We start from the raw sequence: 115,343 nt of genomic DNA, 5'->3' as shown, positions 1-115,343 counted from the left end.
TCGGTAGAATAATTGAAACCTCCACGCCCCGTAAGGCGACAATGCGTAACGCTTCGGCAATACTGTGGCTTGGCACGAAATAGGGAGAGGTGATGACAATGCTTTGTCTGGCGGCATAAATTGCCAACGCTAAGCTTTGCGGTGCCAGATCATCGGGGAATGCCGGGCCGGTGGCGATAACTTGAACGGAGTGGGTGTCATAATCATCAATCGGCACAAGCGGACAATTTGGTAAAGATAATGGCAATTCAACGCCGGTTTCAATTTCCCAATCCCAAGCGTGTAGGCTGTTTAACACGGCCGAAACCGCACCGTTAACCCGCACCATAATATCCACCCAATTTCCAACTTTGCTGTTTTGTTTAAAAAAAGCAGGATCGACCATATTCATACTGCCGGTGTAGGAAATTTGATTATCAATGACAATGATTTTTCGATGTTGGCGTAAATCAATCCGACTAAAAAACATCCTAAATAGATTGACATAAAGGGTTTCGACAATTTCGATGCCTTGTTTGCGTAACGCCCGACATGCTTTACCCTTTAGGAAAGGGCGACTCCCTACGGAATCCAATAAAATGCGGATTTCTACCCCTCGTTGTTTGGCATCCAATAAGGCTTGGCTTACTTTTTCTATCATGCCTTGGTTCGACCAAATATAAAAAACCATATTAATGGAATACTGTGCTTGTCGAATATCCTTGATCAGATGGTGAATAATGCTTTCGGGGGTGTCTAGAATATGCAATTCATTGCCTTTGATACAAGGAATGCCGAGACGTTGATAATTCAGATCAAAGAGCGGTCGATATTGCCGATTTTTTGGCATACCGACAAGCGAAGATTGTTGTGATAAATGAGCTAACCATTCACTATATTTCGGGTGTAATGTTTTGAACGCCTTAGCACGTTTTGTACCTAATTTTATCTCGCCAAAAACCAAATAGGCAACGACACCGATAAGCGGCACTAAATAAATGATCATCAACCAAGAAAGCGTGGCGGAGACTGCTTGTTTTTTTACGAGCAAACGCAACGTAACGGAAATCACTGATACCCAAACTATCATTGGGGCAATATAAACCAGTATAATATGTTCAAAACTCATAAAATTTTAACCGCACTTATGGAATTCGAGATTCTTTATCAACATCGTGATTTTATCATTATTTATAAACCTTGTGGCGTAAGCGTACATAAAGATCAGGAAACCGTTGGTCTAACCACGCAAGTGGCGAATCAACTGGGTATGGCGCAAGTGTGGTTAGTACATCGATTGGATAAAGTCACCTCAGGATTATTAATTCTTGCCTTAAATGCAGAAAGTGCGGCTGAATTTTCACGACTTTTTGCTGAACATAAAATACAGAAAACCTACCTCGCGTTAAGCCATCAAAAACCAAAAAAGAAACAGGGGCGGATTATCGGTGATATGAAAAAAGCCCGTAATGGGGCATGGAAACTTTGCCAAAGTAAAGACAATCCTGCGATTACCCAATTTGCAAGCATTAGTTGCGAACCGAATTTACGTTTGTTTATCCTCAATCCCCAAACCGGCAAAACCCATCAATTACGGGTTGCTATGAAAAGCCTTGGCAGCCCGATTTTAGGCGATGATCTCTATGGCAAAAACACGGCTGAAATTATTCACAAACTCGATCACTCGTTTGTTCACCTCTCACGAGGACGTTGGCAAAGCCAACGTTCAAAAAACGTTGTTTTTTGTGACCGCACTTATTTACACGCCGCAAGGTTGGAATTTGAATTTCACGGTGAAAAATTTGATGTGAAGGCAATGCCGAAAGAAGAGGAATGGTGGCAAAAGGAAACTGTGATCGCAAAAATAAATGAAAACCCATTTTTCGGAAATGGCAAAATCCTTGTATAATGTTTCGCAATTTTTACAAACAGGAACTTCAATGAAATTTATTTCTTTTAATATTAATGGCTTGCGTGCTCGTCCCCATCAGTTAGAGGCAGTGATTGAAAAATACCAACCGGATGTGATTGGTTTACAGGAAATTAAAGTAGCGGATGAGGTTTTTCCTTATGAAATTACGGAAAATTTAGGCTATCACGTGTTTCATCACGGGCAAAAAGGGCATTACGGCGTGGCGTTATTGACCAAGCAAGAACCGAAAGCCATTCGCCGTGGTTTCCCGACGGATAATGAGGATGCGCAAAAACGGATTATTATGGTGGATTTGGAAACGGATTTTGGTTTATTGACGGTGATTAACGGCTATTTCCCGCAAGGCGAGAGCCGCTCCCACGAAACCAAATTTCCGGCAAAAGAAAAATTTTATGCGGATTTACAACGTTATTTAGAGCAAGATCACGATAAAGCCAATCCGATTTTAATTATGGGGGATATGAATGTTAGCCCGACAGATTTAGACATTGGCATTGGTGAGGAAAATCGCAAGCGTTGGTTGCGTACCGGAAAATGCTCTTTCTTACCTGAAGAACGTGAATGGTATCAGCGCTTATATGATTATGGCTTAGAGGACAGTTTCCGCAAATTGAACCCAACGGCAAATGATAAATTCTCGTGGTTTGATTACCGTTCAAAAGGTTTTGATGATAATCGTGGCTTACGTATTGATCATATTTTGGTGAATCAAGCATTAGCGGAACGCTGTGTTGATGTCGGCATTGCTTTGGATATTCGGGCAATGGAAAAGCCTTCCGATCACGCGCCGATTTGGGCAGAATTTAAATAGGAATAAAATATGGATATGGCAAATTGGCAGAATTATCGTTCCAGCGTGAATGATATGCCTGCCGTGTTTACCGCAAACATTGAAAATATCGATCGATTTCATGGTAATAATTGCAATAAAATTGTGCAATTTGCCATTAATTATGAGAGTGATGAGAGCGGGCTTCCGTCAGAAGAAGAGTACGATAAACTTATCAATCGTATATTCAAAATTTTGGCACAATTGACCGCACTTCCGAATGTGTTTTTTGCCGGACATTTTATTTGTAACGGGCAGGCTAAAATGCATTTCTATTGTGAACATTCGGAGATTTTGCTTGAGACGTTATCGCAAATTGATTTTGTGGAAGAGGTGAGTGTTCAAGAGGATCCCCATTGGGATATTTATTTTGATTTTTTACTTGCGTCACCGCTTGAAATAAAAATGAATGCCACCGAAGAATTGTTAGGTTTACTGCAAAGTAAAGGGCGTGATTTAAGTGATACTTATTTGGTAGAACATAGTTTTCATTTTGATGAAGAACAGAAAATGTTTCCTTTTATGGATGAATTGAGCTTAGCCGATCATTCCTTTTCCACCTTGCAATATTCCGCACAACCTATTCAGTTTAATGAAGATGATGAGCCTTATTATCTAGTGAAGCTTGAGCAAGAACTATCCCTTGATAATGGCGAGATTTTTGAACAAGTCGAAAAATTTGAAAAATTAGCCCAACAATTTATGGGAGATTATATTGGTTGGGAGTGCGATAGTTTGATGGATGATAATAAGCAGCTGAATTAATTTGCTCTTTGACCTAGGGTAAACGTTACCCTAGGTTATTTATGTATGGATTTAGCCCTTTTGAGTCTGTTTTAATAGACAACGGTTATTTTACCCAAGTTACAATTTCATCCATCGCTTTACGGGATTTCTTCGTAATATCTCGGGCGCGGTAACCAAATGTTGCGGCAACGGATACGCCATATTCATTTGGATCAAACAAGCCTTCTTCAGCAAGCGCCTGATTCATTAAGTCATAATGGAAGCCTTCAATCGGGCAGGAATCAATTCCCATGGCCGCCGCACCGGTCAGCATATTGGCTAGGGCGATGTAAGTTTGTTTACTACACCAGTCGAATAAAGTGCGGTCACTTTCCAGCAATTTCATATCGTTTTCTTGCAGGGTTTTGTATTTTGCTAAGGCTTGTTGTTGCTGTTCTTCTGTCAGCCCTTTACGAACCATCACATCAACAAAAAACGGGCTATCATAGCGCGCGTTTTTCTTCGCCAGTAAAATGACCAGATGGCTACAATTGTCCAACTGATTCATCATGCCCCAGCTAAATGGCTTGATTTTTTCACGTAACGCTTTGTTTTGAATCACTAATATTTTCCACGGTTCTGATCCCACAGAACTTGGTGAAAGACGGGCACATTCTAAAATGGCATAGAAATCTTCATCACTGATTTTTTTGCTGGGATCATAATAACGGGTTGAGCTACGTTGATTGAATAATTCAATAATTTCTTGAGCAGTAAGTTTTACCATATTTTCCTCTCTTTAAAGTTTTTCAGTTCAGCTCTATTTTAGACAAAATGGAATGTCTCAGGCTTTTACCGATTTGGATTAGATGTTAATTAAACATAGTCGATTTTTTTCGGAAAGCCAAGCTCAATGTTTAAAGTGCGGTCTGTTACAACAATATTTTGTCGATTTGCAATAAAGAATCTTGAAGTCATCACTTTCTCTCCGTTATTTAAGAAAATTTCTATAATCGAACGATCCAAGAAAATTTCCACCGTGCGAAGATCGGCGATTTCACAATAGCGTGTCGTATCAAATTTTGCCATTAATTCCGTTTGTTCGGATTGACTGCGATCCAAACAAATTAAGCCGTTTTCATAGGATAAGCCCAAGGTATCGCCTTTTTCATTGGTGAAGAAAGATAATTTGAACGGCAGATTTTTTGCATCAAATTTCAAATAGGCACGATCTAAATGTTCTATCGTGGTTTTTTCTTGCAAAGTTCGTGCGGAAAGTGCGGTCATATTTTCATAAATTTTGGCAATCGGGCGTTGATAGAGCCGATGGTTTTCAATACGCACTTCTCGTGGCATGGTGAGGGCAGAATGCCATTTGAATTTATCCGTTGGATAAGTTAAATCCGGCAAGCCGATCCAGCCAAACATTATCGTGTTTTTTTTATTTTCTAAACCGCCAAAGGTTTGAGGGGCATAGAAGTCAAAACCCTGATCAAGCTCGGCAATGTGTATCGCTTCCAGTACATCTCTGTTTAATTGCCCAATGGCATAAGTAGCGTGATAGTTATTTTGGAATTGATGTGTTTCACGGCCTTTGCCTTGTGGAGACCAGATGAAAATATCTTTATCGGCTAATTTCAGTAAATCAGGGCATTCCCACATAAAAACATTGTGGTTATTAAAAGCAGGAATAGATAATTCGCCGATTAAGCGTGGCGTATCATCCAAATGATTCATTTCAAAAATAATGGCGGTGCCGGTAAGATTTTCACGTTGTGCACCACAGACAAAACGGATTTTTCCTTCTTTTGTGAGGTAAGGTTTCGGATCACGCACGTGTTCGGTATAGCCTTTGGGTGCATTTTCGATTAATGGGCGTTTGCTCAGCAATTTTCCGTCTAAATCAAAAATTGCCAGATTTTGATAAGGCACACGTTGGTTATCACTTGTACGACGGGTATTGCCGGTATAAAACATGGCTAATTTATCGCCTACTTTTAATGCGCCACCGGAGTAGCAACCATGGGATTCAAATAATTCACAAGGAATTAAATTATCGGCAGCTTGATACGTTTGGAAATCATGGGTGATGAAATGTTTCCAATGTTTCATTCCGTGTATAGCATCAAAAGGAAACCACTGATAGAAAAGGTGATATTTTTCGCCATCAAAAATGAGCCCGTTCGGATCGTTTAATAGCCCCGTAGGCGGTGCAAGGTGGTAGGCAGGATAGAAATGTTTATCGCTTTCCACCGTTTTACGTATTGTATCAAGTTCGTCTCGTTCTGCTGCGAGAATACTTTTGTATTTGCCGTTGTTGAAGATAATCATTGTTGTCCTATTTTGGATAAGTTTTGTTTAAACAAGCATAGCGGGCGTTCATTTTTTCCGCCCACGATTTTAATGATTCTATAACGGGATGCTTTGTGGCGTATGTCCAATCTTTACGAAAGAGTAGAAAATCAATAGCGCACACCGTATTTAGCGTACCGATATTGAGCTTTTCACCGAATAAATCAATAGACTGTTGAATGGCTATGAGACTTTGTTCGGTTCGTTGGAAAATTTGTTGATGGCGTTCTATCCACCATTCCGACTGAGGGCGTAGGCGTTTTTCCGGTATAACGGATATTTCATTTTCTAAAATACCATCAGCTAAATAATGTAAGCGGAGAATTTGCCAACGTTGCTCACCCTCACCATAAAGGGAAGGTTGTGAACCTAAATGATCGAGATATTCTGCAATCAACGAGCTGTTATATAGCCATTCATTATTTGCCATTTGAAGTGCAGGTAAGCGCCCGAGAGGGTTAGCTTGATTGTGTGGGGAATGTTGATCCATTCCGCTTGTTGCGTGTAATAATTTAATCTGATTTTGTAATTGGTGATAATGAATCACACTGCGTACTTTTCGAGCGTAAGGGCTGGAATCGGAATACCATAGTTTCATAAAAATACCTCTATTTATGACCGCACTTAGTAGGAAAGTGCGTGAAATAGGAAGTCACGCACCTTGAGATTAATTCGCCAAGAACTCGGTTAATTGTGTCTTATTTGGTAAAGCGGACATTGCCCCTTTTGCGGTGGTGGCAAGGGCGCCGCAAGCATTAGCTTGGCGTATGATTTTCACGAGTATGTCGTTTTCTTTCCAATTTTCGTGTTGAGAAAGTCCGGCTAATAATCCGCCTACAAAGGCGTCGCCAGCTCCTGTTGTATCTATCGGTTTTAATGCTTTGCCCACTACTACATCTTTTTTACCGGCAAGATGATATAACGCCCCGTCTTTACCTAGGGTGACGATAATCAGTTTTTCCGGATAAAGTGCGGTAATTTTTTCAAAGGCTTTATCAAGACTGTCACTATCGGTTAAAAGTGTAAGCTCTTCTTCGGAGAATTTTAATACATCTGCTAACGCCACGGCTTCCATCACCACGGTTTTCATTTCCTCTAGGCTTGCCCACAACGATTCGCGTAAGTTGGGATCAAAAGAGAAGAAACCGCCTGCTACTTTAATTCGGCGAATTGCTTCAAAGGTCGCCTCACGAGAGGGATTATTAATCAAGGCGATAGAACAACAGTGTAACCATTCACCACGTTGAAAAGGGGGCAAATCGGTTGTTTGTAAGAATTGATCCGCACTTGGATTGACCATAAACGTGAAACTGCGTTCGCCATTATCCAATCCAACAACCACCGTTGAAGTTCGATGTTGCGGATCTAAAATCATATGGGCAGTATCCACATTTTCAGCATTCAACGTTTGTTGCATAAATTGACCTAAGGGATCATTTCCTACACGACCAATAAAGGCGCTTTGTCCGCCTAAACGGGCTACGCCCACCGCGACATTTGCCGGTGCGCCGCCGGCACAGCGCAAATAATGATCTTTGCCATCAGGAATTAAATCAACTACGGCATCGCCGGTTACCCAAATTTTCTGGCTCATAGTAATCTTCCTTATAAAATAGACTAGGGTGTAAATTCTTTACTAATTCATGTTAGAAAATAACCGCACTTTTTAAAGTGCGGTTATTTTGCAGAGTGTTTTATTATTCCACTGTCACACGGGCAAATTTACGTTTACCGACTTGATAAACATGGGTACCTTTTGGTGCGTTTTCTTTTACATTATCAACTTTTTCACCGTTAATTTTGACCCCGCCCTGTTGTGCGGAACGAATCGCTTCAGAAGTGGACGGTACTAACCCCGCTTCTTTTAATAACGTCGCTAACCCCATTTCACCGGTAAAAGTAAATTCAGGCATTTCGTCCGGCATTGCCCCTTTTTGGAAACGATTAATGAAGGTTTGTTCTGCCGTATCTGCAGCTGCTTCATCGTGGAAACGGGCAATTAATTCTTTAGCGAGTAAAATTTTAACATCACGTGGGTTTTTACCGTTTTTGACATCGGCTTTTAGTTGCTCAATTTCAGTCAATGGACGGAACGAAAGAAGATTATACCAATCCCACATTAACTCATCGGAAATCGACATCACTTTACCAAACATATCATTTGGCGCTTCGGTGACACCGATATAATTGCCAAGGGATTTTGACATTTTTTTCTCGCCGTCTAAGCCTACAAGTAATGGCATCGTAATCGCTACCTGCGGTTTTTGACCGGCTGATTTTTGTAATTCACGGCCAACCAATAAATTGAATTTTTGGTCAGTACCGCCAAGTTCGACATCCGCATCGAGAGCGACGGAATCATGCCCTTGTAATAGAGGATAAATAAATTCGTGAATCGCAATAGGTTGATTATTGGTAAAGCGTTTTTTGAAGTCATCACGCTCCAACATACGGGCAACGGTATAATTACTCGCTAGGCGAATCATTCCTTCTGTACCCAGCTTACCTAACCATTCGGAATTGAAGACGATTTTGGTTTTTTGCGGATCAAGAATTTTGAAAATTTGCTCTTTATAGGTTTCTGCGTTGCGCAATACATCTTCGCGACTTAATGGAGGACGGGTTGTATTTTTACCGGAAGGATCGCCTACCATACCGGTAAAATCACCAATTAAGAAATAAACTTCGTGACCGAGTTGTTGAAATTGACGTAACTTGTTTAGCACAACGGTATGTCCTAAATGGATATCCGGTGCGGTAGGGTCAGCGCCTAATTTTACTTTTAATGGGCGATTTTCTTTCAGTTTTTCGATTAAATCCGTTTCGGAAAGAATTTCATCGGTACCCCGCTTCAGCTCCGCGAGAACAGTGTTAATATCAGTCATTATTTATTTCCTAATTATGATTTTGAGATGGTTTATTATAGGGATTCTAAAAGATTTGTGAATAAAAAAATGATGTTTTTAGTTTGTTGAAAACTCATGTTATATCAATGTGTTATTTGTGGTAATTCTTGAGTTCGTTTCGACGTTATAGCTATGTTCCGAAACGATACTCGAGTAAATAAGAGAATTTTATTCTTGCGGATGTAACGTTTTGTCACTTGTGGAGATGTATAACCAAGTTGTTTTTGTGGCGATTCTATCTCAAAGAAAAGGAATTTATCCGGATCGGTTTTGCTGTGTAAGTTTCGAAAACTATTTTATTTACTCTCTCAACCTCAAAACAGTTGTCAATTTCCCCAAATTGCTATATTTTTAGCAAGTCGTTAAAAATCAAAGATATTTGTATCACCCAATGTTGTAACTCACTATCCAGATAGGAATGCTTATGGCAGTTCAATCCGATTATCGTTATAGCCTTACGGTCAACGGCAACAGCCAATTTGATGTAGTCAGTTTTGTCCTGACCGAACATTTATCCTCACTATTCCGTGCCGAGCTGGCGTTAGCCGGTTTTGATAACGCCCCTGCTTTCGCCGAGATTTTAAACCACCCCGCCACCTTAACCTTCTGGCAGGGGGATGTGGCGGTTCGTCATCTCAACGGTATCGTCACCGGTTTCAAACAACAAGAAAGCGGTTTTTCCCGCACCCGTTATCAGATGGTGATTGAACCCGCCTTATCCCGTGCCAACCTACAAGCGGATTTGCGTATTTTCCAACAGCAAGACAGCCAACAGATTATCGAAACCCTGTTGCGTAAAAATCAGGTGACCCAACATCAGTTTCATTTTTCCGATGCTTATTGGACGCGAGAGTATTGTGTGCAATACCGGGAAACCGATTTAGCCTTTATTGAACGCTTAGCGGCAGAAGAAGGCACGTACTATTATTTTGAACATACCGCCGACCATCATATTTTACATTTCTCCAACAGTAGCGGACTTGCCGAATCCAAAGGGCGGCTATTGTATAACGCTATGCCGGCAGGCGAGCGGCCTGAGGCGGCAGTGTGGCATTGGGCTTATGAAGAAAAGTTAGCGGGGACACAGCAAACCCTACGGGATTATACCTTTACCCACCCGCGCTATCACCAAGAGCACCAAGCCGTTCGCAACACCTCGAATATTTTTGGCGAACACCGTGACGCACAGTATGAGAGTTACGATTATCCGGGGCGTTATAAGCGGGATGCACAGGGCAAGCCGTTCACCCGATACCGCTTGGAATACCTTCAACGTGAGGCTGAGCTTGCCACCGCCAAAAGTGACGATTTACGGATGATACCGGGCTATTGTTTCACTTTGACGGGCCATCGTCGGGCCCACTACAATCGAGATTGGCTGGTTGTGGGGGTCACTCATCGCGGTTGGCAGAGTGGGGTATTGGAAGAAGAGAGTGGCGAGCAAGGTAACCGTTATGAAAACGACATCAAACTGATACCGCAGGGACGCCAATGGCGTCCTACTCCGCAACCCAAACCGCGTGTGGACGGACTTCAGGTGGCGCATGTGGTGGGGCCGGCAGAGGAAGAGATTTACTGTGACGAATGGGGGCGGGTGAAAGTCCAGTTCCCGTGGGACAGACAGGGCAATAATGACGAACACAGCTCTTGTTGGATACGGGTCAGCCAAGGCTGGGCGGGGGCGCAGTTCGGCAGTATAGCGATTCCGCGTATCGGGCATGAGGTATTGGTCGGTTTCTTAGAGGGAGACCCGGACCAACCGATTATTACCGGGCGCACCTATCACGGCACCACCGAGCCGCCTTATCCGCTACCGACCCATAAAACCCGCATGACGATTAAATCCAAAACCCACAAAGGGGAGGGGTTTAACGAATTACGTTTCGACGATGAAAAAGAGCAAGAAGAAATCTTTATTCATGCGCAAAAAAACCAAAACAATGTGGTGAATCATGACGAAACCACCAACGTCGGGCGAAATCGCAGCGAAAAAGTCGGACGCCATGAAAAAATCACCGTCGGGAAAAACCGCTCGCAAACTATCAAGCAAAATGAGTTGCTCACGGTAGGCTTTAACCGGATGACCAACATCGCCATGAACGAGTTACATAATGTGGGGATGATGCGCAGTCTGAATGTGTTGCTGAGCCAAAAAGAAATGGTCGGTCAGGATTTTGACTTAACCGTGGGCAAGGATTACCGCATTGATGTGGGCAATAATACCCATTTCAGCACCGCCCAATTATTGACGATGATAAGCCAAAATATGCACGTCACCGGTAAAGATGAAATTCGCTTGGACAGCAAAGGCGGTCAGATTCATCTGAATGAAAAGGGCATTACCTTAAAAGGCATTGTCACCATTGAAGGCCCGCTGACGGTGAAAGGCGAGGCGATGGCAGGTGGCCGCTCGGTGGAGGGCGAATGTATCGCCTGTAAGCAAGCGGCGGCAGTCGGGCGACCGGTCAACCCGATTTTGGGAATTAAACTGCTGACCAATGAAGTGGATTTTGCCTTACCGGGACTGTTACCCCTCACATGGCGTCGGTCATATTACTCGGATATTCCGGCAGGCGAGATGGGTAACTGGTTAGGGCAAGGTTGGCGGGTGAACGGCAGCCAATGGATAGAAGGGCGGTTACAGTCGGTGGCGTTAGATAACCCGTTGGACACCCCATTGAACGACGGCCAAGAAACGCCGCCGAAATCGACCGCACTTGAATCCTTTTATTACCTTGACGAACAGGGACGGGAAATTCCGTTACCGCGCGAGATTGACGGCACACCGATATTTATTCAAGCCGAACAGATTTGGGTGCACTATATCGGGACGGAGACGATTGAAATTGCCAATACGACAAAATCGGTGCGCATGACATTTCGCTGCTTGCCCCCGCAAACCGCCCGACAGAGGCAAGACGGACAAACGTCCATCCGCTATTTCACCTTACAGACAATTCAAGACAACCACGGCAACCGCCAACAGTTCTTGTACGGACAAGGATTATACGGACAACCGCCTCTGCCTTATGCGGTAACAGACGGCAACGGACGGGTCTTTGCGTTACAGTTTAAGCACATGGACGCGACAACGGCGACAGCCTCTCCGATAGCGGCAATGGCAAGTGCGACTATTCCCCCTGAAACGGGCGACCGCTCACCACTGTGGCGGCTGACCGATATTTACTTATTACCCCAGCCTTTTTCCGCAGTCAATCTCACCCAATTACAGGAAACTTTACAAAAACACACCGCACTTTCTGAGGTATCAGAGGTATCAATCAATTCCCCGCTTGGCAAAAAATTAGTCTCTTACCGCTACAACGCCGAAGGGGATTTAATTGAAGTAAAAGACGGCTTAGGCTATGTGGTGCGCAAATTTGCCTATCGCAATCACCTGATGATTGCCCATGAAGATGCCGCAGGCTTAGTTTCCCGTTATGAATATGACCACTATCGCCCAAGCGGCAAGGTAATACGTAATAGCACCAACCTCGGCGAGCGTTGGGAATTTGCCTATTTCCCAAGCTATACGCAAGTGACCGACGTGTTGGGACGAACGGAAGAATATCATTTTGACGAACATCGAGAACTTATCAAATTCGTCGCGGCAAACGGACAGGCAACCCTGCAAGAGAGAGACAAATTAGGCCGGGTGTTAAGTCAAACCGACCCTTCCGGACAAACCAGTTATTTTGAATATAACCCGCAAGGACAGATGACCAAGCTCACCCGTCCGGATAATGTGATGTTGTATTTTATGTATGACAACGACGGACGGCTCACCGGACAAACCGACGCACTTGGCAATATGACGCGTTACCGTTATGACGAACGCGGCAACCTGGTTGAACGCCTTGATGCGTTAAAGCAAAGCACCGCCTATGCCTACACCGACAAGGGACAGTTAAGTCAAATAACCGACCCGCTGGGCAACCACACACACTTTACCTACGATGGTAACGCTCAATTAGCCCGGCTCACCGACTGTTCGGGCAATCCAACCCGATTTAGCTATAACGAATGGGGCCAGCTCAGTGCACAAACCGATGCACTCGGTCACACCACAAGCTATGATTACAACGACCGTCAACAACTGATTGCGATGATATTACCGAACCAAAGCCGCACCACCTATCGCTACGATAATGCAGGGCGCATGGCTGCGGTCATCGACCCACAAGGCAATAAAACCGCCTACCAATACCGGGCAGACGGCTTACTCTGTATAAAAACCAATGCCCAAGGTCACCGTTTCCAATATCATTACGACCTAGCAGGCAGATTAGTGGGACTGACTAACGAAAACCAGGCTGCCTACCGTTTTGTGTATGACGAATCGGACAGGGTGATTTGGGAAAAAGGCTTTGATGATAAGCTCACGCAATATGAATACGACGAACAAGGGCGACTGACTAACGAAAACCAGGCTGCCTACCGTTTTGTGTATGACGAATCGGACAGGGTGATTTGGGAAAAAGGCTTTGATGATAAGCTCACGCAATATGAATACGACGAACAAGGGCGACTGACCACCCAAAGGGAGTACGGCATTAGTGATACCATCATACCGACAATGCCGAAAAAGCCAAATCAGACCGCTGTCCGTGAAACCGCCTTTCATTATGACCGTCAGGGAAGGCTCACCAAAAAACAAATCAAACAGGGCCAGCAACAGCACACCACTCACTACCGCTATGACGCCAACGGTCGCTTGACGGATATAGACAACGGCGAAAGCCGGCTGACTTATCGTTATGATGCGCTAGGACGTTTACTGGAAGAAACCGGCACCCACCCAATGTTCGACAACCGCCCGAGCAAGATAGGGTATCAATACGACGCCAACGGCAACCGCATCAAAACCGGCTTACCGAGCGGGGATGACATTCATTATTTTTACTACGGTACGGGGCACTTATCGGGCATTAAGCTCAATCACCAACTTATCAGCGAAATTACCCGCGATAAGCGCCATCGGGAAATCGCCCGCACACAAGGGAGAATAACCGGCGAATATCAATATAATCCATTGGGACAATTAACCAAACAACAAGCCGGACTCACGGAGAGTACTGCCATCCGCACCCTAGCGCGAACCTTTAGTTATGACCCAAGCGGAAACTTACAACAAAACGACACCCGCTTGTTTACCGGCGGGCAATTTGAGCACAGCCAAACCACCTATCAATATGACCCGTTAGGACATATTGAACACGCACACACCGAAGGAAACGGCAGCGCACCACATGATGAACGGTTTCGTTTTGACCCGGCACATAATCTGATTGAGCATGACAACCAAATAATCAAAAACAACCGAATCCGCCACTATGGCGGCGTGGGTTTTACTTACGACAGTTTAGGTAATACCCTAGCAACCACCTATGACAAAGACAATCGGGTCAGTTACCGCTACGACTTACACGACCGTCTGATAGGTGCCGAGATTGCCACCCGCTATCGAAAAGAACATTGGGTTTATTATTATGACGCCGTTGGCAGACGGATAGCCAAAGCGAAATTAAACAAACAGGGTGAGCCTGAAATCCACACCCTGTTCGTCTGGGACGGTAGCCACCTAGTGCAGGAAATTCAAAAAGGTAAAAACGCGCAAGAAAACGACCGCACTTTTACCTATATCTACACACACCCGGACAGCTACGAACCGCTGGCGCAATGTATCGGACGGAAAGACGAAAACGACAATCGGATTGAGCACGAGATAAACTACTTCCACTGTGACCAAATCGGCATACCAAGGGAAATGACGGACAGCCAAGGCAAAGTGATTTGGCGAGGACGCTATGATGCTTGGGGCGGCTTACACTATGACCGCCACCTCACGCAACAAAACCAAGGTCACCAACCGTTCCGTTTACAGAATCAATATTTTGATGAAGAAACGGGGTTACATTATAACTTCCTACGTTATTATGAACCGATGACGGGACGGTTTACGACACAAGACCCGATAGGGTTGAAAGGTGGGATGAATCTTTATCAATTTGCGCCCAATGTACAGGCATGGGTTGATCCTTTGGGATTAGCTAGATTCTGTACTAGACCTCTAAATGCTCCTGTTTTAAAAGATTGGTATCCAGATAATCCGGAAAATAGAAATCGAGATAATGGACATCTAAGAATACTTCATGAACAGATCATATATGATGATGGAGATAATATAGGATATGCTAAAGATAAAGGTGTATATAAGGAAACAGATCCTGAACTTCTGTCTCAATATAAATGTGAAGGTAAGCACTATGATGATGAAAAGGTGAGAAAAGCTGTTAATAATGTATTAAATATGAAAGAGGTTGAAATTTATAGGAAAAGTGAAATAAATGAATATGGAAGTTTAGTCTATGGTACTAGAAAAATAAAGAAATATGATGTGAGTAGATACAATGTGGTAAACAATAATTGTCAGCATTTCGTAACAGATGTGGGGAATAACATTGAAAAATAAATTAATTCATCTTTTAAAATCATATAAATGTAATCTCATTTTGGTTGATATTTTTTGTTTGTTGTATGTGGTTATTTTTATAGGATTGTCTTTTTTTACTCCTATTCATTATCAGCGTTTTTTTTCTAAGTTTGTTTTTATACATTTAAATGGATGGGTTATAATTTATATTCCCTTTTTAATTTTTATTTTTCAAGTGTTATTTGTTATAAGATATTTCAAATTAGAAAAATTATTTATAATAATAATTAACTTTCTTTTCATAACTTTAGTAAGTTATATAATTTTTATTTATATGTTGGAAGAATATATTAGGTTATATGGAGAGTAGGATCAGCTACGCACCGGCAAGTCCCTTGGATTTTGGAAGGATTAGCTTATGTAGGAACTGCTTTGACAGGTATTCTTATTGCTGCGGGTATTATGGAGGCGAAGGAAGAGCATGATAAGGCTCAGTCTGCTACACAGGCTAAATCGGAAAACACCTCTAAATGTGATAAGAAGCCGTGTCCGCCTTGTAAACCTTATCCTGTTGGGACGATCGGGTATCAAGGACCTAAGAAGTCAGTACATGGAATGCATGGGACTCGAAATGGAACAGGGGAAATGCATTATATTTTATTTGAGGTTCAGCAAAACCCGCCTCACAAGGACTGTACTTGTCGATGGCAAGAAAGTAAAAAAATTGCAGGGCATCATTATATGTATCAACCTAATATTTTCTTAACAGTTAATTTAAATGGACGAGAAAGACCTCCTTCTTATCCATAATATAATAAGGGTATAAAGATGTATAAAATTGATTATTTTGAAATTTTTAGTGATATTTTATTCATAAAGGATAGATTTTTTGTTATCCCAGAGCTATGTAAGTGGCTAGAATGGGATGATGAAATATTTATAAATCATATTAGAAAGTATGTATCTAGTAATTATCATACTGATTCTTACAATTCCTCATATTTATATCCTACAAGTATGGATTTATTTAACGAATTAAAAAAATATAATTATTTCTCTATATTTTCAGGAATCCCTTCTAACTCAAGGGTACCTTTATATAATGACTTTTATCAAGATGAAATATATAAAGAAGTAGTAGATAATCTTATTTTTCTGGGTTGGAATCCAAGATGTTATATTGGTTCTGCTATAACAGATGGGTATTATCCGATTTTGTTATCAAATAAAAATGCTGAATACCATTTTATCAATGGAGAAAAGCTTACTGTTAATGAGTATGGGCTTATTTCAACTAAAAATGAGTCAGATCAGTTGTGTGAAATAAACAATAATCTTATTGATTATAACGAAGGAGATCTATTTTATTCGACGCAAGTATATGTGGATAAAAATACTTTTGAATATATGAAAAATAAACTTGCATCAGTTAAAAGTATTCCATAATGGAGTATATTTCTCGATGTGTACTGCTAACATTTTGGTAATGTTCATGCTTGTTAGTTCATAAAAATATTCTGAAACCAATCACATGTTCACTTGCATTTGCTGTGAGCCAGACAGCTACGAGCCGCTGGCGCAATGTATCGGACGGAAAGACGAAAACGACAATCGGATTGACCACGAGATAAACTACTTCCACTGCGACCAAATCGGCATGCCAAGGGAGATGACGGACAGCCAAGGCAAACTGATTTGGCGCGGACGCTATGATGCTTGGGGCGGCTTACACTATGACCGCCACTTAGCCCAACAAAATCAAGGCCACCAACCGTTCCGTTTACAGAACCAATACGTTGACCAAGAGACGGGATTGCATTATAACTTCCTGCGTACTATGAACCGATGACGGGACGGTTTATGACACAAGACCCGATTGGGCTTGCGGGAGGAGAGAATTTTTATCGGTTTGCGCCTAATGCACAGGCATGGGTTGATCCATTGGGATTAGCACGTTTTTGTACTAGACGATTACAGGGTTTTCCTTTCTCAACAGATTTAGATAAAAACTTTAGGGGAGGATTAGATCTAGGATTATTTCATGAACAAATCTTTTTTGATGATGGTACAAATATTGGTTATACAACAACAGGAACATTTTCTGAAGAGTCTATGAAAGGGTATAAATGCTCTAGTACTCATTTTGATGATAACGTGATGAAGAAAGCTGTTGAAAATGTAAAATCAAGAAAAATTAAGAAATACAAATTAAGTAAGGAGATGGTTGCAGAAAAAGAAGTATTTCAGTTTGGGAATGAGCAATATAATGGTGCCTTGAATAATTGCCAAGATTTTGCTACAGAGGTAGAAAAGGAGTATTATAAATTGGAGGGGGGTAATGGGTAAGTCATTAATCTTAAAAAAAATTAATATATTCATATTGTCATATGTATGTATTCTATCTTTTGTTTTTATTTTATTTGACTTTGGTATAAATTGGTATTATTTATTATGGATCATTATAGATAATGATGTATTGCTTTTTATATATACCCCTTTTGTTTTTCTTTTACTCCAAATTTTTTTGAAAAAAAATATTTTAATGATGTATCTATATTTTATTTGATAATCAATGCAATTTTTATTTCCCTCTTATCCTATTTGTTTTTCTATGCTATTGCGATGATATTCATATTGTTAGGAATTAAAGGCGGATAATATTATTGAAGTTAATAGTGAAATTTTATACAAAACACAAGAAAATGTCTGTTAGCAATCTTGATTTAGTCCAAATAGATTACTCTATGGATTAAATGACATCTAATTCCGTGATTAAAGGGCGTTACGATACCGAACGTTGGGCATATATTATGACGCCATCGGCAGACGGATAGCCAAAGCAAAACGGAACAAACAGGGCGAACTGGAAATCCACACCGTGTTCGTTTGGGACGGTAGCCACTTAGTGCAAGAAATTCAAAAAGGTAAAAACTCGCAAGAAACCGACCGCACTTTTACCTATATCTATCGTCATCCGAACAGCTACGAGCCGCTGGCGCAATGTATTGACCGCAGGGATGAACAGGGCAACCGAATTGAGCACGAGATAAACTACTTCCACTGCGACCAAATCGGTATACCAAGGGAGATGACGGACAGCCAAGGCAAACTGATTTGGCGCGGACGCTATGATGCTTGGGGCGGCTTACACTATGACCGCCACCTAGCGCAACAAAACCAAGGACACCAACCGTTCCGCTTACAGAATCAATACATTGACCAAGAAACGGGATTACATTATAACTTCCTGCGCTATTATGAGCCGATGACGGGACGGTTTATGACACAAGACCCGATAGGGTTACAGGGAGGGATGAATTTTTATCAGTTTGCTCCTAATGCACAGGCATGGGTTGATCCGTTGGGACTGGCAGTAATATGTACTCGACCATTGTCTCTGTTAACAGATGTTCCAAAATTTGGAGATATTAAGTTTGAGACATTACTTGGGACAAATATGGATCTTGCTATGAATCATACTCATATTTTCTATGGCGACAGCTCTAATTTTGAAAATGTAGATAATATAGGATATGGAAATCATGGAATATTTAAAGAAACAGACCCTAATGTAATAAAAAAATATAAATGCGATACGACCAATATTTACGATGATAATATTATGAGAAAAGCTGTAGCTAATATATCATCAAGAAAAGATGGTCTGTTTTCTAAAGGATTACAGTATGATGACGATAACTATGGGTTATTCATAAATAACTGCCAAGACTTCAAAACTGAATCTGTAAAAGAATACGATAGAATAATTAATAATAAGAGAAAAAACCTAAGAGATATTCTTGTTTAATAAAAAGGAGAGTTTATGTTGAAGAAAATTATATTAATTGATGCTATTTTGGTGGTTGTATTTTTTTTAATAAATTACTTGTTTTTAATATTAAAGATTGATTGTATATCACATATTTATTTTGTTTTTTTATTTCCTTTTGGTAGTGAGGCGGTTTTCCCTTTTTCTATATTTTCTTTAATGGTAATGTTTTTTATTAAGAAATATAGAATTTTTTACGGGATATTAAATTTAATTATTATATATCTGTTGTTTTGGTTAATATTCCTATGTGTTATTAGTATCGGGATTAGCAGGTATGGAATTTAATAAGTTAAAAAACTTCATCTATCTTATATCTTAAGTTTATTCATCAAAAATAGATAAAACACATGTAGAACAACTCACTTATGACAGCAACTGTCGTACCCAAACCCTACACACTAACCGTTCCGCTTACAGAATCAATACATTGACCAAGAAACGGGATTACATTATAACTTCCTGCGTTACTATGAACCGATGACGGGGCGGTTTATCAGCCAAGACCCGATTGGACTTGCGGGAGGGATGAATTTTTATCGGTTTGAGGGAGCGGTGCAGAATCAGTTGGATACATTAGTTCGATCCGCACTATTTTTAGGAAAATGTAGTACTAAAATCTTGGTCAGTATCAAATTTTTGAACGAAAACGAATAAAAAATAGCTAGATTCCTGATAAACCTAGCTATTCATTTTCTGTTTTGAACAGATTTGAAATAAATATGGTGCGACTAGCTGGACTCGAACCAGTGACCCCCACCATGTCAAGGTGGTGCTCTAACCAACTGAGCTATAGTCGCGTTGAATGCGGTGGATAATAAACAGTTTTTTTCATGAAGACAAGTAATTTTCTTTAATGATTATTTCAAATGGTAAAAAAATAACCAGAGTCATAGGGGGGAGATATCGGGAACTCTTTTTTGATTTTGGCTGATTTTCGGCGTATAATGCGCGCCGATTTACATTACTCAAAGATGTTTGGGTAAGTTGGTTTTATTTTTTAAGTTAGCGAAATATTGACGGAGTAGAATGATGTCTAGAAGACTAAGAAGAACAAAGATTGTATGTACTATGGGGCCAGCAACCGACCGCGATAACAATCTTGAGAAAATTATTGCAGCGGGTGCAAATGTAGTGCGTATGAATTTTTCACACGGTACACCTGAAGATCATATTGAGCGTGCTGAACGTGTTCGTTCTATTGCGAAAAAATTAGGTAAGACGGTTGCAATTTTAGGGGATTTACAAGGGCCTAAAATTCGTGTTTCTACTTTTAAAGACGGCAAAATTTTCTTAAATGTTGGTGATAAATTTATTCTTGATGCGGAATTACCAAAAGGCGAAGGTAATCAAGAAGCGGTAGGGCTAGATTATAAAACCCTTCCTCAAGATGTTGTTCCCGGTGACATTCTTTTATTAGATGATGGCCGTGTTCAATTAAAAGTGCTATCGACCGAAGGTGCGAAAGTTTTCACTGAAGTGACTGTTGGTGGGCCGTTATCAAATAATAAAGGGATTAACAAATTAGGTGGCGGTTTATCTGCAGATGCCTTAACTGAAAAAGATAAAGCGGATATTATTACTGCCGCACGTATCGGTGTTGATTTCTTGGCTGTTTCTTTCCCTCGCTCAAGTGCAGATTTAGATTATGCGCGCGAACTTGCTAAACAGGCCGGTTTAAATGCGAAAATCGTTGCTAAAGTTGAGCGTGCCGAAAGTGTGGCGAGTGATGAAGCAATGGATGATATTATTTTGGCTTCTGATGTTATCATGGTTGCGCGTGGTGACTTAGGGGTTGAAATCGGTGATCCTGAATTAGTTGGCGTTCAGAAAAAATTAATTCGTCGTTCACGTCAATTAAACCGTGCAGTGATCACGGCTACACAAATGATGGAGTCCATGATTAGTAACCCTATGCCGACCCGTGCGGAGGTTATGGACGTGGCGAACGCTGTATTGGACGGTACTGATGCAGTAATGCTTTCAGCTGAAACGGCTGCCGGTCAATATCCGTCAGAAACTGTTGCAGCAATGGCGCGTGTTTGTTTAGGTGCGGAAAAAATGCCTAGCATAAATGTGTCTCGCCATCGTATGGACAAAGAGTTTGATGATATTGAAGAAGCCGTTGCGATGTCAGCCATGTATTCTGCAAACCATATGAAAGGTATTGCAGCAATCGTGACTTTAACCCATACCGGTCGTACTGCATTATTAATGTCCCGTATTAGTTCGGGTTTACCGATTTTTGCCTTGTCCCGTAATCAAGAAACCTTAAACCTTTGCGCATTATATCGTGGTGTTACTCCGGTATTCAGCGATGCTGAATCTCGTAGCTCAAATGGCGCACAAACAGCAATCGCGTTATTAAAAGAAAAAGGCTACTTAAGCTCGGGCGATTTAGTGTTACTCACTCAAGGTGATGAGTTAATGAAGCATACTAACGTATGCCGTACTTTAATTGTTGAGTAATAAACGGGGTGAGATAAAAAGAGCGGTGGGTTTTCCTACCGTTTTTTATTTTCTCTTGGGAATAAAATCGCCTCGAAAATTGACCGCACTTTTTTCTTAAACCTCCTCTCTATTTGCGGTATCATAAACGCCAATTCTTTTTGTATTTCAAATTATCTATGGCCTCGAAACCGCAAATTACCTCATCAGATAAACAAACTGCACAAGTTAGCATTCCTCCTCATTCCCTTGAAGCCGAACAAGCCGTATTGGGTGGTATTATGTTGAGCAATCAACATTGGGACGGCATTGCCGAGCGTGTAATTGCCGATGATTTTTACACCTTTGCACACCGCGCAATTTTTCAAGCAATGGAAGATCTCATACGAAACCAATCGCCCATTGATTTGATTACACTTGATCAGGCACTAAAAAATAAAGGAATCAGTGAAGAGGTCGGGGGCTTTGCGTATCTTGCCGAGCTGTCGAATAATACGCCAAATGCCATCAATATTTTAGCCTATGCGGATATTGTTCGAGAAAAAGCGATTTTGCGCGAATTAATTTCCGTGGGAAATCGTATTGCGGAAAAAAGCTATTCCCCCAAAGGGCAAGACATCAAATTGATTTTGGATGAAGCGGAACGGGAAGTTTTTGCCATTGCTGAAAAGCGGAGTTCTTCTAATGAAGGGCCGCAAAATGTAATTAGTGTGTTACAGAATACGATTGAACGCATTGATACCTTGAGTAAAGTAAAAAATCATTCCGGTGTAACCGGAGTAACAACAGGTTTTACGGATCTCGATCGAAAAACGGCGGGTCTTCAGCCTTCCGATTTGATTATTGTCGCCGCACGTCCTTCCATGGGGAAAACGACCTTTGCGATGAATTTATGTGAAAATGCCGCCATGGCAAGTGATAAGCCTGTATTGGTATTTAGTTTAGAGATGCCGGCGGAACAAATTATGATGCGTATGATTGCTTCCCTTGCCCGAGTGGATCAAACGAAAATTCGTACCGGTCAAGGTTTGGATGAAATTGAGTGGAATAAAATCAGTAGTGTATTCGGTATGTTTAAGCAGAAGAACAACCTTTATATTGATGATTCTTCCGCCTTAACACCAACGGAAGTGCGCTCTCGTGCACGCCGTGTATATCGTGAAAATGGCGGGCTCAGCCTCATTATGGTGGATTATTTGCAGCTTATGCGCGCACCGGCATTTTCCGATAACCGTACTTTAGAAATTGCGGAAATTTCGCGCTCGTTAAAAGCGCTGGCGAAGGAATTGGAGGTACCGGTCATTGCCCTTTCTCAGTTAAACCGAACCTTAGAGCAACGGGCGGACAAGCGTCCGGTAAACTCGGATTTACGTGAATCGGGCTCCATAGAACAGGATGCCGACTTAATTATGTTTATCTATCGTGATGAAGTTTATAACGATAATTCTGAGGATAAGGGCGTAGCGGAAATTATCATCGGAAAACAAAGGAATGGTCCGATTGGTCGAGTACGTTTGAAGTTTAACGGACAATTTTCACGTTTCGATAATCTAGCAGAACAACGTGAATATCATGATGACTATTAAGGAAAAATAATGAACGTAAAACCGGCAACCGCAAAAATTAGTTCGCGGGCCTTAAAACACAATTTAGCAGTGATTAAACAAAAAGCACCCAATAGTAAGATTATTGCAGTGGTGAAAGCCAATGCTTATGGGCATGGTGTGGTATTTGTGGCATCGACCTTAGAGAAGGATGTTGATTGTTTTGGGGTAGCGCGTTTGGAAGAAGCACTTGCATTACGTTCAAACGGTATCACAAAACCTATTTTGTTATTGGAAGGTTTTTTTGATGAAAAAGATTTGCCGGTTCTTGCGGTAAATAATATTGAAACGATTGTTCACAATCATGAGCAACTTGAGGCATTAAAACGAGCAATTCTGCCAAGCCCAATTAAAGTGTGGCTTAAAATTGACACCGGAATGCACCGTTTAGGGGTTGCGCTTGATGAGGTAGATTGGTTTTATCATGAACTTAAAAAACTCCCTCAAATTCAACCGCACTTAGGTTTTGTCAGTCATTTTAGCCGGGCTGATGAGTTGGAATCCGATTATACACAACGTCAAATTAATCGCTTTTTATCGGTAACTCAAGATAAATCGGGAGAACGCAGTATTGCCGCCTCAGGGGGAGTTTTATTTTGGCAAGCCTCCCATCTGGATTGGATTCGTCCCGGGATTATTATGTATGGTATTTCACCAACGGATACCGTGGGCGCAGAATTTAATTTAACTCCCGTAATGAATTTAACTTCCTCCCTTATTGCCGTACGCACCCACAAAAAAGGTGAACCGGTCGGTTATGGCGGGATTTGGACAAGCCCGAACGATACCAAAATTGGGGTTGTCGCTATCGGTTACGGCGATGGTTATCCGCGCGATGTTCCGGAAGGTACTCCCGTGTATTTAAATGGGCGTATCGTGCCGATTGTCGGTCGTGTGTCTATGGATATGCTCACCGTAGATTTAGGTTGGGATAGCCAAGATCAGGTTGGTGATGAAGTGATTTTATGGGGTAAACAATTACCTATTGAAACCGTCGCCCAATTTACCGGTATATTGAGCTATGAATTGATTACAAAATTAACGCCACGCGTTATAACCGAGTATGTAGACTAGTTTTTAATTAATAGAAGGAAATAACGATGAAAAATATTAATCCGACGACGACTAATGCTTGGAAAGCATTAGACATTCACCAAACCGAGTTGGCAAATATCACTATCCAAGATTTATTCCGACAAGAAAAAGATCGCTTTAAAGATTATTCATTAAACTTTCAGGATCAAATCTTGGTGGATTTTTCAAAAAATAACATTAATCAACAAACCCTTTCTCTTCTTCGACAATTGGCTCAAGAATGTTCACTAGACAGTGCAAAAGAGGCCATGTTTAGTGGTGAAAAAATTAACCGTACCGAAAATCGTGCCGTATTACATACCGCACTTCGCAATCGGGCTAACACACCGGTGATGGTGGATGGCAAAGATGTCATGCCGGAAGTGAATGCGGTTTTGGCAAAAATGAAGGATTTTTGTCAGCGTGTGATTTCCGGGGAATGGAAAGGTTATACCGGTAAAGCAATTACCGATGTGGTAAATATCGGGATTGGCGGCTCGGATTTAGGCCCTTATATGGTAACTGAAGCATTACGCCCTTATAAAAATCATCTCACAATGCACTTTGTTTCTAATGTGGACGGCACACATATTGCAGAGACGCTGAAAAAAGTCAATCCGCAAACCACGCTTTTCTTGGTTGCGTCTAAAACTTTCACGACGCAAGAAACGATGACAAATGCTGAAAGCGCACGTGATTGGTTATTGGCTTCGGCACAAGATAAAAGTGCGGTGGCAAAACATTTTGCGGCACTTTCTACCAATGGCAACGCGGTAGCCGAGTTTGGGATTGATACCAATAATATGTTTGAGTTTTGGGATTGGGTCGGTGGACGTTATTCTTTATGGTCTGCCATTGGGTTATCCATTGCGCTTTCCATTGGTTTTGACAACTTCGAGCAATTGTTAAGCGGGGCGCATGAAATGGATAAACATTTCCGCACTGCACCAATCGAACAGAATATTCCAACCACGTTAGCGCTTGTCGGATTGTGGAACACTAATTTTTTAGGCGCACAAACGGAAGCAATTTTACCTTACGATCAATATTTACACCGTTTTGCCGCCTACTTCCAACAAGGAAATATGGAGTCAAACGGTAAATATGTGGATAGAAACGGTAACACCATTAGCCATTATCAAACCGGCCCAATCATCTGGGGCGAGCCGGGTACAAACGGTCAGCACGCCTTTTATCAATTAATTCATCAAGGCACAACCTTAATTCCTTGTGATTTTATTGCACCGGCACAAAGTCATAATCCATTGGCGGATCATCATAACAAATTACTTTCTAACTTCTTTGCCCAAACGGAAGCCTTAGCATTTGGTAAAACAAAAGAAGAAGTAGAAGCGGAGTTTGTGAAAGCGGGTAAATCCTTAGATGAGGTAAAAGAGATTGTTCCGTTTAAAGTGTTTAGCGGTAACAAGCCGACCAATTCTATCTTGGTGCAAAAAATTATGCCGTTCACTTTAGGGGCGTTGATCGCCATGTATGAGCACAAAATCTTTGTTCAAGGCGTGATTTTTAATATTTTCAGTTTTGACCAATGGGGCGTGGAATTGGGTAAACAACTGGCTAACCGTATCCTACCGGAATTAGCGGGCAGCGAAAATGTGTCAAGCCACGACAGCTCAACAAACGGATTGATTAATCAATTTAAAGCGTGGCGATAAAATAAATTAGAGTGAAAAGTGCAGTCGATTTTGACCGCACTTTTTATGAAAGAGATTATTTTTCTTTCCAGTAGCCGATCCATTCTTTCAAGAGTTGCATATTTTTCGCTAATGCACCGCCTTGCGGAATAAAATGCATCATATTTAACCCGTATTCTTTAGGCGTAATCCCTTCGCCGACACTCGCCGGTAATACCTCAAATCCCTGCTGTTGGAAAAGCAAGGTTGCACGTTGCATATGCCATTCATTGGTAACAAGAATAATTTTATTGATATGCTCTTTTTCCAATATTTGTTTGGTAAAGAGGGCGTTCTCTTTAGTAGTTAAGGCGTTAGGCTCAATCCAATTTGTCGGTATATGAAAGAAATGTTGTAATTCTTCCGCTGCAATTTTCGCTTCAATTGCACCGGTAGGACTAGCACCGGTAATCAAAAGCGGTAAGTTCGTTTCTTTTTGTAAATACGCCGCATAGCGTAAGCGTTCAAGCTGAATTGCGGTGGAAGCAAGCGGCGCATAAAGCTCTTTGCTATCGCGCAATCCGCCACCCAATAGCACGATGGCTTGGGCATTTTTGTAGTCGTTGAGTGTTAAATTGTCTTCCGTAATTAAGCTGTCTTTTAAGCTTTGTGCGGTGAAGGGAATACTCAATATATAAAGTAGAGCAAGCCCAAGTGCGGTTGAGATTCGGCTTAGTTTTTTGCAATTAAACCTTGCCAAAATCAATGCCACCAGCCATAAAATTAAAACATTGAATGGCGGTAATATCATGGCGGTGATGAGCTTTTTGATTTCCATCATTTTTTGTCAATTTCCACAAAATCAATATTTTTTGTCCATAAATTGGCATAGCCGGAATTTTTACCGTAAGCGTTATCGCATACTCGGTTTGGAATTTCCAGTAAGCAGGAGAAAATATGGCCGTGTAAACGTGTGGTTGTTACCTGATCATTTTGTAAAAATACCTCGGCGACGCGATTTACAATACGTTTGGTGTAAGCAAACCAAAATTGATGGAAACGGTTTTTTAACCAAGCCCAGTTTTGTTGATTGGCAAATTTACTTATACGCCAACCGAGCGCCAAAACGATACTGTCTAAACGGGAGAGAATATCATCCCAATCTTTCACATTTGAATTTGCCGGCAGGGTAGCAAGGATATTTTTTTCTACGTCACTGGCTTCAATGTCTTTGCGTAAAAAATAAAGTTGTTTGCCGGTGTTGCCTTGTTTTGTCGGCAAAGTGCCGTAAAGTTGGTGTGCCATATCCGGTGATAATGACACATTTGAGGAAAATTGTTTGAAACTTTCCGCTGTGCGTTCATCACGGGCAAGTAAGTAACAATCTGCGTGTTGATTGAAAAGTGCGGCTGATTTTTCGAGATTTTTTTGCTCTTTAAAATACAGCGTTTGTGGTAACACAATGATACGGTTATTGGGGAAATGTTGAATCATTGTCTCTCGAATTTTTTGGTGTTGCGGATAGAGATCGCCAAAATTTCCACCACCGTGTAACAATATTGTTGTATTTGGGGTAATCTTTTGTTTTATCTCATTAATATCCATATCAAACTCACAACGTTTTAATCTCACACGGATATGGTGATCTTTAAAAAATTGTTCCGTTCCGTGATAGATCAATAAATCTCCGACATTCAAATGCAACGGATAATCAAAGTAAAACACGTCATTTTTATCTTTGATTAAATCCGCAATGGGATCGAGTTGCTGCTTTAGAGAAACTAATGTTGAATTCATTTTTTTACCTTTTTCAAAATATAGCCAAATAAGAAGGCTTTTTCTGTCCGATTTAAACCGATTAATAAAATCACCGCAATCAGCCCAAATTCCAATAATACCGCCTTAGCGAGAAATTCAGGGAAAGTATAAATGCGCTGGGTATTCGACAAGTAAATGAGCCCGATTAAGTAGGCAAATACGATGCCGATATTAAGTAAGTATGTGACAAATTCTTTTCGGTTAAATTGAATTTTTTTGTTAATAAAATAGAAACGGTAGATTTGCATGATAAGTGCGGTAGAAAATCTGCCGATAAAGGCATAGATCGGGTTATAACCGAGAGTAAATAAATAATAGGCGAGCGGCACGGTACAAAGATCAATGATGGCAATGACAATATTATATTGCTTAATTTTGTTTGTTCCGATAGCCAACGCTGTCATCCAAAATGATCCCGCCATGGCACTAATCAGCGAGCATAACAGGGTAATTTGCACTAATTGTTGCACATATATCGGTAAATGATCACCTAACCAGAAGGTAAGCAACGTGTGAGGAAAATAAAGTACCGGAGCGGATAAAATCGCAATGAGATAAAAGGAATATTTTGATGTGCCGAGAATAAGCTTTTTATTGCGTTCGTAATCTTTTGCCGCATAAGATTGCACAAGTTGTGGGTTAAATGCCACTTGAAAGTTATTCACAAAGCTATAAATCGCGGTATCCACTTGGGTGGCGATGCCTACGGCAGCATTGACGGTGACCCCAAAAAACAGGTTGATGACCATATTTAAGCCTTGTGTTGAGGCGACATAAGCCGTTTGCCCGAGTAACATCCAACCGGAAAAACTTGCCATTTCCTTTGTTTTGCTAAAATCTTTGTAGAAACGAAAACGGGTTTCACTATAAAAGGTGCGGCGGGTAAAATTAACATAAAGTACAAATACGAGCAGGCTCACCCCAAGTAATAATAGGCTATAACTGATTAATTTATCGTATTGTTCAATTTGCATTAAAATAAAGATAGCAGAGAGTTTAAATGCCGTCTCACTCAAGCCCAGCCAAGCATAAAATGACATTCGCTCATGGGCGACAATCATGGCATTGAAAGGAACTTTAATAATTTCAATCAGGGCAATGAGAAGAGCAATTTGATAGACAATATTGGCCGCATGCATTCTTTCTGTCGGAATATTGAGTTTATGGTTTAAAAACCAAAGCCCCACGGTTTCCGCCAACACTGCCACGATAAGCATAATAAAGAGATGATTTAAGATACTGATATTAAAAATAATATTGACACGGTTTGAATCATTGGCGGCTTTTTCCACATTAATAAAACGTTGGGTGGTTGCCGTCATCGTACCGTTAAAAAACGAAAACAAAATCACCACGCCCATGACAATGTTATAAATCCCGAAATCTTCCACGCCCAGCACACGTAATACAACACGTGAAATATAAAGCATTGCTCCCATATTAAAGAGCATACGGATGTAAAGAAACAGGGTATTTTTCGCAATGGTTTTGTTCGACATTATGACTGATTTTCGCCTTAAAATTGGTGGGGAATTATAGATTTCTTTAGTATAATCAGCAATCTTTTATACAACTATTTCCCATTTGATTAATCAAATAGACGATACCGTTTTAGTCGAGAGAATAATGAATAAATATTTGATTTCCTTGGATAAAGATGAACAGCGACGTACGCTTTTCTTTTCGCAAGCCGATACGGCGGATTTTTGTGTATTTTCCGCAATCAATACAATGCAACGTGAATGGGAAGAATTGGCGCAGCAGTTTGATTTGGCTCAATTTGAACGGCATTACAGGCGTAAAGTGACGAAAGGTGAAATCGGTTGTACGCTGAGTCATCTTGCCGTGTATCGTTTAATCGTGGAAGATGAATCGGTGGCGGACGATGATTACGCCTTAGTGTGTGAAGATGATGCTTTGCTTGCGCCAAATTTCCAACAAAATTTGACCGCACTTTTAAACCAAAATAATGCCATGCCGATTGTGCTGATCGGGCAATCAAAAATTGCTCAATTTAATGATACTGAGTTGGAAATTAATTACCCGACGACTTTTTCATTTTTATGTCATAAAGCAGATGATGTGGTTTATGCCTATCCCTATAAAAGTTATTTTGCCGGTACGGTAGGATATTTAATCAAAAAATCTGCCGCCCGTGCTTTTCTTAAGCAACTTGAACAGGGGAAACCTTTTTGGCTTGCCGATGACTTTTTGTTATTTGAAACGCGATTTGCTTTGTCGAATCAAGTGGTTCGTCCGCTGATGGTGATCGAAAATCCGAAATTAGTAAGCAATCTTGAGGCGATTCGTGGTTCGCAAGCGAATAATCTTGTCAAAAAACTGGTGAAATATCCGCTGAAAAAAATAATGGCAATTCAGAAAAATTTAGGAAAATAAATGACCGCACTTTTTAATCTTTTTTATATCTATGATCCGTGGTTTTTCCATGTGGTGCGTATGTCTTTTGTGGTTGGTTTGCTTGCTTTGGGCGTGTTGTTTTATCGCTATATAAAGAAAAAAAACACGCAAGGTATTATTGTGCCAATGGATAGCTTAGCCGTACTGTTAGGATTAATTTTATTGAGTGTGATTCCGCTACTGATCAATGGGACAAGCGATTTTTCAGTGGTTACTATGTATGTGAAATCACTGATTTTATTTATTTTCGGTATTGGGTTTTATAACGTCTTCTATGCGATACCCAATGGGCAACAGCTGCTTGTGCGTGATTTACAAATCGGGGTTGTGGTGCAATTTGTATTTGGCATCTTAGCCTTGTTTGGTGTGTCGTTTTTGGTCGATTTTTTGCTTTCAACCAATGCGGTACTACCGGCACGATTTTATGGTTCGGAACAAGAATATCGCTTATATAATCTGACTGCCACTGCGTTTTTCCAACTGAGTTTATTTTACTTAATGCTGTTCCATTTTTTATTAGCGCATAACGCAAAACATAGCAGCATTCCGAGTGTTTTTGTATTTTTGATGCTCTGTATCGGGTTGATTTCCGGTAGAACGTTTTTGTTGCTTTCCGTGGTGAGTATAGCCGTGTATTTTAAATGGCGATATGTCCCATCGTTGATTGCATTTTTGCTGTTGGTGCTGGGATTGGCTTATTTTGCACCCAAAAATCCTTATGTCGCCCATGCGTTAGAGCCGGTCATTAATTTGTTGCACGGAGCCGGTTTTGTGAGTTCTTCCACTGATACTTTAGTCAAAAATCATCTGTTTATGCCGACCTTGAAACAATTTATCAGCGGTGATGGAATGTATATGACAGGGCAGTTAGAGAGCGGGCGTTATTATGGCCATACGGATTCCGGTTTTTTACGCCAAATTTTATACGGCGGCGTAGCTTACGCACTGGTTTGTTTTTTTGTCACATTTTATTTTGTACGCAAAGTCGCCCTGAATTGGTTTGATGGTAGTTGGAAATTTATTCTTTCCGCTTTTGTGATTCTTACCGCCTGCAATATTAAAGCCGATACCTTCGCTTTTCCGGGCATTATGTTTGTGATGTTGATGTTTTTGTCATTATTTGGCGTTCACGGTAAACAACGTATTTTCTTAGTACAGAATGAGGAAAAAAATGTTTAGTATCATTGTACCGTCTTACAATCGAAAATCGGAAATTCCCGCTTTATTGGAAAGTTTAGGGAAGCAAACCAACAACGATTTTGAGGTGGTGATCGTTGATGACAACTCGCAAGAACCTGTTGTAGTGGAGCAATCTTATCCCTTTAAGGTAAACGTGATTCGTAATGAGACCAATCAGGGGGCTGCGGAAAGCCGAAATATCGGTGCTCGTGCAGCAACGGGGGAATGGTTGTTATTTTTGGACGATGATGATCGATTTGCTGAGAATAAATGTGAGAAATTGGCTGAGGTGATTAGCGAGCAACCCGCTATTAATTTTATTTATCATCCGGCGAAATGCGAGATGATCAATGAAGGATTTAGCTACGTGACCAAGCCGATCCCACCACAAGAAATTAGTGTGGAACGTATCTTACTGGCGAATAAAATTGGCGGTATGCCGATGGTGGCGGTGAAGAAAGATCTTTTCTTAAAAATTGGCGGATTATCTACCGCACTTCGCTCATTGGAAGACTATGATTTTTTGTTGAAATTAGTTAAAGATCCAACGTTTAAGCCTTATAAAATAGGCGAACCTTTGACTTATTGTACCTTCCATACAAAACGTGCCAGTGTTTCAACGGACACCAGCAATACTGAAAAAGCCATTGATTATATTCGTGAACACTATGTGAAAACCGCAGAGCAGGCGCATAATTTCAACATCAACGCCAGCTATATTTTGGCTTATCCGCATATCATGAATTTGTCACGCAAAGCAGCATATTATTATTTTGATATTTTTAAACAAACCAAAAGTATTAAACAATTAGTGCTTGCGATGATTGTGCTTATTTCGCCGGAACTGGCTCTGAATTTGAAACGGTTTATGTAATAGAAAGGATAGTCATGAAATTTTCAGTTTTAATGTCTTTATATATTAAGGAAAATCCACGATTTTTACGGGAATGTTTTGAAAGTTTGTTAGCTCAAACCCATCAGGCGGATGAAATTGTGTTAGTGTTTGATGGGGCGGTTACTCCGGAATTGGAGCGCGTTGTCGCTGAGTTTGAAAAACAGTTACCGTTAAAATTAATTAAATTGCCGAAAAATCAAGGATTAGGCAATGCGCTAAATGAAGGATTGAAACATTGTTCTTATGACTGGGTTTTCCGTATGGATACGGATGATATTTGCGTGCCGGAACGTTTTGCCAAACAGGTGGCATTTATCGAACAACATCCCGACACAATTATTTTTGGCGGACAAATTGCCGAGTTTGGTGAAAATGTAAATGATATTGTTGCCTATCGCCGTGTGCCGACAGAAGCACAGGATATTGTGAAATTTACTCAAAAACGTTGTCCTTTTAACCATATGACGGTGGCATATCAAAAAAGTGCGGTGATAAATTGCGGGGGGTATGAGGATCTGCAAGAAGATTATTATTTATGGATTAAACTTGTCGCACAGCAACAAGCGGTGGCAAACTTGCCCGATATTTTAGTTTATGCACGGGTAGGCAATGGAATGGTCGGACGTCGCCGAGGATTGAATCAGGCTAAGGCGGAGTGGCGGTTATTTAAATTAAAATATCGTTTGGGCATACAAGATTTCGCCTCAGGATTATTTATTTTTATTTTACGATCCGCTTCCCGTTTATTGCCGACCTCATTATTAAAAGCGGCTTATAACAAATTTTTAAGAAAATAAAAATGATGTTGAAGGAAAGAAAACCAATGAAAAAAATTTCGTTATTATCAACCGCACTTTTATCTTGTTTACTCGTAGGCTGTTCCGGCAGTAGTCAAAGCACATCGGCTAAAAATATTCCTACAATTAGTCGTAATGCGGTTTATTCTAAGCCGCGCACACTGGGTAACTTTAATGATTATGTTCAATTTTTAAAAGGTAAAGCTGCGGCGGAAGGCGTTTCTCTTGCTACCTTAAATGCACAAAATAATATTGGGTATATGGAAAAAGCCGTGGCGTTAGATCGTGCGCAAATGGGGCGGTTAGTAAAACGTAATCCAAACCAACCTCCGGTGTTGAATCCGAAGGGGACCACTAATTATCTCAATAAAGTACTCACGAACAATAAAGTGAGTGTGGCTGAAGAACGTTATTGGGAAGTCCAACTTCCACTTCAACAGGCTAGCCGACGTTATGGCGTACAACAAGAATATATTCTTGCTTTATGGGGAATGGAAAGTAGTTTCGGGCATTACCAAGGAAACTATGATGTACTGTCCGCCCTAGCGACCCTAGCCTTTGACGGCAGACGTGAAGCCTTGTTTAGTAGAGAGTTCGTCAATGCGATGAAAATGCTGGATAGTCATTATATTCAGCGCCCTAGAATGTTGGGTTCATGGGCGGGAGCAATGGGGCAAACCCAATTTATGCCAAGTGCTTTCTTAAATTATGCGGCTGATGGTAACGGTGATGGGGTAAAAGATATTTGGACAAACCAATTTGATGCTTTTGCGTCCATTGCAAATTATTTACATACCGTAGGTTGGGACAATAAATTGCCTTGGGGTATCGAAGTGACATTAACCCAACCCATTGATTTATCCCTTTCCGGTATTGAGAAAAATAAAGCCCGTTCTTTGCGTGATTGGCAAGCTCAAGGTGTGATACCAACAAGTTTTGGTGCAGAAGAACAAGCAAAACTGACCGCACTTTCCCATACGGATCTTTGGCTTGTGCGTCCGGATAAACAGGTGGGGAGAGCATTTTTAGTGTCGAATAATTTCCGCACGATTTTAGATTGGAATAAATCCAATTATTTTGCTGTGAGTATCGGTATGTTTGCCGATCAAATTAAGGAAAGAGTAGGGTTATAAAAAACAGCGGTCAAATTGACCGCTGTTTTTTGGTTTGATTAGGTAAATTATTTTGCAGCCGGTGCTTGAGCCGGTTGTTCTGCGTTAGGTGCAGCCGGTTGTGCCGGAGCCGGGTTGAATTTAGCTTCAATTTGTGCGCCAAGTTCCGCTAAAGATTGCATTTTGTTTTGCAATTCAGCCGCTTTTTCAGCGTAGGCTTTTTGATCTGCTTCGGTTTTCACGTTTGCTTGAGCAACCAATAATTGGCTCGCAAGAGTCAATACTTCTTTAGTTTGATTTTTTGCACTGCCGATTAAATCGGATTTCAGATCAAGAGCATCTAAACTTGCAATGCTTGCTTGAACAGTTTTATTAAACGCTTCAATTGCAGCTTTTGCTTTATTTTCATCTTTTGCTTCAGCGGCAGCATTTAATTCCTGTTGAAGTTTTTGCTGATTTTGAGCTTGCACTACACCTTGCTCTTGGTTCCACGCGATTAATTTTTCGTAATCCGCTTTTTCTTGTGCTTCCGCACTCATTGCCGGTGCAGCTTCAGCCGCTTTTGCCGCCTCTGTTTGTTGGGCTGCTTCAGGTTTAGCCGTATCTGTCGTTTTGTCTGCCTTATCACAAGCAGTTAAAAATAAAGCAAACAATGCAGTTGCAGTAATTTTTGTTAATTTGTTCATAAAAAATAATCCTTTAAGTTGAAATTAAAAAGTATTCCTTGGATGATTAAATCCACGGATTCCTGAGACCGCTTATTTTCAGATTAGTTTAAAAATTTTTCAAGAAATTTATTTTAGCGTAGGGACAAACTCGGATAAGGCTTTTATTTCCTCTTCGCTTAAACGTTGTTTTGCCGGATTGCCGGCTCCAATGATATTTTCTTTTTTGCGCTCAAAAAGTGCGGTTGAAATTTCCTCTGTTTTTAATTGATTGATGATTTTAGATTCACCCATTGCCGCTTTCTCGCCTTTTTTCCCGTGACAAGTGGCGCAGGAACGTTTGTAAATCTTTTCTGCTTTGGTGAAAACAGGACTATTAGCGCTCTCGGCTTGAGCAAAAAAAGCAATACAGAGCAAGCCTACGAGAAATAAATGAAGCCCTTTCATTGATGATCCTTTTAACTGTTATTTTTTGAATAAGTTATCCAATTCTTCCTGAGGAATTTTACCTTCAAATTTAGCTTGAATATAGCCTTTATCATCAATGATAAAAGAAGTCGGCGTACCGACTAATTGATACCGCTCGGAGGTGATTTTCATTTGATCTTTAATCACCGATTGGGTGAGTTGATGTTTGGCAACCACGGCATTGGTGTCCATATTTTCACCATCAACATTGATGGCAATAAGTTGGACTTTATTTGGATAGGCTTTATTAAGTTGCTCGAATGTTTTTAGTTCTGCCATACAATGACCGCAGGTTTCCGACCAAAAGGTGAGTAATCGGGTGCCTTGCCAATCTTTTAAGTTTACTTGTTTACCTTGTAGATCATAGGCGGCAAGTTCAGGTGCGGCGTTACCGAGAGTTGCCTTTTCTTCTTTACAAGAAACGGTGCTGAAAATGACCGCACTTAAGCAAAGTGATTTGAGTAAAAGTTTAATGTTCATTTCGTTCTTCCCGTAAAAACTTCCCGTGTTGCAGATAAATGGTACGATCAGTGAGTTCGCCCAGTTCCGGATTATGGGTCACCATGACAATGGTTCTGCCTTGGCGGTTTAACTCTTGCAATAAGTCTAAGATTAATGCCTCATTTTTTTCGTCCAAATTACCGGTGGGTTCATCGGCAAAAATAACAGGGGGCTGATTGACAAGGGCGCGGGCAATGCAAACGCGCTGTTGCTCACCGCCGGAAAGTTGGCTTGGTCGGTGATCCATACGATGTCCTAATCCCACTTGTTCTAACACCGCTTTTGCCGCCGCTTCGTCAATGACGCTGTGATAATGTTGGGCGAGCATGACATTTTCAAGGGCGGTTAAATAGGGAATCAAATGGAACTGTTGAAACACCAAGCCGATTTTTTCCGCACGAAAACGTTGGCGACCGATTTCATCTAATTGGGCGGCATCAATGCCGGCTAAAATAACATTCCCTTCACTGGCGGTGTCCAGCCCGGTGAGAATGTTCATCAAGGTCGTTTTACCTGAGCCGGAGGCGCCCATAATGGCAACAAATTCGCCTTGTTTAATTTGAATATTAATATCTTCAAGTGCGGTCACTTGACCGAAGCGTTTATATAAATGTTTTGTTTCAATAACAAATTGAGTCATAGCTTTCTCTTTTATTTTGTTAGGCGATTTTTTCTCAATCTATGCCTTAGATTTATTCACCTTTTAATACATTCGCCGTCTGAATACTTAATGCACGACGTGTTGGTAGGATAACGGCGATAAATGCGACCAACAAGGAGAGCATAATGGTAATAGGGAAGACCGGTAAACGCATATCAATATAAGATTTAAAGACCGTTAAGCCTAAAATCTGAGCGAGTAAATAACCAAATATTAATCCGACTAAAATGGCACAGACGGCAATAATAAGAATTTCTGTACAGATTTGCTTAATAATATCCGACTGTTTTGCCCCTAATGCTTTTTGTAGGGCAAATTCTTTGGCTCGTTCGCCGACAATTGCGATCAATGTGGTGTTCACACAAAGTGTAGCCAACACTAAAATCACTAAAGAGATTAGTCCCATTAGCCCTTTGATTTTATCTAAAATTTGCCCTTCCGAGGCGGAAACCTTACGGATCGGGTGGGCGGTGAGATCTTGATATTGTTGCATAATATTTTCTGCAAACTGATCGACCTGCCCCAGTTCATTTCTGACATTGAGTAGCGCATTGTTGGCAAGCCCTTCTTTTTCCAACCAATTCTGCGCAAAATCAAGATTGACGATGAGCATGTTATCTGTGGCATCACCGGCTTCTACAATAGCTTTAATGGTGAATTGATGTTTTTCTACCGCATTTTTTGACAGTTGTAGTTTATCGCCGATTTTTAAATTAAGGCGTTCGGCAAGGGTTTTACCAATCATTGCATTGCGATCATCAAAATTCACATTAATGGCGGAACCGCTAATTTGCCAATAAGGGGCTAAAACCCGCATATCTTCAAAACGAACGCCCATAATAACGATTTTTTCCAACTCACTGCGTGTTACGCCGTAAAGATAGGGGCTGGCTGCGGTGATTAATCCCTGTGGCGCTTGTTGCAAAATTTCATCAATTTGACTCACAGAAACCATTTCGCCTTTTGTCGAACCGATATAGAAATTGGCACCAAAGGTACGAAGTTCTTGGCTCATTTTGGTGTTGATATCGAAATAAACGGCCGCCATGGCGGTAACAATGCCTGCTCCCACCGTTAAGGCAGTAAAAATAATCATCACCCGTTGTAAACGCAGACGAAGCGCACGGAAAATTAGCCGCCAAAACATACTGTTATTGTCTGCCATAAAGCACCTCAACAGGATAAAGTTTGGCAATACGATGTGCGGGGAACCAAGTTCCAATCAGGGCAATGAATATTGACAGTACCAGTACGCAAGGGATCACAATCCAAGCAAAACTGAGCGGTACGCCAAAGAGTGTGGTACCTATAAATTTTGCCAAGCCCCAACCGGCTAAACATCCCAAGATACCGCCAATTAATGCACTTAATACGGCTTCGCAATAAAACAACAGAACGATCTGCCATTGGTAAGCGCCCAAGGCTTTCATTAAACCGATTTCTTTGCTTCGTTCAATAATGCTGGAACTCATCAGCGAGGCAATACCCATTGCCGCTGCAATTAATGCCGCAAGCGTGACGACTGAGAGTAACAACTGAATTTTGCTGATGACCACGCCTTCGGAGGCGGCAACTTGCCAAATAGGACGCACAATCGCACCGGAGATGGCTTCTTCCAGTTGATGGGAAATCGAAGAGACATAGGCAGTGCAGTACCAACGATCATACTCTTCCGCGTCAAGGGCATCGGTATTGGCGCGAGCTTTACGGGAGAGGGTATTTTCCGGTACGGTGAGGGCGGAAACTTTCACCGATTGGACTTTACCTTCTAAACCCAGTAGGGTTTGAGCTGCACTTAACGGCATAACAAGTTGATTATCTTCCGTTCCACCTGTGGTTAAAATACCTTGAATTTTGACCGCACGTTGAGCAGAAAACTCTTTTTCTTGATAGCTTAAATGAAGTGTATCGCCAATTTTCCAGCCGTTCACTTTGGCAAGCTGCGTGCCCGCAAGAACAGGAATGATTTCACCGAAATTGTCATTTTCATCATTTACCCAATTGCCTTGCACCTGCCAATAAGGGCTGATAATACGTTGCCCGGTGTGATAATCTTCTTCATCGGGAATCGCAATGTTGTGATCGAAAAAGGTGCCTAGAATTGAAACGGAGTCCGAAAGTGCGGTCGATTTTTCCGCTGTTTTTATTACATTAACGGTTGCCGTTAATTGAGGGGCAAAGCCGACAATATTATTACGCCAGAAAATATCTTTAATGTTCGGCAGCTCTTTTTCATCAAGAAAATCTTGACCGGAAAGGGCGATGTTTGTATTGAGTTCATCCGGTAAGGCAGCATTACTTGCCGGTTCAATCAAAATATTCGCGCCGTAAGATTTTAGTTCTTTTGCCATTTTATCGCCAATATCAATAGAAACGGCAAGCAAGGCGGAGACTAAACCGGCTGCCAAGAAAATGGTGACAATGGCTAATAATTTTCGCTTGATACCAAAACGCCAAGATTGAAATAACATTCTCGCTAACATTGTTATTCCTCTTTCCCATTTTCATTACTGAGGTATTTTTCAGGGCTATTACGGAACAGTTCAAGATTTTCTTCATTTTCAAAGAAATAAGTACGGTTTTCAAAGCTGTATTTATGTTCCGTTTGGGTATTTTTTAATTTTTTGCCACTAATAGGATCCTGCACCTCGATTTCTACGATAGTGCTGAATAAATTAAGCCCGTCTTCCAATGAGGTGCGGTGAATAATAAGCTCATTTTCCGTTTGTTGCCAATCTTCAATCGGTACGGGATTACATCCCCCCGCTTTGCCAATGGACGGAATGAACATATGGACGCCACATCCTACGCAGACGACTTGATTACCTTGCATCACATAACCTTGATCACCGCATAATAAACAGGCATCAAATACTGCTGCAAGACTGAGCTTATTCGGCTGGCGGTTAATAATAAAAAAGCGTACGGCTTTGCCATCGTCTGCGATCCAAACAAATCGGTGTAGTTTTCCGTCTTTTACTTGTTCAATTGGGATACGGACTTGTTGTGCTTGATTCAGCGTAACGGGTACGGCTTCGGAAAGTTGTGGTGGGCGTGAAGCCACTTGTACCCAATAAAGTTGGCTTGCGCCAATAAAAATTATTGCCAATGTTCCCCAATTAATCAGACGTTTTGATATTTGCACCAATGCTAATTTTTTGCGTTTTTCGATAGGATCTTGTTCAATTTTGGCTTGTAAAGCCCGTTTAACATGAGTTTGAAAGATGAAAATCCCTAAGTTTATGAACATGACAGAAAGGCAGATAACATTAAGCCAAGTCGTGACAGCCCCTGATTTTGCGGCAAAACTTAACCGCACTTTGGTGAGTTCAATTAGCTGTAATTTCATAAAAATAAGTAATAATTCGCCCGCCAGTGGTATCACTAAGGCGAACCAAAGCACAAAACTCAGCGCAAAAAGTGCGATGGATTTTCCTTTTGTTTTTTGCTGTTGTTTAAGTAAGAAATAGAGCCATGTTGATACGGCAAAGCATAAAATGACACCAAAAATAACCGCGCTGAGATTTAAAATAAAATCAGTATTAATAATATCCGTATTGGTAAGCGCGGTGATATTAGGATCTTTTGCCCAAGTCGCACCTGCAATCAGCATTAAGATAAATTGCCAACACAGAGTCAGTTTGCTTGAATTTATCCATTGACTGAAGGCAAAAAGTAAGAATGTACTAAGAAAAATGACGGTGATGATAAGATTTGCCACTTGGCTGGTTGGCAAGATAAGACGTAATGTCACACCGCTTATTAAGCCAAAAAAACTTAACCAAATGATTGTTTTTGAAGCGGGGGTAGTTGGTTTTATTGCCCAGGAGGCGCCGAGTAAAATTGAAATAGGTAAGAGCGATTGAAGCAGAAAAACGAAAAAGTAAGTCATATAAGTCAAAAAATATCATCGTAATAAAATATGTTGGCACAACATATTATTTGGTTAAGTCTCTATGGTAGATAGATTTGTGCGTGAATATAAGCTATTCACGCACGTTGTAAAGGATTATTTAATTCCTGTGAATTTAAATTCATAGTTTACATCAAAAGGCTTCCACCAACGACCTACACCGGTTTCTTCATCCGTATGGCGGTGCATACCGGCTTTTGACGGCGGATCGATATGATAGGTTAATTTGTAGTTACCCACACCCATCATTTTTACGTTTGCACCATAATGCGGCCCGTCACCGGCAACCATTGGCATAAAGGTACCCTCTTGTTTTTCGCCGGTATCGGTATTGACTAAGGTGTAATTGATTGTGAGATAAGGCATCCATTCGCCGTCACCAAATCCGTTTTTATTACCTTTCACTGCGTGGATATCCGCTTCTAAGTGAATGTCGGATTTTGCAGCTGGTAAGCCCATACCGCGCGGTTCCATATCAATCGGTTTCAGATAAACGGCGGCAATTTCCATATCATTCATTGTCACGGCTTCACCGATAGGATATTCGGTAAAGGCTTGTGCGCTTGCAGCAAATAAACCGGCGGTAAGTGCGGTCGTAATCAGTGCTTTTTTCATATTAGATCTCCTGAGATTTAAGGTTATGCTGCTTTTTTACTTTGGTATTTCATAACGGCTAAAGCAAAAAGTGCAGCGATGATTAAAATGCCTTGTGGAATTAATGTTTCTAGATAAGGATAAATGCCTAACCACGAAATTTCCGGTATGCCGTTCACTAAGGTTGGTTCAAATAATTTTCCTTCAATCAGCTCTAAGACAGATTTGCCGGCAAATACAAATGCCATTAGATACATAAATGTGCCGGTGAACATAAAAAACGGTTTAAGAGGAAGTTTCACCACGCTATAACGCATGATGAAATAGCAAATTGCCAGTAGCAATACACCGACAAGAAAACCGGCAAAAAGATAAGCTATACCGACCGCACTTTTTGCATCACTGGCAAGCGCGTAATAGAACAAGACAGTTTCCGCCCCTTCGCGATAAACCGCTAAAAAGCTGGTGAGCCATAAGCCTGCCAAAGAGCCTGCGGTTAATGCGGTGGAAAGTTTGCCTTCTAAATAACGTTTCCAATTTTGTGCTTCAACTTTAGAAAGAAGCCAGTAACTCATCATAAAAAGCATAACGACGGCAATCATCATTGTGAAACCTTCCAACAATTCTCGATTTTGACCGGAATTTTCAAAAATAAGTTGGAAAATAAAAGCAGTGATGACACTTGCTACAAGGGCAACATAAACGGATTGACGAATGGTTGGTAATTTATCCCGATGATTATTTTTGACGAGGTATGCCACAATAGCAGCGACAATGAGTAAGGCTTCCAAACCTTCGCGTAGAATGATTAACAGGCTGTATAAGAATAATGACCAATCACTTTGTTCTCCACCCTGTAACATATTGACGGCTTTGGATAAATTTTGGGCTAAGCCTTCTGCTTGGGGTTGTAATTTATCTCCTTGATTGGCTTTCATTAGGCTGACCATACGTGTGAAATAGCCTTCAATTTCTGCTTTGAAATTACTATCGCGAGAGCCGATTTTATTTTCCATTCCGCTGTTTTCAAATATATCAAAATAGGTGTCTTGTACAGAAAGAATGGCTTTTTTCTGTTCGCCTTTTTCATAAAGTGAAATAGCTTGTTGGATACCTTGATTGACTTGATCGGCAATTTTTTGCCAATCTTGTGACTGATTTTCTACTGATTGCACGTTATTATCCGGTTGATTCTGTTCTTCACGGGTGGTCGGCAATGCCGGTAGTAATTCTTCAATATCTTGTAGAAGATTCGTACTTTGATAGGCAATTTCTGTCATTTGATCCGCTTGTTCGCTTAAACGAATTAAATTATAGAATTGTTGATTAATCGCAGCGGATTGCTCGGAAGAACGGTGGGTGCGTACCGCCATTTCCATTTCTGAATTTTTATAGCCGTCATATTGTGCTTGTTGAAAGGATTGTTTGGCTTTGGCGAAATTGCCTTGTTCATAAGCCTCAATGGCTTGTGCCACTAAATCATCAATGGTTTTAAAATTCTGTTGCCAGTAAGGCAAAATCTGATCATTTTGATAGACGCTATGTTGGCTGTCAGCATTAAGTTGATGACCTTCTGCTAAAGCGGGTAATACCTCTTGCAATGCCTGTTTTAACCCGTTAATTTTGGCTTGAATTTCATCTAGGGGCTTACCTTCTCCAATCATTTTACGAATTTCGCCAAAAGTGGATTCCATTTGATAGCTTTTCTGAGCGGAAAAATTAATACGAATCGGGCCTTCTAAATTTTCAAAGACTTCAAAATACGCCATTTGTACTTCGGTTCGGGCATCATCAGGATTATTTTGTTGGAGGAGTGCGGTTGTTTTGTCTAACCGAGTTGTAATATCCGCTACCCATTGTTGATAGTTATCTTGTGCTAAAACGAGTTGAGAAAAGAAAAAAGTAAATAATACTGCGCAATAACGCACAACACGCAACATTGAAAGCTCCAAATGCAATTTATTATTATTTCTGCGTATTATCCTCTAATATGAAAAAATCTCAACTGTTATTTTGTGATGTAGGGCAAGTTTTGGGAAAAGGAAAACATAAAAAAATGCGGTCAAATTTGACCGCACTTTTATTGATCGATATTAGTTAAACATCGCAGAGATGGATTCTTCATTGCTGATACGACGAATCGATTCGGCCAGCATAGAAGAAAGGGTCAGCACACGTACTTTTCCAAGCGCTTTCATTTCGGCTGAAAGCGGGATCGTATCGGTGACGACAATTTCATCAATTGAGCCGCTTGCAAGGTTTTTTGCCGCCGCACCGGAGAAAACCGCATGGGTTGCATAAGCAAATACGCGTTTTGCACCACGTTCTTTGAGGGCTTCCGCCGCTTTGCATAATGTACCGCCGGTGTCGATCATATCATCTACAAGAATACAATCACGTCCCGCTACATCCCCAATGATATGCATAACTTGTGCGACATTAGCGTGTGGACGGCGTTTGTCAATGATCGCCATATCGGTATCGTTTAATAGTTTTGCTACCGCACGGGCACGTACCACGCCACCGATATCCGGGGAAACAACGATCGGATTTTCAAGATCGGTTTTTTTCAAAATATCATGAATGAGTACCGGTGAGCCGAATACGTTATCGACCGGCACATCAAAGAAACCTTGGATTTGTTCGGCATGGAGATCACAGGTTAGCACGCGATCGATACCGACAGTGGAAAGCATATCGGCGACAACTTTAGCGGTGATCGGTACACGGGCGGAACGGACGCGACGATCTTGGCGCGCATAGCCGAAATAAGGAATTACGGCAGTAATACGGCCTGCCGACGCACGACGTAAGGCATCCACTATGACGATTAATTCCATGAGATTATCGTTAGTCGGCGCACAGGTAGATTGAATAATAAATACATCCGCACCACGCACATTTTCGTTGATTTGAACTTGAATTTCGCCATCACTGAAACGACCAACTGTCGCATCACCAAGGGAAATATATAAACGTTCGGAAATACGTTTTGCAAGTTCAGGCGTTGCATTCCCTGCGAAGAGTTTAATGTCTGGCATTAGTTTATGACCTCAGGTTAGATTGTAGATGAATTAGGGAGATTGTGGCGTTTCAACAGTTGATGTAAAGGCGAAACATTGAGTCCTTTTGCTACAAAACCGAATAATTCTTTTGGTTTTTGTTGAAAGCATGCTTGAGCATCTGCTTCGTTGTCAAATTCAGCGAATACGCAAGCACCGGTTCCGGTTAATCTTGCCGGGGCATATTGTAGCAACCAGTTTAGGGCTTTTTCAACGTCTGAATAGTGATTTAGCACAATTTTTTGGCAATCGTTTTCGTAAGGCGAATCAAGCAGCACATCTAAAGTTTGTTTTGGGGTATGGCGTGGTAGATTCGGATCATTAAAAATGACCGCAGTGGAAATGGAACTTTCCGGTTTTAATACCACAAACCATTTTTCAGCAGGGGAGCAGTAAGTGATTTTTTCGCCTACGCCTTCCGCAAAAGCGGCATGACCATGGACAAAAATCGGGACGTCCGCACCCAGTCTTAACCCCAGTTCGGCAAGTTCATTAAGTGATAAATTGGCTTGCCACAGATAATTTAATGCAACTAATGTTGTTGCTGCATTAGACGAGCCGCCACCAACACCGCCGCCTATGGGAAGTATTTTCTCCAAACGAATGGTCGCGCCTTGTCGAATTTTTGCTTTCTCTTGTAATAATTTTGCCGCGCGATAAATCAGATTATCTTCTATTTTAAGGTTGGTGATATTCGGTGAAATTAAAATTTTGTTATCTTCTTCTCTAACCTTGATCTCAAGCCAATCGCCGAAATCAAGAAATTGGAACAGGGTTTGGAGTTCGTGATAACCGTTTGGTAGTTTACCGTTGATATAAAGGAATAAATTAAGTTTTGCAGGACTAGGAAAACGGCAGGGTTTTTCTAGTGAAGGTTGTGAAGAAAGTGCGGTCGAAAATTGATGCGTTTTCATTAAAATACCCACTCGTCCACGCGAATTTTGAGAGTCTGGGAGGTATTTTTATTTTTTAGTAGGATATTTTCCGGCATAGCATTTTCAGTATGGTAAGTTAAATAGTCAGCAGTCCAAATCGAACCGTCAAGGGGATAGTTGAACGCACCAAGTAAGTGATTCAGCCCGACTTTATAATCGTCGGAATTGACAGCAGGTTGTCCTTTTAGCCAATAAGCAAGGTGTTCTAAGGGAATATCCATACCGATCATCTCTTGTAGCAATAATTTTGCATTGCGTGCCGATTGTCGATTGCCATTGTTATCGGAAATCGTCATACCCTGCGGGCGCATTTCAAGAAGTAGGGTGGATTTGCTGATAAGAGAATACAATTTAAGCGTATAGAATTGTGGATGTTGGTATTGCCATTCAAAACGGCTGGAAAAACGCTCTGTCGGACTAATGTAACCGATTTGCCCTTTGGCACGATATTGTTGGATTTTTTCTATTTTTTGTAAATGTTGCAACCAAGCCGCATCGGTTTTATCAAGGTATTGTACATTGGTTGGACGCTCTGAATCCAATGTACAGGCGGTAAGAATTGTGGTGATAAAAAGTGCGGTTAAAAATTTTAATGTTTTCATAGGTTCTGTTTAGCCAAAAAACTGTGCTTATTGTAAGAGGTCGTTACTATTTAGTAAAGCCTGTTTTTATTGCGCTTGATAGGCTCTTTTCATCTCACTGATTATTTTGATCCGACGACGATTTAACTCATTCCGAATTTCTTGTTTTTCAAAACCGTCTGCGATCACCTGTTGCACATCCACTTTTTCAGCGGCTTTTAATAAGGCATTGATATAATCTCGTTGTGGATATTCTCGCATTTCAAAACCGGTTCTGCCTCGTGTATCGGCAAGGCAAACTAACAGAAATTCTTGGAAACGTTGTGGCTTACGCCATACATCAAAGCGATTGAATAATTTCATCACTGTTTCGGGGCGAAGTTCAAAAGCTTTGTGAATGTGTGTGTGATATTCACAAGTGAGTTCGGCAAGTTCTTGATAATAGTTTGATACTTTTAATCGTTTAGACAGATGACGGGTTGGCTTAATGCCCGCTTGTTCGTGACCGTAGTGGTGGGGAAGAATATCTTTGGGGGTAAGGGCTTTACCAAGATCATGACAAATCGCCGCAAAACGCACCGCACTTCGGTTGAGTTCAGGATGATTCTGTGTCAGTTTGACTGCCTGTTGCAATACCAACATGGTGTGAATAAAGCTGTCAATTTCCGGATGATGTTGTACCGGATTCGGTATGCCATAAAGTGCGTCAAGTTCAGGAAAAAGGGTACTCAAAGCACCAATTTTACGTAGCACTTCAAAATAAATCTCAGGGTGTTTTTCATTCAATGCCTTTTCTGTTTCTAACCAAACACGCTCAGCCGTTAGATGTGACAGTTCACCGCTTTGTGCCAGATTTTCCATTAATGACAGTGTTTCCGGTGCGATTTTAAACCCTAAATGATGGAAACGTGCGGCAAAACGGGCAACACGTAGCACCCGTAAAGGATCTTCTGCAAAAGCTGGGGAAACATGGCGTAAAATTCGATTATCTAAATCGTTTTTTCCGTGATAAGGATCATGAAGATTGCCTTTTTCATCAAGTGCCATCGCATTGATTGTAAGATCACGTCGAATGAGATCCTGTTCTAATGTTATGTTTGGCGAAAAATCACAAATAAACCCCGTATAGCCGTTACCGGATTTGCGTTCAGTGCGTGCAAGGGCATATTCTTCTTTGGTATCGGGATTAAGGAAAACCGGAAAATCTCTACCGACTTGTTGGTAGCCTTGAACTAATAGAGTTTCGGCGGTTGCACCAACAACAACCCAATCGCGATCTTTTACCGGTAAGCCTAATAATTGATCGCGAACCGCCCCGCCGACTAAATAAATTTCCATTGATCTCCCCTAAAAAAGAAACACCGAACATTTGCTCGGTGCGATTGATTATGCCCAGCCGTCACGGCGTTTACGTCTTGGTAAAATATGAGGAATAATTAAGCCAAGTAATAATCCGACACCAAGTACCGAACCGCCGTAAATGAACCATTGGATTGCAATTTCACGTTTGCTGACATCAAGCATGGCTTCTAAATCGCGATTTTTATTTTTGGTAATTTCTAACTCGCGTTTGAGCTGGGAATTCTGTTCCAATAATTCGCTGCTTTGTTGCTCGGACTGCTTGGTACGCCGCTGCATTTCTACGGTGCGTTGTTGCCAATCATTGTCTAAATGATTAAGTTTTAATGTTAATTCCTGAATTTGGGCTTTTAATTTTGGATTTTCAAGCTTGCTGCTTGGTGTATTGCTTAGTTCGGCAGTTAAAATCCAAGCCTCACGGTTTTTGCTGTCACGAATGAGACTATACTTGCCTTGTCGTTCTAATACATTTACTTGTTCACCGGCTTGAATCGCTCCGGCAATTTTAAATTGGTCGCCAGCACCGCGACGGAGATAAGTATTGAGGTTTTCTGTCACGTATTGGATTTCCGCGTAAGCAGAATTTACTACCGAACCGAGTAAAACGCTAGGGAGTAAAAATTGAGTCAGTATTGAGGAAATTTTTGGCATAGTTATCCTTTAATTATTTTAAGTCACTTTGCTACAGACCGTAATTAAGAAAGAAAGTGCGATTAAATTTAACCGCACTTTTTTTAATTAGTGAAAAATTGCCCGCAAGATATAAAAAATCATGATAGCAAAGAAAGCGCCTGCCGGTAGTGTGACGACCCATGAGCTAATGATATTGCGGATTACCGTCAAGTTTAAGGCTGCGATACCACGTGCAAAACCGATACCTAAGATTGCCCCAACAAGAGTTTGTGTTGTGGAGATCGGTAAACCTGTACCCGAAGCCACAACCACCGTCATCGCGGTGGCAAACTGAGCAGCAAAACCACGACTTGGGGTTAAATCGGTGATACCCGATCCTACTGTCGCCATCACTTTTTTCCCCATGGAAATTAACCCTACTGCGATACCTAGTGCACCCAGTGGCAGAATCCACCAAGCCAGAGTACCGCCCGAAACAATTTTGCCTCCTTCATCAACAATAGATACTACGGCTGAAAGCGGGCCAATCGCATTTGCTACATCATTAGAACCATGAGCAAACGCCATAGCGCAGGCGGTTAAGAGCATTAAAATACTAAATACTTTTTCGACCGCACCAAATGTGCCTTTTGTTGCAGATTGAGCGAAGGTTTTGCTGCGGAAATAGAAGTGAAAGAAAATCATCCCTATCAGGCTGATCGCAAATGAAATCACTAATGTTTCCCCGTTAGACAGGTGTAAGCCAACGTGTTTCAAACCTTTTTTCATTGTTACGATACAAAGCACAAAGATGGTGATACCCATATAGTAAGGGCCATATTTTTGGGCATTTTTCAGCGGTTGATCCGTATCAAAGATGAGCTTTTGTGTGCTGGCAAAAATGGCATAAGCCAAAATCCCTGCAATTACAGGTGTCACAAACCAACTTCCTACAATGCTACCGATTGTTGACCAATCCACCGAGCCGGGCCCGATCGTGATACAAGCAAAGCCAACAATTGCACCGATAATAGTATGTGTACCGGAAACCGGCCACCCCATTTTGGTTGCGATAAATAACCAAACACCGGAAGCAAAGAGGGCGGAAATCATGCCGAGCGCGAGAATTTCCGGTGTATCGACAAACTGCATAGGGTCAATCACACCACTTTTAATGGTTTCCGTGACTTCGCCACCGGCAAGATAAGCACCGGCAGATTCAAAAATTAATGCGATAATAATCGCTTGTTTTACTGTAATTGTGCCTGACCCTACAGAGGTCCCCATAGAATTCGATACATCATTAGCGCCAATACCAAACGCCATAAAAAAACCAAACACAGCGGTGATTAACACCAACCATGTACCATATTGATTAATTATTTCCATAGTCTTTTTCCTATGTATATTAGTTTTATGAACGCGCTAACATTAATTCAATACGTGAACCAACACGTTGTGCTTGGTCGGCAAGGACGCCTACCCATTCAATGATTTTATATAAGAACATCACATCAATCGGATTGTAACGGCTCTCGATGATGTAAAGCATCTTACGCAGTTTAATTTGCATTTGATCCGTATCGTCTTCAATACTGTCCAACTCTTGAATCATATTGTTCACTAATTGTAATTCACGACCTTTAAAGCCGGTTTCCAATAATTTATCCATTTCTTCAATCACCAAATGAGCTTGATGAATGGAATCTAAGCTGCGACGAACATAGTTCAAAAAATCTTCCTGCATTTCTTCAGGGATACTAAGCTGACGGCCAATCATACGACCGGCAATATCTTTAGCGAAGTTTGCGAGTTTGTCTTGTTGTGTGACCAACTCTAATAAATCGGTACGATCAATAGGTAAGAATAAACCGCGTGGCAATTTCAAACGGATTTCACGTTTGAGAGTATCAGCCTCACGTTCGCGTTGGGAAATTTCTAAACGCATATTTTCTGCATTTTCCCAGTCCTTTGAGAAAGTTTTTTCAAAAAAAGGAATTAAAAGATTGCAACATTCAGTGACTTTGTCCGAATGTTTTTGCAATGGTTTTAAAGGCGAGTGGGCAAATAATCCAAGGATATTATTCATTGCCATATCTCATTTACTCCATAATAGGGGGTTGAAATTCGTGCGCATATTACCTGATTTTTATTTGAAATAGAATTGATTTTAAGACAACAACCATCGCCATATTGGCTAAAGCTCAATTCTTGCACAGATTGTAATCTGACAAGAGTAAAGCTAAGGGCTAGCTTTAGGTTGAGATATATTTATACTGCTCGGAAATGAAAAAATTAGGCTGATTTTCACTCAATAAGTCAAAAGATTGGCTAACATTTTGAAATTTCGTTATGTTTTCGTTGAAAAGCGATAAGGCACAAAAACCTTGATTTATTTATATTTACTTGTATATTTAACCAGTTAAATTAATAAGGATTTATCCTCATGAACAATGAAATCGAACTCAAACTTGTTGTTTCAGCGGAAGCATTCAATTTATTGGAACAGCATCTCAAACAATTCACCTTATTGGAATATAAAAGATTTTTTCTTGGTAATACTTATTATGATTACCCTGATCATTTTCTTGCTAAACAGAAAATGGGCTTGCGTATTCGACAAGAAGATCAATGTTTTACATTAACGCTGAAAACCAATGGGAGAGTTGTCGGCGGTTTGCACGAGCGTCCGGAATATAATTTACCGTTGAAAGAAAAAGAAACGCCGACAAATGAACAGTTACGGAAACTGTACCACTTTGAGCAGTTACCCAATGCACCATTAAATGCCATATTCTCAACGGATTTTAATCGCACTTTATGGCTGATTGAATTTCGAGATTCCAAAATTGAGGTGGCTTTTGACCAGGGAGAAATTGTGAATGGCGATCGTTTACAACCGATTTGCGAAATTGAGTTTGAATTAAAAGAGGGGGAAATTGGCGATCTGTTTTATTTTGTTGAAGAATTGCCGATGTTAACCGATATGTATTTCAGCAGTGCCAGCAAGGCAAAACGGGGCTATCAATTAGGACATCTCCCTATAATGACCGATTGGTTAAATAAATGGCGTGATTTTTTAAGAGCGGAACGGGAAGAAAGTGCGGTTGATTTTCAGGCTAAATTTAATGCTGTACTGAAAATGGAACAAGAATTGGTGGAGGAAACCCTGTCATTGCCAAAATCGGTTTTTTGCCAAGATTTTATGAAAACTGTAGAACGTGTAGGCGCTTTTTTTAATTTATATCACTATTATGATGAAAATAAGGGATTGTTTGAGGCCGTCGTAAAAAGTAAAGGAGAAAACTTAACGGACGATAATATATTGCCGCAATTGTTAGAAAACAATCAGTATTTTCTTAATAAAATTCAGGCATTGATTCGTTTTCATAGCGAAACGAAAGATAATGAAAAAACCATTGAAAAACTCACCGCACTTTTTAAAAACCGTTTTTATGTTGAGAGAGTGGTGAAATTGATGAATCTCGCATTGTAAAAATTTAAGGGTGAAAGAATGGCAAAAGCGCCGAAAACAGCCTATGTATGTAATGATTGTGGTGCGGAGTTTCCCCGTTGGCAAGGGCAGTGTTCTGCCTGTAAAGCGTGGAATACGATTAGCGAAGTGCGGTTGATTTCCGCCACAAAACCAAAAAATGATCGTTTCAGCGGTTATGCAGGTGAAACGCAGGCAAAAATTCAAACGCTGTCAGAAATTAGTTTACAGGAAACGCCCCGTTTCAGCAGTGGCTTTAAAGAGCTTGATCGCGTGCTGGGCGGAGGCATTGTACCGGGAAGTGCGATTTTGATCGGCGGTCATCCCGGTGCGGGAAAAAGTACCTTGTTGTTGCAAGTGATGTGCGGTTTGGCACAAAAAATGACCGCACTTTATGTCACAGGGGAAGAATCTTTACAGCAGGTGGCAATGCGGGCGAACCGTCTTGGTTTACCGAACGATCAACTGAATATGCTTTCTGAAACTTCAGTAGAGCAAATCTGTAATTTGGCGGATCAACTCAAACCGCAAATTATCGTGATTGATTCTATCCAAGTGATGCATTTAGCGGATATTCAATCTTCGCCCGGTAGTGTGGCGCAAGTGCGGGAATGCGCCTCTTTTTTGACACGTTATGCGAAAACCCGTCAAGTGGCGATTATTATGGTGGGGCACGTCACCAAAGACGGCACCCTTGCCGGCCCGAAAGTGTTGGAACACGCGATTGATTGTTCCCTACTTTTGGAAGGGGAGGCGGATTCCCGTTATCGTACTTTACGTAGCCATAAAAACCGCTTTGGTGCGGTAAATGAACTTGGCGTATTCGGTATGACAGAACAAGGTTTACGTGAGGTCAAAAATCCTTCCGCCATTTTTTTAAGCCGTGGAGACGAGCAAACGCCGGGTAGTTCGGTGATGGTGTTATGGGAAGGTACACGCCCGCTTTTGGTTGAAATTCAAGCCTTAGTGGATCATTCTATGTTGTCAAATCCACGTCGTGTGGCGGTGGGGTTAGAGCAAAATCGTTTAGCATTATTGCTTGCGGTATTGCATCGCCACGGCGGTTTGCAAATGGCGGATCAAGATGTATTCGTGAATGTTGTAGGCGGGGTAAAGGTTACGGAAACCAGTGCGGATCTTGCCTTGCTTCTGGCGTTAATTTCCAGTTTTCGCAACCGTCCCTTACCGCAAGATTTAGTGATCTTTGGTGAGGTGGGGCTTGCCGGCGAAATTCGTCCGGTACCGAGCGGGCAGGAACGCATTAGTGAAGCGGCAAAACACGGTTTTAAACGTGCTATTGTTCCTTTTGGGAATAAACCGAAAAGTGCGGTCGAAAATATGCAAGTTTTTACCGTGAAAAAATTGGCGGACGCATTAGACGTGTTGGATAATTTCTAGAAATTCATTGTCATACTGAAAACCTCGGCAAAATTCGCTAAAATACGCCTGTGTAAAAATGGATAGTAAACAAAATGGAAAAGAAATTAAACAAAGCGTTAGATGCGATCGATATTAAAATCCTCAATGAATTGCAACGTAATGGCAAAATTTCAAATATTGATCTTTCCAAAAAAGTCGGTTTATCTCCGACACCTTGTTTAGAGCGGGTAAAACGTTTGGAAAAGCAGGGGGTGATTATGGGCTATCGTGCTTTGCTGAACCCCGAATTACTTGATGCCCCGCTTTTAGTGATTGTTGAAATTACGCTTGTACGGGGCAAGCCCGATGTATTTGAAGAATTTAACGAGGCGATTCAAGCTCTTGATGAAATCCAAGAATGCCATTTGGTGTCGGGCGATTTTGATTATCTGTTAAAAACGCGAGTGGCGGATATGGCGGCTTATCGTAAATTGCTCGGTACAACCTTACTTCGTTTGCCGGGAGTGAATGACACACGTACCTATGTTGTCATGGAAGAAGTTAAACAAACCAATTATCTAGTTTTAAAATAAAAATGATTAAACGAATTACTGAACGTTTCACCCCTAAACAATACTTGGGTGAATTAATCTTGGGATTGACCGCACTTTTCGGGTTATATTTGATTGTGGCGTGGTCAAGCTACACACCATTGGATAATTCTTGGTCAACCGCCAGTTTTCAGAGTGAAACAATTAATAAGGCGGGGGCTTTCGGGGCGTGGATAATTGATGCCCTCTTTGTTTTTTTGGGTTACGTAGGGCATTTACTGCCTTTTCTGATCTTTTTCGTACCGGTATTTCTACTAAAAACAAAAGCTGTCCGTTCGCTATCAATCACGAAAATTGTGTTGCGTAGTTTTGGTTTCGTTACATTATTAATTGGCTTAACCATTATGGCAACCTTGCTGCTTTCCAATACCAATTATTACTTATCCGGCGGTGTATTAGGCGGTAGTCTGGTGATTTCGCTTTATCCGACTTTAGGAAAATTCGGCTGTATTCTTGGCGGTTTCGGACTAGCTATTCTGGGCTTTATTTTTTGCTCAGGCGCTTCATTAATTCGCTTGATCGGGCGTTTTTATAATTGGCTCACGATGAAAAATGACGCTCAACAAGAGCTAGAGCAATCGTCAGAATCTGTTGAAGAACTAGAACAAATTGTGATTCGTAAGCCATTGAGTTTGGTTAAAGAAGATAACAAATTGTCGGAAGAAGCAGAGAAAAAAGATGAAAATCAACCTTTTAAAGAAACAGAAACTGATACAAATGTAGAAAATCCTCTGGTTCAACCGGAAAAACTGATCAATATTCGAGGATTATCACCGTCTTTGGATATGTCTTCCCAACATCAAAAATCAATATCTGAATTTGACGAAAAATTTGATGGTTTTAAAACGGAAAATTTAGATGAATTGCCAAAAGTCACCATTTCCGAGCCGGAAAATATGTCAAGACAATCGGATTTTATGATGTCGTGGGAACAGGGGAATAAACAGACGGAAGAAAATTCACAAAGTGAAGATGATTTTACTTTAGATAAACCCGCTATTCCAAAAGTGACGCTAGCACCAATGAAGCAAGCGATTTCATTGGAGGCTGAATCGGCTCGGTATCCCGATGTGGTAGAAAACAATCGTTTGGAAGATGATTTATCCCGTCAATTTGCCGAACAGGAAAAACAACGCTTGGCAGAGATGGAAGCCCGTGCTAAAGCGCTAAATGCCGAAGAGGCGTTACAAGTGATTTTGGCGGAATCTGACGCGCCAATTTATAAACCCTATGGCGACTCTTTGGTTCATCCGGCGTTTCAGCAACCCACCACAAAACGGGAAAAACCGAGTACGCCATTACCAAGTTTAGCATTATTGGAACATCGACCGACCCAAGCTCAGGATATCACCCGTGAGGAAATTCATGATACGTCGCAACGTATTGAACAACAGCTGCGGAACTTTAATGTAAAAGCAGTGGTGAAAGATGTACTGGTCGGGCCGGTGGTAACGCGTTACGAGCTTGAATTACAACCGGGGGTGAAAGCCTCAAAAGTAACAAATATTGATACGGATTTAGCACGTGCGTTGATGTTCCGTTCTATTCGGGTGGCGGAAGTGATTCCGGGCAAACCTTATATCGGTATTGAAACGCCGAATGCGCATCGTCAAATCGTACCGTTACGTGATGTGTTGGATAGCAACGAATTTCGTGATTCTAAAGCACTTTTACCGATGGCATTGGGGAAAGATATTAGTGGTAAACCTGTTGTCGTGGATTTGGCAAAAATGCCTCATTTACTGGTGGCCGGTTCAACGGGTTCCGGTAAATCGGTTGGCGTGAATACCATGATTTTAAGTTTGCTTTTCCGTGTCCAACCGGAAGAAGTGAAATTTATCATGATTGACCCGAAAGTTGTGGAGCTTTCCGTCTATAACGATATTCCGCATTTGCTCACACCGGTTGTCACCGATATGAAAAAAGCGGCGAATGCACTGCGTTGGTGTGTCGATGAAATGGAGCGCCGCTATCAATTGCTTTCAGCCCTTCGGGTACGGAATATTGAAGGCTTTAATGAAAAAATTGATGAATATGAAGGCATGGGAATGCCGATTCCGAATCCAATTTGGAAACCGGGCGATACTATGGATCAAATGCCGCCGGCACTGAAAAAATTAAGCTATATCGTTGTGATCGTTGATGAGTTTGCCGATCTGATGATGGTTGCGGGTAAACAAATTGAAGAATTAATCGCTCGTTTAGCCCAAAAAGCACGGGCAATTGGGATTCACTTGATTTTGGCAACACAACGTCCGTCAGTAGATGTGATCACCGGATTAATTAAAGCGAATGTGCCGAGCCGTATTGCCTTTACCGTGGCAAGTAAAATTGACTCTCGCACCATTTTGGATCAAGGGGGAGCCGAAGCCTTATTGGGGCGTGGCGATATGCTTTATTCAGGGCAGGGCTCTTCGGATCTGATTCGTGTACATGGTGCTTTTATGAGTGATGATGAAGTGGTACGTATCGCCGATGATTGGCGGGCACGGGGTAAACCGGATTATATTGATGGCATTTTAGAGAGTGCCGATGACGAAGAAACGGCTGAAAAATCAGTGGGAAACAGTGGCGAGTTAGATCCGCTATTTGATGAAGTGATGGAGTTTGTCCTCACAACAGGCACCACTTCCGTATCTGCCCTTCAACGTAAATTCAGCGTAGGCTTTAACCGTGCCGCCAGAATTATGGATCAAATGGAAGAACAAGGTATTGTGAGCGCTATGCAAAACGGAAAACGTGAGATTCTTGCGCGTCGTCCGGATTATTAATTGCTACTTTAAAAAGGAAAGTAAAATGAAAAAAATAAGTTCAAAATTGACCGCACTTAGTTTAATCGGGTTGGGTTTCATCGGATTCACCAATATAGCGCTTGCCGATGCCGCAAGTGAGTTGCAATCACGCTTAAGCCAAGTGAATGTATTAAGTGCGGATTTTTCCCAAACGGTAACATCTGCCGGAGGCAAAAACGTACAACAAGGGAATGGGAAAATTCAAATTAAACGTCCGAATTTATTCCGTATGGAGACTACATCGCCACAAGAAACACAGATTATTGCAGACGGTAAAACCCTTTGGTATTACGATCCTTTTGTCCAGCAAGTAACGGCGCAGTGGGTGAAAGAGGCGATAAATAACACTCCTTTTGTCTTGCTAACCAGTGATGATAACAGCCATTGGAATCAATATTCGGTGACAAAACAGGCGGATACTTTTGTGTTAAAACCTAAATCAACGAAAAGTAATATCAAACAATTTGATATTCGAGTGGATGAAAATGGCATATTGAGAAATTTCAGTACCACGGAGAAAGACGGTCAAACCAATCTCTATGTGTTGCGCAATATTACCAATCAGCCTCTCTCGGATAGTTTGTTCCAATTCAAGCCGCCAAAAGGGGTAGAGTTGGACGATCAACGTAAAAAGTAATGCTCGGGGCGTATTGATTACGCCCTCAATGTTGTTTTAAATTCTCCAATGGAATCCTGTTATGGCTAATCTTGGTTTTGATTTTTCGGAAAATGATTTTCGTCCGCTTGCCGCTAGAATGCGCCCGACGAATCTCGATCAATATTTTGGTCAATCGCATCTTATCGGTGAAGGTAAACCGTTACGTAAAGCGATTCAAGCGGGGCATATCCATTCTATGGTTTTTTGGGGCCCTCCCGGAACCGGCAAAACCACATTGGCAGAAATTATTGCAAATCAAATTAACGCAGATGTGGAACGTATTTCAGCGGTTACCGGTGGGATAAAAGAAATTCGTGAAGCCATTGAGCGTGCAAAACAAAATCGTCTTGCCGCTCGAAAAACAATTTTATTTGTAGATGAAGTTCATCGTTTCAACAAAAGTCAGCAGGATGCTTTTCTTCCTCATATTGAAGACGGCACCATTATTTTTATCGGTGCGACAACAGAGAATCCCTCTTTTGAATTAAATAACGCATTGCTTTCGCGTGCGAGGCTATATGTGTTGAAATCTTTAACTGTTGATGAAATAGAATCTGTACTTCAGCAAGCGTTACAAGATTCGGCGCGTGGATTAGCAAAAGAGCGGTTAATTTTAGAAGAGAATTTATTACGGACGCTTGCCGAATATGCCAATGGTGATGCCCGCCTCGCCTTGAATTGCCTTGAACTGATGGTCGATATGGCTGATGAAACGGAAAACGGCAAAAAAATTGACCGCACTTTGTTAAAAGCGGTACTGGGAGAGCGTCAAGCCCGTTTTGATAAACAGGGTGATCGTTTTTATGATCTTATTTCAGCATTGCATAAGTCTGTTCGAGGTTCCGCACCGGATGCGGCATTATATTGGTATGCGCGAATTTTAACGGCGGGCGGTGATCCTCTTTATGTCGCAAGACGGCTTTTAGCAATTGCTTCGGAAGATGTGGGGAATGCCGATCCTCGAGCAATGCAAGTGGCGCTTGCTGCTTGGGACTGTTTTACCCGTGTAGGGGCTTATGAAGGGGAACGAGCCATAGCGCAAGCGATCATTTATCTTGCCGTTGCCCCGAAAAGCAATGCGGTTTATACCGCTTTTAACACGGCAAAAGAGCAAGCCAAAAACTTACCGGATTATGATGTACCGCATCATTTACGCAATGCACCGACCAACCTAATGAAAGAGTTGGAGTTTGGTGCGGAATATCGTTATGCCCATGATGAACCAAATGCTTACGCTGCCGGTGAAAATTATTTCCCTGAGGAACTCAAAGAGACACAATATTACTTTCCGACAAATCGTGGAATGGAAATTCAGATCAAAGAAAAACTGGAACGATTGCGTGAGCAAGATAAATGCGCGGTTAAAAAACGGTACAAATAAAAAATGCGTGTTGGAGACACGCATTTTTCTTTAGAACATACTCCGCCCGCTCTCTGTTTTTTCCGGCACGGTTTGAATCACATCCCAGTGTTCCACAATTTTGCCGTCTTTATCAAAACGGAAAATATCTACAACGGCTTCACCACGATCTTCATCATTTAATTGACTATGAACATGCAGGGCAACCAAATCGCCGTCAGCCAATACGCGTTTTACTGTTGCTTTTGATTTCGGATACTCTTTTAAGAAAGGGGCAAAGGCATCAATAAACGCTTGTTTACCGTCAGCTACGCTTGGATTATGTTGTAAATATTCCTTACCAATATATTTGTCACTTGCTTCTTGTAACTTATGTTGATTAAACACCATTTCATAGAAATCAAGTGCAGCGGCCTTGTTGTGTTCCGCTGTTGAAGCCAATAGGCTTGTTGAAAATGCGAAAAGTGCGGTGGTTAAAAGAACTTTTTTCATCAAAACTCCTTCATGTTCTATTAAAAAGTCCGCGCATTATAATGAAATTAAATCTTAAAACTAGGGGGGTATTGATGAATAGACTTTTTCTTATTATGAAATAATAAAGAGCGTAAATGGATTGAATGACCGACTTTAACAATCAATCCCATCATGCCCTTAAATCGCTATTATTGAGTAAGCCGCTTTAGTTTATTTTGCGTTTGCTTTCCTATATACCGGTGTATTTCTACATCATCTCTGCCTTTTTCATAGGGTAAAATACCAAAGTATCTTATAATTTCCCCCGTTACTTACCTTTACCTTAATTTTCCCTATGACTAATAATGCTTTAATAAGATTTTTTTATGTTTTATTAATGGGCTTTGGCTTTCCTATTATGCGTTATATGAGTATTCATTTTGAAACCCTAAATAATAATGCGGTTCGATTTATCTCCGGTGGTTTGTTATTTGTGTTTATTTGTGCCTTAAAATATAGGAATGAGTTCGTTAAGCTATTCAGAGAACCGACAAGCATTTTTTATCTGCTTTTGTTGGCGATCATTGGCTCTTTGCTATTTGTCATTGAGGGGAATAACGCTAGTGGCGGTAACGATTTTATAACAGGTTCGCTTTTTTTAGGCACTGCCATATTTATTCAATCTATCCAAAATCTTGTTGTTAAAAGGATTTCAAAAAAATTAAATGCAGTCGTTATCAGCGCTTTTACCGCTACGTTATCCGGTATTCTTTATCTGATTTTAGCCAAAAATAGCGGCGTTATTACGCAATTACAGGATGTTAGCGCCGGTTTATTGATTGGGTTAATTTTCGCAGGAATGTATGGAATGCTAACGGGAATGTTATTGGCATTTTATATCGTTCAAAAACAAGGTATCGTTGTTTTTAACATTATTCAATTAACCGTACCTTTATCTACGGCTTTAATTAGTTATGTCACCTTAGGTGAAACCATTTCACTTTATCAGGGAATTGGCGCGGCAATTGTTATTGTGGGATGTATTTTTTCATTAAGAAAAAAACAGCGATAAAATTGATGAAAGTTATTGAAAGCATGAAAGAATTATCAATTAATGAGACTTGGATAATCTTATATTGTTTTCTCGGTATGAGGCAGCAAATGCACAACATAGAAAATTTATACAAAAGGAACTGCTATTTGGGTCACCGTTTACTGTTTCGCAAAAGATTACGGAGTTGGTTAAATTCATATTGAGTGTCTGTTGATTTTTGCTGGATAAGTGCGGTTAATTTTGTTTGTGTGTTTAAACTACTTTGAAATGATGAGCAGTGGCACACAAACTTAACTTTTATCTCATCGGTAGGGACGCCACGCTGGCGTCCCTGCATTTTCGTTAAATTGTGCATTGCTGAATAATGTCGAAATACGTTCAATTTTAACCGCACTTTTATCTACACAATACAGACTTCCAATTTCAATTGTTTATTGTGGAATTGATGGAGTGTGCTGCGATGTCCGATACTGAGAATAATCATATTCGGTAAACGTTCTTTAATGATTTTATAAAGCTGATATTCGGTGGCTTCATCAAGTGCGGAAGTCGTTTCATCCAAGAAAACCACATCAGGTTTGGTGAGCAAAATACGAATGAAGGCGACCCGTTGTAATTCACCGGGCGATAAAATAGCCTGCCAGTCGTTTTCTATATCAAGTGCGTGGAGATATTTTTCCAAGCAACAATCGCGCATTATGTTGATTAAGCCCGGGTGATGAGGATTAATGTCCGGATAACAAATAGCTTCACGCAGCGTTCCTTGTGGCATATAAGGGCGTTGCGGTAAAAATAAACTTCCCATACAGGGGTGTTCTGCAATACCGATAATTTCAAAAGGATAGATGCCGGCAATGGCTTTGAGTAAGGTGGTTTTACCTGTACCTGACGCCCCTTGAATGAGTAGTGCATCACCATTTTCAAGTTCCACATTTATGTTATTTAATAAAATGCGTCCTTGTTCATCTTTTACACCAAAATCTTTTAATGCCACTCGATTGGAGCAGGTATAAGGTTGGGAGATTCCCGACTTATCCAATTCATCTAATTTGGTTATAAAACCATAAAGACGGTTAAGACGTGCCTGATATAAGGTAAATTCTTCATAAAATAACCGGAAGAAAGAAAGTGCGGTCATTAATCGATTAAATGCTTGCACGGTTTGGTGCATATCGCCCAGTTTGATTTGTCCGCTAAAAAAGCGGGGGGCTTGTAGCATTAATGGTAATAGTTTGGCGAAACGAGTAACACCGTTGTTAAAACCGTCCAAACCAAGCATTTTTAAGACAATCGCCCAACGATTGCCAATGATTTGCGAAAATTTATCTTTCAGTAAAATTTGCTCTTTCGGCTCACCATGATAAAAGGCAATACTTTCCGCATTATCACGCACCCGAATTAACGAATAACGATAATCGCCGTTGAGTTTTTCTTTATTAAAATTAAGTTTGATGAGCGGATGCCCGATCCAGACAGACATCAGTGTGGCAAAAATGATGAACGCATAAATGAAAAACACTACACCTTTTTCAATCGGTAAACCAAATAGACTGAGAACGCCTGAAAGCGACCAGAGAATAATAGTAAATTCAATGGTCGTCAGCACGGAGTTAATCATACCCCGCACAATTTGTACGGTACTGCCGATAAATTCACGGGCATCTTGTTCAATACGTTGATCGATATTGTCGGGCAGATCTTGCTCATATTTGAGACGGTAATATTTTTTATTTTCCAGCCAGCGTTTCACCAAAATAGCATTAAGGCTTTCTAACCAGCGGATTTCAAATACTTGGCGAAGAAAATAATCGACAATGGCGTGAAGCACCTGTATGAGTGCCAAAAGTGCATTAAGTTTGGCAAAGAACCAGAATTTATCCGACGCCAATTCTTGCATTGAGCTGTATAAGCCATTGTAAAAGAATGAATTCAGCACGCTAAACCGTACTTCAAGTAAAATCATTAGGAAAAGCAATAGCAATATGGCGATAAGTTTAACCCGGTTTTGCTTGGTAATGGACGGCGAGGCAATTCGCCAAAATTTTTTGCCGAAAGTTGTTTGTTTTAATGCCGTAATTGTAAGGATAAAGCAGATTATCACCCAAAAAAGTGCGGTCAAAATCCAGTTTAAACTATTATTGAGTTCGGTTTGCCAGTTCATAAATGTTTATCAATGAAAAAAGGGCGAGAGTGTTTCGCCCTGATAAGACTCAATGAATTAGAAGGAATATTCTACGTTAGCCCAATAAGTGCGAGGCATACCTAACACGGCAAAGCTGCGATCATAACGGCCGCGCTGAACCTGCCAGTATGATTTATTAAATAAATTTTCTACTCCAACACGGAATGTTAGGCTTTGTTGCTCACTTAATTTCGCCACATATTTGGCACCTGCATCAACCGTTGTATAAGATGGAAAGGCAAATTTTTCAGAATAATCTTGATAGGATTTTCCATAGTATTGAATTGCCGCATTGAGTGTTAAATTTCTGATAAACGGGGTATCCCATTCAACGGCGGCTTTAGCAATCCAACGAGGGCTGGCAACTTGTGAGCCGTTGATAATCGGGCCGGCAAAACTTGGGTAATCAATTAATTTTCCTTGATTGTAAGTGATACCTAAACTTGGGCGTAATGTACTATTTAGCAGATTTCCGTAGATATTTAATTCAATGCCACGGTTACGTTCTTTGCCTTGTTCCTGTCCGGTTTTAGCATGAACACCGGGGCGTGATAATTGGTAAATGCTTAAGGTTGTGGTCGCAAGATCTTTCCAGTTTTTGCGCACCCCTAATTCGATTTGTCGGCTAACAACCGGTTTTGCCATAACGCCGGTATCCTCATCGGTTGCACCCGGTTCCAAATCTTCTAAATAATTGGCATAAAAAGTTAAGTTTGGATTAGGTACATAGGCTGCCATCACCATTGGGCTAAAACGATTTTCGTGATAACGAACATCTCGGTTTGGTTTTGCCGGATAAGGCAGGGCGTGTTGTTTAATCCACTGGAAACGTCCGCCGAGTGTTAAACGAACTGTGTCATCAATAAATGAAGCGGTATCTGCAAAGGCAAGGCTGTAACTCGCTAGTTTTTCGTTCGTTGCGCCCTGCGTTACAGCACTATTAGGCTGACGGGATGTAATAAATTGCGGGTGATAAAGGTTGATATTGGAATAAACATTTTGATTTAAAACCGCCCCCTGATCGAAATCACGTTGGCGTCTTACCGCATCAAACGCTAAATTCCAGTTGTGGTTGATCGAACCGGTTTCAAATTCACCTTGTAATTTTAGATTTCCGCTTGTTGTACGAATATGATAGTCCATCGCTCTGAGTTGTTGTAAACGATATTGTTCGGTATAGGTGGTTTCATCCATCATTCGAACTTGACCGAATGTACCGTAATAGCGTGATTCCATATAACCCAAGCCACCGGATAACATCATGTTATAAGGTAGATCATATTCAAAGGTTCCCATAATGGTTTGATCTTGAGTAGTTTGACCGTTCCAATGCGGCACAAAATTTGTATCACCGTTTGGTGCGCTTGGTAAACGATAGTTTAAGCGCTGAATATCTTGAATACGCGCACGACCGCCATGTGTTGCCCGTTTGGCATACATATAATCAATACCTGTATGGAACTTCTCACCACGATAGTCCAAACCCACAGCCAATTCTTTGTTTCGTTCGTCATAATTACGGCGTGCCGTATCACCATCACGGTATTTCCCGTTTAGGCGGATACCCCATTCTTTATTTGCACCGAAACGGCGACCAAAATCAAAGGTTTCCTGTAAACGATTGTTGCTGTACCAAGCAAAACCAAGTTGATTAATGTCTTTATCAGTCGCCCGTTTGGTCTCAACATTTAAGGAAGAACCGGCGGCACCCTCAGGATCCATTCCGGCGACAGCCGTTGAAGCACCTTTAATTAACTGAGCCGAGCTAACGGCAGCGGTTGGGGAGCTATAAGTAGAATAAAGTCCCGCTAATCCGTTAACCGTAATTTGACGGGCATCCAGTTGTAATCCTCGCACATAAATTCCCGATAACGTGTTGGTTTCTCCACCGAAATTCATCACTGAAGAATCAATTTTAGCAATTCCGTCTAAAAGATTACGTTGTTGAGAATTTTCAAAGGCTTTTTCATCGTAGTGAACAACCGCAATAGGCGAAGTAAATGCAGTTTGCAGACCAAGTAAACTGAGATTAACAATTTCTTTTTGTTTTTCACCAGCGGCTTTTGCTTTTTCCAATTCGGTGACGACATTCACTTGATCCAATACCATTTCGGAACTTGAGCTGACATCGGTTTGTGTTTCCGCCAACACTGAAACAGATACACCGGTAAAAAGTGCGGTGTAAAGAATACTGTGTTTAAACGCCATATTTGCTTTCCTTAAAATTGATGTAATAAAAAAGAGCGGTAAGTATAACTGAAAATAATTATTTGCCTCAATAGGAATAATTTGTATTTGCTATTAAATGAAAATTTAGAGAAAAATAACCGCACTTTTGCTTGTTTTTTCTTCAGCGGCGGTATAGACTCTTAATCACTTTAGTCGGGGTGCCACGATGTGGCTGAGATGATACCCGTGAACCTGAAACAGTTAGCACTGACGTAGGAAACTAATATGCCAAATTATCTTTTCATTTTTCATTCCATTCTTAATTTTTCATTCTCGCCTATTCAAATCTCTTATTAATTTTGAGAGTCGGCAATGGCGTATATCCGGAATTTAAGTCTTAACTTTGCTGTTCAAGCCTTATTTGAGCGGCTTAATTTATTTCTTTCTAAAAAATTATTAGGTTCATCAGGCGAATCGACGTTGTTACGTTTGAGCGAAAGTATTGATATTCAGGGTTCGGTTCAAGAACAAATCAATGTTGAACCTAATCTATGTATAGCGTGGTTTACGCTAGAACTTTAAATAAGGAGACAAAATGATCACTCAACTTATTGAACGGGCACAACCTCATTGGCAACACTATATTGAGCATCAATTTGTTCGGCAACTGGCTCAAGGCACGTTAGCTAAACGTTGTTTTCAACATTATTTGAAACAAGATTATCGCTATCTTTTTCATTACAGCCGCGCTTTTGCATTGGGTATTTTTAAAGCAAAAAACTTTGCAGAAATGGCGGTGCCACGCAAAACATTAGACATTCTTAGCCAAGAAATTCAATTACATATTAATTATTGCAAGCAGTGGGGGATCAGTGAACAAGAGATGATAAACACGCCGGAAAGCCCGGCTTGTGTGGCTTATACGCGTTACTTATTGGATGTGGGAATGACGGGCGGATTGGCGGAGCTTTATGCCGCTATTACGCCTTGTGCCGTTGGTTATGCTCAAGCGGCTTACTATATCACAACGCATTATCCACGCTTGCCGAATAATCCTTATCAGTCTTGGATTGATGTTTATTCAAGTGCTGATTTTCAGCAAGCCGCAGCAGAAACGGCTGATTTTTTGACATCACTTTGTCAATCATTAAACCCGACTCAATTTACCCATATTCAGAACATTTTTACCACGGCGACACGTATGGAAATTAATTTCTGGCAAATGGGATTAGATTTATCTTAACCACAAAAAGGAGACTATGATGGAATCTATTTATCTTACAAAAATCCGTGAGCAAAATCCGCTCATTCATAATATTACCAACATTGTTGCGGCTAATTTTAGTGCCAACGGATTATTGGCATTAGGGGCTTCCCCGATGATGTCCGATAGCGAAGGGGAGATGGTCGAAATGCCAAATTTAAGCCAAGCTCTCGTGATTAATATCGGCACATTGATCGGCAAAGAACAAAAATCTATGTTGTTGGCAGGTAAAACGGCAAATGCGAAAGGGATCCCTGTTGTGCTTGATCCTGTCGGCGTAGGAGCAACGAGCTATCGGCGAGAGACCATACGTCAGCTGTTGTCTGAAATAAAATTTGCACTAATTCGTGGTAATGCCGGTGAATTGGCAACAATTGCAGGTGAAGCGTGGCAAGCGAAAGGCGTGGATGCCGGACAAGGTAACGTCGATTTGAAAGCCGTTGCCCAACGTGTCGCAAAGCAGCATGGCTGTGTTGTATTGATTAGTGGGGAAGTTGATGTCATCAGCGACGGTAGGCAAACCGCTACGGTGCATAATGGTACGCCGTTGTTCCCTAAAGTAACGGCATCGGGCTGTTTACTCAGTGCGGTCTGTGGGGCTTTCTTAGCTGTGGATTCGGGCGATCATTTTGCGGCAACCCTCGAAGCCTGTGTCGCTTATACCGTTGCGGGCGAACTTGCCGCTCAAGGTCTGACTACTCAAGTCGGCCAATTCCAAATTCGTTTATTAGATGAATTAGCGGCGCTTTCCCCTGAAACGATTGCACATAAAGGGCGGATCAATGAGTAATATTCCCCAAGTATTAACCATCGCCGGTTCGGATAGTGGCGGCGGTGCGGGTATTCAAGCCGATCTAAAAACCTTTCAAATGCAAGGTGTGTTCGGTACTTCAGTGGTGACTGCCGTAACGGCTCAAAATACACAGGGAGTATTTGATATTCACACTATTCCATTGAAAACCATTCGTTCACAACTACAAGCGGTGAAAAACGATTTCAATATTGCAAGCGTGAAAATTGGCATGCTCGGAACGCCGGAAATTATTGAATGTGTGGCGGAATCTCTTAAAGAACGTCCATTTGGTAATTTGGTTCTTGATCCTGTGATGATCGCGAAAGGCGGCGCACCACTCTTACAATCGCAGGCGGTTTCGGCACTTATTGAACATTTGCTCCCGCTGGCGGATGTGATTACTCCCAATCTTCCTGAAACGGAAGCCTTAACGGGGATGACGATTTACGATGAAATGAGCATTCAAAAAGCGGCAAAATCCCTCCAAAAGTTAGGGGCACGTAATGTGATTATCAAAGGCGGGCATTCCCTGAACTCGCAGAGCGAACTATGCCAAGATTGGGTTTTGCTTGCCGATGGTCGTTATTTTGTATTGGAAAGCCCACGTTTTTATACGCCACATACGCATGGTACCGGTTGCACCTTTTCCGCTTGTTTAACGGCAGAATTGGCGAAGGGAAAACCGTTGCAAAGTGCGGTCAAAATTGCCAAAGATTTTATTACGGCAGCGATTAGTTACCCGCTCAATATCGGTCATGGGCACGGGCCGACAAACCATTGGGCTTATCGTGATTTAGTTAATTTAAAGAGGAATGATTAAATGCAAAAAATTCAAGAAATCCTACCGCTTTACTTTGTTGCGGGAACGCAAGATTGTCGGCATTTGGGGGAAAATAATGCGCAAAATTTACTTTCTGTATTAAAACAAGCATTAGACGGCGGTATTACTTGTTTCCAATTTCGGGATAAGGGCAAATTTTCCCTTGAACACTCACCGGCAGCACAAAAGGCGTTAGCCATTAACTGTCGGGATATGTGCCGTGAATATCGCGTGCCGTTTATCGTCAATGATGATGTTGATTTAGCTTTTGAGCTTGAGGCAGACGGTATCCATGTGGGACAAACCGATATGGCGGTACAGGTTATTCGGGCAAAAGCGAATAAAGCGATGATTGTGGGGTGGTCGGTTAATTTATTAGAAGAGGCCAAAATAGGCGAAGCAATGGCGGAGATTGATTATTTTGGTATTGGGCCGATTTTCCCAACGCAATCAAAGGAAAATCCCAAACCGACACGTGGTATGGGGTTTGTTCAAGATTTGCGAAAATCAGGCATAACGAAACCGTTTGTTGCGATTGGCGGTGTGAAGTTGGAACACGTTCGCACTTTAAGGGAATTTGGGGCTGATGGTGTGGCGGTAATTTCAGCAATCAGTCAGGCAAAAAATGTTGAAATGATGGCTAGGGCGTTAAGAGAGGCTAGCAGGTAAATTGGCTGGCAAAAGTATGCGTTAAATTTGAATGCCTTTCCTTGGAGAAAAATAATGAAACAAAACAGTCCGAAACAAATCGCAATGGCAACAATGATTGGTACGGCGATTGAGTATTTCGACAACTATATTTACGCAATGGCCGCCGTGTTGGTGTTTAACCAGCAATTTTTTCACGCTGCCGATCCTCTCTCAGGGCAGATTGCAGCCCTTTCTACACTCGCTTTAACTTTTGTTGCCCGCCCTTTAGGTGCCGCATTGTTTGGGCATTTTGGCGATCGTATCGGGCGCAAAAATACCTTTGTGATGAGCTTATTGTTAATGGGCGTTTCTACTGTGATTATTGGATTATTACCGAGTTATGAAAGTATCGGTATTAGTGCAACAATTTTGCTCTGTTTATGCCGTATCGGACAAGGCATCGGTTTAGGCGGAGAATGGGGCGGTGCCGCATTAGTGGCTGTTGAAAATGCGCCGGAGGGCAAACGTGGTTGGTATGGTACGTTCCCACAACTTGGTGCACCGTTAGGCTTATTATTGGCGAACGGTGTATTTTTGTTGATCGGCGCCATTTTCGGACAGGCGGCAATGTTAGATTGGGCGTGGAGAATTCCGTTTTTATCTTCAATTCTATTGGTTGGTATCGGTTTATATGTGCGGTTAAAACTCACTGAAACCCCGATTTTTCTTGAAAGATTAAATAAACCGCAAGCTAAAGGTTTGCCAATGTTAGAAGTCATGACAAACCATTTCAAATCTTTTTTCTTGGGAATGCTCACTTGTATTGCCGGTTACGTGTTGTTTTATGTCATGATCGCATTTAGTCAAATCTATGCGAAATCCGCACCAACCGTATCGGATGCCGGTTATGCAATGGGATTGGGATTTTCCCCTCATATTTTCACTGCCTTATTAATGGCAAGTGCGCTTTCTTTAGCGGGCACGATTGTCATTTCGGGCAAATACATTGATAAAATTGGTCGTCGGCTTTGGCTGATTTGGACTACCGTCGGTGTTGCGATTTTTGGTTTAGCATTGCCGTTTTTCCTTGAAAACGGCACAGCTCACAGTTTGTTTTGGTTCTTAGTTATCGGAATGGGATTAATTGGAATGGGGTATGGGCCGCTTGCCAGTTTTTTACCGGAATTATTCCCAACCCACGCCCGTTATTCAGGGGCTTCACTGACTTATAATATTTCAGGGTTATTTGGTGCGAGTGTGGCTTCTATTATCGCTTTACCGTTAAATGCCCATTACGGTTTAAAAGCAGTGGGAATTTATTTGACATTAAACGCCCTGTTGAGCCTGATTGGTTTATGGTTTATTCGGGAAACGAAAGGTACGAAACTAGAGGAATGCTGATTTAAAATAACAGGCGGTCATTTTTCACGATATTGTAAAACATTATGAAATTTGACCGCACTTTTTTAATTGATGGCGTAACAACCTTACTTCAGTTTTTCTAATCGAGCCATCAATACGTCATCACCTAAATTTTGTGTTTTTCTCATTCGATAGAATAATAAAATAGCGGCAAAAGTGAGTGAGACCACAAACGCAATCCAGAAACCCTGCGCACCAATGCTTGGCATAAGCCAATCGGTTCGAGCCAGTGTATAACCCAACGGCACACCGATCACCCAATAAGCAAAAAGCGTAATATAGAGTATTACTTTGGTGTCTTTATAACCACGTAACACACCGCTTACCACCACTTGGATCGTATCGGAAAACTGGTAAATAGCGGCAATAAGTAATAAACCGGCAGCCATACTAATCACGGTGTTATCCGTCACAAAAATGCCGGCAATTTCATAGCGAAAGAATACCGTAATAAATGCTGTGATTAGTGTGATGGTTAAACCGAGAATAATAGCGGAATAAGCGATATTTTTAGCTTTTTGCGGTGAACCGGAGCCGAGTGCCTGCCCAACAAGAATTGTAGTCGCCATCCCGATCGACATCGGAAACATAAAAATAAAGGAACTGGTATTTAACGCAATTTGATGGCTTGCCACAATAGTTGCACCCAGCGGAGAAAGCAATAATGCGGTAATTGCAAACAGTGCCACTTCACAACAAATCGAAAGGGCGATAGGTAAACCTAGCTGCAAAAGTTTTTTTAATGTAACAAAATGAGGTTTTTCAATGAGTTGGCTAAATACTTTTAGCTCACGTTCTTGACGATTAAAGTAAGAGTAGCTAATCATCATAAAAAACATTAACCAATTCACTATTGCCGTTGCAATACCGCAACCCACCGCACCGAATGCCGGCACGCCGAGTTTACCGTAAATAAAAATGTAGTTCAGCGGAATATTTACCATTAAACCAAGAAAAGTAATCACCATGGCGGGCTTGGTTTTTGCAATACCGTCATTTAAACAACGAAAATTAATCAGCAATAAATAAGCGGGTAGTCCCCAAATCATGGCACGCAGATAGTCTCGCGCAATTTGTGCCATTTGAGGATCCATTTGCATAAATTGCAAGATAAAATCACTGTAATAAATAAGTGCGCTAAGAGGAAGACAACTGGCTAGGGCGATCCAAATACCTTGACGAATTTGGTGGGCAATGCGGTGGCGTTGTCCCGATCCGTTTAGATATGACACGGTTGGCGGTAGTGCAAGCAATAGACCGTGTCCGAATAACACCAGTGGCAACCAAATTGACGCACCGACAGAAATTGCCGCCATATCCGTAGAGCTGACACGCCCTGCCATAATCGTATCCACAAGCCCCATCGAGTTTTGTGCGACTTGAGCGAATAGAATCGGTGTAGCGATTTTTATCAATTTTTTAATATCAGCTTGGTATTCAGATAAAAGACGAATATTCATAAATTTGATACACTATGCGAAAATTTTTTTGAAAAAGATTGAGGAAAATTATGTTTACCGGAATTGTACAGGGCATAGCCCGGATTCATTCAATTACAGAAAGCACACATTTTAGAACACAGGTAGTAAAATTGCCACCTGAAATGCGAAAAGGTTTAGAAATTGGTGCATCGGTATCTAATAATGGCGTGTGTTTAACCGTTACTGAAATTAATGACGATCTCGTTAGCTTCGATTTAATGCAAGAAACGTTGCGTATTACCAATCTTGGGGCATTAAAAGCCGGCGATTTCGTTAATATTGAACGTGCAATGCAAATGGGAGCTGAAATTGGCGGGCATATTTTGTCCGGTCATGTGTATTGCACGGCGGTGATTTCTGACATTATTGCGACGGAGAATAATCGCCAAATTTGGTTTGAATTACCGAATGCCGAAGTAATGAAATATATTTTAACCAAAGGCTTTGTTGCAGTAGACGGTATTAGTTTGACGATCGGTGAAGTTAAAGACAATCAATTTTGTGTGAACTTAATTCCGGAAACGCTACAACGAACCTTGATGGGACAACGCAAAATGGGGGATGTTGTGAATATTGAAATTGATCCGCAAACGCAAGCGATTGTGGACACAGTAGAACGTTATTTAGCTGCGCGTTGTTAAATGAAAAGTGCGGTCAAAAATCTCACTGTTTTTGACCGCACTTCATAACATTAATTTTTCTGTTTTTTCGATTTTTTCCATTTCCAAAGCAAGAATAGGGCAACGGCGGCAACCAGTATATAAATCACCATTTGACCTTTCTGAATTTGCTCATGCAACCAATCTAAATTTCTCGCCCCTAATTCTCCAAGGTACACCCAGATTGGCACAGAAATAATCGCGGCACAAAAATCAATTAAGAGAAAGCGGGTATAGCTCACCCGTCGGGTGATACCCGAAACCATATAAATTGGCGCGCGTAAGCCCGGTAGAAAACGTGCGACAAATAATACACGATTACCGTATTGAGCGAATTTTTCACGTACCATTTTAAGGCGCTGTAAAGTGATAATTTTACGCATTGGGCGGAAACGTAAAATTTTTGTACCATAAATGCGACCAAGCCAGTACATACAGGAATCGCCTGCAAGTACGCCGACCATACTGACGAGTAACATAAGGTGGGAATTAACGCTTTCGGGATAAAGTCCGGCAATTACGCCGCCGGAAACAAGGGTAATATCTTCAGGAATGGGCACACCAAAGCCACAGATAATCAAGACAAAAAATACAGCCCAATAGCCGTAGTCGGTGAAAAAATTAATAAGAAATTCCATTTGTTCGAGTTATTTAAGTTTTCATAGATTTTAAAAAATTGGGGATCATTCTAATCGTTTCAGCCTGAGTTTTCTAGAAAAAGTTTGCGTTAGCAAGTTGAATCCTCTATAATTTTCGCCCTCAAAGCTAGGCTTTGAGTCTATTTAGGAAAATTGCTGGGTCGCCTGCAATTTTTTAATTTTTAATCTTACTTTAAAGAGAACATAACAATGGCATTTAAATTTAACGCTGAAGTTCGTACAGCGCAAGGTAAGGGTGCGAGCCGCCGCCTGCGTCATAACGGTCAAATTCCTGCAATCGTTTATGGTGGCAGCGAAGAACCGGTTTCAATCATCTTAAATCACGATGAATTAAACAATGCACAAGCTCACGAGTCTTTCTACTCTGATGTGATTACACTTGTCATTGATGGTAAAGAAGTGGCGGTAAAAGTGCAAGCAATGCAACGTCACCCGTTCAAACCAAAATTGGTTCACATTGACTTCAAACGTGCATAATCCGATATTTACACGGTTTTAAGTCATTTATTTCCGAAACAACCTTTGATTTAATCAAATCAATAAGACAAAAAATCGTTTCAGAAGTACGTTTTAAGATAAAAGCTCATTGTTTTAACAATGAGCTTTTGTTATTTAGTGGGGGAAAAGTTTCTCTTTTATCGTGTAATGCAGTGTTGTTTGTATTGACGATGGAACTGCTTTTATCCCTTGTTCTCCCGAAAAGTCGAGATTTCTGTATAAAAAGCCCACACTTGGGCATTCCTATTTATTTTGAACTGTTACTCGGCAAGGTTTTATATTGTTCACGCAAGGATAAATAAAAAATTCATTATTCTTCTTTCCTATGTCTTGAATCAAAATAAAGGTGCTATTACATCTTCCAAAGATGTAATAATCCTCTTCAAATAATGTAATTTGAGCATAAGTTTTGGGGAAAATCTGAGCATAATAACCAATCATAAAAGCGGATAAAGCAAAGTAAAAATACACTATAGTAAGCGCAGTAAGTAAGTGAATTTTATGATTTTTAATATCACGAATAATTTTTCGGATACTAATGTGGTAGCTATGCTTTTTACAAATAAGCGATATGGTTATTGCCCCAAGCAAATAAACAGAAATGATGACATGGTCAGTTTTATGTGTAACTAGTGATAACTGAACTAATAATGGAGTAAATACAATACTTAACACAACAAACGTTCGAATAGATGCAACAGTTGCTCTTGAGAATACTTGTTTTGCACTCCTAATAATGATCCAGCCTATGGCGCAAGTTATGACTACAATCATTGAAACGAATAGTATATAACCAAGCGCTCTAGCAATGTTATTGATACCAACCTCTACAAATTCCCAAGGATAATTATAGTAGTAAAACTTAGCCCATCCGTATATGTAAGCCACAGACCAGCCTAGAAAGGAGATATAAGCGAGAAAAACAGAAGAGTTGATGATAATGGTTGAATTTGTTTTCATTCTAATAGGTTCTAACCTGTGTAGTAGGATATAGGAGGGGGGGAAACTACATAAATTGCTTTGTATTGTCAATTGTTTAGTCATTTTGTTGTCGTGATTCGCTTTAATTTTAGACGAATATCTTTTAGATGAGATAAGGCAGTATCTCAAATATTTATATGGCATAATTAATGATGTGATTACTCCGATACCATACTTTGAGAAGTTTAGACATATAGTTGATTTCGGAAGTAATGAATTTTTTTCTTCATTGGTACTATTAAAGTAATTTGGTGAAATTAAAATTGAACACATTGATTTCAAACGTACATAATTTTTAATTTTGATGAAAAATGAGGTAGAAATGAAAATTGCCTTAGGAATTGAGTATAACGGCCAATATTATTTTGGTTGGCAGCGACAAGAAAAAGTGCGTTCGGTACAGGAAACATTGGAAAATGCGCTGTCTTTTGTGGCAAATGAAAAAATTGACATATTTTGTGCGGGAAGAACGGATTCCGGTGTGCATGGTACAGGGCAGGTTGTGCATTTTGAAACGGATGCGGTCCGCCCTGAAAAGGCTTGGGCGTTTGGTACAAATGCAAACCTGCCTGATGATATAGCGGTGAAATGGGCAAAAGTCGTGGATGATGAATTTCATGCCCGTTTTTCTGCTACTGCACGTCGTTATCGTTACCTTCTATATTGTAATAAATTACGCTCCGCTATTTTACCCGCCGGCATTACCCATTGCCATTTGGAATTAGATGCGGAAAAAATGCATCAAGCAGGGCAATTTTTATTAGGTGAACATGATTTTTCTTCTTTCCGTGCGGCACAATGCCAATCAAATACACCGTGGCGAAATGTGCATCATCTGAATGTTGTACAAAAAGGCGAATATATTATTGTTGATATTCAAGCCAATGCGTTTGTACACCACATGGTTAGAAACATTGTCGGGAGTTTAATTGAAGTCGGTGCAGGAAATCAGCCGGTTGAGTGGCTTAAATGGTTACTTGAACAGCGTGATCGCAAACTTGCCGCACCAACAGCAAAACCGGAAGGACTTTATTTAGTGAATGTGATTTATCCTGAAAAATTTGCGCTTCCACAACAAAAATTAGGCCCGCTTTTCCTTGAAGATGAATTGACTTAGTTTGATGCGCTTGTCTGACTAGCAAGGTTCGCCGAATTATGGTTTAATACGCTGGATTTTCTAGTGGATAAATAGGTAAAAAATAATGAGCTGGATTGACCGAATTTTTAATAAAAGCCCTTCTTCTTCAGCACGTAAGTCTAACGTGCCTGAAGGCGTTTGGACAAAATGTACCTCCTGTGAACAGGTACTTTATAGTGAAGAATTAAAACGTAACCTTTATGTATGCCCGAAGTGTGGTCATCATATGCGTATTGATGCGCGTGAACGTCTTTTACGTTTATTGGATGAAGATTCAAGCCAAGAAATTGCAGCGGACTTAGAGCCAAAAGATATTTTAAGATTTAAAGATTTAAAGAAATATAAAGATCGTATCAGTGCAGCTCAAAAAGAAACCGGTGAAAAAGATGCGCTCATTACCATGACAGGAACACTTTATAATATACCGATTGTCGTGGCTGCCTCAAACTTTGCTTTTATGGGCGGCTCAATGGGCTCTGTTGTAGGCGCTAAGTTTGTAAAAGCAGCTGAAAAAGCTATGGAATTAAACTGTCCGTTTGTGTGTTTTTCCGCCAGTGGTGGGGCTCGTATGCAAGAGGCATTATTCTCATTAATGCAAATGGCAAAAACCAGTGCGGTGCTCGCCAAAATGCGTGAAAAGGGTGTGCCTTTTATTTCGGTTTTAACCGATCCGACTTTAGGCGGCGTATCTGCCAGTTTCGCAATGCTAGGTGATCTAAACATTGCCGAACCGAAAGCCTTAATTGGTTTTGCCGGCCCAAGGGTGATAGAACAAACCGTTCGTGAAAAATTACCGGAAGGTTTTCAGCGTAGCGAGTTTTTATTAGAAAAAGGGGCGATTGATATGATTGTAAAACGTGGTGATATGCGTTATACCCTAGCCAGTGTATTAAGTAAATTAACAAATCGACCTTCACCCTTTGCCGAACCTGAATTAATTGAAGATAACATTGAAACACATGAAGAATAATATGAATTTAAAAGCCACTTCGCCACTCGCTGAGTGGCTTTCTTATTTAGAAAATAGCCATTTTAAAGCCATCGATCTTGGCTTAGAACGAATTAAATCTGTCGCAGAAAAACTGGATCTTTTACACCCTGCACCTTATGTGATCACCGTTGGGGGAACCAATGGCAAAGGAACAACCTGCCGTTTATTAGAAACTATTTTGCTTCGGCATGGTTTGCGTGTCGGCGTATATTCCTCTCCCCATTTATTACGTTATAACGAACGTGTACGTATTCAAAATCAAGATTTACCGGGTGAAGCGCATACCGCTTCCTTTGCTTTTATTGAAGAAAATAAAACGGAATCATTGACCTATTTTGAATTCAGCACCCTTTCTGCTTTGCATTTGTTTAAACAACACCAGCTTGATGTCGTAATTTTAGAAGTGGGTTTAGGCGGACGTTTAGACGCAACCAATATTGTGGATAGCAATTTAGCGGTGATTACCAGCATTGATATTGATCATACGGATTTTTTAGGGAACACAAGGGAAGCAATCGCGTTTGAAAAAGCCGGTATTTTCCGTCAAAACTGTTCGGCTGTGATTGGAGAGCCAAATGTACCCAATACAATGTTGGAACAAGCCGCCCATTTAGACTGTCAGGTATCACGCCGTGAACTGGATTGGTCATTTCAAATCAATTCAAAGAGTTGGCAATGGCAAAGCCGAAAAGTGCGGTTAGAAAATTTACCGTTTTGTCAAATCCCATTAATGAATGCCGCCACCGCCTTAGCGGTGGTTGAACAGTTACCGTTTGATATTCAGGAAAGCACGCTTCGAGAGGCATTGCAAAGCGTTGAATTAGTCGGACGTTTTCAAACCATCAAGGAAAAGCAGTGTGAAAAACTGGCAAATTTATTTGATCAAAAAGTCGATAATTTACCAACGGTGATCGTTGATGTTGGGCATAATCCTCATGCAGCGGCATATTTGAGTGAAAAATTGACCGCACTTAAAACGCAAAAACAAGGTAAATTAATTGCCGTATGCGGAATGTTAAAAGATAAAGATGCTCAAGGCGTTTTTACTCATCTTGTTCCCGTTGTAGATGAATGGCATTGTGCGACTTTAGGGGGCTATCGAGGGCAAACAGGGGAAGAGTTGCAGTTAAAACTCACCGAGTTTTTCCCTGATGTCAAAGCAAAATCACAAAATTCAGTGATGAATGCTGTACAGATTGCGTTAAAAAGTGCGGTTAAAAATGACATTATTTTAGTGTTTGGATCATTTCATACGGTAGCAGAATTTTGGCAGGAAGTAGAATAATGGCAGGGGGATTATCACTTTTATCTTTACAAATTTTTACAATAAAAATTTGTGTTTAAAGTGAGTAATTTTGCTAGAACGCTTGCGCGTCTTTAAGGATTAATCGCTACCCAGTCTGAACTGCTCATTGAACCGGTTTGATTTGACCTACTGCTAGATCAGGTTTCGACTGAACGATGAGAAATGACCGAAGTATAATCAGCATCTTTTACCATTTTGATCGTTGTCAAAATTTCTGTTAATGAATCGATCTGATTGAATGTGATTAAGATTGAGTTAGCGATACCTTTCTCGTTCCCTTCTGTTTAGGAGCTTCGTATTGGTTACGAATAAATCATCGCTTACTAATTAAACCTTGTCGCCCAATACGTTAAAAAATTTCCCTACCTTAAGCGAAATCGACGGGGTAAAGAATCTGCAACCGAATAAAAGACTAAAACACCATAAAAACCGACCGCACTTTTTGTTTCGGTGAAAGTGCGGTCGGTTTTTGGGTTATTTTTCAGTAAATTTGATTACCATTGGTAACGATAAACTGCCTGAACGGTAAATGGCTGAGCTAAATGCTTACCGTTGGTTGTTTTGGCTTCGATACCAAAACGGTGATTGCCTGTTGCGGCGTTAATTCCCAATGCGGTTTCTAATCGTCCTTTGGCATTTTCGATTTCAAATTTGTGCTGATTGACGTGAACATAACCGGCGCTGTTTTTGCCTGTTACGCCATTTATTTCGGCATAAGGTTGAATCGTCCAATTGTTTACAGTCATGGCTTTTCCTATGCGCAACCCGATACGCCCGTAAAGTGCGGTCAGATTTTCCACATTATTTTTGCCGGAAATTTTTGTCCACGCGGCTTGTAATTGCGGGGTAATCGTCCAGTCTGCCAAGCGGTAAATCCGCCCGATTTCGGTAGAAAGGGTATTGGCATGGTATTGCTGTTTGCCTGTGCTTACCGATTCGGTTTTTAAACGTTCATATTTGTAGAGATTATCCCAGTAAAAGCCGTTGTTTAACATTAATGTGCCATACAGACCGAATTGTTGGGAATGGATTTTGCCCGAACTGTATTCGCCATTAAAGTCAATATTAGAACGTGCAGAGCCGATAAATCCACCAAGGCGGAAGTTTTCGCTCAATGCCGTATCCGCTCCAATTTGCAGACTGTGGTAATCCTGTTTAAAGCCTGAGGAACGACTGGTATCCGAGACGTTTAATTCGCCTAATTTATTCCGTGTGTTTATATGTCGCACCCAAACATTGCCTGCTTTACCGTCTTTTAATTCGCCTAAACGTTGGTGAATGCCGGTTAAACTTTGTTCCACGTGTAATAACTGCGCTTGGCGGAGTGAAACAAAGGCGTTAGTACGCTCGCTGAGCATTCGCTGTGTCGGTGTTGTAACAGACGGATTAGGCGGTGTTGTTACCGTTTCCGTTGGGGTATTGGGTGTATTCGGTTCGATCGGTTTCGCCGTTTCCGTTGGGGTATTGGGTGTATTCGGTTCGATCGGTTTCGCTGTTTCCGTCGGGGTATTCAGCGTATTCGGTTCGATTGGTTTTACCGTTTCCGTTGGGATATTCGGTGTATTCGGTTCGATCGGTTGAACAGGGGGAACGGGTTGGGTTGGCGTGGTGATACTTGGTTCCCCTTGTTTATTTGATAATACCCAATTTGTTCCCTCTTTTAATAAACGGTAACGATATGCGCCGGCATCTACATAATCACGATCTTGTAGTTTAAATTGTGCGTTACCGGTTTGCGTTTCAACTAAGGTTAGCCGCCCGTCCGGTGTGTTTGGTTCATTGCCGCTATCGGCAATTTTTAAGCCAAAGTTCCCGCTGTCGGAGCCTTTAACAATAATTTTATCGCCTTGTTGGTCGGCAATATTGGTGTTAAGGGAAAACGAACCTGTGCCGGAGAGGTTGCCGAGAATAGTGAAGGTTTGGAATCCATCTGCTTTAGTCAGATTCACCTCCCCTTGGCTAAGGGTTAAATCGGTTATTGTTACCGGTTTTGTAACCTTCCAAGTGGAATCGGCTAATTCAAATCGGCTAATCAGTTGATCGGAAGAGGTAAAATTTCCGCCTGATAATGTTGAATTATTGGTTAGTTTGAAAATAAAGTGGCTCGTGCTATTGGTAAAACCCCATCTTTCGTCGTCATCAATATATCGCGAAGACTCTCTCAATTTAATCAGATCTTTTTCTACTGTGAGACTGCTGTTATTCAATAATAAATTAAGAGTGGGATGGAAATCACTAAGACCAAAGTATATTTCTGACCCAAGAAAACCATAACTGTCTGAAGAAAGCGTTGAATCGGTTAACGAAATTGTACTTGAGCTTGTTCTTGACTGCTCGTTAAGGAAAAGATAACTATTTTTTCCTTTCACACTGGCAGTAACATTGTTCCCGATAACGGAACTACCCTCAGTAGAAAATAAAATAGAATTTTCCCCTAGTGCGGATAGCGTTACATTTCCGAGCGTGGCATCTACCTCAGCTATTGCTAATGCATGTACATTTGCACGCAAAGGAGAATAATAATGTACACTGTCATCTCCATTCCCGTGTGTCGTTAAACGGCTATCCTGCATATCAAGTTTTGAAGATGAAATAGTAATACCGGCAAGTAGTCCGTTTCCCTTACTAATTAACTCGCTATCTTTAATATTTATAGTTGATGAATCATAACTAATTGCTAGGGTCTCATTATCACCACTTGATATAAGCGTGCTATTTAACATGGTGAATTGACTTTCGGCTACCGTGAGCAAAGTATACCCTTCTGTAGTTATTTTGCTGTCTTGCATTAATACATCATTACTATCAATAATGATTATGTTATTAACAAATCCCGCTGTTAATTTGCAATTTAAAATTTGATCATGCGAAACTCTGCTAATTGTAATGGTGCCAGAACCATCTTCTGATTGTGATAAATTTGGATGAGAACAACTTGCAGAAAAAGCACTATTAGCACCAAACATTGCACCACTTAACACAAGTGCGGTATAAATTTTAGAATGTTTTTTCATTTATATTGGTATCCTTAGGTAAATATTTATTAACCCTGCGATGAAATTCGCTTTATTTGCTAATTCATTGCGATTAATAAACATCACTATTTGGTAAGCTTGTAAGCCTGATTAATTCGGTAATAGAAAACCAATTATCCATAAGTATTCCTTAGGAAATTGGTAACGGGACGACACGACACGACACGACCTACCTCTTGAGGAGAAATACCAAGAAAATCAGCAATCATTTTTCATCTTTTTGGTATTTTCGCGTTAAGGTATTCGCTAATGTTCTAGAATGTAACCCTGAATCAATGGAGAATTGGGTTAGCGTGCAGCCTTTCTCTCATATCGCAGCGATAATGTAGGCGCGGTGCATTCCCTTTTTACTCCTTTCATTATGTGTTATCCTTGCCACTTGCATTTAGTTTTAAAAGTTAATCTTGTGAGTAACTGAAAAGAACTATACTATTATTTTTTAACGAACTCAATAGTTCTTTTCAAAAAATTTTAACTATTTTTTATTTCTCTACAATATCAAATACTTAAGATCTCATTTCCTGTAAGGAATAGGAGTTCGTTATAAGGTTTTTTATGAAGAACTTAGATGAATGGCTCTCTATTACGGAATTGTTAGAGAGAAAATTTGAAGATCTTCCTAAATCGGACAAAGGAATAAGTAAAAAAGCGGAAAGAGAAGGCTGGGAAAAGCGCCAACGGACAGGTGTAAAAGGGAAAACGTATGAATACTATGTCGGCGATATGCCTGAAAGCGTGCAAAAGGCGTTGGGGTTTGCGCTTAGTCGCCCAAATAGCATAGAGGAGCCTGCTGGCGAATATAAAACCAATAAAAACACCATTGATAAAATAATGGAAGCCGTCAATTCACTTGAAAAGAAGGTTAAGGAGCTGGAAGAACCGAGGGATAACTTGCCTGACACGCTGGATAACGCAGAAAAGCGGCTTATACGTTGGTTTAGGCTATGTAATAAGGATAGGCAGGCAATGTTGCTTTCATCTGCCGAAGTATTTGCGGAGATGACTTTAAATGAACAAAAAGAGCGTTTAGCGCCGTTGACGGATCATAAATAGCCTAATGTTTTAGGGCAAACCACACTGAGGGCGTTGACTTGTTTAAAAAATGCCCTTGTCTGAAAATAACAGGAAATCGCACCTGCCATGATAAGAGCGGGTGTTTTATTTTTTGAACGGGATCAGATTGTTCACCGTTTGAATATATTTAACGCGTGGTGTTTGTTTCTCACTTTTAGCGGTTAAATTGCTACTTAGGGGAAATTTTTCCCATTTCACTATTTCTGTTACAGCGGTCGCGAATGAACTTAATTTACTATAAAGAGAAGTTAATCAACGAGGGAAAGGTGAGGTGAGTATTCTCTTTTAGAGTGGGTAATTAAGCCACGCCTAGCCGTGTAAATTGGTTTATTCTTGTTTTGCGCTTAGTACTTCAATGTAATGCACTAATTCGCTTTTCTCATAATTTGCAATGAGATTTAACAATTCGCCTGCTTTGCCTGTTCGGTGATAGTCATCAAAACAAGCATAATATTCTGCACGGTCTTTAAATTTAATATCCACCGGCAAATAACTGCACTTCATTAACTCAAAATTGAGGAGTAATCGCCCCGTTCTGCCGTTGCCGTCTATAAACGGGTGAATGCTTTCAAAAACTAAATGGAACCATGCAATCGCTTCTAGCGGGTGCTGGTGGCTTAATCTGTTTTGATATTCATTAATTAATTTAGCCATTTCTTCCGCAATAAAGTGCGGTACGGTAGGTTCATTTTCTGCACCCAATATTTTCACCGGAATTTGCCTATATTTCCCCTTGTGTTCGGCGTTACCCATTAAAACAAGGGAATGAATCGCTTTAATATCCCGTTCGGTTAAAGGTACTTTTTCGTCCACCAACGAAAAAAGAAAACTTAATGCGTCTTTGTAACCGATAATGTCTAAATGCTCTCTAATCGGTTTCTCTGCAATCGTCACGCCATCATTTAAAATGAGTGCCGTTTCTCTAAGGGTGATAGTGTTCCCTTCAATTGCATTAGAATTGTAGGTACTTTCAATTAAAAACTCTGTACGCAAACGGTTCAATTCATCAGGGCTTAAAGGTGGGAATGTTGCCCGCTTTTGGTTGAGTTCGTCTATTTCTTGTAAAAGTATCGCATTTTTTGTCATTGGATAGTATAACACTCGAAAGGAACTGATAGGCATAGTATAACCTGTTATTATATCCAGTCAAAAGAAAAAGTGCGGCTAAATTTGACCGCACTTTATTTCAGATTTAAACAACCATTTGCAAGTGATGTTTAGGTAATGCACCTTGAGAACATTCCTCGATAAAATCTCCCCATACCTGTAGCAGCTTGAATCGCTGTTCTAATCGTTCGCCACGATCATAAGCCGCTTTTATCCGGTCTGATTTCATATGTGATAACGCCACTTCGATTAATTCGCTGTCATAACCTTGCTCATTAAGGTAAGTGCTGGCAATGCTGCGTAAACCGTGCGCCACCAACTTGCCGGCATAGCCCATTCTCTTAATTGCCGCATTTGCGGTTTGTGTGTTTACGTGGGTTTGGGGATTTTTCACACTGGGGAATAGATAGGTTTTGCCACCGCTCAATTTCTTGATTTCTCGCAGTAAGGCGAGGGTTTGGCGTGACAGGGTTATTTTATGAATGCGTCCCTTATCGCTTTCTTTAATGCCTTTTTGAATGTAAATCGTCCATAGTCTTGTGGTTTCGTCAATGTCCTCATAGCGTGCCGTTGCCGCCTCATTTGGGCGTGTCATCGTGAAAAGTTGCCATAAGATTAAATAACGGGTCTGTAAGTGAATTTGAGCGTGATTTAAGGTGTAAATAAACTCGCTCAAATCTTCCGGCTTGATGGTTTTGAAATGTTCGACTGTGGGACTATCAAATTCTTTTGAGATATTGGCGGTAGGGTTCACCGATATAATGTCACGGTGTAGGGCGTAGGTCATTATCTCATTGTGCTTTTGAATGGTACGCTTGAGTTTCTCTAACTTGCCCTCGTCTTGATATTGCTTAAAGGCTTTCAGTGCTAAAGGTGCGGTAATTTGAGAAATAGGCAACGGCCCAAAGTGGGGGAGTAGATTCCGTTTGATTAGGCTCTCTACGTCTTTTTGATAATCAAGCGAAAAGTTCTTTTTGGTTTTTCGATACTCGAACCACGCCCAAGCGATAGATTCATAGGTATTGGCGTTTTTCTCAATAAGTGCCTGCTGTTGCTGTTCTCGGTGGGTTTTAGGATCGATGCCTTGAGCCAATAACGCCCGATATTCTTCACGGATTGCCCGCACTTCGGCTAATTGAAGTTCAGGAAATGAACCTAAGCTAATTTCGGTGCGTTTCTTAGTGATAGGCTTGTAGTAATTAAATCGCCACCGTTTCGCACCGGTGGATTTAATCAATAAATAAAGCCCTTTCCCGTCTGATAGCAAATAGTCTTTATCTTTCGACTTTGCTTTTTCTATTTGAGTGTTTGAAAGTGGTTTAGTAGTACGTGCCATAGTAGTACGATAACCGGCTTTTTAGTAGTACGCCTCAAAACAAGCTCAAGCCCTTTATTAATTGGGTTCTTGCTCGCCTTTGGTCGTAAATAGTCATTTCTTAGTTAACTTCTTAGTAGTACGATAAAACTAAGATAAAGCCAGTATTTACAAGGCTTACGGCGTTTTTAGTAGTACGCTTTTTCGCCTTAGTAGTAAGATCCTACTAAACGTACTACTAAAACTCAAGGATTTAATCGTATCTCATTGGCTCGCATTGGACAATAAAAAAAGCCTTGAAGTCAGTATTTTCAAGGCTTTGTCGGTTCTTATCGGATTGGTTTGGATTTCAATTTGGTGGAGCTGGCGGGAGTTGAACCCGCGTCCGAAATTACTCTACCTTCAGTACTACACGTTTAGTCAATCTTTGATTTTACTTAAGTATGCGGACAGACACGCTAAACTTAAGCCAGTTTGATTCAATTTAATGCTTCGATCCTCAAACGGCGGCTTCCACACGATCTCGTTTTGGTTTGACTCCGCGTTATCCCCGTCTTACGAGCGGAAGCTGGGGCGCGAAGGCTAAATGCAGGTTATTAAGCTGCTAAAGCGTATTGTTCGTCGTTTGCGACTATTTTTTTGCGGTTTATTTACGAGGCCTACCGCACCTCGACGTGCACCTTGGGCTTTGCTAATCCCGTCGAATCCAGAATCAGCCCCAAAAACTCGGTAAGTGTAGCAAAAAAAAGAACCTAATAAAAGAACCTATTTATTAATCCTTTGCGTTGGGTTAGAATTCGAGCACTTTCTATTAAAGGAAAAATAAAATGAAAAATTTAAAACCTTTTATTGCTGTTTCAATGGTATCACTATTTTTGGCTATGAATACATTGGCAGCGCCCACAAAAACAGCCTCGAAAATAACAGCCAAAAAAGAGAATGTTGCTGAGGTAGAGGCTATTTCACAAGCCGTTTCAATCAATGTTGAAGATCGTCAATTAGTGATTGATAACAATGGCCAAGCTTTGGTGATGTTTAAATATGTGGTAACAAATACCGGAAATAAGCCTATTTCTAATATTCAATGGATAAGTGCTTATGTGAGCAAACGTGAGATTGTTCATAGTCAAAATATGCAGCTTGAGCTGGAATCCACCTTAATGCCGGGCAAATCAGTCACCATTAATCTACAAATTCCGTTTGTCCAAATTGAGGAAAAATTTAGACCTATTTTTACCAATCCGCAATCTAGAATTGATGTCTATCCGATTGATCGTATTATTCGATTTAATGACAAAAAAGAGCTTCATGAACGTAAATAACCCTTTCTGATATAAACCTGCCAATGCGCAGGTTTATTTTTACTGTATGGTTGAACAGTGTTTTGCTTTTCGCTATACTAAAGCCTCATCTTTTTAACCGCACTTTTCTTTATGTCTTTAGCGCGCAAAATCATTCACATTGATATGGATTGTTTTTATGCTTCAGTGGAAATACGGGAAAATCCCTTATTACAGGGAAAACCTGTTGCGGTTGGTGGCGATTCGCGCCAACGAGGGGTATTGACAACCTGTAACTACGAAGCTCGAAAATTTGGTTTACATAGTGCGATGCCTACCGCACAGGCAGTGAAAAAATGTCCTCATCTTATTCTTGTGCCGGTTAATATGTCGTTATACAAACAGGTTTCTGCACAAATTCATCAAGTTTTTCATCGTTATACCGATATTATTGAGCCTCTTTCTTTAGATGAAGCCTATTTGGATGTAACGGATTGCGAAAAATGTTCGGGTTCCGCCACTTGGATTGCGCAAGAAATTCGCCAAGCGATTTTTGATGAACTCAAGCTGACGGCGTCGGCAGGCATTGCACCTCTTAAATTTCTTGCCAAAATTGCCTCTGATATGAATAAACCGAACGGACAATTTGTGATTAAACCGAACGAGGTAGCGGAATTTGTTAAAGCTTTGCCTCTAAAGAAAATTCCCGGTGTGGGAAAAATCACATCACAGCGTTTATTAGAAATGAAGCTTGAAACCTGTGCTGATGTTCAAAGATTAGAGCAAACCGTATTACTCAATCAATTTGGCAAAATAGGCAAACGAATTTGGGATTTTAGTCATGGCATTGATGAACGTGAAGTACAAGCCCATCGCGAACGTAAATCTATTGGCGTAGAGCGTACCCTTGTAGAAAATATCGAACGGTCGGAACAGGGGATTGCGCTGTTGGATAACTTGTATGCTGAACTTCTTCGCCGCCTTGAACGTGCCGCCCCGAATATCCCTTTGACGGCTTTTCGTAAAATTGGGGTGAAACTGAAATTTGAAGATTTTCAGGTTACCACATTAGAAAAAACCGGATTGCCGTTTTGCTTGGCAAGTTTTCAGCAATTACTCATACAAATTTGGCAGCGTAGCCAAGGCAAATCAGTTCGTTTGGTCGGATTGAATGTGGCATTACCGGAAGAAAATAAACAGGAGCAAATGAGTCTTTGGTGATATAATCCAAAGCTTTACAGCCTGAGTAATAGAGAATTATGGAACATCAGTTAGAAGATATTATCGCCATTTTTAATCAATGTTTTGAGCAAGAATATAATACCCGTCTTGTGAAAGGGGGAGAAGAACCAATTTACATTCCGGCAAATGAAAATGTCCCCTATAACGCCATTTATTTTGCACGAGGTTTCTATAGCAGTGCATTGCATGAAATTGCCCATTGGCTAGTTGCCGGCAAAGAACGCCGTAAACTGGAAGATTTCGGTTATTGGTATGAGCCGGACGGTCGCTCGGAAGCACGTCAGCGTGATTTTGAAAAAGTCGAAGTGAAACCGCAAGCACTGGAATGGATTTTGGCAACTGCCGCCGGTTTTCGCTATTTTGCCAGTGCCGATAATCTCAATGGTAATCCCGGTGATACCCAACCTTTTAAACAAGCCGTGTATGAACAGGTAAAAAGTTATGCGACAAAAGGTTTGCCGAAACGGGCGGAGACCTTACGAAAAGCCTTGGCGGATTTTTATGGCACGGAAGATCGTATTGATTTGAGCAAATTTGATGTGACGCGTATTTAAAAGTGCGGTCGGTTTTATCCATAATATTTATGGCTTCGCCGCTGTTGGCAAAGCCAACATTCAAAAAAATGTTGTTTTTTGTGACCGCACTTTGCATACTGTCAATTTTCCCTAAAATCAGCTAGAATATGTCGGTTTTATTTCTGGTTTAACTAAAGACAATTTATGAAAGATTCCATTATTGCAAAACTTGAAAGTTTAAAAGAACGTTATGAAGAGTTAGAGGCATTACTTGGTGATGCCTCAGTGATTAGTGATCAAGATAAATTTCGCGCCTATTCCAAAGAATATGCACAACTTGAAGATGTGGTGAAATGTTTTAACCGCTGGACACAACTGAACCAAAATATTGAAGAAGCGGAGATATTATTAGACGATCCGGAAATGAAAGAAATGGCGCAGATGGAAATTGAAGAATCCAAAGCGGAAATTGCAGAAGTGGAACAGCAACTTCAAATTCTTTTATTACCAAAAGATCCGAATGATGAATACAACTGCTATTTGGAAATTCGTGCCGGAACCGGTGGTGATGAAGCGGGGATTTTCGCAGGCGATTTATTCCGTATGTACAGCCGTTATGCGGAAAGTAAACGTTGGCGTGTAGAAATATTAAGTGCCAATGAAAGTGAACAGGGCGGATATAAGGAAATCATCGTAAAAGTTAGCGGTGATGCGGTGTATGGTCAGTTGAAATTTGAATCCGGCGGACACCGTGTGCAACGTGTGCCGAAAACCGAATCTCAAGGGCGTATTCATACCTCCGCTTGTACGGTAGCGGTAATGCCGGAACTACCTGAATCGGAAATGCCGGAAATTAATCCCGCCGATTTACGTATTGATACTTATCGTTCGTCCGGAGCCGGCGGTCAGCACGTTAATACGACAGATTCTGCGGTGCGTATTACCCACATTCCAACGGGGATTGTCGTTGAGTGTCAAGATGAACGTTCACAGCACAAAAATAAAGCCAAAGCGATGTCTGTATTGGCATCACGAATTGTGCAAGCCGAACAAGAACGCCAAGCGGCAGAACAAACGGATATGCGTCGTAACCTGTTGGGATCGGGCGATCGTTCGGATAAAATCCGTACTTACAACTATCCGCAAGGGCGCGTTACCGATCATCGTATCAATTTAACGATTTATCGTTTAGACGAAGTGATGAACGGAAAGATTGATGAGCTGATCCAACCGATCATTACAGAATATCAAGCGGATCAATTGGCGGCATTATCTGAAAATAACTAAAACAAAGGGTATCCGTTTCGGATACTCTTTTTTGCTTAGAGAGAAATAACATGTTAGTTGAAAACCCCAAAAATACCGAATTTCAATTTTTATCGACCACCCCCGCCAGCCGTTTTAAACGCTGGCTTGCCAGTATGATTAACGGCGCCATTTTATGGGTAATATTAACTATCGGATTTATATTTGGAGACTTTACCGGATTGCTTTCAGTTTTGCTGTATTTAGGTTTACAAATCTATTTTATGAAAACTTATGGGCAAACCATTGCAAAACGTTGGCTGGGGCTACGTGTGTTTGATTATACCACCCAACAGCCGATAGCGTTTGGCAAATATATTGGTCGTGAGCTGATTGATCAATTGCTTGCATGGACAAGTTTTTTGATCATTATCAGTGGGATTGTCGCGCTTATACGTGATGATCGTCGATCTTTAACCGATTTAGTCATTGGTTCTGTGGTATTTCAAGACGGAAAATAATGAATTATCGACAATGGCTGGCGCAAGCCTCAGAAGCTTTAGATCAAGCCAATCCTTATGAGAACGGCAAAAATGAGGCATTGATTTTATTACAACAGGCTACCGATAAATCCCGTACACAAATTTTGGCTTTTGATGAGACGGAAATAGATGAAAAAGTGCGGACAAATTTAACCGCACTTTTAGCACGTCGTTTAAAAGGTGAACCCATCGCCTATATTTTGGGTGAAAAAGAATTTTGGTCACTTTCTCTAAATGTGTCTGAAGATACCTTGATTCCTCGCCCCGATACGGAAATTTTAGTGGAATCCGCTTTACAGATTGCGAGGGAAAAACTGCAAGAAAATCCACCGCACTTTGGCATATTGGATCTCGGCACGGGGACAGGCGCGATTGCTTTAGCCTTGGCGGCAGAATTACTACCGATTTGTGAAAAACAACAGACCGAATTAAAAATTATTGGGGTGGATTTGATCCCGAATGCGGTGGAATTGGCAAAATCCAATGCGGAAAAAAATCGGCTTAATGTGGTTTTCTTACAAAGTAAATGGTTTGAAAAGGTAGAAGGGAAGTTTGATTTGATTGTGAGTAATCCTCCCTACATTGATGAAAAGGATGAACATTTAAAACAAGGCGATGTGCGTTTTGAGCCTCTGTCCGCTTTAATTGCTTGCGAGCAAGGCTATGGGGATTTGCTCCATATTATTGAATATGCACCGACTTATTTAAAAGATAACGGTGCGCTGTTGGTGGAACACGGTTGGCAACAAGGTGAAAAAGTGCGGTCTATTTTTGCGGAAAATTATTGGCAAGCGATTGCAACCGTGCGTGATTATGGCGACAATGAACGCGTAACATACGGTTTTTGGAAGAGATGATGAAATATAGTAGACGTGCATTGTTCGATCAATTTGTCAGTTTTTATCATATTATTTTTGATAATTACGGCGAATCAAAGGTCGCAATTCGGGGAAAAATGGGGGCTTTAGTACGCAAAGCACGCCGTGAAATTTCACCGGATTGGTCAGTAGAAGAGCGCATTCAGCGTTTGTTGCAGCTGGTTTATCGGGATTGGGGCTTTCATTGTGACCCGAATAATTATTTCCGTTCAAGAAATCTGTATTTGCCTTATATCTTAGAATATCGAGAAGGAATGCCGGTAAGCCTCGGTGCGATAATCTTGTATCTCGCGGAAGCGTTGGATTTACCGATATATCCCGTCAATTTTCCAACGCAGCTTATTTTACGTGTGGAACTTGATGACAAGGTGATATTTGTTGATCCTTGGAACGGTAGCTATATTTCTCAAGAAAAATTACAGCAACTTTATGAAGGCGCTTTTGGTTTCGGTGCGCAAATTCAGCCGGAAGAACTTGCGCGAGCGGATCTCCAACTGCTTTTTTCTCGCTTTGAACAGCTTGCCAAAAATGCGCTCATTCGCGAAGAGCATAATGACATGGCGTTTCTCTACATTGAATCGCTGGTTCATCGTTCTGACGATCCCTATAATATCCGCGACCGCGGTTTAGTGCTGGCACAAATGGGGGCATATCCTACCGCATTGAAAGATTTAAAATATTTTGTTGATAAATGCCCGCAAGATCCGACTTCAACGTTCATTCGTACACAACTTTCAGAACTTAAAAATGAGCTTGAACAAGCTCCTCACGCGATTCATTAATAAGGAAAACTTATGCAAAATAAAATTATAAAAATCGGTCATATTGATGTTGCAAACGACAAGCCTTTTGTTCTTTTCGGTGGAATGAATGTACTTGAAAGTCGTGATATGGCGATGCAAGTGTGCGAAGCCTATGTTAAGGTTACCGAAAAACTCAAGGTACCTTATGTATTTAAAGCCTCTTTTGACAAAGCCAACCGTTCGTCTATTCATTCATACCGCGGGCCGGGTATGGAAGAAGGTTTAAAAATATTCCAAGAATTGAAAGCAACGTTCGGTGTAAAAATCATCACGGATGTACATGAAATTTACCAATGCCAGCCCGTGGCAGATGTGGTGGATGTGATTCAACTTCCGGCATTTTTAGCCCGTCAAACGGATTTAGTGGAAGCGATGGCTCGCACAGGGGCTGTGATTAATGTGAAAAAACCGCAATTTTTAAGTCCAGGTCAAATGGGTAATATTGTGGAAAAAATCGAAGAATGCGGCAATGATCAAGTGATTCTTTGTGATCGCGGTACTAACTTCGGTTATGATAATCTCATTGTGGATATGCTTGGTTTCAGTGTCATGAAAAAAGTTTCCAAAGGTAGCCCTGTGATTTTTGATGTCACGCATTCACTCCAATGTCGTGATCCGTTCGGTGCGGCATCCAGTGGTCGCCGTGAGCAAGTAACGGAACTTGCCCGTTCAGGTTTGGCGGTAGGGATTGCAGGTTTATTTTTAGAAGCCCACCCGAATCCGAATCAAGCCAAATGTGACGGTCCGTCAGCCTTACCGTTATCAGCGTTGGAAGGGTTTGTCTCACAAATGAAAACCATTGATGATTTAGTGAAATCTTTCCCTGAATTAGATACCTCAATTTAATGGCGAAGTGCGGTTAAAAACAGCAACATTTTTGACCGCACTTTTTTAAGTAAAAAAGGAGAACATTATGCAAATCGTATTTTTAGACAGTACCGCTATTCCAAAACACATTCCTATTCCCCGCCCGAATTTTGAGCATGAATGGATTGAATATCCTCACACTTCGGCTGAACAAACTATTGAACGGGCTAAAAATGCGGATATTGTGATTACCAGTAAAGTCATTTTTGATCGTAACACCTTAGCGCAATTGCCAAAACTTAAACTCATCGCGATTACCGCAACGGGAACCAATAATATTGACTTAATTGCGGCAAAAGAATTAGGCGTCGAAGTCAAAAACGTGACAGGGTATTCTAGTGTCACCGTACCCGAACATGTGATGGGACTGATTTTTTCTTTAAAACACAGTCTTGCCGGTTGGTTGCGCGATCAAACCTCGGCAAAATGGGGAGAAAGTCAGCAGTTTTGTTACTTTGATTATCCGATTACTGATGTTCGGGGTTCTACCCTTGGCGTTTTTGGAAAAGGTTGTCTGGGGACGGAAGTAGGGCGATTGGCGCAAGTTTTGGGAATGAATGTGCTTTACGCGGAGCATAAAGATGCGGCAACTTGCCGTGAAGGTTATACGCCTTTTGAGCAAGTCTTAAAGCAAGCGGACATTGTCACCTTGCATTGCCCATTAACCCAAACGACGGAAAACTTAATTAATGCGGAAACCCTGTCTCAAATGAAAAAAGGGGCGTTTTTAATCAATACGGGGCGAGGGCCTTTGGTGGATGAAAACGCTTTATTGGCTGCATTAACGAGTGGGCATTTAGGCGGTGCCGCCATCGATGTTATGATTAAAGAACCGCCGGAAAAAGACAATCCGCTGATTCTTGCGGCAAAAACGATGCCGAACTTAATTATTACCCCGCATATTGCTTGGGCAAGTGATAGTGCCGTTACGACACTCGTGAAAAAAGTAACGCAAAATATTGAAGATTTTGTTGCACAACTCAAACAAAAGTAATATGCGTTTTCCCGTTTCTCTTTATATCGCCCTACGTTATTGGCGTGCCAAAAGCGCCGATCGTTTTGGGCGATTAGTAACAAATCTTGCCAGTTTCGGCATCGTTTTAGGTGTGATGGCATTAATTATTGTCCTCTCAATCATGAATGGTTTGGAGGACTATCAAAAGCAACAGGTGCTTTCTTCCATTCCTCACGCCATTATCAGCCAAGAACAGCCGATTGCTACGGAAAAATCATTGCAAAACTTACCGCACTTTGTACAAAAAGCGGTGCCGATTAATACCACAAATGTGATTTATCAAACCTCTAAAGGTGTGAGCGCGGGACAAATCATTGGTGTGCGGTCGTTTTCTGATGATCCCTTATTAGAAACTTTAGAGCATGCAAGTTTTAGCGATACATTACCGACGGGTGAGTTTAAATTGGTGATTGGCGATCAGCTTGCAAAAAAACTTGATGTCAATGTGGGCGATAAAATCCGTTTAATGATTACGGAAAATAGCCAATATACGCCTTTTGGGCGAGTGCCAATGCAACGCCTTTTTACCGTGAGCAATATTTATTTCGATAGCAGTGAAGTATCGGGTTACACCGCATTTGCCAATTTATCGGATATCGGGCGATTAATGCGTATTCAGCCGGAACAGGCACAGGGTTATCGTTTATTCTTGAGCGATCCTTTCTTCATTACCGAATTGCCTGACTATTTTCCTCATTATCAAATCAGCGATTGGCGTGTGCAAAAAGGTGAATTTTTCCAAGCCGTGCGTATGGAAAAAAATATGATGGGGCTATTGATTAGCTTGATTATTGTCGTGGCGATTTCCAATATCGTGACTTCTTTGAGCCTGATGGTGGTGGATAAACAAGGGGAAATTGCAATTTTACAAACCCAAGGGCTAACAAAATCTCAGGTGCGTTCGGTGTTTATTTATCAAGGCTTGTTAGTGGGATTGGTTGGTACGTTGATTGGGAGTTTATTCGGCGTGCTGATGACATTAAATCTGGCAGAGATAATAAGTGCGGTCAATCCGAATGGGGTTTTTCTACCGATCTCAATCGAACCGATGCAAGTGGTGATTGTGATTCTGTTTTCTTTGTTGTTATCTTTATTATCAACAATTTATCCCGCTTATCGAGCAGCCAAAACAGAACCGGCGGAAGCCTTAAGATATGAATAGCCATCTTCATAAGATATAGATAAAGAATGAACGAACAACAACTTTTGGCTTTGGATCGTCAGCATATTTGGCATCCCTATTCTTCGATTTATTCCGATATGCCGTTGTATGCGGTAGAGCGTGCCGATGGCGTGAAAATTACACTCAAAAACGGGCAAACGTTAATTGACGGAATGTCCTCTTGGTGGGCGGCGTTACACGGTTATAATCACCCGCGTTTAAATCAGGCGGCACAAAATCAATTAGCCCGTATGAGCCATATTATGTTTGGTGGTTTTACCCATGCACCGGCAGTCGAGTTAGCGCAACTATTGGTGAAAATATTACCGGCGGGACTGGATAAAATTTTTTTCGCCGATAGTGGTTCGGTAGCCGTTGAAGTGGCAATGAAAATGGCTATTCAATATCAATATGCGAAAGGTGAGCCGCAACGACAAAAATTTGCCACAATCCGCTCCGGTTATCACGGCGATACTTGGAATGCGATGTCGGTTTGTGATCCGATAACCGGTATGCATCATCTATTTCGTCAAAGTTTACCGATTCAATATTTTTTGCCTCAGCCTTGTATCACATTTTATGAACACTGGGATGAGCGCACCATTGCCCCCCTTGCCAATTTATTACAAACACATCATAAAGAAATCGCCGCCTTAATTTTAGAGCCGATAGTGCAAGGGGCGGGCGGTATGTATTTTTATTCTCCGGAATACCTTGTTAAAGCCCAAGCGTTATGTCGTAAATACGGTGTTCTGTTAATTTTTGATGAAATTGCGACCGGTTTTGGGCGTACTGGTAAATTATTCGCCGCAGAGCACGCCGGCATTTCTCCCGATATTATGTGTATTGGCAAGGCATTGACGGGCGGTTATTTAACCTTATCGGCAACCATAACAACCGAAACAATTGCAGAAGTAATATGCAGTGGTGAAGCCAAATGCTTTATGCATGGCCCGACTTTTATGGCAAATCCTTTGGCTTGTGCTATTGCCGCCGAGTCCATTCGTTTATTGTTGGAAAGTCCATGGCAAGATCGGGTTCGACATATTGAAAAAGTATTACGTCAGCAGCTTTCGCCATTGGCAGAAAAACAGTATGTTAAAGATGTAAGGGTATTAGGCGCAATTGGCGTAGTAGAAATGCACAATGAAGTGAATATGAAAACGCTTGTTCCGCGTTTTGTGGAAAATGGTGTATGGATTCGCCCTTTCGGAAAATTGGTTTATGTGATGCCGCCTTTTATTATTCAAGATGAAGAATTAACTCAACTTACACAAAGTATGATTAATGCCTTAATGCAGGAATATGAGAAATAAGGAATAAAATGGAAGATTTCCAAAAGCAATTAGCCTATCTAAAAAGCATGAATCAATATCGTTCGATTCCTTACTTAACACATCATGGACGTTATATTGAACGAGACAATCAACGTATGCTGAATATGTCTTCTAATGATTATCTTGGATTGGCATCAAATGAAACGTTACAGCGTGCTTTTTTCCAGCAATATGACACGGATTTACCGGCTTTGACCAGCTCATCGTCCCGTTTATTGACCGGTAATTTTCCCATTTATAATGATCTTGAACAGCTTATTGCTCATCAGTTTCAGCGGGAAAGCTGTTTATTATTTAACAGTGGCTATCATGCTAATTTGGGTATTTTACCGGCATTAACGACCCCCAAAAGTTTAATCTTGGCAGATAAATTGGTACATGCCAGCATGATTGACGGTATTCGGTTAAGCCAATGCCAATTTTTTCGTTATCGCCATAATGATTATGATCATCTGCAACAACTTTTAGAAAAAAACGACGGTAAATTTGACCGCACTTTTATCGTTACCGAATCTGTTTTTAGTATGGATGGCGATGTGGCGGATTTAGCCAAACTGGTAAACTTGAAAAAGCAATTTCCTAATAGTTATCTTTATGTGGACGAAGCGCACGCCATAGGCGTTTATGGGGAAAAGGGCTTAGGGATTGCAGAACAAACCTGTACGATTAAGGAGATTGATTTACTGGTTGGGACTTTTGGCAAAGCATTGGCTTCAATGGGCGCTTATGTGGTCTGTGATAAACTGTTGAAAGAGATCTTAATTAACCAAATGCGTCCATTGATTTTTTCAACGGCGTTACCTCCGCTTAATGTGGCATGGACTTATTTTCTCTTTGAACGTCTGCCGCAATTTGCTCAAACAAGACAACACTTAAATGAATTAAGTGCTTTTTTGCGTCATGAAGTGGCACATCGCACAGGAAATATGCCAAGTTCGACCTGTATAGTGCCTTATATTTTAGGCGATAACGAAGCAACACTGGCGAAAGCACACCGGCTACAACAACAAGGCTATTATTGTTTGCCAATTCGCCCGCCAACCGTGCCAAAAGGAACATCCAGAATACGCTTATCGGTGACGGCAGATATGACAAAAGAAGAAATCACAGAATTTATTACCTATTTGTAGGCAAAAAATGAAAATAAAATTTGAAGATCGTCAGGCTGAGAACTTACTGGTCTATTTTGCCGGTTGGGGAACACCAATCTCCGCCGTTTCTCATTTAGCGATACCTGAAAATTACGATTTATTAATTTGCTACGATTATCGAGATCTTTTCTTGGATTTTGATTTTTCACGCTATCAAAAAATTCGTGTCTTCGCGTGGTCGATGGGCGTGTGGGTGGCCGAAAGAGTATTACAAGGGATTCCGCTCGAATCAGCAACGGCGATCAATGGAACCGGATTACCCTGTGATGATCAGGTTGGCATTCCTTTTGCTGTTTTTAAAGGTACGTTAGATAATCTAAATGAAACGACAAGAGCAAAATTTGAACGGAGGATTTGTGGTGATAAGGCTAATCTGGCGTTTTATCATTCGTTGCCTATGCGGGAATTTCAAGAAATTCAGCAAGAATTGACCGCACTTTTCCATGCGATTGAGCAAGATCGACGCACGGATTTAATTTTGTGGACAAACGCTATTATTGGGCTTAAGGATAAAATTTTTTCTCCTGAAAATCAGCAACGCTATTGGTTTACACGTTGTAAGATTAACGAGATAGAGGGGGAACATTATTTATTTTCCCGTTTAACGCATTGGGCGCAGCTATGGAATTAGAGGCGAAATTCATTGAAAAACAACGTATTCGGCAGCATTTCCATAAAGTCCTTGATTGTTATGATGACCATGCTCGGATACAGCAGAAAATCAATCGGCGGCTGCTTTCTTACATTATGGCGAGCTTACCGAGCTGTTCACTTGAAAATGTGTTAGAACTTGGTTGTGGCACGGGGCAATTAAGCAAACAGTTACAACAACATATTCACGCCAATTATTGGATGTTTAATGATCTTTGCGATGTTAAAGATCGGCTAAAGAAAAAGTTATCTCAACCCTTTGAATTTCATTGTGGTGATGCCGAGCAGTTTTCCTTTAAGCGAACCTATGATCTGATTGTGAGTGCTTCCGCCGTACAATGGTTTCACAATCAATCGTCATTTATTGAACATTGTAAAAAAGGATTAAGCCGAGACGGTTTGTTGGCGATAGCGACTTTCGGTCAGGAAAATTTGTATGAAATTCGTGCCTTAACAAATATCGGGTTGATTTACCCGAGTTTGTCTGATTGGAAAGCGTGGCTACAAGATGATTTTGAATTGCTGTATGCAGAAATAACAACAGAAGAGCTGTTTTTTCCAACGCCACTTGATGTGCTAAAACACCTTAAGCAAACCGGTGTGACTGCAACAAGGGAAGGTATTTGGACAAAACAAAAATTACACACATTTATTGAGCAATACCAACAGTATTTTTCTTTACCTAGCCAACAGGTGCGACTGACTTATCAACCGCTATGGATTGTTGCACGATATAAACGATAAAGAGGATATATGGGCAAGGTAATATTTATTTCCGGGATTGATACGGATGTGGGCAAAACAATTGCAACGGGGCTTTATGCCAGAGCACTTATGGCGCAGGGCTTTTCCGTCATTACGCAAAAAATGATTCAGACCGGATGTCGAGAGATAGCCGATGATTTATTGGTGCATCGTAAAATTCAGAAAATCGATCTCACAAACTATGATCTTGACGGGACGACTTGCCCTTATCTTTTTGAATATCCCTGTTCACCGCATTTAGCGGCGAAAAAACAAGGATGTGTTATTGATACAAAAAAGATCGAAAAATCAACCGCACTTTTGGCTGAAAAATACGATTATGTATTGCTTGAAGGTGCCGGTGGATTGATGGTTCCATACAATGACAGGGAAACTACGTTGGATTATATTCAAGCTCACGGCTATCCGTTGATACTGGTGACATCGGGCAAGCTCGGGAGTATTAATCATACATTGCTCAGTTTAGATGCGTGTAAAACACGAAATATTAATGTGTTGCGCGTGTTATATAATCGTTATCCGGAATATGATCCTATTATTTCTGAAGAAACACAGCGGTATTTAAAACATTATCTTGCGCGCTTTTTTCCTAACACACAATTTGAGATCTTTGAAAAAGTGTCGATTTGATCAGGGATGATATGGAAATATGATAGACTGGTGCACATTATCGTCACTTATCTAAATTTAATCTATCTTAATTGTAGTTCAAACTATGAGTAAAAAATGAATCAGTATTTATTAGAATGTAAAGATATTAACAAATTCTATCAAGAAGGTGATAACCAAACACAAGTGCTAAAAGGTGTTTCTTTTGCCATGAAACCTAATGAATTGGTTGCGATTGTGGGCAGTTCCGGTTCCGGAAAAAGTACACTTTTACACACGTTGGGGGGATTAGATCAGCCAAGTAGTGGGGAAGTCTTTATTAAAGGGCAATCACTGCAAAAAGCCTCTGAATCGGAATTGGCAAAGTTGCGTAATCAAAATCTAGGCTTTGTGTACCAATTTCATCACTTAATGGCGGATTTTTCAGCCCTTGAGAATGTGATGATGCCGATGTTGATTGGTCGGCAAAATAAAACGGAAGCGAAAGATCGGGCGGAAAAAATGCTCGGTGCGGTGGGGTTAAGCCATCGAATTTCTCATCGTCCCTCTGCGCTTTCCGGTGGAGAACGCCAACGTGTCGCGATAGCCCGTGCTTTAGTCAATAACCCGTCTTTAGTGCTTGCCGATGAGCCGACCGGAAATTTGGATCATAAAACGACAGAAAGTATTTTTGAGTTAATTCAAACCTTAAACCAAGAACAACAAATCGCTTTTTTGTTGGTTACTCATGATATGGCATTGGCGAAAAAATTATCCCGTTGCCTTACTATGCAAGATGGCGTGTTGAGGGAAGGAACACAATGAACAACCCTTTCTTTATCAGTTGGCGTTATCAGCTTGGCAAGCAAAAAAATCCCTTAGTATCGCTTATTTCAAAATTTTCATCTATTGGCATTGCCCTTGGTGTGGCCGTGTTAATTGTGGGATTGAGTGCGATGAACGGTTTTGAACGCGAGTTGAATCAGCGAATTCTCGCTGTTGTACCTCATGCCGAGATTGTGATTAATCCTTATGGTGATGAACAGACCATTAACCAATGGCAACATCTCGCCACCCGTTTAAAAACAAATGAAAAAATTACTGCACTTTCTCCTTTTGTCAGTTTTACCGCATTGGTTGAGAATGGGAGTAAACTCAAAGTAGTGCAGGTAAAAGGGGTTGATAAAAATGCAGAAGATAAAGTCAGCTCTTTGGGGAAATTTGTCGAAGGTGAGGGCTGGCAGAAATTTGGAAAAGAGGGCGGGTTAGTTCTCGGTTCAGGCATTGCCAAGGCGCTTGATGTACAAGTCGGTGATTGGGTTTCTTTGTTGGTTTCACAACAAAATAATGAGGAGCAATTATCTCAACCTCACCGTGAACGCGTGCAAATTAGCGGTATTTTACGTTTAGACGGACAATTGGATCACAGTTATGCGTTGTTGGCATTGCCACAGGCACAAGAATTGCTAGGTTATCAGGCAGATCAAATTACCGGTTTAGCGATTAAAGTTGATGATCCTTTTAAGGTTCAAGAGGTGGATTATTCAACATTACGGGATTACCCACAGTTGCTCTATGTGCAAAATTGGATTGTTAAATTCGGTTATATGTATCGCGATATTCAGCTTATTCGCACCGTAATGTATATTGCGATGGTATTAGTGATCGGTGTAGCGTGTTTCAATATAGTGTCCACCTTGATTATGGCGGTAAAAGATAAGCAAGGCGACATTGCGATTATGCGTACACTTGGTGCAAATAACGGTTTTATTAAACGTATTTTCGTCTGGTACGGCTTGCAAGCTGGGATGAAAGGGTGTTTAATAGGGATCGTTCTTGGCGTGATATTGGCGTTGAATTTAACCTCGCTTATTCAAAGCCTAGAATATTTACTCGGAAAGAAATTGCTGTCGGACGGCATTTATTTTATTGATTTTCTTCCTAGCGAGCTTCATTGGCAAGATGTTTTGTTAGTTTTAGTTGCTGCGTTAGTTTTAAGCCTCTTGGCAAGCCTTTATCCGGCAAGTCGGGCTGCCAAACTTCAACCGGCTCGGGTATTGAGCAGCCAGTAAACAGAACTGTTAATTTTTTTTGCTATGAACTAGTTTACTAGTACAAGAAATAAGTGTAGAGTATTTGCAATTTTTAAACACAACATTTTTACAATTATAAGAGAGTGATGTATGACAAAAGAAAAAATTGAAATCATCGTAGCAAATGATGATACACGTATCGAAAAAGTCGATCAGGTTTTACCTCCAATCGCCTTATTAGAAAAATTTCCGGCAAGTGAAGAAGCTGCCGCATTAGTTAAACAAACCCGTCAAGAGGCACATAATATTATTCATGGTAAAGATGATCGATTATTAGTGATTATCGGCCCGTGTTCCATTCATGATCCCAAAGCGGCACTTGAATATGCCAATCGCTTAAAACCTTTACGCGAAAAATATAAAGACAGCCTAGAAATTATTATGCGTGTTTACTTTGAGAAACCGCGTACCACAGTAGGTTGGAAAGGCCTGATTAACGATCCTTACTTAAATGATACTTATCGTTTGAACGACGGTTTACGAATTGCCCGTAAATTACTCTCTGATATTAATAATCTTGGTGTTCCGTCAGCCGGCGAATTTTTAGATATGATTACACCGCAATATGTTGCGGATTTTATGAGCTGGGGGGCAATCGGTGCACGAACAACCGAATCACAGGTTCACCGTGAGCTGGCCTCTGGTTTATCATGTGCCGTCGGTTTCAAAAATGCAACGAATGGCGGTGTGAAAGTGGCATTGGATGCAATTGGAGCAGCCGAAGCACCTCATAATTTCTTGTCTGTAACAAAATTTGGTCATTCTGCTATCGTTTCGACGAAAGGAAACGAAGATTGCCATATCATTCTACGTGGTGGCGATAAAGGCACAAATTACAGTGCGGAAGACGTGGCAAAAGTTTGCGCCGATATTGAAAAATCTGGTCGCATTCCGCATGTTATGGTGGATTTCAGTCATGCCAATAGTAGCAAGCAATTTAAAAAGCAAATGGAAGTTTGTGAGGACGTGAGCAAACAAATTGCCGGCGGTTCAAAACAGGTCTTTGGAGTGATGGTAGAAAGTCACTTAGTTGAAGGTCGCCAAGATTTAGTCAATGGTAAAGTTGCTACTTACGGGCAGAGCATTACGGATGCTTGTATCGGTTGGGAAGATACGGAAATCTTGCTCAAACAGTTATCCGATGCCGTGATTACCCGCCGCAAACTCAAGGCATAATTTTAATTTTATTTCAGTGATAGGGGCGTATTTTGCGCCCCTCTGTTTTATTCGGTTGTTAATTCTTCGGCAATTTCTTCCGCTTGTTCTAATACCCTGGCGATAGCCTCCGGTTCTTGATCCGGCGGGTATTTGTAGCGTTTTAGCGTGCGGCGGACGAGGGTGCGCATTTTGGCTCGCACCGCTTCTTTATACTGCCAATCAATCGTGGCGGATTGGCGTAGTTGGGCGGTGATTTCTTTAGCTAGTTCTTTCAGCGTTTCATCACCCAGCCCCTGTACTGCACTGTCGTTTTTTATCAACGCATCGTAAAAGGCGATTTCTGCCGGAGAAAGCCCTAATTTTTCACCCCGTGCTAAGCGTTCGACAAAATCTTTGCCTAAGCGGATAAGTTCCTCCAACACTTCAAGCACCGATAGGCTTTGATTATGGTATTTCGTCAAAGCCTCTTTGAGCCGTTGCTCAAAGTCTTTTTGGACGGTGATATTATTGGCGGCTTTGTCCCGAATTTGCTGGGCGAGGTAGCGTTCCATTGCCTCCAGCCATAGATTTTTGGTTTGGCTGTTTTTCACCATTTCCAAAAATTCGTCCGAGAGCAAATTCAAATTCGGGCGATCTCGGTTTAATATCTCAAGCAGATTTACCGTGCCTTGTGCTTCCACCGCCTGATTAAGCAGTTGCACCAGTTTTAATTGGCGATCCTCGGCATTACAAGCGGTCGGATTATCTTCTTTTTTGGTAATAATGGCACGCACGCCGTCAAAAAAGGCTAATTCCCGCCGATAGGTTTGTGCTTCCGGTAATGTCCCGCAGAGTTGAAAGCCCTTTTTCGCCGAACTAACTGCCCGCAAGAACGCATTTTTGCGTGGGGTCGGGGTTTTCTTTTCGTCTTCGCTCGGCTCGCCGTCTAAGCCAAGAATATGATTGACAGCCAGCAAAATTTGTTGGTAGAGCAAACGTTCGTCCGTGATTTGCAAAGAATGGAGTAGATCGAACCGCTTGTTTTGCACTGGGGTAGCAAATTGCCCACGGATAATATCAATATGCTCACGCATTTTATCCAGCACCGCTTCGAGATTATGCACCATTTTGCCCTTGCCGTTCGCTTTGCTGTATGTTTGCATCGCTTTTTCCAGCTCGCCCGTCAGCCCGATATAATCGACCACCAAGTGTGAAAACTAGAAATAAATGTCAAAAACAAGAAATAAATGTCGCAAATCTCTCTCTAGTTTCGCTATAATCCGATCATCAAAGCTTCAAGGGGAAATCAGTTATGTTCCATCTCAATGACACTAATTTCAAACGAGAACCCTATCGTGGATATTGCCCTAAGCACCTTAAAGATCTCTTTACCAAACCACGTCTTGATATTAAAGGTAACGGCCACTATTTTTCCCAAAATGAATATGTTGTTGCTTGGTATGAATCCGATTTCATTTTTGAGAATAGAAAAGCCCAAGTTCGCGCCAAAGTGAAACTCGTCAATTTAACAAATCCAATATACATTGGTAAAGATAATGCCGAATATTTGAGTGTTTTGTACATTTCAGTTCCCCTCAATTATTTGCATTATTTCACTATTGGTAGTATTTGGAAAAATGGTGTAGCCAAAGAGCAGTTTGCTTTCGAAGAATTTTACATTATGGTTAAGCCAGAAAATCAAGACAGTGAACGTGAAAATCTCTCAATGGTTTCATTCAATGAGAGTAGTAATAGTTCAGATAAACCATTTGATTATACGACATATACCATTCCTACAGAACATTACAAGTACCGTGATGACCAAAATAAATTACTTTCCATTTCTTACCAAAATCAAAAATTCATTATCCATCCGCTACATATTTTTATGATGCACTATGGGTACTCTACGGACATCAAGCGTATTTTGGCAACATACTCGTTTGACGAGGTAAAAGAACGCCTATTTATAGATAAGGTCGTTAACAATTTTGATGTAGAGCGCTATGTCGTTTTACCGAAATACTTTGTGAAAAAAGATGCGATTTTCCTCTACCATTTCAAGTATGACGAAGATACTACGGGACTAAGAGTAAAAAATCTTGTAAGTCAGTTTAGGTTAAATGTTCGTAATCAAAAACATCCAATAGAAATAGGGTTTTGGCACACACAAAAGGTTGAATTAAAAATCCGTGGTATTCGACTTGGAAATGCCGTGTTATGCGCAGAAATTATCGGTCTTAATCAGCCTGAGGGTGAAGATATTACGCTAGTGCAATATCAATCGAAAGGACAGAAATCGGATAGTAAAACAGAGGAACAGAATAGAGATATAAATAACGTTCCGATTACCAGAATTTATACTCGAGAACCTGAATTGGATGAGTTACCACTAACCGATAACTCTCCAGATAATCGAACAGTCGAATACAACAAGCGACAATTTGAACTCTTAGGTCGCCAACGCCAAATCAGAGCGCTCAAGAAAGCACGAGAAGAGCATAATCAGAGAATGAAAATTCTGACTCCAGATGAGATTGGCTCATTGGGTGTAGGTGAATCAGACGGCCGAAATGGTTCGGTTGGACTAGCTTTCTGTTTCCTTGATGATACACCTGTTGGTAAAAGCTCTAAACTATACAAATTATGGCAACATGCGAAAGCTGTTGCAGAATGGAATTATGGCGAAGCTCACTGGTACACACCAAATCTCGGTTTTAGAAATGATGATGAACTCGTTCCTGTTTCCTTAGAAACCAACCGAAGTTTCGATTACCCTGAAATCGCGATAATTATCCGCCTAGAAATACATGGTGAAACATTTTTCCTGATTGATTTCTCAATGAAACACAGAGATATAAGCATGCGTGGTTTAGGCTACAAACCCGATCCAGACGAAGATTTTCTGTACGAAACCGACATGAAAAAGAGTGGGCTATCTGAATTATTGTCTGCGGTTCATTGCTATGAGCATTTACCAAAAGAATACTTAGAAGACAAGAATAAAGGGAAAACCAAACTCACCACATTTAACCATAGTGAAGCTGACAGCAGTAACTGGGCTTATAACGCAGTACAGAAATTAACTTCAAAGGCAATTACTAAGCCAATATATTTTAATATTTTATGAATAAAAAACAACGTGTGATTGTTACCCCGACATTTTGGGGTAAACTTTTTGGAAGAATAAAAAGTGTTGAATTTCAGCAAAACAAAGTTATTGTTACTGGCAAAAAGAATAATATTGCTGAATACAATCTAGGGAAAACTCTCGAATTTCCGATTTTAGAAAATGCTTTCTTTGGTAATAAATTATCTTTTAAAGATGATAATAAAGAGGTTGTGTTATCAAAACTTGCTAAAAAACAAACTAATAGCCTATTACTTGAAATCGAAAAAGCAGTAGCCTCCAATATTCAAGTAAAAGTAAAAGAGGCTTTTCAACAATTTACTAATTTAGCCGAAAACCAATATCTCAGAGATTCCGATATACCTACTTTGAATGATCATGTAAGGTGGTCTGTTGTTTCCTATGGGAATAACAAAGAACATTTCCAAAAATACTTTGATGAGAGTTTCGTTAAGAAAATCAAATATATATCTTCACTATTTCCTATAGATATTAAAAATGCTCAAACAATCAGAAAAAAATATGAGCAATATATTTTAAATCATCGTAAACATTTCTTTGATGTAATTGAATCTAATCCGCTTACCGAACAACAAAGATTGTCAGTCATTCGAAGCAATGACATCAATATGGTTCTTGCAGCCGCAGGAACAGGTAAAACATCTGTGATGGTAGCGAAAGCATTAGATCTAATTGATTCTGGGGCTTGTAGAAGTGAAGATATTCTTATCCTCGCATATAACCGAGATGCAGCAACCGAGTTATCCGAACGCTTACAAGAACGTGCGCGAGAAGCAAATTTAGATCTAGAAAATAGCCCTAGTATCTCTACATTCCATGCTCTTGGTCGAAGAATTATTAAAGAATGTGGTAAATCAGTCCACTTGTCAAAATTTGCCGAAGATCCAATGAAGTTAGATAGATAGTTCAACAAATGGTTAGAGAACTACATCAAAGAAGATCCTGATAATCTAGCAAAATTCATTCAGCTCGCATACCAACCTATCGATCCATTCCAATTCAAAACAAAAAAGGAATACGATAGATATGTAAATGACAATGACTATCGAACCTTACAAGGAGAACGCGTTCGTGGTTATCAAGAGTTATTGATTGCGAACTGGCTTTTTAGTCATAGCGTAAAATATGAGTATGAGCCAAGGTATGTATCAAAACGCCGTATCGAGGTTGGTTTTGACTACAAACCTGATTTCTCTTTGGGTGATGGTGTTTACCTTGAACATTTCGGCATTGACCGACAAGGTAGAACTCGCGCAGATATTAACGCGCAGGAATATAATGCCAATATCCAAAGAAAACGTGAGTTACACGCCGAACATAATACAACATTACTGGAGACATACCACTATAACTGGGTGGAAAATACGTTATATAAACGACTAGAGCAATTGATGAATGAACAGTTCATTCCTCTGAAGCCAAAATCACAACAAGAGATTTTAGATGCACTCAATGAATCAGGAATCTTCAAAGAAAACAAAAATCGCTATTTGAAGTGCCTTCAAGCTATTCGTACAGAGCGATTAGACTATCAACAAATCTTAAAACGTCTAACTGATGCGAAAATTGTCTATGCTAAAGAATATGCGACATTGCTCATGCGTATTCATGATGCCTACGTTAAAGAACTACGTAGCGTAAATGAAATCGACTTTGACGATATGATTTTGTTGGCTACTCAACTGGTGAAAACAGCTGAGTTTAAACCTAAATGGAAACACATTTTAGTAGATGAATTTCAAGATATTTCTATGGCTCGATTGGAGTTATTGAAAGAGATTTATACTAAAGGGCCTCGACCAATTTGGACTGTTGTTGGAGATGACTGGCAATCAATCTATCGTTTCTCTGGCGGTAAACTAGAAGTTACTACGCGATTTAATGATATGGTCGGCTCACATACGCTAAGTAAACTAGAAAAAACCTACCGCTATAACAATAGTATTGCTGACACCGCAGGTCAATTCATTATGCAAAACCCTGAGCAGTATCAGAAAAATGTTGTAACGCATACAAAAGTTGCTGATTCGTGTGTTCATCTGTACGACTCTCATGTCGTAAAGGATGAAAAATCAGAACCCAATATCAGTTTAAAAGCCTCTGCAATATTAAAGCTGATACGTCAAAAAGCACCTGAAGCTACTGTCGCGATTTTGGCTAGATACCGTTACCTTTTAGAAGATGCGAAAAGTGTAATCAAAGATAAGAATGTTAAATTTTGGACATTCCACGGCTCAAAAGGGTTGGAAGCAGATTACTGCATTTTACTTGGTTTCTTCCAAGGAAAAGTCGGATTTCCCAACCAAAATAAAGAAGAAGCCGTTGTAGAAGCATTGCTTCCTATGCTAGATAGTTTTCCACACTCAGAAGAACGTAGGTTATTTTATGTGGCATTAACGCGTGCGAAAAAAGAAAGTTATTTGATCGCAGATGCGAACGCGCCATCAGAATTTATCAATGAATTATTATCACCGAAATACAAGATAGATATTGTGTCAAAACGATTCCAAGAACGTTATCGGACAATCTTTAAATGTAATGAATGTAGCACTGGCTATTTCGTGATGAAACAAGGTAAATTTGGTCAGTTTTGGGGATGCTCAGGATATGGAATCAAAGGCGATCAATGTACGAATACTCGTAAGTATTTTATGTAATATGCTATTTAGGGTTATTCAGGAAAGAACATATTTTTAATTTCAGATTCCCTGAAAGAAATAAAAATGTCAACTAATATTGCAGGATTTTTTCCTTTGATACAACACAATTTTATTAAACTACTTATTAACGTTATTTCATTACAGAGTAACGGATAACTTTGACATCGATCTAAATTCCTTACTTATCTTTTATTGAGATTTTCGGGATTATTTACTAGTAAAAAATTTATCTTCAGAACGAGCCACCAATACAAGATTACCGCCTTTCTGTGCATGGATTTTTGCCAGTTATAAACCGATACCGTTTGATGCGCCTGTAATTAATGCTGTTTGTGTCATATGCAATCCCTATAAATAAATGATTAGTCAATCAATTAAATTTGTAAAAAATAAGCGGAATCTAACCGCTTGTTTGTCTGTTAGTGATGAGAAATCGCTTTCCACATCATCGTAAAACCGAGCATTTTATAAATATCACGCTTGGTCGGTTCTTGTAAAATCTGTTGAATCGTCGCTTCAACCATCGCTTCCATCATTTTGATCGCAAACTCCAGTGGCGGAAAAAAGAGCTTATCCGCTTCCGCTGCGCTGAACATCCGTTGCATCGGTAAAAAGATCTGCTTCGCTTCTTGTCGGGTTTCTTCCGTAAGAATGGTTGAAACCTCTAACTGTTGCAAGGTTTGGCGCGCTTCTCGATGTTCAATACCCCAATCGATATAGTGATTCCATAAATGCAACAACTGCGATGCAAATTCCGCTTGCGGAAAATTCGGCATTACCGCTTGCGCAATGTGGCGTTTAATCTCCAAATAAGTGGCATTGAGCAACGTTTCTTTACTCTCAAAATAGGTAAATAATGATCCTGTTGCCACGCCGGCATTTTTTGCAATCAACGCCGTGGTTGCCGATAACCCTTGCGTTGCAATCGTCTGAATGGTTGCTTGAATTAAGGTGTTACGTTTATCCGAACTTAACGGACGAGCCATATCGATCCTTATTAAATGATTAATTAGTCATTTATTATAAAGAGGAAAAAAGAAAAATCAACCTATTTTGTAAAAATTGCAACATCGCCCTTGACCTTAACCCTAGGTCAAGCTTTAACATTGCGCCATTCAATCTCAATCAAAATAAGGACATCGTATGAAATTACATAAACTCACCCGCTCATTGTTGCTGTTAAGTTTAGGTCTCACGGCATTTGCCCAAGCGCAAACACTTTCAATGGAAGTGTGGAAAAGTCCAACTTGTGGCTGTTGTAATGAATGGATCAGCTATATGCAAAAAAACGGTTTTGAGGTTAAAGTCAACGAAACAGGCAATTATGATGCCCATAAGCGCTTTAACATTAAAGATGAACACGCTTCTTGCCACACGGCAGTGATTGATGGCTATGTGATTGAAGGACATGTACCTGTAGAGGATATCAAACGTTTACTCGCAGAAAAACCTGATGCCGTTGGTTTGTCCGCTCCTGGCATGCCGATTGGCTCACCCGGCATGGACGGTGAAGCCTACGGCGGACGTAAAGATCCTTATGATGTTGTTTTAATTAAGAAAAACGGTGAAAGTGAAGTGTTCAAATCCTATAACCAATAAGAGGCGAAAAAATGAAACGTCGAGATTTTTTACGTTATGGCATTGGGCTTAGCTTAGCCAGTAGCTCGCTTTATAGCCTTGCGAATATGATGAACCACGCACAACACGGCAATATGGCGATGATGCATTCAGCCCCTACTAGCTTAATGCCTGTCGAAGCGATGCCCTCAGGCTTATCACTCAATGGTATATTACCAAAGCTTGCTAACCAATCCACTCAAGCTGGACTATTCAAAGCCACTTTAAAAGCAGAGCCCATTAAAATTCGCCTCGCAGACAATAAAGAAACGGAATTTTGGGCTTATAACGGACAGCTACCTGGGCCACAAATTGAAGTATTTGAAGGCGATACCGTAGAAATTGAATTTATCAATCACCTACCACAACCCACAACGGTGCATTGGCACGGTTTAGATGTGCCAAATGAAGCGGATGGTAACCCTATGGATATGATTGAACCACAAGGGAAAAAAATCTATCGCTTTACTCTACCCGAAGGCAGTGCAGGTACATATTGGTACCATCCTCATCCACATCATTATGTTTCCGAGCAAGTCTATAAAGGCTTAGCAGGTACTTTCGTTGTGAAAGCAAAAAATGATCCGCTTGCACACCTTCCTGAACAACATTGGGTTATTTCTGATCTGCGTTTAAATGCCGATGGTACCATTCCACCAAACACGATGTTAGATTGGATGAACGGACGTGAAGGGGAATTTGTGTTAATCAACGGCCAATATCAGCCCCAAATTCAAGTGACAACGAATGAACGCCTCCGTATTTGGAATGCAACGAGCGCCCGTTATTTTCGTTTAAACATTCCAGGGGTGAAATGGATTGTGGTGGGGACAGAGGGCGGTTTACTTGAAAAACCACGCACGCCTGTTGATGAACTGCTACTCACACCTGCAGAACGCGTTGAAGTGATTATGGTGGGTGAAACGCAAGGCAAGGCCAATTTACAAAGTAGCTATTATGATCGCCGTAAAATGATGGTGCAGGAACAGCCTAAAGATCTCACTTTAGCGACAATTCAGGTGAAACCAGAACCTGTTCAGTTACCTGAAAGCTTAAGAAGTTTGCCTAATTGGGACGAACCAAAACAGATTCGCCAAATTCACTTTAGTGAAAAAATGATGAACCACACCAATATGCCAATGATGGATCATACCAAACATAGCTCCGCTATGATTACGACAGACAATCCTCTTCCGCCCATGATGGACGGTATGTTCCTAATCAATGGACAAACTTTTGATATGAACCGCATTGATTTTGTTACGAAAGTCAATGACGTAGAACAATGGGAAATTTTCAATGAAAGCCATATGGATCATCCGTTCCATTTACACGGCACTCAATTTGAAGTGATTCAACATACATTAAACGGCAAAACCTTTAAACCAGAAGGCAGAGCGTTAAAAGATGTGGTCAATTTACGCCCTTATGAAAAAGTGATTATTCGCTTTAAGCAAGGACACTCGGGGTTGAAAATGTACCATTGCCATATTTTAGAACATGAAAATCTCGGCATGATGGGAATGTTTAAAGTGGAATAATCCACTAATGTGCAAGCGGTCAGATACTTGTGAAAATTTGCAAATTGCAAAATTCAGGCAAGATCTGACCGCTTGTTACATTAAATATCGCGCGGTGACCATGCCTGCCCGATAACTGGCGGAAGCCATGCGCCACCTTTCACACAGAAACTCCACAATAAATCTGGAATGCCGTAATGATCAGCTTTTTCAGGATCTAATTCAGCCACAATTTCGCTCTCCTTGCCTGTCGCAATGAGTGTCGCAATAGTCGGATTGATCATCACCGTTTTGCCTAGCGCAATAAATTCCGCCCAGCCGGTTTGATAAGCCTTTAAAATTTGCTCTGCAGTAAAGAGATTGCCGACACCAATCAGCGGTAATTTTCCACCAATTCGCTCGTGTACCAATTGCATACGAGTGAGAGACGTATCTGCGCCACGGCGCGCTTGCTTGTAAAAATCCCATAGCGAGATATGTAAATATTGCAACGGTTTTTCCACCAAGGCATCAATCAGCGCGAAAGTATCCGCCATGGTTAAACCGTTGTCGCCTGGTTCTTCCGGTGAAAAACGGTAGCCGATAATAAAATCAGGGCGTTGATGTTTTGCGCGCACGCCGACAACCGCCTCCACCACTGCCAGTGGAAACGCTAGACGTTTTTCAAGGCTACCACCCCACGCATCCGTGCGGCGATTGGTCTGTGCTGAATAAAACTGTTGGATCAAATAATTATTGGCACCATGAATTTCCACACCGTCAAAGTCTGCTCGAATCGCTAAATCTGTCGCATTACCAAAGGCTTGAATCAGAGAATGAATTTCCGCCTCGGTTAAAGCGCGTGCGCCTACTTCTGCGTTATCGCTTGGTGCTACTACATCTTTCCCGTGTAACAAATCCGGAATTGACTTATCGCCACCGTGGTGAATTTGCAAAATCGCTTTCGCGCCTTGCGCTTTAATCAGCGCAGCAGTACGCGTTAAGCTGTCTAAATGTTGTTCGGAAATCGCCTCAGGCTGTCCGTGAAAGGCTTTTCCGTTTTCAGCGACCAACGTTGCGGCAGTAATAAATAAGCCGATATTTTCTGCTCGGTTACTTAAAAAACGCTGTTCTTGCTCGCCTAAAGTACCATCTGCATTAGAGGCGAAATGCGTCATCGGCGCAACGGCTAAGCGGTTACGGATTTCAATGCCGTTATTTAAGATATAAGGTTGAAAAAGTGGGGTAAATGCTGGGTTCATATTGCTTTCCTTTATTCAATAAAACACGAAATTATTTACTCATTATAACGCACTATGCATTGAGCTATGGTAACTATTCTCTCTTATATTGATAGCTATAAACATACAAGCCAGCCTGTAGCCTAACCATATCTTTTTTTCAAAATTTCTGTTAAACAATCGAATACAAATAATACTCGAGGTGATGTAATAGTTTGATAGGGACGATACAAATACAGTTGCCATTTATCAATGGGGATTTCGGGAACAGTTTAACCAACTCACCGCAGTCAAAATGCGGTTTGCAGAACAGTTCGCTGATAAAGCCGACCATGTTGCCCCGTAGCACCGCTTTTAGCTCACATTCAGGGTCGGAGCTGTAAAAAAGCACTTCTCTCGGTAGCAATTTTTGCTCGTCATTCATCGCTAAATCCCACGGACGACCTGTTTCCACGTTAATCGGCAAGGAAAATGGGAAATTGCGCTGCAAATCGTCTAAATCTTTTGGCATTCCCAATCGTTCCAGCAATTTCGGCGAAGCGACAATCCAATCTTGCAAATCGGCAATTTTGCGGATAATAAAATTCGGGTTCGGTTCAGGTCCGATACGTAAGCCGATATCAATGCGATGTGCCACCGCATCAAATTTGGTCATATCTTCACGCCAATCAATGACCAGTTGCGGATACGGTTCAAGTGCTTGCAATAATTCATCTAAAATCAAATCATTGTCTCGCCAGCGGGGAAAAGTAATCCGCACCACGCCTGCCATGTCGTCCGTTTGCTGTTTGCCCAATTTAAACAGATTGTCGGTGTCCGCCAGCAGTTGTTTCGCCTTAATCAAAAACTGCTCACCAAAACTAGTGAGCCGAATTTGGCGCGTATTCCGCTTAAACAGTTGCTCGCCTAACTCCTGTTCCAATTCCGCAATCACACGGGTCACCACCGACGGCGAAACCGCTAGCTGCATTGCCGTTTCCCGAAAACTCAACGTTTCGCTGGCAAGGCAAAAATATTTAATCGCATCGAGTTTGTTCATTGGATTGCTCCTTCTTCAAAAAGAGCGGTCAGATTTTTGATCACTTTGGCTATTGCAAAATCTTGTCAAAATCCGACCGCTCTTTCGTTATAGTTTCTGTTCCATCAAGGTCTTAAGTGGCTCAAGCCCTAAACGTTCATAGAAACGAAATGCCCCTTGATTGTCGTTCCAAACGTGCAACGTTACGCTATCGCAACCGTTCTCTTTGGCGTATGCCACCACGTGTTGATACAATTTCTCGCCAATTTTTTTACCCCGTTGCGAAGCGTCCACACAAAGGTCGTCAATGTACAACACTTTGCGATCAAATAACGCCGGAACGCCTTGTGTAATTTGATAAATGCAGAACGCATAGCCTTGCACCGTGCCGTTTTCATCTTCATACACAAAGATCGGTTTTTGTTCGTCTGCCATTAAAGCTAAAATTTCTTCATCATTGTATTTGCGTTTACCCGCTTGGAAAATATCAGGGCGAGCTTCAACGTGAACAGCGTGAACTTGGTATAACAACTCGGCAATACGAGCGACATCATCGGCTTTTGCAAGTCTAATCATGCTTTCTCCTAAATCGTGTTTAGCTGTGTAGCAAGTTGATTTAATACCAGTTCGGTATCATCAAGCAACTGCTCAAATTTCTCCATACCGAACTGCTGGCTTACTTGCAATTCTGCTTCGGTTAGCCGAGCAATAATCGGGTCGATAAAAATTTTACCGCTTGCACTTAAAGCAATCAACTTACTGCGTTTGTCGTTCTCATCAGGCAGAAAAACCAAAAAACCTTTTTGGTCTAGTTGTTTACAAACAGAGGTTACCGTTTGTTTCGGCAAACTCCATTTATCGCCAATAGCAGTAGGCGAAGTCGCACCATAGCGACCGATGGAATACAAAAAATGCAATTCATTTAAGGTGAGCTGGTGTTGCTTCGCTACACTAGCATAAATGCTCGACAGCTGCGCTGCCAGCTCCACCAATTTATCAAAGGGGTTCATTTTTACGCTCCAAAAATTTGACACGAGTAATGTCATAAAGCCAGTTAAACACCAAGGCATACAGCATAATCAGCAAACTCAAACCAATATCCGCTAAAAAGGCGTGCCACAGGCTTAAATCTAATAAATATGCAACTACGGGAATGGTAAACAGCAATAAGGTACACTCAAAGCAGACGGTATGCAAAATGCGTAATTTTAGGCTACGTTCTTCCCGTTTGCTGGTAAAAATTTTATCAAACACATAGTTAAAGAAGAAGTTAAGTATCATTGCTATTACAGACATGGCAATACCTGTTCCTGTGGCGGCTTCAAGGCTGAAATCTCCCACCAATAATACTGCAACCGCACCGATTGCCATTGCCCCAATTTCAAATAATACCGAGTGAAAAATACGTTCGTAAAAGTCACAAAATAATCCTATATCGTACTAAATAAATGCATTATAGTACGATATAGGAGTAAATGCAACGCTATTTGCAAATTTCTAAGTAGATTTCACCGCTTTCTAATCTAACGCTTTAATCCCTTGAATAATTTGGCAATGGTCAATGTCTTCCGCCTGACAGTCAATTAATGGCTCAAGCAATGCTTTAATTTGATTGAGCTGATCGATTTGATGCTCAATTTGGATTAAATGCTGTTTCGTTAATTTATCCACCAGTTCGCAACGATTATGTGGATTAGTTTGCAACATGATTAGTTGCTTAATTTCCTCTAAGCGAAAGCCGATCATTCGACAGCTTTTAATAAAATGGAGCTGGTTGAGCTGTTTTTCACTAAACAAGCGATAGCCGTTTGGTTGCCTTGTTGCCGTATCAATTAGCCCCAGTTTTTCATAGTAACGAATGGTTTCCAAATTCACGCCACTTTCTCGGCTTAATTCACGGATTTTAAAAAATTTTGTCATGGATGCTTGACCCTGTAATTGCTACGGAGTTTATAGTTTACGCCAAGTTAAACTAAAACACACGGAGAGACTATGGCTTGTACGACTTCTTGCTGTACTTCATACAGTACACACCTTTCCCCTAAATATCGCAAAGCATTATGGATTGCTCTTGGACTAAATATCACTCTGTTTTTCATTGAAATCGTGATGGGCGTAAAATCGGGTTCTGTTTCTTTACTTTCGGATAGCTTAGATTTTTTTGGCGATAGCGCCAATTATGTGATTAGCTTGATCGTGTTGCCCATGGCGTTAAGTTATCGTGCCAAAGCCTCTTTATTAAAAGGAGCAACCATGGGTGGATTTGGCTTATTTATTTTAATCACAACCCTCTATCGTTGGGCTTATGGCGAACTGCCAAACCATAGTGAAATGAGTGTAGTCGGTGTGCTTGCCTTATTCGCCAACTTAACAGCCTTGTGGGTGCTTTATCATTTTCGTGATGGCGATAGCAATATGAAGAGTGTTTGGATCTGCTCCCGCAATGATGCGATAGGGAATATAGCTGTCATTTTGGCGGGGATTGCGGTCTATTTTACCCAGTCGAAATATCCCGATTTGATCGTTGCTTTCGTTTTGGCTTTATTAGCTCTGCAAGGTGCGAAAGAGATTATTACTAAGGCATTAATGGAATTGAAAGGATAAGAAAATAGCGGTGAGTTCCAGTAAAAAATTTACAAATTTTTAAGTGGATCTCACCGCTTGTATAGTTATTTCTGATATTTTTGATAATTCAACTGCAACCACTGTAAGCCCACAACAGCAATCACATTATCAATTTTCCCTTCAACAACCCATTGATACGCTTGCTCACGGCTCACAACGTGGACGAGAATATCCTCGCCTTCTTCTTCCAAGCCATAAACGCCGCCAACTTTGGGTGCTATCGACTAAGCCTAAAAAGAGATGTAAACGCTCAACCGCACCACCTGGGCTGTCCCAAATGCTTAAGGGCGCGTTCCACATTGCTGACGGTTAAACCTGCTTCTTCGTAGCTTTCACGGATAGCGACATTTTCTGGTGTTTCCCCTTCATCTACCATGCCTGCAATCAGTTCCACTAGCCAAGGGGATTGGTTGCTGGTTGGATCGTAAGCACCAATGCGAACTTGTTCGACTAACACTACGGCGTCTTTGACAGGATCATAGGCGATTAATGCAGCTGCGGCACCTTTAATCATTAATTCACGCACAATTTCACCGCTTACTCCACCATTAAATAACTTGTGGCGGAAATACATTTTTTTCATGGTGAAATGACCTTGATAAACCACTTCTTCTTTAAAATCTCTAAAATCTTTTTTGTTGAAATTGATGAATTTTAGTCATGACTCTCTCCTTACTTTTTACGTAAACGGTCGGTATGAACGACATAGAGTGCAACAACCATCACTAAAATGGCAAGAGCAAAAAGTAGCGTATAACGTGGACGTTTTTTGTAGATCTGATGACGAACTTTGTGCTTGTGGTAAGTTTCACTATTAAGTTGCAATACAGCATCATCCTGCGATTGCATAATTTCAAGTGCAGAGTGTAAGGTACTAAGACGTTCGTCTAAAAGTGTAAGATGTTCTACAACACGCTTACGTTCTCGTTGTAATTCTTCAATCTTAGTTGAAATCTGAGAAAAATAAATTGGTACTCGGCAAGTATTGTGAAACTTCATTCAAAATCACGGTTATAATATCAAACTTGAAATTGAATAAAATTGTCGCAAATTCACAATGGTTTGTAATTGTTCATTTGCGACATAATGGCGTCGATTACGTTCAGGTAAATTAAGAGCAGCCTCTTCAGAAGAAATAGAAAATATTAGAAAATATATTAAATGAGGGAAATTTATATGACTGAAGACTTAGATAATACAGGGTTAAAGGAAGTTTTATTTTATTCCATAGTGGATGAGTTTTTGATTTATAAGCATTCTAAAAAGTTTATTTCTACCTTATTTAGTCATCCTCCAGGAGAGTGGAGTGATGTTAATAAGATATTTAGAGATAATGGTTTTATATTTGGTTCTGAAGATTTAAATGTTAATGTAAGCTGGTTAAAGGATATTGATGGCTCTGATTCTCCTTATAGAATGCTCGTGTTTTTTGAGTCAGAAAATATGTTTTCTCAGGTCGTTGTTTTTAATGTAAATACTCTAGATTAATGTGGAGGATGTTTATTTTTGTGAGAATATAAATATTAATTTATTTATGATCTTGTATTAAGTGGTAAGTTAGAAAGTAAAAATAATTTTGCTTTAGAAGAAACTTTTGATGATTTTATGAAAAGATGTATTAGAGGTAGAGAAAATCTATA

At 40.9% G+C, this 115,343-nt stretch carries 101 protein-coding genes, 1 tRNA gene, 1 other RNA gene, 7 pseudogenes and 1 riboswitch (1 of these 111 running past the window's edge); of the genes and pseudogenes, 62 read left to right on the top strand and 48 right to left on the bottom strand.

Going from position 1 to position 115,343, the window contains the following annotated elements; translation table 11 throughout:
- Positions 1-1,108, bottom strand: partial view of a cardiolipin synthase gene (gene cls, locus PNEUHYL_RS00570; RefSeq protein WP_059365328.1) — the 5' portion only. It extends 353 nt beyond the left edge of the window; only the first 1,108 of its 1,461 coding nucleotides appear in the window; it begins with the start codon at positions 1,106-1,108; the stop codon falls past the left edge of the window.
- Between the two features lie 18 nt (positions 1,109-1,126).
- On the opposite strand from cls, the gene PNEUHYL_RS00565 reads away from it, so the two are divergent.
- Genes PNEUHYL_RS00565 through PNEUHYL_RS00555 form a run of 3 tightly spaced genes read left to right on the top strand, consistent with a single transcriptional unit; the run spans position 1,127 to position 3,506 of the window.
- On the top strand, positions 1,127-1,888 hold the full coding sequence (locus tag PNEUHYL_RS00565; protein WP_059368786.1) for a TIGR01621 family pseudouridine synthase: 762 nt from the start codon (positions 1,127-1,129) through the stop codon (positions 1,886-1,888).
- Positions 1,889-1,919: 31 nt separating this feature from the next.
- Entirely contained in the window at positions 1,920-2,723 is an 804-nt protein-coding gene (gene xthA / locus PNEUHYL_RS00560) for an exodeoxyribonuclease III (protein WP_059368785.1), read from the top strand.
- A 9-nt stretch (positions 2,724-2,732) separates the two neighbouring features.
- A complete protein-coding gene (locus tag PNEUHYL_RS00555) occupies positions 2,733-3,506 on the top strand; it encodes a TIGR01619 family protein (protein ID WP_059365327.1) in 774 nt (257 codons plus the stop codon).
- Between the two features lie 85 nt (positions 3,507-3,591).
- On the opposite strand, the gene PNEUHYL_RS00550 is transcribed toward PNEUHYL_RS00555, so the two are convergent.
- From PNEUHYL_RS00550 to tyrS, 5 genes are all read right to left on the bottom strand, one after another.
- Positions 3,592-4,254, bottom strand: coding sequence for an NAD(P)H-dependent oxidoreductase (locus tag PNEUHYL_RS00550; RefSeq protein ID WP_059365326.1), 663 nt, complete (start codon positions 4,252-4,254; stop codon positions 3,592-3,594).
- 89 nt (positions 4,255-4,343) lie between these two features.
- Complete coding sequence (locus PNEUHYL_RS00545; RefSeq protein ID WP_059365325.1) at positions 4,344-5,798, bottom strand: glycoside hydrolase family 32 protein; 1,455 nt, start codon at positions 5,796-5,798, stop codon at positions 4,344-4,346.
- Between the two features lie 7 nt (positions 5,799-5,805).
- Positions 5,806-6,417, bottom strand: coding sequence for a glutathione S-transferase N-terminal domain-containing protein (locus PNEUHYL_RS00540; RefSeq protein ID WP_059365324.1), 612 nt, complete (start codon positions 6,415-6,417; stop codon positions 5,806-5,808).
- Positions 6,418-6,486: 69 nt separating this feature from the next.
- Positions 6,487-7,413, bottom strand: a complete 927-nt coding sequence (locus PNEUHYL_RS00535; RefSeq protein ID WP_059365323.1) for an aminoimidazole riboside kinase — start codon at positions 7,411-7,413, stop codon at positions 6,487-6,489.
- 103 nt (positions 7,414-7,516) lie between these two features.
- Positions 7,517-8,704, bottom strand: a complete 1,188-nt coding sequence (gene tyrS, locus PNEUHYL_RS00530; RefSeq protein ID WP_059365322.1) for a tyrosine--tRNA ligase — start codon at positions 8,702-8,704, stop codon at positions 7,517-7,519.
- A 445-nt stretch (positions 8,705-9,149) separates the two neighbouring features.
- Here tyrS and tssI point away from each other — a divergent pair, with 445 nt between their 5' ends.
- From tssI to PNEUHYL_RS00485, 7 genes and pseudogenes are all read left to right on the top strand, one after another.
- Complete coding sequence (gene tssI / locus PNEUHYL_RS00525; RefSeq protein WP_078061245.1) at positions 9,150-15,197, top strand: type VI secretion system tip protein TssI/VgrG; 6,048 nt, start codon at positions 9,150-9,152, stop codon at positions 15,195-15,197.
- Positions 15,198-15,590: 393 nt separating this feature from the next.
- Entirely contained in the window at positions 15,591-15,968 is a 378-nt protein-coding gene (locus PNEUHYL_RS00515; protein WP_059365320.1) for a hypothetical protein, read from the top strand.
- Positions 15,969-15,986: 18 nt separating this feature from the next.
- Positions 15,987-16,604 (top strand): hypothetical protein, encoded by a 618-nt coding sequence (locus PNEUHYL_RS00510; RefSeq protein WP_059365319.1) that lies wholly within the window; start codon positions 15,987-15,989, stop codon positions 16,602-16,604.
- Positions 16,605-16,689: 85 nt separating this feature from the next.
- Positions 16,690-17,007, top strand: a complete 318-nt coding sequence (locus PNEUHYL_RS13635) for an RHS repeat domain-containing protein (RefSeq protein WP_255204409.1) — start codon at positions 16,690-16,692, stop codon at positions 17,005-17,007.
- A gap of 11 nt (positions 17,008-17,018) precedes the next feature.
- Positions 17,019-17,504, top strand: a complete 486-nt coding sequence (locus tag PNEUHYL_RS13630) for a hypothetical protein (protein WP_239690320.1) — start codon at positions 17,019-17,021, stop codon at positions 17,502-17,504.
- Positions 17,505-17,955: 451 nt separating this feature from the next.
- A complete protein-coding gene (locus PNEUHYL_RS00495; RefSeq protein ID WP_059365317.1) occupies positions 17,956-18,966 on the top strand; it encodes an RHS repeat domain-containing protein in 1,011 nt (336 codons plus the stop codon).
- Positions 18,967-19,407: 441 nt separating this feature from the next.
- Positions 19,408-19,644: pseudogene (locus PNEUHYL_RS00485) on the top strand (RHS repeat-associated core domain-containing protein); the annotation flags it as partial.
- Between the two features lie 66 nt (positions 19,645-19,710).
- On the opposite strand, the gene PNEUHYL_RS00480 reads toward PNEUHYL_RS00485, so the two are convergent.
- Positions 19,711-19,787, bottom strand: a tRNA-Val gene (locus tag PNEUHYL_RS00480).
- 232 nt (positions 19,788-20,019) lie between these two features.
- Here PNEUHYL_RS00480 and pyk point away from each other — a divergent pair.
- From pyk to pgi, 4 genes are all read left to right on the top strand, one after another.
- Positions 20,020-21,456, top strand: a complete 1,437-nt coding sequence (gene pyk, locus PNEUHYL_RS00475) for a pyruvate kinase (protein ID WP_059365315.1) — start codon at positions 20,020-20,022, stop codon at positions 21,454-21,456.
- A gap of 158 nt (positions 21,457-21,614) precedes the next feature.
- The gene (locus PNEUHYL_RS00470; protein ID WP_059365314.1) at positions 21,615-23,021 is read left to right on the top strand and encodes a replicative DNA helicase; all 1,407 of its coding nucleotides are present in this window, start codon (positions 21,615-21,617) and stop codon (positions 23,019-23,021) included.
- Between the two features lie 9 nt (positions 23,022-23,030).
- Positions 23,031-24,113, top strand: coding sequence for an alanine racemase (gene alr, locus PNEUHYL_RS00465; RefSeq protein WP_059365313.1), 1,083 nt, complete (start codon positions 23,031-23,033; stop codon positions 24,111-24,113).
- A gap of 26 nt (positions 24,114-24,139) precedes the next feature.
- Entirely contained in the window at positions 24,140-25,789 is a 1,650-nt protein-coding gene (gene pgi, locus PNEUHYL_RS00460) for a glucose-6-phosphate isomerase (RefSeq protein ID WP_059365312.1), read from the top strand.
- A gap of 55 nt (positions 25,790-25,844) precedes the next feature.
- Here pgi and PNEUHYL_RS00455 read toward each other — a convergent pair whose 3' ends face one another.
- Genes PNEUHYL_RS00455 through PNEUHYL_RS00445 form a run of 3 tightly spaced genes read right to left on the bottom strand, consistent with a single transcriptional unit; the run spans position 25,845 to position 29,064 of the window.
- Complete coding sequence (locus PNEUHYL_RS00455; RefSeq protein WP_059365311.1) at positions 25,845-26,588, bottom strand: YdcF family protein; 744 nt, start codon at positions 26,586-26,588, stop codon at positions 25,845-25,847.
- Positions 26,585-27,544, bottom strand: a complete 960-nt coding sequence (locus PNEUHYL_RS00450; protein ID WP_059365310.1) for a polysaccharide pyruvyl transferase family protein — start codon at positions 27,542-27,544, stop codon at positions 26,585-26,587. The genes PNEUHYL_RS00455 and PNEUHYL_RS00450 overlap by 4 nt, the downstream gene beginning before the upstream one ends.
- Positions 27,541-29,064 (bottom strand): lipopolysaccharide biosynthesis protein, encoded by a 1,524-nt coding sequence (locus PNEUHYL_RS00445; protein WP_059365309.1) that lies wholly within the window; start codon positions 29,062-29,064, stop codon positions 27,541-27,543. Before PNEUHYL_RS00445 ends, PNEUHYL_RS00450 begins: the two co-directional genes overlap by 4 nt.
- Positions 29,065-29,191: 127 nt before the next feature.
- Here PNEUHYL_RS00445 and PNEUHYL_RS00440 point away from each other — a divergent pair, with 127 nt between their 5' ends.
- From PNEUHYL_RS00440 to PNEUHYL_RS00420, 5 genes are read left to right on the top strand one after another with little or no spacing between them, the layout of a single operon-like run.
- Positions 29,192-29,962: a glycosyltransferase family 25 protein gene (locus tag PNEUHYL_RS00440; RefSeq protein ID WP_059365308.1), complete on the top strand. Its 771-nt coding sequence runs from the start codon at positions 29,192-29,194 to the stop codon at positions 29,960-29,962.
- Positions 29,963-31,162 carry a hypothetical protein gene (locus tag PNEUHYL_RS00435; RefSeq protein ID WP_059365307.1) on the top strand — a complete coding sequence of 400 codons (1,200 nt, stop codon included), beginning with the start codon at positions 29,963-29,965 and terminating at the stop codon, positions 31,160-31,162.
- Positions 31,155-32,036 carry a glycosyltransferase family 2 protein gene (locus PNEUHYL_RS00430; protein ID WP_059365306.1) on the top strand — a complete coding sequence of 294 codons (882 nt, stop codon included), beginning with the start codon at positions 31,155-31,157 and terminating at the stop codon, positions 32,034-32,036. The genes PNEUHYL_RS00435 and PNEUHYL_RS00430 overlap by 8 nt, the downstream gene beginning before the upstream one ends.
- A 14-nt stretch (positions 32,037-32,050) precedes the next feature.
- A complete protein-coding gene (locus PNEUHYL_RS00425; RefSeq protein WP_059365305.1) occupies positions 32,051-32,854 on the top strand; it encodes a glycosyltransferase family 2 protein in 804 nt (267 codons plus the stop codon).
- 26 nt (positions 32,855-32,880) lie between these two features.
- Positions 32,881-33,987, top strand: coding sequence for a lytic murein transglycosylase (locus tag PNEUHYL_RS00420; protein ID WP_059365304.1), 1,107 nt, complete (start codon positions 32,881-32,883; stop codon positions 33,985-33,987).
- A 47-nt stretch (positions 33,988-34,034) separates the two neighbouring features.
- On the opposite strand, the gene PNEUHYL_RS00415 is transcribed toward PNEUHYL_RS00420, so the two are convergent.
- The 16 genes from PNEUHYL_RS00415 to PNEUHYL_RS00340 form a co-directional block, all read right to left on the bottom strand.
- The gene (locus tag PNEUHYL_RS00415; protein WP_059365303.1) at positions 34,035-34,652 is read right to left on the bottom strand and encodes a hypothetical protein; all 618 of its coding nucleotides are present in this window, start codon (positions 34,650-34,652) and stop codon (positions 34,035-34,037) included.
- A 108-nt stretch (positions 34,653-34,760) separates the two neighbouring features.
- Positions 34,761-35,078, bottom strand: a complete 318-nt coding sequence (locus PNEUHYL_RS00410) for a c-type cytochrome (RefSeq protein WP_059365302.1) — start codon at positions 35,076-35,078, stop codon at positions 34,761-34,763.
- Between the two features lie 18 nt (positions 35,079-35,096).
- Positions 35,097-35,579, bottom strand: coding sequence for a TlpA family protein disulfide reductase (locus PNEUHYL_RS00405; RefSeq protein WP_059365301.1), 483 nt, complete (start codon positions 35,577-35,579; stop codon positions 35,097-35,099).
- The gene (locus PNEUHYL_RS00400) at positions 35,569-36,240 is read right to left on the bottom strand and encodes an ABC transporter ATP-binding protein (protein WP_059365300.1); all 672 of its coding nucleotides are present in this window, start codon (positions 36,238-36,240) and stop codon (positions 35,569-35,571) included. The genes PNEUHYL_RS00405 and PNEUHYL_RS00400 overlap by 11 nt, the downstream gene beginning before the upstream one ends.
- 52 nt (positions 36,241-36,292) lie before the next feature.
- The gene (locus PNEUHYL_RS00395) at positions 36,293-37,426 is read right to left on the bottom strand and encodes an ABC transporter permease (RefSeq protein WP_059365299.1); all 1,134 of its coding nucleotides are present in this window, start codon (positions 37,424-37,426) and stop codon (positions 36,293-36,295) included.
- The gene (locus PNEUHYL_RS00390) at positions 37,413-38,744 is read right to left on the bottom strand and encodes an ABC transporter permease (RefSeq protein ID WP_059365298.1); all 1,332 of its coding nucleotides are present in this window, start codon (positions 38,742-38,744) and stop codon (positions 37,413-37,415) included. The genes PNEUHYL_RS00395 and PNEUHYL_RS00390 overlap by 14 nt, the downstream gene beginning before the upstream one ends.
- A gap of 2 nt (positions 38,745-38,746) precedes the next feature.
- A complete protein-coding gene (locus PNEUHYL_RS00385) occupies positions 38,747-40,153 on the bottom strand; it encodes a Fe-S-containing protein (RefSeq protein ID WP_059365297.1) in 1,407 nt (468 codons plus the stop codon).
- Between the two features lie 117 nt (positions 40,154-40,270).
- On the bottom strand, positions 40,271-40,789 hold the full coding sequence (locus tag PNEUHYL_RS00380; RefSeq protein WP_059365296.1) for an iron transporter: 519 nt from the start codon (positions 40,787-40,789) through the stop codon (positions 40,271-40,273).
- Positions 40,790-40,812: 23 nt separating this feature from the next.
- Positions 40,813-42,708 (bottom strand): FTR1 family protein, encoded by a 1,896-nt coding sequence (locus tag PNEUHYL_RS00375; protein ID WP_059365295.1) that lies wholly within the window; start codon positions 42,706-42,708, stop codon positions 40,813-40,815.
- A 153-nt stretch (positions 42,709-42,861) separates the two neighbouring features.
- Positions 42,862-43,809, bottom strand: a complete 948-nt coding sequence (locus tag PNEUHYL_RS00370) for a ribose-phosphate pyrophosphokinase (RefSeq protein WP_059365294.1) — start codon at positions 43,807-43,809, stop codon at positions 42,862-42,864.
- A gap of 17 nt (positions 43,810-43,826) precedes the next feature.
- Positions 43,827-44,744, bottom strand: coding sequence for a 4-(cytidine 5'-diphospho)-2-C-methyl-D-erythritol kinase (ispE, locus tag PNEUHYL_RS00365; protein WP_059365293.1), 918 nt, complete (start codon positions 44,742-44,744; stop codon positions 43,827-43,829).
- The gene (lolB, locus tag PNEUHYL_RS00360) at positions 44,744-45,367 is read right to left on the bottom strand and encodes a lipoprotein insertase outer membrane protein LolB (protein ID WP_059365292.1); all 624 of its coding nucleotides are present in this window, start codon (positions 45,365-45,367) and stop codon (positions 44,744-44,746) included. Before lolB ends, ispE begins: the two co-directional genes overlap by 1 nt.
- 66 nt (positions 45,368-45,433) lie before the next feature.
- Entirely contained in the window at positions 45,434-46,684 is a 1,251-nt protein-coding gene (locus PNEUHYL_RS00355; RefSeq protein WP_059365291.1) for a multifunctional CCA addition/repair protein, read from the bottom strand.
- A gap of 48 nt (positions 46,685-46,732) precedes the next feature.
- Positions 46,733-47,356 (bottom strand): TIGR04211 family SH3 domain-containing protein, encoded by a 624-nt coding sequence (locus PNEUHYL_RS00350; protein ID WP_059365290.1) that lies wholly within the window; start codon positions 47,354-47,356, stop codon positions 46,733-46,735.
- 87 nt (positions 47,357-47,443) lie between these two features.
- On the bottom strand, positions 47,444-48,706 hold the full coding sequence (locus PNEUHYL_RS00345; protein ID WP_059365289.1) for an inorganic phosphate transporter: 1,263 nt from the start codon (positions 48,704-48,706) through the stop codon (positions 47,444-47,446).
- A gap of 25 nt (positions 48,707-48,731) precedes the next feature.
- Complete coding sequence (locus PNEUHYL_RS00340) at positions 48,732-49,412, bottom strand: TIGR00153 family protein (RefSeq protein ID WP_059365288.1); 681 nt, start codon at positions 49,410-49,412, stop codon at positions 48,732-48,734.
- A 351-nt stretch (positions 49,413-49,763) separates the two neighbouring features.
- Between PNEUHYL_RS00340 and PNEUHYL_RS00335 the strand changes: the two genes are divergently transcribed.
- The 6 genes from PNEUHYL_RS00335 (at position 49,764) to PNEUHYL_RS00310 (ending at position 57,611) form a co-directional block, all read left to right on the top strand.
- A complete protein-coding gene (locus tag PNEUHYL_RS00335) occupies positions 49,764-50,813 on the top strand; it encodes a CYTH domain-containing protein (protein ID WP_059365287.1) in 1,050 nt (349 codons plus the stop codon).
- Positions 50,814-50,831: 18 nt separating this feature from the next.
- The gene (gene radA / locus PNEUHYL_RS00330) at positions 50,832-52,208 is read left to right on the top strand and encodes a DNA repair protein RadA (RefSeq protein ID WP_059365286.1); all 1,377 of its coding nucleotides are present in this window, start codon (positions 50,832-50,834) and stop codon (positions 52,206-52,208) included.
- A gap of 74 nt (positions 52,209-52,282) precedes the next feature.
- Positions 52,283-52,762 carry a leucine-responsive transcriptional regulator Lrp gene (gene lrp / locus PNEUHYL_RS00325; protein ID WP_059365285.1) on the top strand — a complete coding sequence of 160 codons (480 nt, stop codon included), beginning with the start codon at positions 52,283-52,285 and terminating at the stop codon, positions 52,760-52,762.
- Between the two features lie 2 nt (positions 52,763-52,764).
- On the top strand, positions 52,765-55,551 hold the full coding sequence (locus PNEUHYL_RS00320; RefSeq protein WP_059365284.1) for a DNA translocase FtsK: 2,787 nt from the start codon (positions 52,765-52,767) through the stop codon (positions 55,549-55,551).
- 25 nt (positions 55,552-55,576) lie between these two features.
- Positions 55,577-56,209, top strand: coding sequence for an outer membrane lipoprotein periplasmic chaperone LolA (gene lolA / locus PNEUHYL_RS00315; protein ID WP_059365283.1), 633 nt, complete (start codon positions 55,577-55,579; stop codon positions 56,207-56,209).
- 61 nt (positions 56,210-56,270) lie between these two features.
- Positions 56,271-57,611 (top strand): replication-associated recombination protein A, encoded by a 1,341-nt coding sequence (locus PNEUHYL_RS00310; protein WP_059365282.1) that lies wholly within the window; start codon positions 56,271-56,273, stop codon positions 57,609-57,611.
- Positions 57,612-57,641: 30 nt separating this feature from the next.
- On the opposite strand, the gene PNEUHYL_RS00305 is transcribed toward PNEUHYL_RS00310, so the two are convergent.
- On the bottom strand, positions 57,642-58,082 hold the full coding sequence (locus PNEUHYL_RS00305) for a nuclear transport factor 2 family protein (protein ID WP_059365281.1): 441 nt from the start codon (positions 58,080-58,082) through the stop codon (positions 57,642-57,644).
- 316 nt (positions 58,083-58,398) lie between these two features.
- Here PNEUHYL_RS00305 and PNEUHYL_RS00300 point away from each other — a divergent pair, with 316 nt between their 5' ends.
- Positions 58,399-59,115, top strand: coding sequence for a DMT family transporter (locus tag PNEUHYL_RS00300; RefSeq protein ID WP_059365280.1), 717 nt, complete (start codon positions 58,399-58,401; stop codon positions 59,113-59,115).
- 382 nt (positions 59,116-59,497) lie between these two features.
- On the opposite strand, the gene PNEUHYL_RS00295 is transcribed toward PNEUHYL_RS00300, so the two are convergent.
- Entirely contained in the window at positions 59,498-61,258 is a 1,761-nt protein-coding gene (locus tag PNEUHYL_RS00295) for an ABC transporter ATP-binding protein/permease (protein ID WP_059365279.1), read from the bottom strand.
- Between the two features lie 57 nt (positions 61,259-61,315).
- Complete coding sequence (locus PNEUHYL_RS00290) at positions 61,316-63,487, bottom strand: TonB-dependent receptor (protein ID WP_059365278.1); 2,172 nt, start codon at positions 63,485-63,487, stop codon at positions 61,316-61,318.
- A 165-nt stretch (positions 63,488-63,652) separates the two neighbouring features.
- Positions 63,653-63,744: riboswitch (TPP riboswitch) on the top strand.
- 76 nt (positions 63,745-63,820) lie between these two features.
- Between PNEUHYL_RS00290 and PNEUHYL_RS00285 the strand changes: the two genes are divergently transcribed.
- Genes PNEUHYL_RS00285 through PNEUHYL_RS00260 form a run of 6 tightly spaced genes read left to right on the top strand, consistent with a single transcriptional unit; the run spans position 63,821 to position 68,356 of the window.
- Entirely contained in the window at positions 63,821-64,030 is a 210-nt protein-coding gene (locus PNEUHYL_RS00285) for a hypothetical protein (RefSeq protein WP_059365277.1), read from the top strand.
- A gap of 13 nt (positions 64,031-64,043) precedes the next feature.
- Positions 64,044-64,691: a thiaminase II gene (gene tenA, locus PNEUHYL_RS00280; protein WP_059365276.1), complete on the top strand. Its 648-nt coding sequence runs from the start codon at positions 64,044-64,046 to the stop codon at positions 64,689-64,691.
- A 19-nt stretch (positions 64,692-64,710) separates the two neighbouring features.
- On the top strand, positions 64,711-65,502 hold the full coding sequence (gene thiM, locus PNEUHYL_RS00275; protein ID WP_059365275.1) for a hydroxyethylthiazole kinase: 792 nt from the start codon (positions 64,711-64,713) through the stop codon (positions 65,500-65,502).
- Positions 65,495-66,325: a bifunctional hydroxymethylpyrimidine kinase/phosphomethylpyrimidine kinase gene (gene thiD / locus PNEUHYL_RS00270; protein ID WP_059365274.1), complete on the top strand. Its 831-nt coding sequence runs from the start codon at positions 65,495-65,497 to the stop codon at positions 66,323-66,325. Before thiM ends, thiD begins: the two co-directional genes overlap by 8 nt.
- Complete coding sequence (thiE, locus tag PNEUHYL_RS00265) at positions 66,326-66,994, top strand: thiamine phosphate synthase (RefSeq protein WP_059365273.1); 669 nt, start codon at positions 66,326-66,328, stop codon at positions 66,992-66,994.
- Between the two features lie 51 nt (positions 66,995-67,045).
- Positions 67,046-68,356 carry an MFS transporter gene (locus tag PNEUHYL_RS00260; RefSeq protein WP_110890485.1) on the top strand — a complete coding sequence of 437 codons (1,311 nt, stop codon included), beginning with the start codon at positions 67,046-67,048 and terminating at the stop codon, positions 68,354-68,356.
- 86 nt (positions 68,357-68,442) lie between these two features.
- Here the strand turns inward: PNEUHYL_RS00260 and PNEUHYL_RS00255 are convergent, their stop codons facing one another.
- Entirely contained in the window at positions 68,443-69,837 is a 1,395-nt protein-coding gene (locus PNEUHYL_RS00255; RefSeq protein WP_059365271.1) for an MATE family efflux transporter, read from the bottom strand.
- 50 nt (positions 69,838-69,887) lie between these two features.
- Here PNEUHYL_RS00255 and PNEUHYL_RS00250 point away from each other — a divergent pair, with 50 nt between their 5' ends.
- Positions 69,888-70,499, top strand: a complete 612-nt coding sequence (locus PNEUHYL_RS00250; RefSeq protein ID WP_059365270.1) for a riboflavin synthase — start codon at positions 69,888-69,890, stop codon at positions 70,497-70,499.
- 50 nt (positions 70,500-70,549) lie between these two features.
- Here the strand turns inward: PNEUHYL_RS00250 and PNEUHYL_RS00245 are convergent, their stop codons facing one another.
- A complete protein-coding gene (locus PNEUHYL_RS00245; protein ID WP_059365269.1) occupies positions 70,550-71,155 on the bottom strand; it encodes a DedA family protein in 606 nt (201 codons plus the stop codon).
- A 210-nt stretch (positions 71,156-71,365) separates the two neighbouring features.
- Between PNEUHYL_RS00245 and rplY the strand changes: the two genes are divergently transcribed.
- The gene (gene rplY / locus PNEUHYL_RS00240) at positions 71,366-71,653 is read left to right on the top strand and encodes a 50S ribosomal protein L25 (RefSeq protein WP_059365268.1); all 288 of its coding nucleotides are present in this window, start codon (positions 71,366-71,368) and stop codon (positions 71,651-71,653) included.
- A gap of 264 nt (positions 71,654-71,917) precedes the next feature.
- Here the strand turns inward: rplY and PNEUHYL_RS00235 are convergent, their stop codons facing one another.
- Positions 71,918-72,634, bottom strand: a complete 717-nt coding sequence (locus tag PNEUHYL_RS00235; RefSeq protein WP_059365267.1) for a hypothetical protein — start codon at positions 72,632-72,634, stop codon at positions 71,918-71,920.
- A gap of 343 nt (positions 72,635-72,977) precedes the next feature.
- Here PNEUHYL_RS00235 and truA point away from each other — a divergent pair, with 343 nt between their 5' ends.
- The 3 genes from truA to folC all read left to right on the top strand — a co-directional run bounded on the left by truA (position 72,978) and on the right by folC (position 76,069).
- Complete coding sequence (gene truA / locus PNEUHYL_RS00230; RefSeq protein ID WP_059365266.1) at positions 72,978-73,772, top strand: tRNA pseudouridine(38-40) synthase TruA; 795 nt, start codon at positions 72,978-72,980, stop codon at positions 73,770-73,772.
- Positions 73,773-73,857: 85 nt separating this feature from the next.
- Complete coding sequence (gene accD, locus PNEUHYL_RS00225; protein ID WP_059365265.1) at positions 73,858-74,763, top strand: acetyl-CoA carboxylase, carboxyltransferase subunit beta; 906 nt, start codon at positions 73,858-73,860, stop codon at positions 74,761-74,763.
- A 1-nt stretch (position 74,764) separates the two neighbouring features.
- Complete coding sequence (gene folC / locus PNEUHYL_RS00220) at positions 74,765-76,069, top strand: bifunctional tetrahydrofolate synthase/dihydrofolate synthase (protein ID WP_059365264.1); 1,305 nt, start codon at positions 74,765-74,767, stop codon at positions 76,067-76,069.
- Between the two features lie 161 nt (positions 76,070-76,230).
- Here the strand turns inward: folC and eno are convergent.
- The 3 genes and pseudogenes from eno to PNEUHYL_RS13935 all read right to left on the bottom strand — a co-directional run.
- Positions 76,231-76,438, bottom strand: a pseudogene (gene eno, locus PNEUHYL_RS00215) (phosphopyruvate hydratase); the annotation flags it as partial.
- A gap of 146 nt (positions 76,439-76,584) precedes the next feature.
- A complete protein-coding gene (locus PNEUHYL_RS00210) occupies positions 76,585-79,104 on the bottom strand; it encodes an autotransporter outer membrane beta-barrel domain-containing protein (RefSeq protein ID WP_069029736.1) in 2,520 nt (839 codons plus the stop codon).
- A gap of 226 nt (positions 79,105-79,330) precedes the next feature.
- Complete coding sequence (locus PNEUHYL_RS13935; protein ID WP_110890483.1) at positions 79,331-79,402, bottom strand: hypothetical protein; 72 nt, start codon at positions 79,400-79,402, stop codon at positions 79,331-79,333.
- A 278-nt stretch (positions 79,403-79,680) separates the two neighbouring features.
- On the opposite strand from PNEUHYL_RS13935, the gene PNEUHYL_RS00200 reads away from it, so the two are divergent.
- The gene (locus tag PNEUHYL_RS00200) at positions 79,681-80,178 is read left to right on the top strand and encodes a DNA-binding protein (protein ID WP_059365263.1); all 498 of its coding nucleotides are present in this window, start codon (positions 79,681-79,683) and stop codon (positions 80,176-80,178) included.
- A gap of 348 nt (positions 80,179-80,526) precedes the next feature.
- Here the strand turns inward: PNEUHYL_RS00200 and PNEUHYL_RS00195 are convergent, their stop codons facing one another.
- The 3 genes from PNEUHYL_RS00195 to ssrA all read right to left on the bottom strand — a co-directional run bounded on the left by PNEUHYL_RS00195 (position 80,527) and on the right by ssrA (position 83,341).
- The gene (locus tag PNEUHYL_RS00195) at positions 80,527-81,321 is read right to left on the bottom strand and encodes a Fic family protein (RefSeq protein ID WP_239690318.1); all 795 of its coding nucleotides are present in this window, start codon (positions 81,319-81,321) and stop codon (positions 80,527-80,529) included.
- Positions 81,322-81,391: 70 nt separating this feature from the next.
- Positions 81,392-82,642 (bottom strand): integrase arm-type DNA-binding domain-containing protein, encoded by a 1,251-nt coding sequence (locus tag PNEUHYL_RS00190; protein WP_059365262.1) that lies wholly within the window; start codon positions 82,640-82,642, stop codon positions 81,392-81,394.
- Between the two features lie 334 nt (positions 82,643-82,976).
- Positions 82,977-83,341, bottom strand: a transfer-messenger RNA (tmRNA) gene (gene ssrA, locus PNEUHYL_RS00185).
- 107 nt (positions 83,342-83,448) lie between these two features.
- Here ssrA and PNEUHYL_RS00180 point away from each other — a divergent pair.
- The 18 genes from PNEUHYL_RS00180 to aroG all read left to right on the top strand — a co-directional run bounded on the left by PNEUHYL_RS00180 (position 83,449) and on the right by aroG (position 99,931).
- Positions 83,449-83,943, top strand: coding sequence for a hypothetical protein (locus PNEUHYL_RS00180; protein ID WP_059365261.1), 495 nt, complete (start codon positions 83,449-83,451; stop codon positions 83,941-83,943).
- A 111-nt stretch (positions 83,944-84,054) separates the two neighbouring features.
- Positions 84,055-85,122: a DNA polymerase IV gene (gene dinB / locus PNEUHYL_RS00175; protein WP_059365260.1), complete on the top strand. Its 1,068-nt coding sequence runs from the start codon at positions 84,055-84,057 to the stop codon at positions 85,120-85,122.
- Positions 85,123-85,160: 38 nt separating this feature from the next.
- Positions 85,161-85,697 carry an elongation factor P hydroxylase gene (locus tag PNEUHYL_RS00170; RefSeq protein ID WP_059365259.1) on the top strand — a complete coding sequence of 179 codons (537 nt, stop codon included), beginning with the start codon at positions 85,161-85,163 and terminating at the stop codon, positions 85,695-85,697.
- A 165-nt stretch (positions 85,698-85,862) separates the two neighbouring features.
- Positions 85,863-86,945, top strand: a complete 1,083-nt coding sequence (prfA, locus tag PNEUHYL_RS00165) for a peptide chain release factor 1 (protein ID WP_059365258.1) — start codon at positions 85,863-85,865, stop codon at positions 86,943-86,945.
- A gap of 50 nt (positions 86,946-86,995) precedes the next feature.
- Positions 86,996-87,424, top strand: a complete 429-nt coding sequence (locus tag PNEUHYL_RS00160; RefSeq protein ID WP_059365257.1) for an RDD family protein — start codon at positions 86,996-86,998, stop codon at positions 87,422-87,424.
- Positions 87,424-88,302: a peptide chain release factor N(5)-glutamine methyltransferase gene (prmC, locus tag PNEUHYL_RS00155; RefSeq protein WP_059365256.1), complete on the top strand. Its 879-nt coding sequence runs from the start codon at positions 87,424-87,426 to the stop codon at positions 88,300-88,302. The genes PNEUHYL_RS00160 and prmC overlap by 1 nt, the downstream gene beginning before the upstream one ends.
- On the top strand, positions 88,302-89,105 hold the full coding sequence (locus PNEUHYL_RS00150; protein WP_059365255.1) for a SirB1 family protein: 804 nt from the start codon (positions 88,302-88,304) through the stop codon (positions 89,103-89,105). Before prmC ends, PNEUHYL_RS00150 begins: the two co-directional genes overlap by 1 nt.
- A 12-nt stretch (positions 89,106-89,117) precedes the next feature.
- On the top strand, positions 89,118-89,972 hold the full coding sequence (gene kdsA, locus PNEUHYL_RS00145) for a 3-deoxy-8-phosphooctulonate synthase (protein WP_059365254.1): 855 nt from the start codon (positions 89,118-89,120) through the stop codon (positions 89,970-89,972).
- A 67-nt stretch (positions 89,973-90,039) separates the two neighbouring features.
- Positions 90,040-90,987, top strand: a complete 948-nt coding sequence (locus tag PNEUHYL_RS00140; protein WP_059365253.1) for a 2-hydroxyacid dehydrogenase — start codon at positions 90,040-90,042, stop codon at positions 90,985-90,987.
- 1 nt (position 90,988) lies between these two features.
- A complete protein-coding gene (locus PNEUHYL_RS00135; protein ID WP_059365252.1) occupies positions 90,989-92,170 on the top strand; it encodes a lipoprotein-releasing ABC transporter permease subunit in 1,182 nt (393 codons plus the stop codon).
- Positions 92,171-92,196: 26 nt separating this feature from the next.
- A complete protein-coding gene (bioA, locus tag PNEUHYL_RS00130; protein WP_059365251.1) occupies positions 92,197-93,486 on the top strand; it encodes an adenosylmethionine--8-amino-7-oxononanoate transaminase in 1,290 nt (429 codons plus the stop codon).
- Positions 93,487-93,494: 8 nt separating this feature from the next.
- Positions 93,495-94,637, top strand: coding sequence for an 8-amino-7-oxononanoate synthase (gene bioF, locus PNEUHYL_RS00125; protein ID WP_059365250.1), 1,143 nt, complete (start codon positions 93,495-93,497; stop codon positions 94,635-94,637).
- Between the two features lie 7 nt (positions 94,638-94,644).
- The gene (locus PNEUHYL_RS00120; protein ID WP_059365249.1) at positions 94,645-95,289 is read left to right on the top strand and encodes a pimeloyl-ACP methyl esterase BioG family protein; all 645 of its coding nucleotides are present in this window, start codon (positions 94,645-94,647) and stop codon (positions 95,287-95,289) included.
- Complete coding sequence (gene bioC / locus PNEUHYL_RS00115; protein ID WP_059365248.1) at positions 95,280-96,053, top strand: malonyl-ACP O-methyltransferase BioC; 774 nt, start codon at positions 95,280-95,282, stop codon at positions 96,051-96,053. The genes PNEUHYL_RS00120 and bioC overlap by 10 nt, the downstream gene beginning before the upstream one ends.
- 9 nt (positions 96,054-96,062) lie before the next feature.
- Positions 96,063-96,704 carry a dethiobiotin synthase gene (gene bioD / locus PNEUHYL_RS00110; RefSeq protein ID WP_059365247.1) on the top strand — a complete coding sequence of 214 codons (642 nt, stop codon included), beginning with the start codon at positions 96,063-96,065 and terminating at the stop codon, positions 96,702-96,704.
- 96 nt (positions 96,705-96,800) lie between these two features.
- Positions 96,801-97,487, top strand: a complete 687-nt coding sequence (gene lolD / locus PNEUHYL_RS00105; protein ID WP_059365246.1) for a lipoprotein-releasing ABC transporter ATP-binding protein LolD — start codon at positions 96,801-96,803, stop codon at positions 97,485-97,487.
- Positions 97,484-98,734: a lipoprotein-releasing ABC transporter permease subunit LolE gene (lolE, locus tag PNEUHYL_RS00100; RefSeq protein ID WP_059365245.1), complete on the top strand. Its 1,251-nt coding sequence runs from the start codon at positions 97,484-97,486 to the stop codon at positions 98,732-98,734. The genes lolD and lolE overlap by 4 nt, the downstream gene beginning before the upstream one ends.
- Positions 98,735-98,845: 111 nt before the next feature.
- Complete coding sequence (gene aroG, locus PNEUHYL_RS00095; RefSeq protein ID WP_059365244.1) at positions 98,846-99,931, top strand: 3-deoxy-7-phosphoheptulonate synthase AroG; 1,086 nt, start codon at positions 98,846-98,848, stop codon at positions 99,929-99,931.
- 47 nt (positions 99,932-99,978) lie between these two features.
- On the opposite strand, the pseudogene PNEUHYL_RS00090 reads toward aroG, so the two are convergent.
- Positions 99,979-101,100 (bottom strand): annotated as a pseudogene (locus PNEUHYL_RS00090) (DUF3387 domain-containing protein); the annotation flags it as partial.
- A gap of 104 nt (positions 101,101-101,204) precedes the next feature.
- Here PNEUHYL_RS00090 and PNEUHYL_RS00080 point away from each other — a divergent pair.
- Together PNEUHYL_RS00080 and PNEUHYL_RS13900 are read left to right on the top strand one after the other, a co-directional pair.
- On the top strand, positions 101,205-103,022 hold the full coding sequence (locus PNEUHYL_RS00080; RefSeq protein ID WP_059365242.1) for a hypothetical protein: 1,818 nt from the start codon (positions 101,205-101,207) through the stop codon (positions 103,020-103,022).
- Positions 103,019-105,700 (top strand): annotated as a pseudogene (locus PNEUHYL_RS13900) (UvrD-helicase domain-containing protein). Before PNEUHYL_RS00080 ends, PNEUHYL_RS13900 begins: the two are co-directional and overlap by 4 nt.
- A gap of 422 nt (positions 105,701-106,122) precedes the next feature.
- Here the strand turns inward: PNEUHYL_RS13900 and PNEUHYL_RS00065 are convergent.
- A complete protein-coding gene (locus PNEUHYL_RS00065; RefSeq protein ID WP_059365241.1) occupies positions 106,123-106,689 on the bottom strand; it encodes a TetR/AcrR family transcriptional regulator in 567 nt (188 codons plus the stop codon).
- A gap of 157 nt (positions 106,690-106,846) precedes the next feature.
- Between PNEUHYL_RS00065 and PNEUHYL_RS00060 the strand changes: the two genes are divergently transcribed.
- Both PNEUHYL_RS00060 and PNEUHYL_RS00055 read left to right on the top strand, forming a co-directional pair.
- Positions 106,847-107,302 (top strand): DUF411 domain-containing protein, encoded by a 456-nt coding sequence (locus PNEUHYL_RS00060; RefSeq protein ID WP_059365240.1) that lies wholly within the window; start codon positions 106,847-106,849, stop codon positions 107,300-107,302.
- Between the two features lie 11 nt (positions 107,303-107,313).
- On the top strand, positions 107,314-108,861 hold the full coding sequence (locus PNEUHYL_RS00055; protein WP_059365239.1) for a multicopper oxidase family protein: 1,548 nt from the start codon (positions 107,314-107,316) through the stop codon (positions 108,859-108,861).
- A gap of 80 nt (positions 108,862-108,941) precedes the next feature.
- Here the strand turns inward: PNEUHYL_RS00055 and PNEUHYL_RS00050 are convergent, their stop codons facing one another.
- The 6 genes and pseudogenes from PNEUHYL_RS00050 to PNEUHYL_RS00025 all read right to left on the bottom strand — a co-directional run bounded on the left by PNEUHYL_RS00050 (position 108,942) and on the right by PNEUHYL_RS00025 (position 112,998).
- Positions 108,942-110,081 carry an NADH-dependent flavin oxidoreductase gene (locus tag PNEUHYL_RS00050; RefSeq protein ID WP_059365238.1) on the bottom strand — a complete coding sequence of 380 codons (1,140 nt, stop codon included), beginning with the start codon at positions 110,079-110,081 and terminating at the stop codon, positions 108,942-108,944.
- A gap of 122 nt (positions 110,082-110,203) precedes the next feature.
- Positions 110,204-111,099, bottom strand: a pseudogene (locus PNEUHYL_RS00045) (LysR family transcriptional regulator).
- Positions 111,100-111,186: 87 nt separating this feature from the next.
- The gene (locus PNEUHYL_RS00040) at positions 111,187-111,654 is read right to left on the bottom strand and encodes a GNAT family N-acetyltransferase (protein ID WP_059365237.1); all 468 of its coding nucleotides are present in this window, start codon (positions 111,652-111,654) and stop codon (positions 111,187-111,189) included.
- An 8-nt stretch (positions 111,655-111,662) separates the two neighbouring features.
- Positions 111,663-112,088 carry a MarR family transcriptional regulator gene (locus tag PNEUHYL_RS00035; protein WP_059365236.1) on the bottom strand — a complete coding sequence of 142 codons (426 nt, stop codon included), beginning with the start codon at positions 112,086-112,088 and terminating at the stop codon, positions 111,663-111,665.
- The gene (locus PNEUHYL_RS00030) at positions 112,075-112,482 is read right to left on the bottom strand and encodes a PACE efflux transporter (RefSeq protein ID WP_255204606.1); all 408 of its coding nucleotides are present in this window, start codon (positions 112,480-112,482) and stop codon (positions 112,075-112,077) included. Before PNEUHYL_RS00030 ends, PNEUHYL_RS00035 begins: the two co-directional genes overlap by 14 nt.
- 114 nt (positions 112,483-112,596) lie before the next feature.
- Positions 112,597-112,998 carry a heavy metal-responsive transcriptional regulator gene (locus tag PNEUHYL_RS00025; RefSeq protein WP_059365234.1) on the bottom strand — a complete coding sequence of 134 codons (402 nt, stop codon included), beginning with the start codon at positions 112,996-112,998 and terminating at the stop codon, positions 112,597-112,599.
- Positions 112,999-113,070: 72 nt separating this feature from the next.
- Here PNEUHYL_RS00025 and PNEUHYL_RS00020 point away from each other — a divergent pair, with 72 nt between their 5' ends.
- The gene (locus PNEUHYL_RS00020) at positions 113,071-113,682 is read left to right on the top strand and encodes a cation efflux transmembrane domain-containing protein (protein ID WP_059365233.1); all 612 of its coding nucleotides are present in this window, start codon (positions 113,071-113,073) and stop codon (positions 113,680-113,682) included.
- A gap of 65 nt (positions 113,683-113,747) precedes the next feature.
- Here the strand turns inward: PNEUHYL_RS00020 and nudF are convergent.
- Positions 113,748-114,365, bottom strand: a pseudogene (nudF, locus tag PNEUHYL_RS00015) (ADP-ribose diphosphatase).
- A 10-nt stretch (positions 114,366-114,375) separates the two neighbouring features.
- Positions 114,376-114,459, bottom strand: a pseudogene (locus tag PNEUHYL_RS13895) (phosphate-starvation-inducible protein PsiE); the annotation flags it as partial.
- Between the two features lie 420 nt (positions 114,460-114,879).
- On the opposite strand from PNEUHYL_RS13895, the gene PNEUHYL_RS00005 reads away from it, so the two are divergent.
- A complete protein-coding gene (locus tag PNEUHYL_RS00005; protein ID WP_059365231.1) occupies positions 114,880-115,191 on the top strand; it encodes a hypothetical protein in 312 nt (103 codons plus the stop codon).
- Positions 115,192-115,343: the final 152 nt, after the last annotated feature.

It is taken from the genome of Rodentibacter caecimuris (genome assembly GCF_001019715.1).
Classification (GTDB): Bacteria; Pseudomonadota; Gammaproteobacteria; order Enterobacterales; family Pasteurellaceae; genus Rodentibacter; species Rodentibacter caecimuris.
The sequence above is the reverse complement of the archived record's forward strand: the minus strand, read 5'-3'. Positions and strand labels throughout refer to the sequence as shown.

Coding starts and splice junctions, on each gene's coding strand:
- PNEUHYL_RS00005 (WP_059365231.1), top strand. CDS start 114,880: ATGACTGAAGACTTAGATAATACAGGGTTAAAGGAAGTTTTATTTTAT.
- PNEUHYL_RS00380 (WP_059365296.1), bottom strand. CDS start 40,789: ATGAAAAAAGCACTGATTACGACCGCACTTACCGCCGGTTTATTTGCT.
- PNEUHYL_RS00395 (WP_059365299.1), bottom strand. CDS start 37,426: ATGGCAGACAATAACAGTATGTTTTGGCGGCTAATTTTCCGTGCGCTT.
- PNEUHYL_RS00370 (WP_059365294.1), bottom strand. CDS start 43,809: ATGCCAGACATTAAACTCTTCGCAGGGAATGCAACGCCTGAACTTGCA.
- PNEUHYL_RS00150 (WP_059365255.1), top strand. CDS start 88,302: ATGAAATATAGTAGACGTGCATTGTTCGATCAATTTGTCAGTTTTTAT.
- PNEUHYL_RS00445 (WP_059365309.1), bottom strand. CDS start 29,064: ATGTCGAACAAAACCATTGCGAAAAATACCCTGTTTCTTTACATCCGT.
- kdsA (WP_059365254.1), top strand. CDS start 89,118: ATGCAAAATAAAATTATAAAAATCGGTCATATTGATGTTGCAAACGAC.
- PNEUHYL_RS00440 (WP_059365308.1), top strand. CDS start 29,192: ATGAATAAATATTTGATTTCCTTGGATAAAGATGAACAGCGACGTACG.
- PNEUHYL_RS00235 (WP_059365267.1), bottom strand. CDS start 72,634: ATGAAAACAAATTCAACCATTATCATCAACTCTTCTGTTTTTCTCGCT.
- PNEUHYL_RS00245 (WP_059365269.1), bottom strand. CDS start 71,155: ATGGAATTTCTTATTAATTTTTTCACCGACTACGGCTATTGGGCTGTA.
- PNEUHYL_RS00430 (WP_059365306.1), top strand. CDS start 31,155: ATGTTTAGTATCATTGTACCGTCTTACAATCGAAAATCGGAAATTCCC.
- bioD (WP_059365247.1), top strand. CDS start 96,063: ATGGGCAAGGTAATATTTATTTCCGGGATTGATACGGATGTGGGCAAA.
- PNEUHYL_RS00385 (WP_059365297.1), bottom strand. CDS start 40,153: ATGACTTACTTTTTCGTTTTTCTGCTTCAATCGCTCTTACCTATTTCA.
- PNEUHYL_RS00345 (WP_059365289.1), bottom strand. CDS start 48,706: ATGGAAATAATTAATCAATATGGTACATGGTTGGTGTTAATCACCGCT.
- PNEUHYL_RS00025 (WP_059365234.1), bottom strand. CDS start 112,998: ATGACAAAATTTTTTAAAATCCGTGAATTAAGCCGAGAAAGTGGCGTG.
- PNEUHYL_RS00040 (WP_059365237.1), bottom strand. CDS start 111,654: ATGATTAGACTTGCAAAAGCCGATGATGTCGCTCGTATTGCCGAGTTG.
- prfA (WP_059365258.1), top strand. CDS start 85,863: ATGAAAGATTCCATTATTGCAAAACTTGAAAGTTTAAAAGAACGTTAT.
- xthA (WP_059368785.1), top strand. CDS start 1,920: ATGAAATTTATTTCTTTTAATATTAATGGCTTGCGTGCTCGTCCCCAT.
- thiM (WP_059365275.1), top strand. CDS start 64,711: ATGGAATCTATTTATCTTACAAAAATCCGTGAGCAAAATCCGCTCATT.
- lolE (WP_059365245.1), top strand. CDS start 97,484: ATGAACAACCCTTTCTTTATCAGTTGGCGTTATCAGCTTGGCAAGCAA.
- tssI (WP_078061245.1), top strand. CDS start 9,150: ATGGCAGTTCAATCCGATTATCGTTATAGCCTTACGGTCAACGGCAAC.
- thiE (WP_059365273.1), top strand. CDS start 66,326: ATGCAAAAAATTCAAGAAATCCTACCGCTTTACTTTGTTGCGGGAACG.
- PNEUHYL_RS00545 (WP_059365325.1), bottom strand. CDS start 5,798: ATGATTATCTTCAACAACGGCAAATACAAAAGTATTCTCGCAGCAGAA.
- PNEUHYL_RS00035 (WP_059365236.1), bottom strand. CDS start 112,088: ATGAACCCCTTTGATAAATTGGTGGAGCTGGCAGCGCAGCTGTCGAGC.
- PNEUHYL_RS00415 (WP_059365303.1), bottom strand. CDS start 34,652: ATGAACAAATTAACAAAAATTACTGCAACTGCATTGTTTGCTTTATTT.
- PNEUHYL_RS00295 (WP_059365279.1), bottom strand. CDS start 61,258: ATGAACTGGCAAACCGAACTCAATAATAGTTTAAACTGGATTTTGACC.
- PNEUHYL_RS00455 (WP_059365311.1), bottom strand. CDS start 26,588: ATGATGGAAATCAAAAAGCTCATCACCGCCATGATATTACCGCCATTC.
- PNEUHYL_RS00510 (WP_059365319.1), top strand. CDS start 15,987: ATGTATAAAATTGATTATTTTGAAATTTTTAGTGATATTTTATTCATA.
- thiD (WP_059365274.1), top strand. CDS start 65,495: ATGAGTAATATTCCCCAAGTATTAACCATCGCCGGTTCGGATAGTGGC.
- ispE (WP_059365293.1), bottom strand. CDS start 44,744: ATGAAAACGCATCAATTTTCGACCGCACTTTCTTCACAACCTTCACTA.
- PNEUHYL_RS00055 (WP_059365239.1), top strand. CDS start 107,314: ATGAAACGTCGAGATTTTTTACGTTATGGCATTGGGCTTAGCTTAGCC.
- bioC (WP_059365248.1), top strand. CDS start 95,280: ATGGAATTAGAGGCGAAATTCATTGAAAAACAACGTATTCGGCAGCAT.
- PNEUHYL_RS00320 (WP_059365284.1), top strand. CDS start 52,765: ATGATTAAACGAATTACTGAACGTTTCACCCCTAAACAATACTTGGGT.
- PNEUHYL_RS00020 (WP_059365233.1), top strand. CDS start 113,071: ATGGCTTGTACGACTTCTTGCTGTACTTCATACAGTACACACCTTTCC.
- PNEUHYL_RS00195 (WP_239690318.1), bottom strand. CDS start 81,321: ATGCCTATCAGTTCCTTTCGAGTGTTATACTATCCAATGACAAAAAAT.
- PNEUHYL_RS00340 (WP_059365288.1), bottom strand. CDS start 49,412: ATGGCAATGAATAATATCCTTGGATTATTTGCCCACTCGCCTTTAAAA.
- PNEUHYL_RS00080 (WP_059365242.1), top strand. CDS start 101,205: ATGTTCCATCTCAATGACACTAATTTCAAACGAGAACCCTATCGTGGA.
- PNEUHYL_RS00540 (WP_059365324.1), bottom strand. CDS start 6,417: ATGAAACTATGGTATTCCGATTCCAGCCCTTACGCTCGAAAAGTACGC.
- pgi (WP_059365312.1), top strand. CDS start 24,140: ATGAAAAATATTAATCCGACGACGACTAATGCTTGGAAAGCATTAGAC.
- PNEUHYL_RS00255 (WP_059365271.1), bottom strand. CDS start 69,837: ATGAATATTCGTCTTTTATCTGAATACCAAGCTGATATTAAAAAATTG.
- lolA (WP_059365283.1), top strand. CDS start 55,577: ATGAAAAAAATAAGTTCAAAATTGACCGCACTTAGTTTAATCGGGTTG.
- PNEUHYL_RS00565 (WP_059368786.1), top strand. CDS start 1,127: ATGGAATTCGAGATTCTTTATCAACATCGTGATTTTATCATTATTTAT.
- PNEUHYL_RS00555 (WP_059365327.1), top strand. CDS start 2,733: ATGGATATGGCAAATTGGCAGAATTATCGTTCCAGCGTGAATGATATG.
- PNEUHYL_RS00305 (WP_059365281.1), bottom strand. CDS start 58,082: ATGAAAAAAGTTCTTTTAACCACCGCACTTTTCGCATTTTCAACAAGC.
- lrp (WP_059365285.1), top strand. CDS start 52,283: ATGGAAAAGAAATTAAACAAAGCGTTAGATGCGATCGATATTAAAATC.
- PNEUHYL_RS00170 (WP_059365259.1), top strand. CDS start 85,161: ATGGAACATCAGTTAGAAGATATTATCGCCATTTTTAATCAATGTTTT.
- PNEUHYL_RS00060 (WP_059365240.1), top strand. CDS start 106,847: ATGAAATTACATAAACTCACCCGCTCATTGTTGCTGTTAAGTTTAGGT.
- accD (WP_059365265.1), top strand. CDS start 73,858: ATGAGCTGGATTGACCGAATTTTTAATAAAAGCCCTTCTTCTTCAGCA.
- truA (WP_059365266.1), top strand. CDS start 72,978: ATGAAAATTGCCTTAGGAATTGAGTATAACGGCCAATATTATTTTGGT.
- PNEUHYL_RS00290 (WP_059365278.1), bottom strand. CDS start 63,487: ATGGCGTTTAAACACAGTATTCTTTACACCGCACTTTTTACCGGTGTA.
- folC (WP_059365264.1), top strand. CDS start 74,765: ATGAATTTAAAAGCCACTTCGCCACTCGCTGAGTGGCTTTCTTATTTA.
- PNEUHYL_RS00210 (WP_069029736.1), bottom strand. CDS start 79,104: ATGAAAAAACATTCTAAAATTTATACCGCACTTGTGTTAAGTGGTGCA.
- PNEUHYL_RS00310 (WP_059365282.1), top strand. CDS start 56,271: ATGGCTAATCTTGGTTTTGATTTTTCGGAAAATGATTTTCGTCCGCTT.
- PNEUHYL_RS00135 (WP_059365252.1), top strand. CDS start 90,989: ATGCGTTTTCCCGTTTCTCTTTATATCGCCCTACGTTATTGGCGTGCC.
- PNEUHYL_RS00300 (WP_059365280.1), top strand. CDS start 58,399: ATGACTAATAATGCTTTAATAAGATTTTTTTATGTTTTATTAATGGGC.
- pyk (WP_059365315.1), top strand. CDS start 20,020: ATGTCTAGAAGACTAAGAAGAACAAAGATTGTATGTACTATGGGGCCA.
- PNEUHYL_RS00285 (WP_059365277.1), top strand. CDS start 63,821: ATGGCGTATATCCGGAATTTAAGTCTTAACTTTGCTGTTCAAGCCTTA.
- PNEUHYL_RS00355 (WP_059365291.1), bottom strand. CDS start 46,684: ATGGAAATTTATTTAGTCGGCGGGGCGGTTCGCGATCAATTATTAGGC.
- PNEUHYL_RS13630 (WP_239690320.1), top strand. CDS start 17,019: ATGACACAAGACCCGATTGGGCTTGCGGGAGGAGAGAATTTTTATCGG.
- tenA (WP_059365276.1), top strand. CDS start 64,044: ATGATCACTCAACTTATTGAACGGGCACAACCTCATTGGCAACACTAT.
- PNEUHYL_RS00350 (WP_059365290.1), bottom strand. CDS start 47,356: ATGCCAAAAATTTCCTCAATACTGACTCAATTTTTACTCCCTAGCGTT.
- PNEUHYL_RS00375 (WP_059365295.1), bottom strand. CDS start 42,708: ATGTTGCGTGTTGTGCGTTATTGCGCAGTATTATTTACTTTTTTCTTT.
- PNEUHYL_RS00400 (WP_059365300.1), bottom strand. CDS start 36,240: ATGACTCAATTTGTTATTGAAACAAAACATTTATATAAACGCTTCGGT.
- aroG (WP_059365244.1), top strand. CDS start 98,846: ATGACAAAAGAAAAAATTGAAATCATCGTAGCAAATGATGATACACGT.
- PNEUHYL_RS00425 (WP_059365305.1), top strand. CDS start 32,051: ATGAAATTTTCAGTTTTAATGTCTTTATATATTAAGGAAAATCCACGA.
- PNEUHYL_RS00200 (WP_059365263.1), top strand. CDS start 79,681: ATGAAGAACTTAGATGAATGGCTCTCTATTACGGAATTGTTAGAGAGA.
- PNEUHYL_RS00390 (WP_059365298.1), bottom strand. CDS start 38,744: ATGTTAGCGAGAATGTTATTTCAATCTTGGCGTTTTGGTATCAAGCGA.
- PNEUHYL_RS00250 (WP_059365270.1), top strand. CDS start 69,888: ATGTTTACCGGAATTGTACAGGGCATAGCCCGGATTCATTCAATTACA.
- PNEUHYL_RS00190 (WP_059365262.1), bottom strand. CDS start 82,642: ATGGCACGTACTACTAAACCACTTTCAAACACTCAAATAGAAAAAGCA.
- dinB (WP_059365260.1), top strand. CDS start 84,055: ATGTCTTTAGCGCGCAAAATCATTCACATTGATATGGATTGTTTTTAT.
- PNEUHYL_RS00450 (WP_059365310.1), bottom strand. CDS start 27,544: ATGAATTCAACATTAGTTTCTCTAAAGCAGCAACTCGATCCCATTGCG.
- bioA (WP_059365251.1), top strand. CDS start 92,197: ATGAACGAACAACAACTTTTGGCTTTGGATCGTCAGCATATTTGGCAT.
- tyrS (WP_059365322.1), bottom strand. CDS start 8,704: ATGACTGATATTAACACTGTTCTCGCGGAGCTGAAGCGGGGTACCGAT.
- PNEUHYL_RS00050 (WP_059365238.1), bottom strand. CDS start 110,081: ATGAACCCAGCATTTACCCCACTTTTTCAACCTTATATCTTAAATAAC.
- PNEUHYL_RS00335 (WP_059365287.1), top strand. CDS start 49,764: ATGAACAATGAAATCGAACTCAAACTTGTTGTTTCAGCGGAAGCATTC.
- PNEUHYL_RS00120 (WP_059365249.1), top strand. CDS start 94,645: ATGAAAATAAAATTTGAAGATCGTCAGGCTGAGAACTTACTGGTCTAT.
- PNEUHYL_RS13635 (WP_255204409.1), top strand. CDS start 16,690: ATGTTCACTTGCATTTGCTGTGAGCCAGACAGCTACGAGCCGCTGGCG.
- lolB (WP_059365292.1), bottom strand. CDS start 45,367: ATGAAAACATTAAAATTTTTAACCGCACTTTTTATCACCACAATTCTT.
- rplY (WP_059365268.1), top strand. CDS start 71,366: ATGGCATTTAAATTTAACGCTGAAGTTCGTACAGCGCAAGGTAAGGGT.
- PNEUHYL_RS00180 (WP_059365261.1), top strand. CDS start 83,449: ATGAAAAATTTAAAACCTTTTATTGCTGTTTCAATGGTATCACTATTT.
- PNEUHYL_RS00550 (WP_059365326.1), bottom strand. CDS start 4,254: ATGGTAAAACTTACTGCTCAAGAAATTATTGAATTATTCAATCAACGT.
- PNEUHYL_RS00065 (WP_059365241.1), bottom strand. CDS start 106,689: ATGGCTCGTCCGTTAAGTTCGGATAAACGTAACACCTTAATTCAAGCA.
- PNEUHYL_RS00405 (WP_059365301.1), bottom strand. CDS start 35,579: ATGAACATTAAACTTTTACTCAAATCACTTTGCTTAAGTGCGGTCATT.
- PNEUHYL_RS00435 (WP_059365307.1), top strand. CDS start 29,963: ATGACCGCACTTTTTAATCTTTTTTATATCTATGATCCGTGGTTTTTC.
- lolD (WP_059365246.1), top strand. CDS start 96,801: ATGAATCAGTATTTATTAGAATGTAAAGATATTAACAAATTCTATCAA.
- alr (WP_059365313.1), top strand. CDS start 23,031: ATGAACGTAAAACCGGCAACCGCAAAAATTAGTTCGCGGGCCTTAAAA.
- PNEUHYL_RS00420 (WP_059365304.1), top strand. CDS start 32,881: ATGAAAAAAATTTCGTTATTATCAACCGCACTTTTATCTTGTTTACTC.
- PNEUHYL_RS00535 (WP_059365323.1), bottom strand. CDS start 7,413: ATGAGCCAGAAAATTTGGGTAACCGGCGATGCCGTAGTTGATTTAATT.
- PNEUHYL_RS00140 (WP_059365253.1), top strand. CDS start 90,040: ATGCAAATCGTATTTTTAGACAGTACCGCTATTCCAAAACACATTCCT.
- prmC (WP_059365256.1), top strand. CDS start 87,424: ATGAATTATCGACAATGGCTGGCGCAAGCCTCAGAAGCTTTAGATCAA.
- bioF (WP_059365250.1), top strand. CDS start 93,495: ATGGAAGATTTCCAAAAGCAATTAGCCTATCTAAAAAGCATGAATCAA.
- PNEUHYL_RS00160 (WP_059365257.1), top strand. CDS start 86,996: ATGTTAGTTGAAAACCCCAAAAATACCGAATTTCAATTTTTATCGACC.
- PNEUHYL_RS00410 (WP_059365302.1), bottom strand. CDS start 35,078: ATGAAAGGGCTTCATTTATTTCTCGTAGGCTTGCTCTGTATTGCTTTT.
- radA (WP_059365286.1), top strand. CDS start 50,832: ATGGCAAAAGCGCCGAAAACAGCCTATGTATGTAATGATTGTGGTGCG.
- PNEUHYL_RS00470 (WP_059365314.1), top strand. CDS start 21,615: ATGGCCTCGAAACCGCAAATTACCTCATCAGATAAACAAACTGCACAA.